The sequence below is a fragment of the Bradyrhizobium betae genome (genome assembly GCF_004123905.1).
GTDB lineage: Bacteria > Pseudomonadota > Alphaproteobacteria > Rhizobiales > Xanthobacteraceae > Bradyrhizobium > Bradyrhizobium betae_A.
The window spans coordinates 1-111,733 of record NZ_MZXW01000007.1 but is presented as its reverse complement, the minus strand read 5'-3'; the positions used below and the strand labels follow the sequence as shown (position 1 = coordinate 111,733).

Here is a 111,733-nt window from a genome sequence, read left to right as displayed (position 1 = left end):
CGCATCTCGGAGATCGCCTGGCGGCGCATGGCCAGACCGCCCTTCTTGCCGAGGGTGATGAGCTTCTCGACGATCGGACGAAGCTCCTTGGCCTTGGGCAGCGTGGTGACGATCTGCTCGTGCTTGATCAGCGCGGCGCACATGTTGGCGAACATCGCGCGGCGATGCTCGGCGGTGCGGTTGAGCTTACGATGAACCTTGCCGTGACGCATGTGTGTATTCCTTACATATGAACTGCCGCGACGGTTCGTCGGATCAGTTGCTCAGGTGGGCTTCCTGCGTTCGCCCATAAAAATCGCGGCCGGATATCTCCGGCCGCGACGATGAAAAGCGGATCAGTAGTGATCCTCAAAGCGCTTGGCGAGCTCGTCGATGTTCTCAGGCGGCCAGCCCGGCACTTCCATGCCGAGATGCAGACCCATCTGGGCCAGCACTTCCTTGATCTCGTTCAGCGACTTGCGGCCGAAGTTCGGGGTGCGGAGCATTTCGGCTTCCGACTTCTGCACGAGGTCGCCGATGTAGACGATGTTGTCGTTCTTCAAGCAGTTGGCCGAACGCACCGACAGCTCGAGCTCGTCCACCTTCTTGAGGAAGGCCGGGTTGAAGGCGAGGTCCGGGATGATCTCCTGGGCGACTTCCTTGCGCGGCTCTTCGAAGTTGACGAACACGTTGAGCTGATCCTGCAGGATGCGGGCGGCGTAAGCCACCGAGTCATCCGGCGTCAGCGCGCCGTTGGTCTCGATCGTCATGGTCAGTTTGTCGTAGTCGAGGATCTGGCCCTCGCGGGTGTTCTCGACCTTGTAGGAGACCTTGCGGACCGGCGAGTACAGGCTGTCGACCGGGATCAGGCCGATCGGCGCATCCTCAGGACGGTTGCGCTCGGCGGGCACGTAGCCCTTGCCGGTGGCGACCGTGAACTCCATGCGGATCTCGGCGCCCTCGTCGAGCGTGCAGATCTGGAGGTCCGGGTTGAGCACGACGACATCGCCGACGGTCTGGATGTCGCCGGCGGTGACCGTGCCCGGGCCCTGCTTCTTCACGACCATGCGCTTGGGGCCTTCGCCCTGCATCTTGATCGCGATGTCTTTGATGTTGAGCACGATGTCGGTGACGTCCTCACGGACGCCAGCGATCGAGGAGAACTCGTGCAGCACGCCGTCGATGTGCACCGACTGCACCGCTGCGCCCTGGAGCGAGGAGAGCAGGATGCGGCGCAGCGCATTGCCGAGGGTCTGACCGAAGCCGCGCTCGAGCGGCTCGGCGACGACGGTCGCGAAACGCGAGGGATCGCTGCCGGGCTGGACCTGGAGCTTGTTCGGCCGAATCAGTTCTTGCCAATTTTTCTGGATCGTCACTGTTTCACCCATACAGGCCAGTCAAACTGCTGTTGCAGACACTGGCGTTGGAGAAAGGCCGCAGATCATTCCCGCGGCTTTGCAAAAAACAATCGCGGGCGCCGATGCGCCCGCAACCTGGTATCAAACGCGCCGACGCTTGCGGGGGCGGCAACCGTTGTGCGGGATCGTGGTCACGTCGCGGATCGAGGTGACGGTGAAGCCCGCGGCCTGGAGCGCACGAAGCGCCGACTCACGGCCCGAACCGGGGCCGGCGACTTCGACTTCCAGCGTGCGCATGCCGTGTTCCTGCGCCTTCTTCGACACGTCCTCGGCGGCAACCTGCGCGGCATACGGGGTCGACTTGCGCGAGCCCTTGAAGCCCATCGTGCCGGCGGAAGACCAGGCAATCGTGTTGCCCTGCGCGTCGGTGATGGTGATGGTCGTGTTGTTGAACGACGAGTTCACGTGCGCGACGCCGGAGGCGATGTTCTTGCGCTCACGACGACGAACGCGGGTGGCTTCCTTGCCCATAGACTACCTTTCCTGAAGATCTCAAACGCCGCCGTAATGCCAGCGGCTACACCTGATGGAACGAAAGGCGTGCGGCGAACGGGATGTCCCCTGTTCGCCGCACGCCGCGATTGGATGCGAAAACTTACTTCTTCTTGCCGGCGATGGCTTTCGCCGGACCCTTGCGCGTGCGCGCATTGGTGTGGGTACGCTGACCGCGCACCGGCAGACCGCGACGATGACGCAGGCCGCGATAGCAGCCGAGGTCCATCAGACGCTTGATGTTGATGCCGACCTCACGACGCAGATCGCCCTCGACGAGATAGTCGCGGTCGATCACTTCGCGGATCTGGAGCACTTCGGCGTCGCTGAGCTGATTGACGCGACGATCCTCGGTGATCTTGACCTTCTCCAGGATCTCACCGGCGATCTTCTGACCGATGCCATGGATATACTGAAGCGCGATCAGCACGCGCTTGTTGGTGGGAATGTTCACGCCGGCAATACGGGCCACGGCCTTCTCTCCTGTCGCCGATCCTCGTCAGGACCGGGCTTTAAGTGCTTGTGTTCTCGGGCAGGTGTTCACAAACGCGAACACGACGCCCACCCCTGGTCTTCCTGGGGCCCGGCATCGTCTGAAACTATCCGACTTGGATGCGGGGCTTATTAGGGGATTCCAGGGGCTTTCGTCAACCGCTGCTAGCGCTTGGCTCGCTTTTTCGTGACCTTTTTTGGTCCCTTCTTCGAACCTTTTTTGACGGCCTTCTTGGCGGTCTTTTTGACACCCTTTTTAGCCGTTTTCTTGGCTGTCTTCTTGGCGCCCTTCACGGCCTTCTTAGCGGTTTTGGCCGATTTGGCGGCCTTTTTGGCTGTTTTCGCCGGCTTTTTAGCCGCCTTGGCCTTCTTAGCCCCCTTTTTGGCCGCTGCCGCCTTGGCCGCGCTGCGGGCATGGGTCTTGGGTTCAACCGCCCCGAGCGCGAGCAATTGGCGGTGGATAGCGCGGGTGACCTCGTCGATCGCCATCATGCCGTCGATGGTGGAGAGCTTCCGCCGCTCGGAATAGTAGTGAATCAGCGGTTCCGTCTGGTTGCGGTAGCTCGCTAACCGCTTGGTCAGGACCTCCGGGGTGTCGTCGACCCGGACCTCCTCCCCGCGCTCCCGCATCTGGGCGACACGGGTCTCGACGCGACTCAGCAGCGCGCTCTCGTTGACGCGGAGCTCGATCACGGCGTCGAGCTTGAGATGCTTGTGCTTGAGAAGCTCATCCAGCGCCTCGGCCTGCGGCACGGTGCGCGGAAAGCCGTCGAGGATAAAACCGTTCTTCGCATCCGGCTGGTCGATGCGGTCGGAGATGATTCCCACCACGACCTCGTCGGGGACGAGGCCGCCACCAGCCATGATCTCCTTGGCCTTCAGGCCGACCGGCGTTCCCGCCGCGACGGCTGCACGCAACATCTCGCCGGTCGAGAGCTGGACGATGCCATAGCGCTGCACCAGCAGCTGCGCCTGGGTCCCCTTGCCCGACCCCGGCGGTCCCAGAAGTATAATTCTCATCGGCGTACGCCCCCCGGATTGGTGAGCGATACGTCGCGCACCTGTGTTTTGATATCAAGAGTGGTGCCAACCACAACCAGCGCCGCACCACCATCGACGATCATACTATAAGGCAGACCGATCCCGTAAAGCTCGAAGACCCCCGGAATCATCTGCAACGCAGTCAGGTAGACGGCTCCGATGACGGTCGTCAATGACACGACGCGATCGAGATAGTCGGCTGTCGCCTCGCCCGGAGCGATGCCAGGAATTGTACCATCACGCTGCGCCAGGGATTTGGCCGTGTGCTCAGGATCGACGACACAGGCGGTGTAGACGAAGGCGAGCACGAACACGGCGATCGACACCAGAATCATGTGCGCCGGCTGCCCCAGTTGGAGATGCCGGTACGCCGCGGCGACCAGCGGATGATCGCCGCCCAGGATGAGGCCCGCAAAGGCGAGCGGCAGAAAGAAGATCCACGGCGCCACGGTGACTGGAATCAGGAATCCGGCGCTGTTGAGCTTGATCGGCAGCACGCCAGCGCGCGCCGGCAATTGCCGCGCGCCGACATTGAGCGCGCCGAACTCGACCCGAACATTTCGCCGCGCGCCTTCGACCAGCACGATCACCGCGACGGTCACGACCCAGAGCACAGCGTGGGCGAACACGAGATTGCCCGAGATCGCCCCGCTCTGCACCAGGCCCACGATGCCGGCGACGTCTCGCGGCAGGGAGACGAGCATGCCGACACTCAAGATCAGCGCCAGGCCATTACCGATGCCGTAGCGGGTGATCTGTTCGCTCAGCCACACCAGCACGAAGACGCCGCCGACCATCGAAGCCGTGGCCGTCACGACGAACCAGCCGTCGGGATTCCTGACGAGCTCCGGAATGGAAATCAGCGCGGAGGCGATGCCGTAGGCTTGAGAGGCAGCAAGAGCCAGCGTGAGGCCGAGCGTGGCACGGGCAACCTTGCGTCTGCCGCCCTCGCCCGACCGCTCGAGCGAACTCAGGCCACGCCACACCACCGACAGCAACCGGACAAAGATCGCCGCAGTCAGATAGGGAATGAGGCTGAGCGAAAAGAGCGACAGGCGGACGTTGAAGTTGGGCAACGACGAGAGGCGCGACACATCCAGTCCCGCGATCGGGATCTGGGTGCCGAGCCTGAAAAAGAGCAGCGCGCCAATCGTGAAAGCGATCCGGCGCGCAAGCTCCCAGTTCATCTACGGCGGCCGCGCAGCTTCGACTTGCGGATCAGGCCTTCATACTGATGGGCCAGCAGATAGCCCTGCACCTGCGCCACAGTGTCCATGGTGACGCTGACGACGATCAGCAGCGACGTGCCACCGAAGTAGAACGGCACCGAGGCATAGGAGATCAGGATTTCCGGGATCAGGCAGACGATCGCCAGATAAACCGCACCTAGCACGGTGATGCGCGACAGCACGTAGTCGATATATTCCGCGGTGCGCTCGCCCGGACGGATGCCCGGAATGAAACCGCCATGCTTCTTCAGATTGTCCGCGGTCTCGGTCGGGTTGAACACGATCGCGGTGTAGAAGAACGCAAAGAACACGATCAGCGCGAGATACATGATCAGGAACAGCGGACGGCCGTGGCCGAGCTGAGTCGTGATCCACTGGAACCATTCCGGCCCACTGCCCGCGTTGAAGTTCGCAACCGTGGTCGGCAGCAGCAGCAGCGAGGACGCGAAGATCGGCGGGATCACGCCCGAGGTGTTGAGCTTGAGCGGCAGATGCGAGGACTGGCCCTCGAACATCTTGTTGCCGACCTGGCGCTTCGGATACTGGATCAGGAGCCGGCGCTGGGCGCGCTCCATGAACACGATGAAGGCGATCACGGCGACGGCCATGACGATGACGACCAGGATCAGGCCGGTCGACATCGCGCCCTGACGGCCGAGCTCGAGCATGTTGGCGAGTGCCGCGGGCAGCTCGGCGACGATGCCGGAGAGAATGATCAGCGAGATGCCGTTGCCGATGCCGCGCGAGGTGATCTGCTCGCCCAGCCACATCAGGAACATGGTGCCGCCGGTCAGCGTGATCGCCGTGGACAGGCGGAAGAACATGCCGGGGTCGCTGACGACGTTGCCGGCGCCTTCGAGGCCCACCGCGATGCCGTAGGACTGGAACGCGGCCAGGATGACCGTGAGATAGCGGGTGTACTGGTTCAGCAGCTTGCGGCCGGACTCGCCCTCCTTCTTCAGCGCCTCGAGCTGCGGGGAGACGGTGGTGAGGAGCTGGATGATGATCGAGGCCGAGATGTACGGCATGATGTTCAGCGCGAAGATCGCCATGCGGTGGATACCGCCGCCGGCGAACATGTTGAACATGCCGAGGATGCCGCCCGCCTGGGACCGGAACACCTGCTCCCAGATGTTGGGATCGATGCCAGGCAGCGGGATATAGGTCCCGAGCCGATAAACGAGCAGCGCACCCAGGGTGAACCAGATGCGCTTCTTCAGCTCGTCGGCCTTGGCAAACGCGCCGAAATTGAGGTTGGCTGCCAGTTGTTCCGCTGCAGAGGCCATCTTGGACTTTCTCCCGCCGCCTATCGCGCTGTCATGCCCGCGGCCGGGCTACTTTAGCGGACGCCGGACATTATCTGGGGCTACGGCTTCGATAAGTCCACGTCCCTCATGCGTAAAGGCCCGCGAGCCGCGGGCCAATGACGCAGTTGTTACGCCGCCTCGCCTTCTTCCTTGGCAGGGGCGAGGATCTTCACCGAACCGCCGGCCTTCTCGACTGCCGCGATCGCGGTCTTCGAGGCACCGTGGACTTCGATGTTGAGCTTGGCCTTGAACTCGCCGCGGCCGAGCAGCCGCAGGCCGCCCTTGGCGCGGCGCAGCACGCCAGCCTTGACCAGCGTTTCGACGTTCACGACGCTGCCGGTGTCGATCTTCTTGGCATCGACCGCGTCCTGGAGCCGGTCGAGATTGATCTCGGCGAACTCGACGCGGAAGATGTTGTTGAAGCCGCGCTTGGGCAGACGGCGATGCAACGGCATCTGGCCGCCTTCGAAACCCTTGATGCGCACGCCCGAACGCGCGGTCTGGCCCTTGCCACCGCGGCCGGCCTGCTTGCCCTTGCCCGAACCAATGCCGCGGCCGACGCGCATACGCTTCTTGCGCGAGCCGGCGTTGTCGGCGATATCGCTGAGCTTCATCGCCCTGCTCCTTGTTTCTTGCGCATGACCTTCACCGAAAACGGGTTCCCGCTTTTCGAGATCGTACGCCTTTGCTTACTTCTCGTCGACGATGCGAACGAGATGGTGAACTTTCAAGATCATGCCGCGAACCGCCGGGGTGTCAGGCAGTTCGCTGGTGCGGCCGATCTTGTTGAGCTTGAGCCCGATCAGCGTCGAGCGCTGCGAGTGATGGCGGCGGATCGCGCTGCCGGTCTGCTCGAGCTTGATCGTCTTTGCGGTCGTAGCGGCACTCTTGGCCATCGTGGTCTACTCCAAAAGCTTCCGTTAGTCGGCAGCCGCCTCGGCGTCGCCACCGATACGGCGGGACTGGAGGGTGGACACCTTGATATTGCGGCGGGCAGCGACCGAACGCGGCGAATCCTGATGCTTCAGCGCGTCGAAGGTGGCGCGAACCATGTTGTAGGGGTTCGACGAGCCGATCGACTTCGCCACCACGTCCTGGACGCCGAGCGTCTCGAACACGGCGCGCATCGGGCCGCCGGCGATGATGCCGGTACCAGCCGGAGCTGCACGCAGATAGACACGGCCCGCGCCATGACGGCCGGCGATGTCGTGATGCAGCGTACGGCCCTCGCGCAGCGACACGCGGGTCAGGTTACGCTTGGCGGACTCGGTTGCCTTGCGGATCGCCTCAGGAACTTCGCGCGCCTTGCCGTGACCGAAGCCAGCGCGGCCCTTCTGGTCGCCGATCACGACCAGCGCTGCGAAACCGAAGCGCTTGCCGCCCTTGACGACCTTGGCCACGCGGTTGATGTGGACCAGCTTGTCGACGAACTCGCTATCGCGCTCCTCGCGCTGCTGGCGGTCACGTCCGCCGCCGCGTTGATCGCGTCCACCACGTTGTTCGCGTTCTGCCATTTTTCCAATCCTTCAGAGGCTTACGCCTCAATCTTCAAATTCTGTTAGAAGCTCAGCCCGCTCTCACGCGCCGCGTCGGCAAGAGCCTTGACGCGCCCGTGGTAGAGGTAGCTGCCGCGATCGAACACGACTTCCTTGACGCCCTTCTCGGCGGCGCGCTCGGCCAGCAGCTTGCCGACCGCCTTCGCCGCATCGATGTCGGCGCCGGTCTTGCCGCCGTCGCGCATCGACTTCTCGAGCGACGAGGCTGAGGCCAGCGTCTCGCCCTTCAGGTCGTCGATGACCTGGGCGTAGATGTGCTTGGACGAGCGGAACACAGACAGACGCGGACGGCCGCCACCGGAGCGGCGCAGCTTCAGCCGCACACTCCGCTTGCGCCGGGCATTCGTAACCTTGGCTTTCGACATGACCGGCTCCGTTACTTCTTCTTGCCTTCCTTGCGGAAGATAAATTCGCCAACATACTTCACGCCCTTGCCCTTGTAGGGCTCCGGCGGACGATACGAGCGAATCTCGGCGGCGACCTGGCCGACACGCTGGATGTCGCTGCCGGTTACCGTGATCTCGGTCGGCTTCGGCACCGTGATCGTGATGCCTTCCGGGATCGCGTAGACCACGTCGTGGCTGTAGCCGAGCGCGAGCTGCAGGTTCTTGCCCTGCATCGCGGCGCGGTAACCAACGCCGGTGATCTCGAGCTTCTTCTCGAAGCCCTTGGTGACGCCTTCGACCAGATTCGCGACCTGGGCGCGAGCGGTACCGTACAGTGCCCGCGCGCGATTGGTCTCGACCCGTGGGTTCACCTTGACCTGGCCGTTCTCGAGCTTCACCTCGACGTCGTTATGGACGACGAACTGAAGCTGGCCCTTCGGCCCCTTCATCTTGACGGTCTGCCCATCGACGGTCGCGGTCACACCCGACGGAACCGCCACAGGCCTTTTGCCAACACGTGACATGGATCAAAAATCCTTCTCAGAACACGGTGAAGAGGACTTCGCCGCCCACATTCGCGTCGCGCGCGCTGTGGTCGGCCATGATCCCCTTCGGCGTCGACAACACCGAAATGCCGAGCCCGTTGTTGACCCGCGGCAGAGCCTTCACCGAGGCGTAGACACGACGCCCGGGCTTGGAAACTCGTTCGATCTCGCGGATGACGGGCTCGCCGTCGAAATATTTCAGCTCGATCTCGATCTCGCTGCGGCCCGAGGAGTGCTCGAGCGTGGCGTAACCGCGGATGTAGCCCTCGGTCTTGAGGACCTCGAGCACGTTCTCGCGCATCTTCGAACCAGGCGTGGAGACCTTGCTCTTGGAGCGCATCTGCGCGTTGCGGATACGGGTGATCAGATCGCTGATTGGATCGTGCGTAGACATCTAAACGACCCTCCTTACCAGCTGGACTTCACGAGGCCCGGGACCATGCCCTTGGAGCCAAGGTCGCGCATCGCGATGCGGGACAGTTTGGTCAAGCGATAGTTCGAGCGCGAACGGCCCGACAGCTCGCAACGCAGACGGATGCGGGTGGTCGACGAATTGCGCGGCATTTCCGCAAGCTTCAGGGTCGCGGCGAACCGCTCCTCCATCGGCAGCGTCTTGTCGGCGATGATCGCCTTCAACCGCGCGCGCTTCGGGGCGGCGTTCTTCGCCATCCGCTTGCGCCGGTTGTTCTTCTCGACTGAACTCTTCTTTGCCATGCTTGGCTCCTGGGTATCCGCGTTTGAGAGGCTTTAGGTCAGCGTCTCACTGCCGGAACGGGAAATTGAAAGCGGTCAACAAGGCCCTCGCCTCGTCGTCGGTCTTGGCCGTGGTGCAGACGGTGATGTCCATACCGCGAGCTTCCGTGACCTTGTCGAAGTCGATCTCGGGGAAAATGATGTGTTCCTTGATGCCGAGCGAGTAGTTGCCACGGCCGTCAAAGCTCTTCGGGTTCAGGCCGCGGAAGTCGCGGACGCGCGGCAGCGCGACCGTCACCAGGCGATCGATGAACTCATACATATGGCTCTTGCGCAGCGTGACCTTGCAGCCGATCGGCTGGTTTTCACGCAGCTTGAAGGTCGCGATCGCGATACGCGAGTAGGTCACGATCGCCTTCTGGCCGGCGATCTGGGTCAGCTCGGCAGCGGCGGTCTCGGCCTTCTTGCGGTCGTTGACACTGTCGCCAACGCCCATGTTCAGCACGACCTTGTCCAGGCGAGGAACCTGCATCACGTTCTCATAACCGAACTTCTCGGTCATTTCCGTGCGGATCTTCGTGTCGTATTCCGCGCGCAGGCGCGGGGTGTAAGCGGCCTCAGCCATCGATCTCAGCTCCCGAGCTCTTGGCGATGCGGACCTTCTTGCCGTCCGCCAGAATCTTGAATCCGACGCGGGTCGGCTTCCCGTCCTTGCCGACAAACGCGATGTTGGACAGTTGGATCGGCGACTCCTTCGAGATGATGCCGCCCTCCTGGGCCTGCGTCTGCTTCTGGTGACGCTTGACCATGTTGATGCCGCGCACGAGCGCCGTGCCGGCGTCGGGGCGCACTTCGAACACTTCGCCGGTGCGACCCTTGTCGCGGCCGGTCAGCACGATGACCTTGTCGCCCTTGCGGATCTTGGCAGCCATTACAGCACCTCCGGCGCGAGCGAGATGATCTTCATGTGGTTCTTGCCACGCAGCTCGCGCGGCACGGGCCCGAAGATACGGGTACCGATCGGCTCGGACTGGTTGTTGATCAGAACGGCGGCGTTGCGGTCGAAGCGGATGACCGAACCGTCGGCGCGGCGGATGTCCTTGCGGACGCGCACCACGACGGCCTTCATCACGTCGCCCTTCTTCACCTTGCCACGCGGAATTGCTTCCTTGATCGAGACGACAATGATGTCGCCGATCGTGGCGTAGCGGCGCTTGGAGCCCCCAAGCACCTTGATACACATGACACGGCGTGCGCCAGAATTATCGGCCACGTCGAGGTTGGTCTGCATCTGAATCATTGATGCACCTCGTCCTCTTCAATTTGCGCCAGCCCAGCCGGCGCTCAACATTTCCCTGAAGTCAGTCGGCTAAGGCCAACAGATCAGGCGCTTTTCTTGTGTTCGCCCCGGATCACGACCCAGCGCTTCAACTTCGAAATCGGCTTCGATTCCTCGATCCACACCATGTCGCCCGGCTTGAACTCGTTGCTCTCGTCGTGCGCGTGGTAGTTCTTCGAACGGCGGATCGTCTTCTTGTAGATCGGGTGCGTGAAGCGGCGATCAACGCGCACCACGATGGTCTTGGCTTGCTTGTCGCTGACGACCACGCCCTGCAAAGTACGTTTCGGCATCTTCGTAAGCCTCTTACTTCTTCTTCGCGCGCGTCTGCGCGGCGACGGTCTTGATCCGGGCGATGTCACGGCGAGCCTCGCGCAGGCGCGAGGTGTTCTCGAGCTGCCCGGTGGCGCGCTGGAAGCGCAGGTTGAAGCGCTCCTTCTTCAGGTTCAGGATGGCGTCATCCTGCTGATCGGGGCTCAACGCGCGGATGTCTTCGATCTTCATCTGTGCCATGGCCATTACTCCGCAATGCGCTCGACGAAGCGCGTCTTGATCGGCAGCTTGGCGGCCGCGAGCGTCAGCGCTTCCTTCGCGGTCTGCACCGTGACGCCGTCGATCTCGAAAATCACCCGGCCCGGCTTGACGCGCGCGACCCACAGTTCCGGCGCGCCCTTGCCGGAGCCCATGCGGACTTCAGCGGGCTTCTTCGACACCGGAACGTCGGGGAACACGCGGATCCAGACACGGCCGGCACGCTTCATGTGGCGGGTCAGCGCGCGGCGAGCGGCCTCGATCTGGCGCGCGGTGACGCGATCAGGCTCGGCCGCCTTCAGGCCGAACTGACCGAAGGCCAACGTCGCGCCCGAAGACGCAACGCCGTGGATACGGCCCTTATGCGCCTTCCGGAACTTCGTTTTCTTAGGTTGCATCATGGCTTCAAGCCCTCAAATTCTCTGTGCTGGCGTCAGGCCGCAGCGTTGTCACGGCGCCCACGGCCACCGCGATCACCACCGCCGCTGGTCTCGCCTTCGGCCATTCTCTTGTCCTGGGCCATCGGATCGTGCTCGAGGATCTCGCCCTTGAAGATCCAGACCTTGACGCCGCAGGTGCCGAAGGTCGTGAACGCGGTCGCAACGCCGTAGTCGATGTCGGCGCGCAGCGTGTGCAGCGGCACGCGACCTTCGCGGTACCACTCCATGCGCGCGATTTCCGCACCGCCCAGGCGACCCGAGCAGTTGATGCGGATGCCTTCCGCGCCGAGACGCATCGCCGACTGAACGGCGCGCTTCATGGCGCGGCGGAACGCCACGCGGCGCTCCAGCTGCTGCGCGATCGACTCCGCCACCAGCGTCGCATCGAGCTCCGGCTTGCGGATTTCGACGATGTTGATGACGACGTCGGACGACGTGATGTCCGCGACTTTCTTGCGCAGCTTGTCGATGTCGGCGCCCTTCTTGCCGATCACCACGCCCGGACGAGCCGAGTGGATGGTGACGCGGCACTTCTTGTGCGGACGCTCGATCACGATGCGGGCGACGGCAGCCTGCTTGAGCTCCTTGTGCAGGATCTCGCGGATCTTGACGTCCTCATGCAGCAGCTTGCCGTATTCCTGCTTGCCGGCGAACCAGCGGGAATCCCAGGTCCGGTTGATGCCGAGACGCAGACCGATCGGATTGATCTTTTGACCCATCGTGTGCTCCTGCGTCCCTTAAGCCGCTGCTTCGGCTTCGACCTGACGAACGATGATCGTCAGCTGCGAAAATGGTTTGTAGACACGGCCCGAGCGGCCACGGCCACGGGCGGCAAAGCGCTTCATCACGAGGCCGTTGCCGACGAAGGCCTGCGCCACAACCAGATCGTCGACGTCGAGGTCGTGGTTGTTCTCGGCGTTTGCGATAGCCGATTCCAGGCACTTCTTCACGTCAACCGCGATCCGCTTGCGCGAAAACTGCAGGTCGGCGAGCGCAGAAGCCGCCTTCCGGCCGCGAATGAGCTGGGCGACCAGGTTGAGCTTCTGCGGGCTCACCCGAAGCATCCGGGCGACCGCCTTGGCCTCGTTCTCGGCGAGGCTCCGTTCGCGCTTAGGTTTGCTCATCGTTTAATCCTCAAGCCTTCTTGGCTTTCTTGTCGCCCGAGTGGCCATGGAAGGTCCTGGTCGGCGAGAACTCGCCGAACTTGTGACCGACCATTTCCTCGTTGACGGCCACCGGCACGTGCTTCTGACCGTTGTAAACGCCGAAGGTCAGGCCGACGAATTGCGGCAGGATCGTCGAGCGACGGCTCCAGATCTTGATGACGTCGTGACGGCCGGACGCGCGGGCGGCATCTGCCTTCTTGAGCAGAGAACCCTCGACGAACGGGCCTTTCCAGACTGAACGAACCATGTCCGGCGTTCCTTACTTCTTCCGCTTGTGGCGGCTTAGGAGAATGAATTTGTTGGTCGACTTGTTGGTGCGGGTCTTCTTGCCCTTGGTCGGCTTGCCCCACGGGGTGACCGGGTGGCGACCGCCCGAGGTACGACCTTCACCACCGCCGTGCGGATGGTCGATCGGGTTCATCGAAACACCGCGGTTGTGCGGCTTGCGGCCCAGCCAGCGGTTGCGGCCGGCCTTGCCGATCGAGGTGTTCATGTGATCCGGGTTCGACACCGCGCCGATCGTGCCGCGGCAACGACCGTGCACCAGGCGCTGCTCGCCCGAATTCAGGCGGATGATCACGTAGTCCTGGTCGCGACCGACGAGCTGGGCATAGGTGCCCGCGGAACGGGCGAGCTGGCCGCCCTTCCCGATCTTGACCTCAATGTTGTGGATGATCGTGCCGACCGGCATGTTGCCGAGCGGCATGACGTTGCCCGGCTTCACGTCGACGTAGTTGCCGGCGATGATGGTGTCACCCACGGCCAGGCGCTGCGGCGCCAGGATGTAGGCCTGCTCGCCGTCCTGATACTTGATCAGCGCGATGAAGCCGGTGCGGTTCGGATCGTATTCCAGCCGCTCGACGGTCGCGGGGACGTCGATCTTCTCACGCTTGAAGTCGACGGTGCGCAGCGTCCGCTTGTGACCGCCGCCGCGGAAGCGCACGGTGATGCGACCGGTGTTGTTGCGGCCGCCCGAGGAGTGCTTGCCTTCGGTGAGCGCCTTGACCGGCTTGCCCTTGTAGAGCGCCGAACGATCGACCATGACCAGCTGGCGCTGGCCCGGCGTCGTGGGATTGAATGTCTTCAGTGCCATCGTCGTACGACCTTACAGACCGGTGGTCACGTCGATCCGGTGACCCTCTTCGAGAGTCACGATCGCGCGCTTGGAATTCGACTGCGAGCCGAGATTGCCGCGGAAGATCTTGGTCTTGCCCTTGCGGACGAGCGTGTTGACGCTCTTGACCTTGACGTCGAACAGCTTCTCGATCGCTTCCTTGATCTGCGGCTTGGTCGCCTTGGCGGCCACCTTGAACAGCACCTTGTTGTGCTCCGAGGCGATCGTGGCCTTTTCGGTCACGACCGGCGACAGGATCACGTCATAGTGGCGAGGCTCGATGTTCTTGCTCATTTGAAGCGCGCCTCCAGCGCATCGATGGCGGCCTTGGTCAGAACGAGCTTCTGGCGGCGCAGGATGTCATAGACGTTGATGCCCTGGATCGGCAGCACGTCCATGTTCGGGATGTTGCGGGCCGCAGCGGCAAAGCCGTTGTTGAGCTCGGCACCGTCGATGATCAGCGCGTTGGTCAAGCCGAGGCCCGAGAAGTGACCGAGCAGCGCCTTGGTCTTGGCGGCTTCCAGCGCGGCCTTGTCGATCACCAGCAGATCGCCGTCCTTGGCCTTGGCCGACAGCGCATGCTTGAGAGCAAGCGCACGGACCTTTTTCGGCAGGTCGGTGGCGTGCGAACGCACCACCGGACCGAAGGCACGACCGCCGCCGCGGAACTGCGGCACGCGGGCCGAGCCGTGACGAGCACCGCCGGTGCCCTTCTGCTTGTACATCTTCTTGCCGGTGCGCCAGATCTCGGCGCGGCCCTTGGCCTTATGGGTGCCGGCCTGACGCTTGTTGAGCTGCCACTGCACGCAACGTGCAATGATGTCCTGGCGCGGCTCGAGACCGAAAATGGTGTCGGAAAGCTGGACGGAGCCCGCTTCCTTACCTTCGAGGGTGGTGACCTTCAATTCCATCTCACGCCTCCTGCGCAGCCGGAGCGGCGTCCGCTTCGCCAGCAACCTTGAACTTGCCGGGCTTCGGAGCATCCTTCGGCAGCGGCTTCTTGACGGCGTCGCGCACGCGAATCCAGCCGCCCTTGGAGCCGGGAACGGCGCCTTCGACGAGGATCAGGCCGCGCTCGACATCGAGCTGAACGACTCGAAGGTTGAGCGTGGTGATGCGGTCGACACCCATGTGGCCGGGCATCTTCTTGTTCTTCCAGGTCTTGCCGGGGTCCTGACGGCCACCGGTCGAACCGATCGAACGATGCGAGACCGACACGCCGTGAGTGGCCCGCAGACCGCCGAAGTTCCAGCGCTTCATGCCGCCGGCAAAGCCCTTGCCGACCGAGGTGCCGGTGACGTCGACGAACTGGCCGACGACGAAGTGGTCGGCCAGGATCTCGGCGCCAACCGGGATCATCTGATCCGCGGAAACGCGGAATTCCTCGACCTGCCGCTTCGGCTCGACCTTGGCGACCGCGAACTGGCCGCGCTCCGCCTTGGGCATGTAAACGGTCTTGCGGCTGCCAGAACCAAGCTGGAGCGCGACATAACCGTTCTTCTCTTCAGTGCGGTGGCCTACGACCTGGCAATTGCCGAGCTTCAGCACGGTCACGGGGATATGTTCGCCGGCCTCTGTAAAGACCCGCGTCATCCCGACCTTTTGTGCGATCACTCCGGAGCGCATCGGCGTGCTTCCTGTTCTTTCTGTCCGCAAGTCGCGAACGTGATCCAAAAATCTTAGAGCTTGATCTCGACGTCGACACCGGCGGCCAGGTCGAGCTTCATCAAAGCATCGACGGTCTGCGGGGTCGGATCGACGATGTCGAGCAGGCGCTTGTGAGTGCGCATCTCGAACTGTTCGCGGCTCTTCTTGTCGACGTGCGGCGAACGGTTGACGGTGAACTTCTCGATGCGGGTGGGCAGCGGAATGGGTCCGCGGACCTGCGCACCGGTGCGCTTCGCCGTGTTCACGATCTCGCGGGTCGACGTATCGAGGATACGATGGTCGAACGCCTTGAGACGGATGCGAATATTTTGGCCGTTCATTGCCGTGTCTTTCTTAGTGAGTGGCGAGTAGCGAATAGCGAATGGTTTCTAATCCACCCGCTACTCGCCATTCCCTATTCGCTTGTTACTCGATGATCGAGGCGACGACGCCGGCGCCGACGGTGCGGCCGCCTTCGCGGATCGCGAAGCGGAGCTTCTCTTCCATCGCGATCGGCACGATCAGGTGCACTTCCATCGCGATGTTGTCGCCCGGCATCACCATCTCGGTACCTTCCGGCAGATGCACGACACCGGTCACGTCGGTGGTGCGGAAGTAGAACTGCGGACGGTAGTTGGTGAAGAACGGGGTGTGGCGGCCGCCCTCTTCCTTGGTGAGGATGTAGGCCTCAGCCTTGAACTTGGTGTGCGGCTTGACCGAACCCGGCTTGGCCAGAACCTGGCCGCGCTCGACGTCTTCGCGCTTGGTGCCGCGGAGCAGCGCACCGATGTTGTCGCCGGCCTGGCCCTGATCGAGCAGCTTGCGGAACATTTCGACGCCGGTAACGGTCGTCTTCTGGGTGGCACGGAGACCGACGATCTCGATTTCCTCGCCGACCTTGACGATGCCGCGCTCGACACGGCCGGTCACGACGGTGCCGCGGCCCGAGATCGAGAACACGTCTTCAACCGGCATCAGGAACGGCTGGTCGATCGGACGCTCCGGCTGCGGGATGTACTCGTCGACGTTCTTCATCAGCTCGAGGATGGCGTCGTGGCCGAGCTTCTTGTCGGAATCTTCGAGAGCGGCGAGCGCCGAGCCCTTGATGATCGGGATCTTGTCGCCCGGGAATTCGTACTTCGAGAGCAGCTCACGGACTTCGAGCTCGACGAGCTCGAGCAGCTCCGGATCGTCGACCATGTCGCACTTGTTGAGGAACACGACCAGCGCGGGCACGCCGACCTGGCGGGCGAGCAGGATGTGCTCGCGGGTCTGCGGCATCGGGCCGTCGGCAGCCGACACGACCAGGATCGCGCCGTCCATCTGGGCGGCACCGGTGATCATGTTCTTCACGTAGTCGGCGTGGCCGGGGCAATCGACGTGGGCGTAGTGGCGGTTCTTGGTCTCATACTCGACGTGGGCGGTCGAGATGGTGATGCCGCGCGCCTTCTCTTCCGGCGCCTTGTCGATCTGATCGTACGCGGTGAACGTCGCACCGCCGGTCTCGGCGAGGATCTTGGTGATCGCCGCGGTCAGCGACGTCTTGCCATGGTCGACGTGACCGATGGTGCCGATGTTGCAGTGCGGCTTGTTACGTTCAAACTTTGCTTTGGCCATTTGACTCTCCGTTCAATCGTCAGTTCTGGACCGACGACAATCAGGCAAACTTCTTCTGGACTTCTGCCGACACGTTGGCCGGCGCTTCTGCGTAGTGGTCGAACTGCATCGTGAAGGTCGCGCGACCCTGGCTCATCGAGCGCAGATTGTTCACGTAGCCGAACATGTTCATGAGCGGCACCATCGCGTTGATGACGTTGGCATTGCCGCGCATGTCCTGCCCCTGGATCTGACCGCGCCGGGAATTCAGGTCGCCGATGACCGAGCCGGTGTAGTCTTCCGGGGTCACCACTTCGACCTTCATGATCGGCTCGAGCAGGACGGACTTGCCCTTCTGAAGCGCTTCGCGGAATGCAGCGCGCGAAGCGATTTCGAAGGCGAGCGCCGACGAGTCGACGTCGTGATACTTGCCGTCGACCAGCGAGACCTTGACGTCGACGACGGGGAAGCCCGCGACGACGCCGGCACCCATCACGCTGTTGAGGCCCTTTTCAACGCCGGGGATGTATTCCTTCGGAACCGCACCGCCGACGATCTTGGACTCGAACTCATAGCCCTTGCCGGGCTCGTTCGGCTCAACCACGATCGACACTTCCGCGAACTGACCGGTACCACCGGTCTGCTTCTTGTGGGTGTACTTGACCTCAGCCTTCTTGGTGACGCGCTCACGGAACGCAACCTGCGGCGCGCCGATGTTGGCGTCGACCTTGTAGGTACGGCGGAGGATGTCGACCTTGATGTCGAGATGGAGTTCGCCCATGCCCTTGAGGATGGTCTGGCCGGACTCCTGGTCGGTCGACACGCGGAAGGACGGATCCTCCGCAGCGAGCTTCGCCAGCGCCACGCCCAGCTTTTCCTGGTCGGCCTTGGACTTCGGCTCGATCGCGATCTCGATGACCGGCTCGGGGAATTCCATCTTCTCCAGGATCACCTGCTTGTCGGGATCGCACAGCGTGTCACCGGTGCGCGCTTCCTTCAGGCCGGCCAGCGCGACGATGTCGCCGGCATAGGCTTCCTTGATGTCTTCGCGGTTGTTCGCATGCATCAGCAGCATTCGTCCGATGCGCTCCTTCTTTTCGCGCGTCGAGTTCACCACGCCGGTGCCGCTCTGGAGGACGCCCGAGTAGATGCGGCAGAAGGTGATGGTGCCGACGAACGGATCGTCCATGATCTTGAACGCGAGCAGCGCGAGCGGCTCCTTGTCGTCCGCCTTGCGCACGACCTCGTTGCCGTCATCGTCGGTGCCCTTGATCGCGGGCACGTCGACCGGCGACGGCAGATAGTCGACGACGGCGTCGAGCAGCGGCTGCACGCCCTTGTTCTTGAAGGCCGAGCCGCACAGCACGGGATAGAACGCCCCGGTCAGCACCGCCTTGCGGATCAGCCGCTTCAGCGTCTCTTCGTCCGGCTCCTTGCCGTCGAGGAAGGCAGCCAATGCGTCGTCATCGAGTTCGACGGCGGCTTCCACCATCTTCTCGCGATATTCCTTGGCCTGCTCGACCATATCTTCCGGAATGTCGACATAGTCGAACTTCGCGCCGAGCGATTCATCGTTCCAGATGATGCCCTGCATCTTCACGAGGTCGACGAGACCCTTGAAGTTGTTCTCGGCACCGATCGGAAGCTGGATCGCGATCGGCTTGGCGCCGAGTCGGTCGACGATGTCGGCCAGGCACTTGAAGAAGTCAGCGCCGGTCTTGTCCATCTTGTTGGCGAAGACGATGCGCGGAACCTTGTACTTGTCGCCCTGGCGCCAGACGGTCTCGGTCTGGGGCTCGACGCCCTGGTTCGAGTCGAGCACGCAGACGGCGCCGTCGAGCACGCGCAGCGAACGCTCGACTTCGATGGTGAAGTCGACGTGGCCGGGGGTGTCGATGATGTTCAGGCGCTTGCCGGCCCAGAACGCGGTGGTGGCAGCCGAGGTGATCGTGATGCCACGCTCCTGCTCCTGCTCCATCCAGTCCATCGTCGCGGCACCTTCGTGCACTTCGCCGATCTTGTGGCTCTTGCCGGTGTAATAAAGGATGCGCTCGGTGGTCGTGGTCTTGCCGGCATCGATATGCGCCATGATACCGAAATTGCGGTAGTTCTCTATGGCATGAACGCGAGGCATGGGATGTTCCTTAGATTCCGTGTGTCGCCGTTACCAGCGATAGTGCGAGAAGGCGCGGTTGGCTTCGGCCATCCGGTGCACGTCTTCACGCTTCTTGACGGCGTTGCCACGGTTGTTCGACGCGTCCAGGAGCTCAGCGGAGAGCCGCTCGGTCATCGTCTTCTCGTTGCGGTCACGCGCAGCCGAGATCAGCCAGCGAATGCCCAGGGCCTGACGGCGCACCGAGCGAACCTCAACCGGGACCTGATAGGTGGCACCACCGACGCGGCGGGAGCGCACTTCGATCGTCGGCATGACGTTCTCGAGTGCCTGCTCGAACACGCCGAGCGGGTTCTGCTTGGTCTTGGATTCGATGATACCAAACGCACCATAGACGATGCCTTCGGCGACCGACTTCTTGCCGGCGTACATCACCGAGTTCATGAACTTCGTGACGATGATGTTCCCGAACTTCGGATCCGGGAGAACTTCGCGCTTTTCCGCTGAGTGGCGACGAGACATGGAGCTGGTTCCCGCTTACTTCGGACGCTTCGCGCCGTACTTCGAACGACGCTGCTTACGGTTCTTGACGCCCTGGGTATCCAGAACGCCGCGGAGGATGTGGTAGCGCACGCCGGGCAAATCCTTGACGCGGCCGCCGCGGATCATGACCACCGAGTGCTCCTGAAGGTTATGCCCCTCACCCGGGATGTAGCCGATCACCTCGAAGCCGTTGGTCAGGCGCACCTTGGCGACCTTACGAAGCGCCGAGTTCGGCTTCTTCGGGGTCGTCGTGTAGACGCGGGTGCAAACACCACGCTTCTGCGGCGACTGCTGCAGCGCCGGCACTTTCTTGCGCGACTTCTGCACTTCACGCGGTTGAGCGATCAGCTGGTTGATCGTCGGCATCCTGGCCTTACCCTTTGTTATCGCAGCCCCTTGCGGGGCCGCTGTCTTGCCGCGGCCCGTTGCCGGAACCGCAATTCTTTTCGGGCCACCCGCCCGACGAGGCCGCCTCGCACGGAACAATCCGCACAAAGCGAAATTGCGCCAACCGCTCCATCACCGAGCGGAAAGCGTTACGACGCCACAGAGGACCGCAGTTTTGAGGCCAATCAGCGTAAAGCTGCGGCCCGCGCACCGAGGTCATGCATCCGAATTCGATCTCAAGAGAACATGCTCAAGAGAGCTAAAATCGCACTGGCATTGCCTAGCTATGATCGACAGCGTTTGAGCGGCATTCGTCGAGGTTGGTGCCCGCTTTAGCGACCCCTCGGGATCTAATCCCTGGAGATCAACGGGTGGCCCGTTCCGACGTTGGCAATGCTCACCGCCTGTCGTTAAGTGAGGCGCTTTCTATAAGTGGGAGTCGATCAAGTCAAGGCGAAACGACAGTCAGAAACCACTTCTGGCACCAGCCGAACTCGATGTTGACCGCACTCGCTACGCCTCCTCGATATGGCAACGTCGAGCCTGTTCCGCTATCCCAGCGACCCATTTATACCCGGAAGAAATATACTTTTATAACCCCTGCTAAGGCTTTTTTTCCTGTTGATGCGTCAATCTGCCAGCTTCGGCAGAGATTTGCGTCATGCGGTACACCGACATTGCCATTATCGGCGGCGGGCTTTCGGGCTCGACCGCCGCCGCAATGCTCGGCCGTGCCGGCATTTCGGCGGTGCTGATCGATCCGCATGAGAGCTATCCGGCGGATTTTCGAGTCGAAAAACTCAGCGGCCACACCCAGGTCGAGCGATTCCTGAGGACGGGAATCGGAGAATCGGTCCTGCGGCGGGCGACTTTCGCCGGCGAGAACTGGATCGCCCGATTCGGCCGCCTGCTCGACAAGGCACCGAGCCGGCAGTTCAACATCCTCTATGATTCCCTGGTGAACGCCATCCGCGACGAGATCCCTGAGGCCGTCGAACGCCTCTGCGCCAAGGCCGTCGCGGTCGAGGCCAGCCCGGAGCGGCAGAAAATCGTGCTCTCCAATGACGAGACGATCTCCGCCCGCCTGGTCGTGCTCGCCAATGGCCTCAATGTCGGCCTGCGCCACCAGCTGGGAATCACGCGAAAAATCGTCAGCACCTGCCATTCGATCTCGATCGGATTCGACGTGGTGCCGGCCGGGCGGAATGCGTTCGACTTCCCGGCGCTGACCTATTTCTCGGAGCGGCCGAGCGACCGCATCCCCTACATCACGATGTTTCCGGTCGGCACGCGGATGCGTGCCAATCTGTTCGTCTATCGCGGCTTTGACGATCCCTGGCTACGCGAGTTGCGCCGGGCTCCCGCCGAGACGTTGAACGCGGCCCTGCCCCGGCTCAAGCGCATCACCGGCGCCTTCGACATTCCGGGCGAGCTGAAGATTCGCCCGGTCGATCTCTATGTGAACGATGCAAGCGGCCAGCCCGGCCTCGTGCTGGTCGGCGATGCCTTCTCGACCTCGTGTCCCGCCGCCGGCACCGGCTGCGACAAGGTCTTCACCGACGTCGAGCGGCTCTGTAATGTCTACATCCCGCATTGGCTCGCCTCCGACGGGATGGATGCGGACAAGATCGCCGGCTTCTACGCCGATCCGGTCAAGCGGGCCTGCGACGAATGGTCGGCGGCGAAGGCGTTCGACTTCCGCTCAGTCTCGATCGCCGGGAGCCCCTACTGGACCGCGCAGCGCTGGGCGCGCTTCATCGCCTGGTCGGCCCAGGGCCTGCTGCGGCCACTTGGAGGCGCGCTGCACATGGAGCCGAACTTCCTCGGTCACTCCTCCTCGTCGTCCTCGTCCTCATCATCCTCGAGGTCGTCTTCATCCTCGTCGTCGCTGTCGTCGTCGGCCTGAGCCACGGCGCCATGCGGCTGGTGGGTCTGGTCGTTCCACAGCTTGCGATAGGTGCCGTTCCTGGCGAGCAGCTCGGCATGCGAACCGCGCTCGATCGCCCTGCCCCCTGAAATCACGATGATCTCGTCCATCTCGACCACCGAGCTCAGGCGATGGGTCGACCAGATCATGGTGCGGCCCGTGGCGACCTTGAGCAGCGTGCGGTTGATGGCAGCTTCCGTGGTCTGGTCCAGCGCCGAGGTGGCCTCGTCCAGCAGCAGCACGGACGGGTTACGGATGACCGCGCGCGCGATCGCGATGCGCTGGCGCTGGCCGCCCGAGAGCGTGTCGCCGCGCTCGCCGACCGGCGTGTCGTAGCGCTGCGGCAGGCTCATGATGTAGCGGTGGATCTCGGCCTTCTTCGCGGCCTCCTCCACCTCTGCGTCGGTCGCGCCTTCCTTGCCGAGCCGGATGTTCTCGCGGATCGACATGTTGAACAGCATGTTCTCCTGGAACACCACCGCCATGCTCCGGCGCAGCGAATCCAGCGTCACCTTGCGCACGTCGACGCCGTCGATGGTGACGCGGCCCTCGTTGGGCACGTAGAGCCGCAGGATCAGGTTGAGCAGCGTGCTCTTGCCGGAGCCCGAGGGGCCGACGATGGCGATGCGCTTGCCGACATCGAGCTTGAGGCTGAGATTGTCCAGCACAGGCGTCTGGCTGCCCTCATACTGGAAGGTGACGCGGTCGAAGGTGATGTCGTGGGTGACGCGCGGCAGGTCAGGCGCGCCGGGGCGATCGGCGCCGCGCGTCGGCTCGTCCAGCAGCTCCTGGATGTGGCGGATCGCGGCGGCCGAGGAGATCGACACCGGGATGAAGTGCATCACATGGGCGATGTTGTAGGAGACCTCCCAGAACGCGCTCTCGAAGGTGACGAAGGTGCCGATGGTGATCTGGCCCTTGGTCGCCAGATAGGCGCCGATCGCGAGCACGACGAGGTGCAGCAGCAGCACCGAGATGGTGACGGTCCGCTCCACCATGGTCGAGAGGAACGCGGCTGACGCGATCTTGCGGCGCGTCTCGTCGTTGCGGAAGGTGAAGAAGCCGAACATCCTGCGCTGCAGGCTGAACGCCTTGATCACGGCCTGCGCGGCCACGTTCTCCTGCACCATGCCGAGCAGCGCGCTTTCGTTCTGCTTCTGCTCGTAATTGGCCTGCACCGCCTTCGGGGTGAGGATGCGCGGGCCGATCAGCGTGATCGGGAACACCAGCAGCGCGACCACGGCGAGCTGCCAGTTCAGGAACACCATCAGGATGATGCCGGCGATCAGTTCCAGGAACGGCAGCGCCGCGCTGTTCGCGAAGGTTTTCACCGAACCTTCGAAGGCAGCCTGGTCGACGGAGAAGCGCGACAGTATCTCGCCGCGCTTGGTGCGGCCGAAATAGGCCGCCGGCAGGTCCTGGACGTGCTCGAACAGGCGCTTGCGGACGTCGGAGATGATGCAGGCAGCGAGCCGCGCGTCCCAGCGCTCGTACCAGACTGCGACGATGGAGGTGAAGATGCCGGCGACCGCGAGCACGCCGAGGATCTTGTACAGCGCCTGGAAGTCCTCCTCGCCGAGCGCGTCATCGATCAGGTACTTCAGGCTGAGCGGCATGATGACGTTGAACAGCGTCTCGACGACGACGCCGAACGCCACGAATGACAGCATCCGCTTGTAGTTGGTCAGGAACGGCTTGACGAAACCCAGGATGGTCGCGAGCGCGCCGGCGGCCTCGCGCGCGGTAAAGACGACGAGGTCCTCGTCATCATCGTCGTCGTCGAGCTCCAGCTCGTCATCCTCCTCGTCGTCGTCCTCCTCGTCTTCGAGGTCCGGCTTGACGGGGACGAGCTTGTCGTCGCGCTCGGCCGCCTCTTCCGCAGCGAGCTTCTGTTTGTCGGGAGAGGGAGGCCTGGACGCCATGAAACCAACCGATGCTGACGGCCGGCATGACCGCGGAGAAAGCAGGAAATAGCGGTAACGCTATTGCACCGATTCTATGCGATCAGAATGAATTCGGCAAAGCAATTGGCTCGTCCGTTTCCATCCTGCGGCTAGTCGTCGTCCTCGTCCTCGACCTTGTCGAAGAAGGAATAGCGCAAGCTGTCAGCGTCGGCGTACCACTGCCCCGGGCCCTTGTTGGCGGCGAGCGTCGCCTCCCAGAGCGCATCGGTGCAGTCCTTGCGGTGCATCGACAGGTCGAAGCCGTTGCCGAAAAACAATTCGGACCATTCCCACCAGGTGCCGAGCTTCTTGACCCCGCGCAGGAGGTCGTAGCGGTCGATCACCACTGAAGCCATGTCCGAGGTGATCGAGCCGAACACGAGGCCAGTCTTGACCACGCGGTTGAGCTCGCGGATCGCGCGGACCACCTGCTTCGGGGAAAGATGGCAGAGGCTGGTCTCGAACACGAAGTCAAAGCTGCCGTCCTTGAACGGCATGTCGGTGATCGAGCCGAGCTTGTTGTACTTCTTCAGCGCCTTCGGCGTTTTGGCGTGGATGGCGCGGTTGTTCTCGATGCCGAAGGCGTCGATGCCGCGCTCGCGCAGCGCGCCGACCAGCTCGCCGCTGGCGGAGCCCGCGACCAGCAGCCTGGCGCCCTTCGCCTTGCCCCAGACGATGCCGATCAGCTTGGTGAGATAGTCGGGATCGGTGAAGTGCTTCCACGCTTCGCTGTAAGGACCAAGGCCGCGATAATTCTCGAAATAGTCGCGGTCGATCTTGTCGGAAGCCGGCTTGTCGTCCTGCGCGCGCTCGCGGCGCAGGCGCATCATCTCGGTCAGGATGATGTCGGTTGCCGCATCCGAGGAGTCGAGCAAGCCGTTCAGTGTTGAATCGAACAGATAGTCGCCGACCACGACGATCCCGGGATGTTCCTTCGGCTCGGGCCGGTGGTTGGTCATGACGTCGCGCACCGGCAGGCCGCCCGGTATAGCGTTCACCGACGACAGCCAGCGGTGGATCTTGCCTTCCACGAAATGCGCGCGTGCATCGCCGAGCGAGGCCGGCAGCGATTTCAGCGCGGCGTCGATCAACTCCTGGTCCGACAGATTGGCGAAGGCCAGCGCATCGGAACCGGGAATCAGCCAGTTCAGGACGCCGTGCTTGCCGACGTCGTGGCGTGCGCCCTCGTTGTAGACGCAGCAGCCGCCGAACGCCTCCGACATGAACCAGGCGCCGGCAATCTTCTCGCCCCAGAATGGCGAGTCGAACAGGATCGAGACGCGCAAATAATGCGCGGGACGGTCGAAATACGAGACGTGCTTGACCATCGACTTGCGGAGCTGCTCGCCTTCCCAGCCGACGGTGGCGAGCCAGGAATGCGGGAGGCACATCAGCACGAGATCGAAGTCGCGCGTCTCCGGCCCCTTGCCGTTCATCATCTTGAGCTGGTAGCGGCCGGTCGGCGCCTTGCCGACGGTGAGCACGCGGTGATTGAGCTGGATGTCGGCGTTGACCTCCGACTGCAGGCACTCGATCAACTGCTCGTTGCCGTTCTGGATGGAATAGAGGCCGATATAGCCGTCGACATCCATCAAATAGTTCTTCAGCGCGTTGAGGCCGTTGGTGTTGTGGCTTTCGGTCGCGATGTCCGAGCGCGCCATCACCTTGAAGAAACGCTTTGCGGTTTCGTCCTCGACCTCCTCGTCGAGCACCTGCTCGGCGGTCTTGTAGGCCCAGGGGTTCTCGTTGTCGTGCGCGCCGACGCCCTCGTAATATTCGATCGGCGTCATCGCCTCGGCGCAGCGCTTGCGGAACGCCTCGATCGCGGCCGCGGTCTTGGCGCCGTATTTACGGCGCATGCCCGCGACGTCATTGATGAGCTCGCCGCCGAACTGCACCTGCTCGGCGTCCATCGGAATGGTCTGCAAACCGAAATGCTGGATCAGCTCGCGCAGGGGATCCGGACCCGTCATCGAGTAGTCGTAGATCTCGGCGACGCCGGCCTCGTACATCGCGGGCGCCGAATCGAATTTGCGCGTGACGATCTTGCCGCCGAGCCGGTCGGACGCCTCGTAGATGGTGATGCGGCAGAGATCGCCGAGCTTCTTCTTCAAATACCAGGCGCTCATCAGCCCGCCGGGGCCGCCGCCTACGATTGCGAGATCAAGCATGTCAGTTCCGTGGTCTCCGGCCCTGCCCCCGTCACGGGATCCACCGGTCTAAGCTCCCCTAGCAGAAGCGCTTTTGCTGCTGAAGGGAAGATGAACAAAGGTTGATCCTGCACCGCAACAGGGAAACAAAGCAGCAAAAAGGCCGGCTTTCGCCGGCCTTTTCGTTATCCTCGTAGTCCTACGGATGAACCATTATTCCGCGGGCGGGAGCGCAGGAAGCTCCACTTCCGGTGCCGGCGGCACGACGGCCGACTGCTTCTCGCGCTCGTCGAGGATCATCTTGTCGCGCTTCACGGCGACTTCGCGGATCTTGGCCATGGAGGCGCCGGTGCCCGCCGGGATCAGCCGGCCGACGATGACGTTCTCCTTGAGGCCTTCGAGCGGATCGACCTTGCCGTTGACCGCCGCTTCCGTGAGGACGCGGGTGGTCTCCTGGAACGAGGCCGCCGAGAAGAAGGAGCGGGTCTGGAGGCTCGCCTTGGTGATGCCGAGCAGAACCGGCGTTCCCGTGGCGATCTTCTTGCCCTCTTCCCTGGTCTTCTCGTTGATCGCGTCGAACTCGATCTTGTCGATCTGCTCGCCGGAGATCATGTCCGTGTCGCCCTGGTCGGTGACTTCCACCTTCTGGAGCATCTGACGGACAATCACCTCGATGTGCTTGTCGTTGATGAGCACGCCCTGGAGCCGGTAGACCTCCTGGATCTCGTTGACCAGATAGGCCGCGAGTTCCTCGATGCCCTTGACCGCAAGGATGTCGTGCGGCGCCGGGTTGCCTTCGACGATGAAGTCGCCCTTTTCGACGACGTCGCCGTCCTGAAGGTGGATGTGCTTGCCCTTCGGGATAAGGTACTCGCGCGCCTCTTCGGTCTTGTCCATCGGCTCGATCGAGATGCGACGCTTGTTCTTGTAGTCGCGCCCGAACCGGATGGTGCCCGAGATTTCGGCGATGATCGCCGCATCCTTCGGACGCCGTGCCTCGAACAGTTCCGCCACCCGCGGCAGACCGCCGGTGATGTCACGCGTCTTGGCGCTTTCGGTCGAGACACGGGCGAGGATGTCGCCCGCCTGGACCTTGGCTCCGATGTCGACCGAGAGAATGGCGTCGACCGACAGCATGTAGCGGGCATCGCCGCCACGGGCGAGCTTGAGCACCTTGCCGTCCTTGCCCTTGACCACGATGGCGGGACGCAGGTCCCCGCCGCCGCGCGTCGAGCGCCAGTCGATGACCACGCGCTTGGCGATACCGGTGGCTTCGTCCAGCGTTTCCGTGATCGAAAGCCCTTCGACCAGATCCTCGAAGCCGATGGAGCCTTCCACTTCGGTGAGAAGCGGACGGGTGTACGGGTCCCACTCGACGATGCGCTGGCCGCGCTTGACGGTGTCGCCCTCGTCGACATGCAGGCGCGAGCCGTACTGGATACGGTGCGTCGCACGCTCGGTGCCGTCGGCATCGACGATCGCGATCACCATGTTGCGCACCATCGCAACCAGGTGGCCTTCGCTGTTGCGGGCAATGGCCTTGTTCCGGATCACGATCTTGCCGTCGAAGTTGGATTCGACGAACGACTGCTCGTTGAGCTGCGCCGCACCACCGATGTGGAAGGTGCGCATCGTGAGCTGGGTACCCGGCTCGCCGATCGACTGCGCCGCGATGACGCCGACGGCTTCACCGTGGTTGACCGGCGTGCCGCGGGCGAGGTCGCGGCCGTAGCACATGCCGCAGATACCGTTGACGAGTTCGCAAGTCAGTGCCGAGCGGATCTTCACCTCCTGCACGCCACCCTGATGGATGGCATCCAGATGGCTCTCTTCCATCAGCGTACCGCGCTTGATGATCACCTTGCCGGAGCTGTCACGGATGTCTTCGCAGGCCGTGCGTCCGAGGATGCGCGAACCGAGCGAGGCCACCACGGTGCCGGCGTCGACGATGGCGCGCATCTTGATGCCGAGCTTGGTGCCGCAGTCGCTCTGCGTGATGATGCAGTCCTGCGCGACGTCGACAAGACGACGGGTCAGGTAGCCGGAGTTCGCGGTCTTCAACGCGGTGTCCGCGAGGCCCTTACGGGCGCCGTGGGTCGAGTTGAAGTACTCGAGAACCGAGAGGCCCTCCTTGAAGTTCGAGATGATCGGCGTCTCGATGATCTCACCCGACGGCTTGGCCATCAGGCCGCGCATGCCGGCGAGCTGGCGCATCTGGGCCGGCGAACCGCGGGCACCGGAGTGAGCCATCATGTAGATCGAGTTGATGTCGGCATCCGCCCCACTCGCCGTCTTCTTGGTCGAGGAGATCTCCTTCATCATCGCCTTGGCGATTTCTTCCGTGGCCTTCGACCAGGCGTCGACGACCTTGTTGTACTTCTCGCCATGGGTGATCAGACCGTCGTTGTACTGCTGCTCGAAATCCTTCGCCAGCGTACGGGTCGTGTCGACGATCTTCCACTTGGAGTGCGGCACGACCATGTCGTCCTTGCCGAACGAGATGCCGGCCTTGAACGCGTTGTAGAAGCCGAGCGCCATGATGCGGTCGCAGAAGATCACCGTCTCCTTCTGGCCGCAGTGGCGGTAGACCTGGTCGATGACGCCGGAGATCTCGCGCTTGGTCATCAGCTTGTTGATGATCTCGTACGAGATACGCGGGTTCTTCGGCAGCAGATTGCCGAGCATGACGCGGCCCGCGGTGGTCTCGATCCACCGCGTTGAGACCTTGCCGGTCTCATCCATGCCCTGCCACCGATACTTGATCTTGGTGTGGAGGTGGATGACCTTCGCATGCAGGGCGTGCTCGAGCTCGGCCATGTCGCCGAAGATCTTGCCCTCGCCGGGCAGGCCTTCACGCAGGATCGAGACGTAATAGAGACCGAGCACGATGTCCTGCGACGGCACGATGATCGGCTGGCCGTTCGCCGGATGCAGGATGTTGTTGGTCGACATCATCAGGACGCGCGCTTCCAGCTGCGCTTCCAGCGACAGCGGAACGTGCACGGCCATCTGGTCGCCGTCGAAGTCGGCGTTGAACGCGGCGCAGACCAGCGGGTGGAGCTGGATCGCCTTGCCCTCGATCAGCACGGGCTCGAACGCCTGGATGCCGAGACGATGCAGCGTCGGTGCGCGGTTAAGCAGCACCGGATGCTCGCGGATGACCTCGTCCAGGATGTCCCAGACCTCGGGCCGCTCCTTCTCGACCAGCTTCTTGGCCTGCTTCACCGTGGTGGACAGGCCCTTGGCATCAAGCCGCGAATAGATGAACGGCTTGAACAGCTCGAGCGCCATCTTCTTCGGCAGGCCGCACTGATGCAGGCGCAGCTCGGGACCGACCACGATCACCGAACGGCCCGAATAGTCGACGCGCTTGCCGAGCAGGTTCTGACGGAAGCGGCCCTGCTTGCCCTTGAGCATGTCGGCGAGCGACTTCAGCGGGCGCTTGTTGGCGCCCGTGATGACGCGGCCGCGGCGGCCGTTGTCGAACAGCGCATCGACCGCTTCCTGAAGCATGCGCTTCTCGTTGCGGATGATGATGTCGGGCGCGCGCAGCTCCATCAGCCGCTTCAAGCGGTTGTTGCGGTTGATGACGCGGCGGTAGAGGTCGTTGAGGTCCGAGGTCGCGAAGCGGCCGCCGTCCAGCGGCACCAGCGGACGCAGGTCCGGCGGAATCACCGGGACCACGGTCATGATCATCCATTCCGGCTTGTTGCCGGAGTGGCGGAACGCTTCCACGATCTTCAGGCGCTTGGCGAGCTTCTTGTGCTTGATGTCGGAGTCGGTCTCCTGCATCTCCAGGCGCAAGGTGGCCTCGAGCTTCTCGAGGTCCATGCCCTTGAGCAGCTCGCGGATCGCTTCCGCGCCGATCATGGCGGTGAAGCTGTCCTGGCCGTACTCGTCTTGCGCCCGCAGATACTCGTCTTCCGACAGCAGCTGACGGTCCTTCAGCGCGGTGAGACCCGGCTCGAGCACGACGTAATATTCGAAATAGAGGATCCGCTCGAGATCCTTCAGCGTCATGTCGAGCAGAAGGCCGATGCGCGAGGGCAGCGACTTCAGGAACCAGATGTGGGCGACGGGGGCTGCGAGCTCGATATGGCCCATGCGCTCGCGCCGGACGCGCGACAGCGTGACCTCGACCGAGCACTTTTCGCAGATGATGCCCTTGTACTTCATGCGCTTGTACTTGCCGCACAAGCATTCGTAGTCCTTGATCGGCCCGAAGATGCGGGCGCAGAACAGGCCGTCGCGCTCGGGCTTGAAGGTACGGTAGTTGATGGTCTCCGGCTTCTTGATCTCGCCGTAGGACCAGGACAGAATCTTCTCTGGGGACGCGATCGAGATCCGGATCTGGTCGAAGACCTGAGCCGGCGTCGTCGGGTTGAAGAGATTCATAATTTCTTGGTTCATCGTCTTCTCCTCGCGGACCGGTCGCCTCCGGCCGCAAATTCGAAAATCACTCAAGCGAGGCGCCCTGCCCTCAAGGCATCGGGAGGGGCGCCAATGCCCGGCCGTGAAGGCCGGGCATGAAAGGTCGTATTACTCGGCTGCTTCCGAGGTCGGCGGTCCAACCTTGGAGTTGTGCAGGTCGACGTTGAGGCCGAGCGAGCGCATTTCCTTGACCAGCACGTTGAACGATTCCGGAATACCGGCCTCGAACGTGTCGTCGCCGCGCACGATCGCCTCGTACACCTTGGTACGGCCGGCGACGTCGTCCGACTTCACCGTCAGCATCTCCTGGAGCGTGTACGCCGCGCCGTAAGCCTCGAGCGCCCACACTTCCATTTCGCCGAAGCGCTGACCGCCGAACTGCGCCTTGCCGCCCAGCGGCTGCTGGGTGACGAGCGAGTACGGACCGATCGAACGCGCATGGATCTTGTCGTCCACGAGATGGTGCAGCTTGAGCATGTAGATGTAGCCCACCGTCACCTTGCGATCGAAGGCATCGCCGGTGCGGCCGTCATAGACGGTCGACTGACCCGAAGCGTCGAGACCGGCAAGCTTCAGCATCTCCTCGATGTCGGCTTCCTTGGCGCCGTCGAACACCGGCGTCGCGATCGGAACGCCGCGGCTGAGGTTATGGCCGAGCTCGATCAACTCGTTGTCGTTGAGCGACTTGATCGTCTCGTCCTCGCCGTAGACCTTCTTCAAGGTTTCCTTCAGCGGCTTGATGTCCTGCTTCGACAAATAGGCATCGACCGTCTGGCCGATACGCTTGCCGAGGCCGGCGCAGGCCCAGCCGAGATGGGTCTCGAGGATCTGCCCGACGTTCATGCGCGAAGGCACGCCGAGCGGATTGAGCACGATGTCGGCATGCGTACCGTCTTCGAGGAACGGCATGTCCTCGATCGGCACGATCTTCGACACCACGCCCTTGTTGCCGTGGCGGCCGGCCATCTTGTCGCCGGGCTGGATCTTGCGCTTCACCGCGACGAAGACCTTGACCATCTTCATCACGCCGGGCGGCAATTCGTCACCGCGCTGAAGCTTCTCGACCTTGTCGAGGAAGCGCTGCTCGAGCCCCTTCTTCGACTCGTCGTACTGCTTCCGCATGGCCTCGATCTCGGCCATCAGCTTGTCGTTCGGCGAAGCGAACAGCCACCACTGCGACTTCGGGTACTCCTCGAGCACCGCACGGGTGATCTTGGTGTCCTTCTTGAAGCCCTTCGGACCGGCGATGCCCTGCCGCCCTTCGAGCAGCTCGGCAAGACGGTTGTAGACGTTGCGGTCCAGGATCGCCTGCTCGTCGTCGCGGTCCTTGGCCAGACGCTCGATCTCTTCCCGCTCGATCGCCAGCGCACGCTCGTCCTTGTCGACGCCGTGACGGTTGAACACGCGCACTTCCACGATCGTGCCCTGCACGCCCGGAGGAACGCGCAGCGAGGTGTCGCGAACGTCGGAGGCCTTCTCGCCGAAGATGGCGCGCAGAAGCTTTTCTTCCGGCGTCATCGGGCTTTCGCCCTTCGGCGTGATCTTGCCGACCAGGATGTCGCCGGCGCGTACTTCCGCGCCGATGTAGACGATACCGGCTTCGTCGAGGTTCTTCAGCGCTTCTTCCGAGACGTTCGGAATGTCCCGGGTGATTTCCTCAGGTCCGAGCTTGGTGTCGCGGGCCATCACCTCGAATTCCTCGATGTGAATCGAGGTGAAGACGTCTTCCTTCACGATCCGCTCGGAGAGCAGGATCGAATCTTCGAAGTTGTAGCCGTTCCACGGCATGAACGCGACCAGCACGTTGCGGCCGAGCGCGAGCTCGCCGAGATCGGTCGACGGACCGTCGGCGATGATGTCGCCCTTCTTGACGATGTCGCCGACCTTCACCAGCGGACGCTGGTTGATGCAGGTCGACTGGTTCGAACGCTGGTACTTCATGAGACGGTAGATATCGACGCCCGACTTGGTCGGATCGAGATCTTCCGTGGCGCGGATGACGACGCGGGTCGCGTCGATCTGGTCGATCACGCCCGAACGGCGCGCCGCGATCGCGGCACCCGAGTCACGGGCAACGACGCCTTCCATGCCGGTACCGACGAACGGCGCCTCGGCGCGAACCAGCGGCACCGCCTGGCGCTGCATGTTCGAGCCCATCAGCGCGCGGTTGGCGTCGTCGTTCTCGAGGAACGGGATCAGCGCCGCGGCGACGGAGACGAGCTGCTTCGGCGACACGTCCATGTAGTCGACCTTGTCGGGCGTCACCGGCAAGACTTCGCCGGCGTGACGGCAAACCACGAGGTCTTCGGTGAAGCGGCCCTTCGGGTCGAGCGGCACGTTGGCCTGCGCGACCGTGTAGCGGCCCTCTTCCATTGCCGAGAGGTACACGACCTCGTCGGTGACGCGGCCATCCTTGACCTTGCGGTACGGCGTCTCGACGAAGCCATATTTGTTCACGCGCGCGAAGGTCGCGAGCGAGTTGATCAGGCCGATGTTCGGACCTTCCGGCGTCTCGATCGGGCAGATACGGCCGTAATGGGTCGGATGCACGTCGCGGACTTCGAAGCCGGCGCGCTCGCGGGTCAGACCGCCCGGTCCAAGCGCCGAGAGACGACGCTTGTGGGTGATCTCGCTGAGCGGGTTGGTCTGGTCCATGAACTGCGAGAGCTGCGAGGAGCCGAAGAACTCGCGCACGGCGGCAGCCGCCGGCTTGGCGTTGATCAGGTCCTGCGGCATGACCGTGTCGATGTCGACCGAGGACATGCGCTCCTTGATCGCGCGCTCCATGCGGAGCAGGCCGATGCGGTACTGGTTCTCCATGAGCTCGCCAACCGAACGCACACGGCGGTTGCCGAGATGGTCGATGTCGTCGATCTCGCCCTTGCCGTCGCGCAGGTCCACCAGCGTCTTGATGACGGAGAGGATGTCTTCCTTGCGCAGCGTGCGCTGGGTGTCGGGCGCATCGAGGTCGAGGCGCATGTTCATCTTGACGCGGCCGACCGCGGAGAGGTCGTAACGCTCGGCGTCGAAGAACAGCGACTGGAACATCGCCTGTGCCGAATCCAGCGTCGGCGGCTCGCCCGGACGCATCACGCGGTAGATGTCGAACAGCGCGTCTTCACGCGTCATGTTCTTGTCGGCCGAGAGCGTGTTGCGGATGTAGGGGCCGACATTGACGTGGTCGATGTCGAGCAGCGGCAGCTCCTTGTAGCCGTGCTCGTTGAGCGCCTTCATGCTCTTGTCGGTGATTTCCTCACCGGCTTCGGCGTGGATCTCGCCGGTCTTGGGATTGACGAGGTCCTCGGCGAGATAGTTGCCGACCAACTCCTCATCCGACAGGCGCAACGCCTTCAGACCCTTCTCCTGCATTTGACGCGCACCGCGGACGGTGAGCTTCTTGCCGGCCTCGAGCACGACCTTGCCGGTATCGGCGTCGATCAGATCGTTGACGGTCGAGTAGCCGCGGAAACGGTTGGCGTCGAACGGAACGCGCCAGCCTTCCTTGGTCCGCTTGTACTGGATCTTCTTGTAGAACGTGGACAGGATCGCCTCGCCGTCGAGGCCAAGGGCGAACATCAGCGACGTCACCGGAATCTTGCGGCGACGGTCAATACGCGCATAGACGATGTCCTTGGCGTCGAACTCGATGTCGAGCCAGGAGCCGCGATACGGGATCACGCGGGCAGCGAACAGCAGCTTGCCCGAGGAATGGGTCTTGCCCTTGTCGTGGTCGAAGAACACGCCGGGCGAACGGTGCATCTGCGAGACGATGACGCGCTCGGTGCCGTTCACGATGAAGGTGCCGTTCATCGTCATGAGCGGGATATCGCCCATGTAGACGTCCTGCTCCTTGATGTCCTTCACCGACTTCGCGCCGGTTTCCTCGTCGATGTCGAACACGATGAGGCGCAGCGTCACCTTGAGGGGCGCCGCGAAGGTCATGCCGCGCTGGCGGCACTCGTCGACGTCGTATTTCGGCTGCTCGAACTCGTAGCGGACGAATTCCAGCATCGAGGTGCCCGAGAAGTCGGAGATCGGGAACACCGAGCGGAACACCGCCTGCAGACCCTCGTCGAGACGCCCACCCTGGGGTTCGTCGACCATCAGGAACTGGTCATAAGACGCCTTCTGAACCTCGATGAGGTTCGGCATCTCGGCGACTTCCTTGATGTGTCCGAAGAACTTGCGAACGCGTTTGCGACCGGTGAATGTCTGCTGCGCCATCGTGGCCTCTCATTTCGTCGCCCGCTCCGGGCGCGCCGTCCGGGACTCGGCTGCCGCCGCTCCCCGGGTTGAATTTTTCGAACCCGCTTTGGGGGTCGGAAACTCAGTTTCAGGCCGTCATGTCCTGAATCTGTTCTTCAGACCTTCAAAACGCAAAACGACGCGCGGGGCGCATAGGCACGCCCGCCCGTCTCTACGATCGTTTTCACGGACTGCAAAAGCCCGAAATAGCCTGCTCTCCCAACGGCTTACAGGGAAATCCGACATCCCTGCCCACCGCGCTTTCGTGCTGCCGAACCGATATGGGGCGACAATAGTGCAGATTCGAGGGGTAAACCCTCCAATCCCCACACTTTTTCGTGTTCAGCCTGCGTCGGGACGTTCCGTCGCACGCCTTTTGCATCCGGCCCACCCTTTCGAGGGGTGGACCAAGATCCCGGGCTTCGCCTGAAGCTCGCCCGGGATCTCGCCAGTAAGCGTTGCTTACTTGAGTTCGACCTTGGCGCCAGCCTTCTCAAGCTGGACCTTGAGCTTCTCGGCTTCGTCCTTGTTCACGCCTTCCTTGACAGGCTTCGGCGCGCCCTCGACGAGGTCCTTTGCTTCCTTCAGGCCCAGGCCGGTGATGGCGCGGACTTCCTTGATGACTTCGATCTTCTTGTCGCCGGCGGCGGCGAGAACGACCGTGAACTCGGTCTTCTCTTCAGCCGGAGCGGCGGCAGCGCCACCACCAGCCGGGCCGGCCACGGCGACGGCCGCGGCAGCCGAAACGCCCCACTTCTCTTCGAGGAGCTTCGCGAGTTCGGCAGCCTCGAGCACGGTGAGGCTCGAGAGGTCGTCAACGATCTTCTGCAAGTCAGCCATTGTTCAGTTTCCTTGAGTGTAAGTCTGGTTCGGGTTTGAGTTTTGCGAAGGGCGTCAGGCCGCTTCGCCCTTTGAGGCATGAGCCTGGATGACGCGCGCGAGCTTGCCCGCGGGCGCGTTGGCGAGCTGAGCGAGCTTGGTCGCCGGGGCCACAAGCAGGCCGACGATCTTTGCGCGCAGTTCGTCAAGCGACGGCAGTGAGGCAAGCGCCTTCACGCTGTCGACATTCAGGACGGTCTTCCCCATCGAGCCGCCAATGATGACGAACTTTTCGTTCGCCTTGGCGAATTCGACGGCGACCTTCGGCGCCGCTACCGGATCGTTCGAAGTGGCGATCACGGTCGGTCCCTTCAGCATGGGACCGATGGCAACGACGTCAGTGCCTTCAAGAGCAATTTTGGCGAGACGGTTCTTCGAGACCTTCACCGAGGCGCCAGCCTGCTTCATCTGCATGCGCAGCTTCTGCATCTGGGCAACGGTCAGGCCGGAATATTGAGCAACGATCGCGACGCTCGTGGTCTTGAAGACCCCATTGAGCTGTTCGACCGCGTCCTTTTTTGCCGCTCGTTCCACAGCAAGCTCTTTCCGGTTGGCGGCCATCGCGAAAAGCGGGACCGCCGGGTTGCACCCATCGCCCCACCCAAAACTTGAACCTCCGGGCCAAAACCCATCGGACACGCGCCGGGCGAGACGACAATTCAAAGCCTGCCCTCCGGGAGCCCATTAGAGCCCACGGCGTGTCGAGGTCCGAACCAAACCCATTCCGCAACCACCCTCAGGTGGGATGCGACGTGAAATCCGGTCTTCACCCGTCTATGCAGGCCATGCGATTAAGCCGTTGAGAAATCGAAATTTCCCGCAGGCGCCTGCAGTCTTGGACAGGACAAGGTCAGCCGGCGAACCGCCCGACCTCTGCCCGCATCCCACCAACCGATGGATTTTCCTTCCTTTTCCGGCAAATCCTTGCGGACGTCCTGAAAAGGAATGATCTCCTGTCGTGTCGGGTTTTCGGAATGCGTGCACGAACGCGCCAGCCAAGGCCGGTACGTCCGGAAGCGGTTCTTTAACCGCTCGGAGCCTGCTTGCCAAGAGCAAAATTCACACCAGTTCCAATCCGTTGCCGGCCGGGCTTGAGGCGGGCCGACAAGGGCCGATTCAGGCCGATTTGACCGCATAAGGCAGTGGCTTGCCCGCGAAGAACGCGGTCAGGTTCGCCAGCACGCAGTTCTGCATGGCCACGTGCGATTCGAGGGTATGACCGCCGATATGGGGGGCGAACACCACATTGGGGAGCGCGGTCAGGGCGTCGGGGGCGTGCGGCTCCTTCTCGAAGACGTCGAGGCCGGCACCGGCGATGGTCTTGTCGGTGAGGGCCGCGACCAGGGCCTTCTCGTCAATGACGGAGCCGCGGGAAATGTTGACGACATAGCCGTCTGCGCCGAGGCGCTTGAGAATATCGGCATTGACGGCATGCTGCGTGTCGGCCCCTGCCCTGACCGCGATCATCAGCACGCTGCACCAGTCGGCGAGTGCCTCCAGCGACTGGAAATATTGATAGGGCGGAATGTCGTATCTGGTGCGGCTGAAATAGCCCACGTCCGCCTCGAAGGCGGCGCAGCGCGCGGCGATCTTGCGGCCGATCTCGCCCATGCCGTAGACGCCGATGCGGCGGCCGGGCATGCCGGCCTGCGGGCGCATCATCGGCGACTGCTTTGAAGCCGCCCAGTCGCCGCTGCGGACATATTGGTCGGCGACCAGGATCCGCCGCGTCGTCGCCAGCATCAGCGTCATCGCGATATCGGCGACCGAGGCGGCATTGGCGCCGGGGCTGTGGCCGACCGCGATATTGCGGGAGGCCGCCGCCTTCAGGTCGACGCCATCATAGCCCGTACCGTAGCAGACGATGGTACCGAGCTTTGGAAACAGGTCCATCGCCTCGGCGCCAAGCGGTGAGCCGCCTGCGGTGAGCATCGCGCGGATGCCGCCGAGTTCGTCGACCGAAAACACCTCACGCGCCGGCTTGCCGCCGGTGTCGAGCAGCTCGAACCGCTCGGCGAAGCGCGCCATCATCGACTTGGGAAAGCGCGAATAGATCAGGACCTTGTCAGCCATTGTTCTTGTTTCCGGTAAGCGCCGCCACAAACGACGAGGGGCGGAATCGGTCGCCCGATTCCACCCCTCGCCTCATGCAATTTTCAAACCTCAGCCGAGGCAAGTCTTATCCGAGGATCGTGCCCGGCTCGACCTTCACGCCGGGGCCCATCGTCGAGGACACCGCAACACGCTGGATGTAGGTACCCTTGGAACCAGCGGGCTTCGCCTTCGAGACAGCATCGGCGAGAGCCTTGATGTTCTCGACCAGCTTCTCCTCGGAGAACGAGGCCTTGCCGACGCCGGCCTGCAAAATGCCGGCCTTCTCGACGCGGAACTCGACCGAGCCGCCCTTGGCACCCTTCACCGCACCGGTGACGTCCATGGTCACGGTGCCGATCTTCGGGTTCGGCATCAGGCCGCGCGGGCCGAGCACCTTACCGAGACGGCCGACCAGCGGCATCATGTCGGGGGTCGCAATACAACGGTCGAAATCGATCGAGCCGTTCTGCACCTTCTCGACCAGGTCTTCGGCGCCGACGACGTCGGCACCCGCAGCCTTGGCTTCGTCAGCCTTGGCGCCGCGGGCGAACACGCCGACGCGGAGCGTACGGCCGGTACCGTTCGGCAGGGTCACGACGCCGCGGACCATCTGGTCGGCGTGACGCGGATCGACGCCGAGATTGATCGCGACCTCGATGGTCTCGTCGAACTTCGCTTTCGCGCGTTCCTTGACCATCTTGATGGCGTCCGCGAGCGGGTAAAGCTTTTCGCGGTCAACACCTTCGCGGGCTTTGTTCAAACGCTTTCCGATTGCCATGAGCCCTTACCCCGCCACTTCCAGACCCATCGAACGGGCAGAGCCCTCGACCATCTTCATGGCCGACTCGATGGAATCGCAATTGAGATCCTTCATCTTCTTCTCGGCGATCTCGCGCACCTGCGCCTTGGTCACCGCGCCGGCCTTGTCACGGCCCGGAGCTTTCGAACCGGACTGGATCTTGGCGGCCTGCTTGAGGAAGAAGGACATCGGGGGGGTCTTCATCTCGAACGTGAACGAACGATCGGCGTAGATCGTGATCACGACGGGAATCGGGGTGTTCTTCTCTTCCTTCTGGGTCTGGGCGTTGAACGCCTTGCAGAACTCCATGATGTTGAGACCGCGCTGACCAAGCGCGGGACCGATGGGGGGCGAAGGATTCGCCGCACCGGCCGGGACCTGAAGCTTCAGGTATCCGGTCACTTTCTTTGCCATGTATCACTCCTGTTGTGCCGGCCTCGGCCAGCGGTTTCAGGTTCGTGGTCTGGGTCGGATGCGGCTGGCAACCGCCCTCTCCCTCCCACGGCCTCTTGTTACGCAAAACCTTTCGGCTTCGCGCCTCGTCCGATCAGACCTTCTCGACCTGACCGAATTCCAGTTCGACCGGCGTGGCGCGGCCGAAGATCGACACCGCGACCTTCACGCGCGAGCGCGCCTCGTCGATTTCCTCGACCACACCCGAGAACGAGGCGAACGGGCCGTCGGCCACGCGCACGTTCTCGCCGATCTCGAACGACACCGACGCCTTCGGCCGTTCCACGCCCTCCTGCACCTGGTGCAGGATGCGCATGGCCTCGGCTTCCGAGATCGGCATCGGCTTGTTTTCCGCGCCGAGGAAGCCCGTGACCTTCGGCGTGTTCTTGATCAGATGAAACGCCTCGTCGGTCAGCTTCATCTTCACCAGCACGTAGCCGGGGAAGAACTTGCGCTCGGCGTCGATCTTGCGGCCGCGGCGCACTTCCGTGACCTTCTCGGTCGGAACCAACACCAGCTCGAACAGCTCCTCGAGCCCGCGCTGCTTGGCCTGCTCGCGGATCGATTCGGCGACCTTCTTCTCGAAGTTCGAGTAGGCGTGGACGATGTACCAGCGCTTGTCGGTCGATTGGGTTGCAGCGGCTGCTGTTGCCATCAGTGAATGCCCAAAAGGAAGGTGATGAGGTAACGGATGATCTGGTCGGCGGCGAAGAAGAAGACCGAGGCCACGGCAACCATGACGAACACCATGATGGTGGTGATGGTGGTCTCGCGACGGGTCGGCCAGGTGACCTTGGCGGTCTCCGAGCGCACTTCCTGCAAGAACTTGAACGGGCTGACTGCCATCGTTTGAGACGCCAATAAGGATTTCAGGGATCCGAACAGCCGCCGTTGGCCCAGCCCTCTCTCGCGAAGGATGAGCCGGAAACCGGGCTCGATTGTTCGGGGATTTCAAAGCCGCGCCGGATATCCGCATCTCAGCGGGCCGGCAGCGAGTGCGGGGTATCTACTGCGGATGGCACGAAACGTCAAGGTCGCGCCACGCGACTGGAATCAGAATGGCTCGGCTTTTCTCGGAATCGGTGCCAGCCGAATCAAGGGCTTAGCTGGCAGGAATGGCAGGGCTCGAACCTGCGACCCGCGGTTTTGGAGTTCGATCGCCCTGTACCAGGTCATCTGTTGGAAACCTAAGAGGCCGACAACGTTTGATCCTCGGCGAGGTGCTCGACCAGCACCAAGACCGGGCGAGCAGCAGAACTGCGGTCATGAGTGCCTCGGTGTCATCTGGTGCCCTTCATTCATAAGCAGGCAAAAGGCCGCAGCCATTCTCGGCTGCGGCCTGCATTCTCAAAATGGTCCGGGTAAAAGGGTTAAGAGAAATATGCGCCAGCCCCGGTGTACCTAACAAAACATTAATTTGTTTCAGGCGTGTTTCGTCGCGGCAAAAATTTGCGTTCCATTTCAGGAACTTAGAGTATTGGGCTGCGGGAACCGTGAGGGAGGCCGGCCGGGGGCTGGCAAGGGTGGCCGCGTATGTCCCTCGCGGCCCGATCCCAAAAGCAAACTAGTCGATTCTCGCTCTGTGGACCTGACCGCGCGCCGCGAGGCCTCCATTAATGGCACACACTGCCTCCCCACGGCGTCGGCGACTTCAGCGCCCTGCACTCGCACCGGCACGATGCAGAGGTGCAGCTCTACGCCTTCGACGTGCTCGCGATCGGCGGCGGGGACTGCGCCCGTTGCCGCTGTCGATGCGCAAGACCAATCTGGCGCGCCTCTTGCGGGGACGGCCCGATGGCATGTTCATCGCCCCTTCGAGCCAGGCGCGATCGGCGCGAGTTGTTCGGCGCTTAAGCGGGCTGAGACCTCTGGAGTGTCAGCCCCAGAGGTCTATCGCTCCATCTGGCAAGATTCCCGTTATCAGTGAGATCCGCCGGGCACCGGACCTGGAATGGCATCGTTGCCATTGGCGTTGATCCGGTTGTCGCCGAAAGACAGAACATTCCCGCTGACCGACGTGCCGTTGCCTACGATGACCGACGAGCCAACTCTGATTGTAGTCGCGCCAGAAGCGGCGAGGCCGGTCCCGGATGCGGTCGCGGCACTCTCATTCACCAGCATTCCGATGTTGTTGCCTGTCGTCAGAAAGGCGGTGTTGGTAAACCCGTTGGCAACCGTATCCCGGACAACGATATTGATACCTGCTGCGCCACCTGATGAATCGGCGACAACACCAAAGTTTCCGCGATGGAAGTGGCTCTTGCTGATGAGAGCAGTCGCCGAAACTCCTGCGCCTGGATTCACGACGATTGCGGCACCCACACCGCCTGAGCCGGTGTTTGAGATTGTCACGTTCTCAACTATCAGTCTTGCAGTACTTGCAGTACTGGTGGGCACGAAGGCGATACCGTGGCCTTGCCCACCGGTCTGGTCGCGAATTCTGACATTTCTGACATGCAGCGAGGCGCCTGACAGGAAGCGAATGCCCGAACTGCCCGGGATGGTGCCCGCACCTTCAACGTCCAACCCTTCGAGATAGACAACGACGGTGCCTGGGGTCGCCGTTGCAGAGTCGTTGATGATGATGCCGTTGATGCCGCCTGAGTTGAGAACACTTCCGACGGCGCCGTCGCAATAGATGCTCATGGATTTTGTGATCGTCACGGTTCCATAGCCAGCAGGGTCGAGACAATTGATTTCACCGCCGGCCGCGGTCTTTGAGATCGCCCCAGCGAAGGTCTTGCATGGCGCTGTTCGGCTGCAGGGATTTACGTCATCGCCTACGCCAGAAACCCAGGTCCTGGTCGCCTGAGCGTGAGCCACCGGCGGCCCAAGCAGAACGAATGCGAATGTGAAATACAATAATCCTAAAGAAAAGCGATGCATGAACTACTCCATCGGTTTAGCCGATCTTTCTCGGTCTCGACCACGGAGCCGCTCGTTCCCGAAAGAACGCTCAAGCGAAATGTCTAAGAATAAACGATGACGCTAATCGGCTGACCGCAATCGATAGGCATGATGTCTTGGCAGGATCGGTTGGCAATACTCGACGACCGCATGCCTCTATTGGACAATCGGCCAGACCTAGTGTGGTGTCAATAATCGCCGATGCCAAGCTCATGGCGCGGCTACTGGGCGGCGCATCCTTCAACCGCCGAGCAGCTGCTCCGACCAGCGATCAGAGGTACATTTCACGAACAGAAATGGTAGCGAATCACGGTTTCAGCTGAAAGCCGGGAATCTAAGTGTTTGATTTCCTGGCAGGAGTGGCAGGGCTCGAACCTGCGACCCCCGGTTTTGGAGACCGGTGCTCTACCAATTGAGCTACACTCCTACGGACCCTCGCGTCGCCGCGTGGATCAGGGGCGCTTTCAAGCACAGGGGACGACCGGTTTGCAAGGACGGATTGCAAGGGTGAAGCGCGCTGGCTTCGCTTGTTTGTACCGCGCCTTCTGGGCCACTCTCTGTTCCCGACAATCAAGAACAAACGGGAGTGCCCATGACTGCCACCGCCCCTCAAGCCGCGATCACGCCGAAAGCGCCGCCCTTGCCCGAGGCCGAGCCGGAAACGCTGGGGCTGTCGCGGCCCCGACTCCAGGCGATGTCGGACGCTTTCAAGCGCGAGATTGACAAGGGAACCGTTCCCGGGGTGACGGTGCTGGTGGCCCGGCGCGGCCAGGTCGGCTGGTTTGAGGCGCTCGGCAAGCAGAGCCCCGCAGGCCCGGCGATGGCGCTTGATTCGATCTTCCGGATCTTCTCGATGACCAAGCCGATCGTCTCGGTCGGCATCATGGCATTGGTCGAGGACGGCCATCTGCTGCTGAGCGACCCGGTCGCCAAGTTCATTCCCGAGTTCGCCGACCAGAGGGTCGGCGTGGTCAGCGGCGGCAGACTGGAACTGGTTCCGCCTAATCGCCCGATGACGGTGCAGGATCTGCTCCGCCACACCTCGGGCCTGACTTACGAGCACCAGGGCGACGGCCCCGTACACAAGCTCTATCAGGAGTCCCGCGTCCGCAGCCGCAAGATCACCAATGCCGAGCACGCCGCGCTGGTGGCGAGCTTCCCGCTGGTCTGCCATCCCGGTGACGAATTCAACTACAGCCGCTCCACCGACATCCTCGGCCGCATCATCGAAGTCGTCAGCGGCAAATCGCTCGGCATGTTCCTGACCGAACGCATCCTCGCGCCGCTGCAGATGACCGAGACCGCCTTCTCCACTTCTGAGTCCAATGCCGGCCGGCTCGCCCAGCCGTTCGAAGCCGATCCCTGGACCGGCGACAAGGTGGCGCTGTTCAACATGCTCGAACAGCCGATCATGGAATCCGGCGGCGGCGGCCTCGTCTCGACCACCATGGACTATGCCCGCTTCGCGCTGATGCTGCGCAATGGCGGCACGCTCGACGGCAACAGGATCATCGGCCGCAAGACGCTGGAGCTGATGGCGTCCGATCATCTCGGGCCTCACGTTGTGACCAACGGCACGCTGCTGTCGCCCGGCCACGGCTTTGGTCTCGGCTTCGCCGTGCGCCGCGAGGCCGGCATCGCGCCCTTCCCCGGCAGCGTCGGCCAGTATTTCTGGAGCGGCATTGCCGGCACGTTCTTCTGGATCGATCCGAAGGAGGATCTGTTCACGGTGTTCATGAGCCAGGGCCCGGGCCAGCGCGATTTTACGCGGACGCTGGTGCGGGATCTGGTTTACGCGGCGGTGGATTGAGGTCTCGTGCCCCGGACGCAACGCAGCGCGTAGCGGTGCGTTGCAGATCCGGGGCCCATGCCTCAACGATCTCGGGCTCGGCTTTCTGGGTCCCGGCTCTGCGCAGCAGCGTTGCACGCTGCAGCGCGTCCGGGACACGAGACCATCAACTGATCGTCGCGCCGCCGTCGATGACCATGGTCTGGCCGGTCATGAAGTCACCGGCCGCAGATCCCAGGAACACGGCTGCGCCCGCGATCTCGTCGGGGGTGCCGATGCGGAGCAGCGGCGAGCGCGAGGTCGAGGCTTTCAGGTTTTCCGGATTGTCCCACAGCGCTTTGGCAAAATCGGTCTTGATCAGGCCGGGCGCAATGCAGTTCACCCGGATGTTGTGCTTGCCGTATTCGCAAGCGAGGTTGCGCGCGAGCTGCATGTCGGCAGCCTTGGAGATCGCGTAGGCGCCGAGGATGGTCGAGCCCTTGAGGCCGCCGATCGAGGACACGATGATCACCGAGCCGTCCCTGCGCTCGATCATCTGCGGCACCACCATCGAGATCAGCCAGTTGTTGGCGACGATGTTGTTGTCGAGAATTTTCCTGAACTGGTCGTCGGAGATGCCGGCGAGCGGGCCGTAATACGGGTTCGACGCCGCGTTACAGACCAGCACGTCGATCTTGCCGAAGGCGCGGTTGCTCTCGTCGATCAGGTTTTGCAGATTTTCCTTCGACGAGATGTTGGCGGCGATCGCGACCGCGGTGTCCTTACCGAACCTGTCGTTGATGCCCTTGGCCACCTGCTCGCAGACATCGGCCTTGCGCGAGGAGATCACGACCTTGGCGCCATGCTCGGCCATGCGCTCGGCGATCGCAAGCCCGATGCCGCGCGTCGATCCGGTGATGACAGCGACTTTCCCCTTCATGTCGAACAAGGTCATGTTTCTCTCCCAGAGTTATGATTTGATTTGGCCGAAGCTTACGCCGCGTCCGCGCGAGCGGACAACAGCCTCAGGCGAGCTTCTTGACTTCCGGTCCCGCCGGCTGATGCATCTCCGCATGCGCATCGTCCGCGATCCACGGCTGCTGGTTCACCATCGGCAGCCGCCACACCGAGCGCTCGGGGCTCGAGAAATAATCGAGCCGCGTGATCGAGCAATTGTCGATGTCGAACGACAGCGCCTTCTCCACCTGGCCGCCGAGCGCGAGCCCGAGCGCGGCCTTGATGGTGCCGCCATGGGCAACAGCGATGATGTCCTGGCCTGCCGCCTCATTGTTGATCCGCTCGATGACGCGGCGCGCGCGGTGGTAGAGGTCCATGAAGCTTTCGCCGCCGGGCGCGGGCTCGTTGATATCGGCAAACCAGCTCGACCCAACGGGACGGCTCGCGATGAACGCGGCGCGGTTCATGCCCTGCCATGTCCCGAGATTTTGCTCGGCGAGGTCCGCTTCCCATGGCATCGACGCGGGCTTCGGGTAGCCGGCTGCCCAGATCGCTTCGGCCGTTTGATGCGTGCGCATCAGATTGCTCGAATACCAGACCGCCTTGCGTGGCAGCACCTTGGCAACAGCATTGAACACGTAGGTATCGCTGGTGTCGCAGGCGAGATCGCTCTGCCCGTAGATGTTGCCGCCGTCATTGCGCACCGGCGCGTGACGAACCCACCACCACCGTGTCGTGACCACATTCGGCTTGTCCGCGGTTGCCATCGAAACCCTTCCATCCCGTGTGATGTCGCTGTACGTCAGGTGTGAACGTGTCTCAAGACACTTTACCGTTTGAAATCTTGTTTGAAATTCCGCTGCGCGGCAAGCGTCGCGTACTAGGCAAAGGGAGAAACACATGGGCCGTCTGCAAGGCAAATCCGTCATCATCACCGGCGCCGGCAGCGGCATCGGTCGCGCTGCCGCGCTGCTGTTCACCAAAGAAGGCGCAAAGCTGATCGCGGTCGATCGCACCGAGGCGGTGAAGGAGACCGTCGACGAGGTGAAGAAGGCCGGCGGTGTTGCCGAAGCGATGATCGCGGATGCGGGCTCCGAGACCGACGTCATGGCCGTCATCGACAAGGCGGTGAAGACGCATGGCCGGCTCGATGTGATCTGGGCCAATGCCGGCGTTTCCGGCGGGCTCGTTCCGCTCGGCGAGCAGACCGTGGAACAGTGGCAGGAGGTGTTGCGCATCAATCTGATCGGTCCGTTCCTCGCGGTGAAGCACGCGATGCCGCACATGGTGAAGCAGCAATCCGGCGCGATCGTGCTGACCGCATCCGTCGCGGGCCTCAAGGCCGGCGCCAGCGGGCATCCCTATGCGGCGAGCAAGGCCGGCGTGATCTCGCTGGTGCAGACCACGGCCTATTCGCTCTCCGGCACCGGCGTGCGCATCAACGCGGTGTGCCCCGGCCTGATCGAGACAGGAATGACCAAGCCGATCTTCGATCGTGCGAAAGAGCGCGGGACCCAAGACAAGATCGGCCAGCTCAATCCGCTGAAGCGTCCGGGCCAGCCGCACGAGCTCGCGGCGATGGGACTGTTCCTGGCGAGCGACGAAGCGTCGTATGTGAACGGTCAGGCGTTCCCGGTGGACGGCGGGCTGACGGCGTCGATGCCGTACGCGGGGAAACCGGTTTAGCAAGGTCACTCTCGTGTCCCGGACGCGGCGCGGTCGGGATACGAGACCGGAATTTTGGCACGCAACTGCATCATCCTCGTCATTGCGAGCGCAGCGAAGCAATCCAGAATCCCACCGCGGAAAGACTCTGGATTGCTTCGCTGCGCTCGCAATGACGGAGTGTGTGGTTGATGGCGTCGCCTTTTCAATTCGCATCTTCATTGTAGACGCAGTTACGCATCCTCGCGGCATTTTTCGCCCGAGCTTTGCTTCATTGCCTTGCCCTCGATTGAAAGAGGGCGCAGGGAAGACCGGGAGCCCGCTGGCACCCGAGGTCCACTGTGCGAAGTTGCAGTAAGACGTTTGCACAGCGGCATACAGGTGTAGCCAGGACATCCCGGCCTTCCCTGCGCAGTGGTTGGAACGGCTTATGTCGCGCTCTCCCCGGGGAGCGATGCACTATTGCCCCCGTCGCCTTATCGATGACTGATGTACGCGCCCGGTCGGGCCGCCACATCACCGCAAGACTTGACGCACAGACCCCGGGCGTCAGGACCACACGATTTTGCCGTACGCCGATCACACCGGTCGTGCGCGCGACGCCTTCGCTCACAGTCACCTGCCCTGCGAAAGCCTTCGCGCCGATGTTATCAGCGTCCACCGCCGCCCGGCCCGCGTTCGTGACGATCGCGATACGCCCCTCTTCCTTGGGCCGGGTTGCCGTGATGGATACGCCGTTTCCGAATTTCGGTAAAGTGGAATATTTTCGGCGAGGTGGGTTGCCCCATCGCTGGCGTGTTTTGCCCGTCGGGCAACGCAAGGTCTTGTAGCCCGGATGGCGGAGCGATATCCGGGATTCGCCGCACGAGCTGTCCCTGGTATCGCTGCGCTCACCCGGGCTACGGGGCTGTGTCGATTTGCGTCACCGGCCATCACATTGGTATGGTTCATGCAGGCAACCTAGCCTCCAGTCCCCCAACAAGAACGTGACAATGCCAAGCTCAAGACCCGACCGCATCCGAACACTCCTCGCCGACCTCGTCGGCTTCGACACCATCAGCGACCGCACCAATTTGCCCCTGATCGCCCATATCGAAAGCTATCTCGCCGCGCTTGGCGTCAAGGGAGAGCGCATCACCGACGAGACAGGACAGAAGGCTTCGCTGTGGGTCACGATCGGGCCGGAGGATCGCCCCGGTCTCGTGCTGTCGGGCCATACCGACGTCGTGCCGGTTATCGGTCAGGACTGGAGCCATGATCCGTTCAAGCTGATCGAGCGCGACGGCAAGCTCTATGGCCGCGGCACCACCGACATGAAGGGGTTTGTGGCGGTGTGCCTCGCCATGGTGCCGGAGATGCTGGAGGCGAAGCTCGCGACGCCGATTCATCTCGCGATCTCCTATGACGAGGAGATCGGCTGCGTCGGCGTGCGGCCGATGCTCGGCGAGGTCGCGAAGAAGAAAGTGAAGCCTCTCGGCGCTTTCATCGGTGAGCCGACCGAGATGAAGGTCATCATCGGCCACAAGGGCAAGCACGGCGTGCGCGCCACGTTTCACGGCCTCGCCCGACACTCCTCGATCGCGCCCGATGGCGTCAATGCGATCGAATATGCCGCCGAGCTGATCGTCGAGATCCGTCGCCGCGCGGTGAAGCTCGCAAGCGAAGTCGAGCGCAACAGTCTCTACGACGTGCCGCACTCGACGCTGCTGACCAGCATCGTGCATGGGGGCGCCGCGCTGAACATCGTGCCCGATACCTGCACGGTGGATTTCGAATGCCGCGGGATCGGCATCACCGAGTCGCGTGAGGTGACGGATGCGATCGTCGCCTGGGCCAAGGCCGAGCTCGAGCCCGCGATGAAGGCGAGGAATGCCGAATGCGGCATCGATTTCGAGGAGATCCTCGACTATCCCGCCCTCGACACCGCCGCCGACGCCGCGATCGTCACGCTGGCAAAAAGCCTTGCGGGCCGCAACGACCACGCCAAGGTCGCCTTCGGCACCGAGGCGAGCCTGTTTGCCAGCATGGCGGATATCCCCTCGGTCGTGATCGGCCCGGGCTCGATCGCGCAGGCGCACACGCCGGATGAGTTCGTGGAGATGGCGGAGCTGGAGAAGTGCGCGGGCTTCGTGGAGAAGCTGATCGCGCATTGTGTGGCTTCATAACCGCGACTTTGGGTCCCGGCTCAGCGCAGCAACGCTACGCGTTGCAGCGCGTCCGGGCAGCGAGAATCCGGGTCTCGTGTCCCGGACGCGGTGCGGCACGCAGTGACGCTCCGCAGAGCCGGGACCCAGAACGCTTGGCGACGACATCGAACATGCAACCTTAGAGCGCGTCACGTCCAACCTGGTTGCACGGCTATGTCCTTCTTCGTTTACATCCTTGCCAGCAAACGAAACGGCACTCTCTACATTGGAGTGACAAACGACCTCGCTCGCCGAGTGGGCGAGCACAAGGCCAAGCTCATACCCGGCTTCACACGGCAATACGACGTGACCTTGCTAGTCAATTTCGAGACGTTCGAGTCGGTACTCGAAGCGCGCTCACGCGAACATTCGTTGAAGCGCTGGCGACGCGCGTGGAAGTTCAAGCTGATTGAAGACCTCAATCCGGATTGGCGAGACCTTACGGACGAGCTGAATGCTCTGGCAACGTGATTGGGTCCCGGCTCTGCGGAGCAGCACTTCGTGCTGCACCGCGTCGGGGACACGAGAGTTGTGCTGGCGCAGGAAAGTACGCTCCACAGACAAGGGCGCGGCCCTCAGCCGCGCCCTTGTCTCTTCCTAAACCGCGCCCGCCTTCTGCGCGTACTCCCATGAGGCCTTCGACAGCGGCACGGTGCGCTTGGCGGATTCCAGCGCCTTGGCATTGGCGGCGGTGCCGTCGCGGACGCGGCCGGCGATGCCTTGGGTGATGCCGGCGAGGCGGAACAGATTGTATGAGAAGTACCAGTTCAGATCGGGCACCGTCATCTTCGTGACGTTGCAATAGATCTGCGCGGCCTCCTCCACGCTCGGGATGTTGAGCGCCTTGAGGTCGGCGCCATCAAGGCCCGGCATGACCCACTGCATCAACAGATAGGTGAAGTCGGCCATGGGATCGCCGAGCGTCGACAGCTCCCAGTCGAGCACGGCCCGCACGCGCGGTTCCGTCGCGTGGAAAATCATGTTGTCGAGACGGTAGTCGCCATGGACGATCGAGACGCGCGCCTGTTCCGGCACGGTCTTCGGCAGCCATTCGGCGACCTTCTCGAACTCCGGAATGTGCTGCGTTTCGGAGGCGCGATACTGCTTGGTCCAGCGGTCGATCTGCCGCGCAAAATAATTTCCGGGCTTGCCGAAGTCACCGAGGCCGATCGTTGTGGGATCGAACATGTGCAGCTTGGCCAGCGTCTCGATCTTGCTGGTGAAGATCTTTCGGCGATCCTCCGGCGTCTGGCTCGGCAGCGTCGGATCCCAGAACACGCGACCGTCCTCCATCGACATGATGTAGAAGGCCGACCCGATGATGCTGTCGTCCTGGCACAGCGCATAGGCGCGCGCGACCGGGAACCCGTGTTTTCCAAGGGCCGCGATCACGCGATATTCGCGATCGACCGCATGTGCCGACGGCAACAATTTGCCGAACGGTTTGCGGCGCATCACATAGGAACGGTTCGGTGTGTTCAGCCGATAGGTCGGGTTGGACTGGCCGCCCTTGAACTGGAGAACCACCAGCGGGCCCTCGTAGCCTTCGACGTTGTCGCGCAGCCAGGCTTCGAGTCGCATCTCGTCGATGCGATGACGCTCCTCGACCGGCTTGGTGCCCGAGAACTCTTCGTCTTTCCTGACGCCGTCAGCCACGGTGACGCTCCCTCTTCAGTCCGAACATGATCCTAATCGGTAACCGCTCTTGCACTTGCGTCAAGCGGTCATCCGATCACGGATCATGCCCTGTCGTTTCTTAAGTCGGGAGCGCCGCGCGGCCCTCCCTTTTAGTGACTGGAGGAATTGGCATACTTCCGAACTTCGAGCCTTGCAATGGCGCGATTGTGCACCTCGTCCGGACCGTCGGCGAGACGCAGCGTGCGGATGTGGGCGTAGTCCTTGGCGAGACCGGCATCGTCAGAGACGCCCGCGCCACCAAAGGACTGGATCGCCTCGTCGATGATCTTCAGGGCCATGTTGGGCGCTGCGACCTTGATCATGGCGATCTCGGCCTGCGCGGTCTTGTTGCCGACCTTGTCCATCATGTCGGCAGCCTTGAGGCAGAGAAGGCGCGTCATCTCGATGTTGGTGCGGGCATCGCCGATGCGCTGCTCCCACACCGAGTGCTCGACGATCCTCTTGCCGAACGCGGTGCGCGAGGAGAGCCGCTTCACCATCTTCTCCAAGGCTTCCTCGGCCTTGCCGATGGTGCGCATGCAGTGATGGATACGGCCGGGACCGAGACGACCCTGCGCGATCTCGAAGCCGCGGCCCTCACCGAGCAGGATGTTCTCCTTCGGCACCCGCACGTTGTCGAGCAGTACCTGGGCATGGCCATGCGGTGCGTCATCGAAGCCGAACACCGGCAGCATCTTCTCGACCTTGATGCCTGGCGTATCGAGCGGAACCAGGATTTGCGACTGCTGCTGGTGCTTGGCCGCGTTGAAATCCGTCTTGCCCATCAGGATCGCGATCTTGCAACGGGGATCGCCGACGCCTGATGACCACCATTTGCGGCCGTTGATGACGTAGTGATCGCCGTCCTTCTTGATGCTGGTCTCGATGTTGGTGGCGTCCGACGAGGCGACTGCCGGTTCGGTCATCAGGAAGGCCGAGCGGATCTCGCCGTCCAACAACGGGCGCAGCCATTTGCGCTTCTGCTCCTTGGAGCCGTAGCGCATGAACACTTCCATGTTGCCGGTGTCGGGCGCGGAACAGTTGAACACTTCCGAGGCCCAGGTGATGCGGCCCATCTCTTCCGACAGCAGCGCGTATTCGAGATTGGTCAATCCCGCGCCGCGGAATTCGTCGTCCTCATGCTCGTTCGGCGGCATGAACATGTTCCAGAGGCCTTCGGCCTTCGCCTTCTTCTTGAGGTCTTCCAGGACCGGGATGACCTTCCAGCGCTCGCCGTTGCGATCCTGCTCGTCGTAAACCGGCACCGCCGGGCGCACGTGCTTGGCCATGAAGGACCGCACGCGGTCGAGCCATTCCTTCTGCTTGGGGGACAGATCGAAATCCATGGGACGCTCCTCGGTTTCTCGCTTTGAAAGCCTGTTTTGCGCCGGACTGTCCTCCCGCTGTGCGCAGCCCGCAAGCGCCATTCCGGCTGCTCGCAGATGTCAGATGGAACCCGCGCCGTTGTGATGCGGCTCAATTCCATCATGCGGATTGACTTTCTCCGACCTTCAAACGATAGTTTCATACAAGTGTTTGAATTGCAACTCCCCTCCCCTGAGGGCATTCATGGCCAGCGATCATACGAGGTCTGCCATTCTCGCCGCCGCCGAACGGCTCTATGCCGATCGCGGCTTTGGCGACGTGACGCTGCGCGACATCGTCGCGGCGGCCAGTGTCAATCTGGCCGCGGTGAACTATCATTTCGGCTCGAAGGACGAGCTGATCGCCGAGCTGTTCGTGACACGCTCGATCGCGACCAACCGCGAGCGCTTGCGCGAATTGAAGGCGGCGGAAGAGCAAGGCGGTGGCCGCGCGCCGATCGAGGTGATCCTGCACGCGCTGGTCGGCCCGACCTTGCGCGGCTGTCTTGGTCCGGAAAACCAGCGCTCGACCGCGGCGCGCTTCATGATCCGCGCCTCGATCGAATCCGTGCCGCCGATCCGCCGTATCAAGAACCGCGAGATCGACCATCTGCGGAAATTCGCAGGCGCGATGCGGCGCGCCCTGCCCGACCGCAGCGACGTCGATATCTACTGGGGCCTCAACTTCGCGCTCGCGATGGCGCACCACACCATCCGCGAAAGCGAGCGGCTCACAAAGCTGTCGGAAGGCAAATGCGATCTTGATGACGTCGAGGACGTCATTGCACGCGTGGTCAGCGTCGCGACCATGGCGCTGACGGCAGGACGCAACGAGGCGAAGGCGCCACCACGTGCCCTCGCGCGCGACGCGCGCTAAGACTTCACATCATCGCGATGCAGTCGATCTCGACGTCGAAGGGGCCGAACCATTCCGGCGTCACGACGAAGATCCGCGCCGGCGGATCGACCGGGAAGTAGCGCGCATAGATCGCGTTGAAGGCGGCGAAGTGCCTTGTCGAGGTGCAGTAGACGTTGCACTTCATGACGTTGTCGAGCGAGGCGCCGGCCGTCTGAAGGCACAGCTTCATCTGCTCCATGATGATCTCGCTCTGCCGCTCGATCGGCATTTCCACAAGCTCACCCGTCTCCGGGTCGAATGGCGGCAGGCCGGCGACGAAGATCATGTTGCCGGCGCGCGTGACCGGCGAGGTCGGCGCCTTCCAGCGATCGAGGAATGTCGAAATCGGTTCGACGCGGAGCGCTTCGCGTTTCATCGGCGGCCACCTTCGGTTCGAGCGAGAGTGATGCCTGACTACATGACAATGCAGCCAACATGCTTCGCTTCCGATCGAAGTGTGGTCGGCGGGTTAGGCCCGCTGCGGCATCTCCTCGGCCTCTTCCTTGGCGAGCAGCAGCAGCATCTCGATGCCCATCTCGCCTTCCTGCGGCGAGCGGATGAACTTTATCTCGTCGGCGCCTTGCCGCAGTGCGGCAATGATCGCAACAGCCTGATTGGCCGTCGCCGCCTCGGTCGCCAGAATGGCCTTCTGGTCCTTGGCTTGGAACCCGATCGTATAGGACATGCACTTCCCTCCCCGAACTTAGGTGGAGAGATCGAATCTGAGTCGCGCGCGAAGCGGAAGCCTGTGCGATTACGGACCGGGTTAATCTGGGGATTGCGCGCAAGCCTCGCGTAAGGCCGCGCCGGCGTCATACTGCTGCCACCAAACTATTGTGCCAGTCCCAGCATCGCGCGCGCATCTTTCGCGGTCGCAACGCTCGCCCCCAGGCTCGTCAAAATGCCTGCGGCATGCACGACCAGCTCGGCGTTGGTCTTCGCCAGCACGCCCTTCGACAGATAGAGATTGTCCTCCATGCCGACGCGGACGTGGCCGCCGAGCAAAAAGGCCTGCGCGACCATCGGGAATTCGGCGCGGCCGATGCCGAAGCCGGACCAGATCGCGCCCGGCGGCAGCAGGCTGCGGGCGTAGAACATCGTCTCCGGCGTGGCAGAGAAGCCGTACTTCACCCCGAGCACGAGCGAGAACAGGCCCGGCCCCTTCAGCGTGCCGTCGGCGAACAGGTCACTTGCCAGATGGCAGTCGCCGGAATCGAACAGCTCGATCTCCGGCAGCACGCCCGCCGCCTTCATCCGCTCGGCCATGATGCGGACATTGCGCGGGGTGTTGATCACGACCTCGCCGCCGGAATTCATGGTGTTGAGGTCGAGCGTGCAGATGTCGGGCTTGAGCAGCTCGATGTGCTCGACACGCTTTTCGGGCTGGAGCAGCGTGGTGCCGGGGCCGGCGAGCTTGGGGTCTTCGATCGAAGGGACGAAACGCCCGCCCGGACCGGTCGTGAGGTTGATGACCAGGCTCTTGTTGCGGGCGCGGATCAGCTCGACCACCTCGCGGTAGAGGTCGACGGACATCGAGGGCCGCCCCGTGGCGGGATCGCGCACATGGATATGCGCGATGGCGGCGCCGGCTTCGGCGGCTTCCAGCGCGGACGTCGCGATCTGCTCGGGCGTGATGGGGAGATACGGCGACTGCTCGGGCTTTGTCAGGTTGCCCGTGATGGCGCAGGTGATGATGGTTTTGCCGGTGGTCATGCGCTAGATGATGCCCTGCTGCTTCAGCCCCTCGATCTTCTCCGCGTCATAGCCGAGCTTGCCGCCGAGCACTTCCTTTGTGTGCTCGCCGAGCAGCGGCGGCGCGCGGTAGGTCTCGATCGGGGTGCCCGACAGCGTCAGCGCGTTGCGGATCAGCGAGAGATTTGGCTCGAAGGGATGGTCGACCTTCACCCGCATGCCGCGCGACTGGACGTGTGGATCGGAAAACACCTGCTCGAAATTGTTGATCGGGCCCGAGGGCACGCCGGCCTCCTCCAGTCTGTCCAGCCAATAGGCCACCGGCTGCTTCAGGAACAGGCCGGCGAAGATCGCCATGATCTCCTTGCCGTGCACGACGCGGTCGTTGTTCTTGATGAAGCGCGGATCGCTCGCAAGCTCGGGCTCGCCGAGCACGGCGCAGGTCTTCCGGAACTGGCCGTCATTGCCGACCACCAGCATCAGCTCGCCGTCGGTGCAGCGGAATACGCCGGCCGGCATGCCGCCATTGCCCCAGGTGCCGCGGCGCGGTGGCGTCTTGCCGTTGACGAGGTAGATCTGCAGCCAGTGCGACAGCGAGGCGATGACCGTGTCGAACAGGCAGACGTCGATGTGCTGGCCCTGCCCGCCATTGACGTCGCGATGGTAGAGCGCGGAGAGAATCCCGATCGAGGTGTTCATGCCGGTCATGTAGTCGACGATCGACGGGCCGACCTTCATCGGGCCCTCGCCCGGCTCGCCGTCGATATGGCCGGTCACGCTCATCAGGCCGCCCATCGCCTGGAGGATGGCGTCATAGCCGGCGCGCGGGGCGTAAGGGCCGGTCTGGCCGAAGCCGGTCACCGAGCAATAGATGATGCCGGGATTGATCGCCTTGATGGTCTCGTAGTCGAGGCCGTAACGCTTGAGATCGCCGACCTTGTAGTTCTCCATGAAGACGTCGACGTCCTTGGCGAGCTCGCGGATGATCGCCTGTCCCTCGGGCTTGGCGATGTTGACCGTGACCGACTTCTTGTTGCGGTTGGCGCAGAGATAGAACGAGTTGTTGTTGTTCGCCTTGCCCTCGGGGTCGGTCAGGTATGGCGGGCCGAAGGCGCGCGCGTCGTCGCCGGTGCCCGGCCGCTCGATCTTGATCACATCCGCGCCGAGATCGCCCAACATCTGGGCCGACAAGGGCCCGGCAAGCACACGCGTGAGGTCAAGGATCTTGATGCCTGAGAGCGGCAAGGCCGACATGTCGATTTCCTCCGGGGAACTGGATCTTGGCGCGGCGGCGGGATCGGCCTGCGCCTCCTGCGGATACACTATTTTGCGGTCCTGAGCACTGCACTGGCGGCATACGGCCATCCGCTGGCGCTTTCCCGCCCATCCGCCGGGCGTTCCGCTCGGCGGCATTTCTGGGAATTATCGGGGGCTGTTCGGCGAAGCACCTTGCCCTACGGTGCGAAAGGGCCCGTGCTCAATTTGACTCGCTCAAGCAGCTCTCTGTCTTGTTCAATCAGTTTTTTCATCTCCGGACAGTCCTTGCCTTCGAGCAAATCGCCGGCAAATACCTTCAGTACGTCCCTGTCCTCCAGCATATTTATGTCGAACCTGCGCTTCAGCAGCGCGTGTATGACGTCGACGCCGCCGTTGCGGCAACAGGCGGCGCGCAGATGTTTCCCACGCGTCTTCAGGAAATCGGACTCGCTGGGCAAGGCATTTTCCAGGTTCAGCCATGGTGAAGGTTTGGGAGACTCCGTATCCTTCGTTGTCGGATCTAGGCCACTGATGCGCTCAATCGCATCGTTGCGACGCTTGAGGTCGGAAATGTTTTCCTGGAGAGATCGCTTGAGGGCCTCGAACGTCTCTGGTGTCCATAAGCAATCGTCATCGGCGCTCCTCTCGCACGGCACATAGATGTTGCGCCGATAACTCGCATCAAGAACCGGCTCGCGAACCCAGGGTTGGACCGCAGCATCATTGTACGGGCCTTGCACCGTGCTTCGCCAAAGAAAGGCTCCTTGAAATTTTGCTCCCTCATATCCGGCTTCACCAAATTGAGCTCCTTGAAGATTGGCAAAATTCAGCTTCGCAGCTGATAAGTCGGAAAGCTCGAGCGTCACGCCGGACATCCCTGTACTTTGCAGATCCGCGCCAATAAGGGATGCGCCGCGGAGCGACACCCCCGGCAAATCCGCACGAAAGAGCGAAGCTCCATCCAGATTGACCAGCTGCATCGAGGCTCCGTGAAGACGAGCGCGAGTCAAATCAACGCCCTGCATTTGACTTCCGTCCAGCAAGGCTCCCTGCAGCGAAGCATTTCTCATGGAAGCTCCGCGTAGCCAGACGCAATCATGGTTTGTGCGCGGATTCGCCAGTTTGGAGACCTGATCCTCCACCCATTTCCAGCTCCACCGCAGCTCCTTGCCGAAGTTGTCGAACTTCACCAACGCCTCACCGCACCCGAACTGCGCGCCTTTCAAATCGGCGCCATCGAAATTGGCCTCCTGGAGATGGGCCCCGGTAAAATCGACCCCATCCAAACGGGCTCCGGGCAGCACGGCCCCTTCCAGCCGGCGGCCTCGCAAAGCCAGCGCTTCGCCAGACGCCGACGCGGCATTAAATTCCGGCAGCACGAGCCGATTGGACCATACGCTCACGGGCCTCCGCGTGATCGGGTCAGCTTCTCCGGCGATCAGCAGTGTATGCAGGGACACGAACTTGGTGTCACTGAGCCTCTCCTTGCCCTTCGCAGCCGGCTCGTCCGACGACCATGCCGCCGGAACGATCCGGAGCGTCGGCAGCGCTGTGTGCAGCCATTCGCCCGGGAAGGTGGCAACTGCGCCGACCATCATGATGACCAGCAAGCTCGCCAAAGCCGATGCGGCAACCGGCCAGTGCAGGAAATCGCGCAACCTGAGCCGCGCTATCACACCTCGGTTGATCGAGGGCCAAATGGCCCAGATGAGCACCAGGTCGATCACAACCGCGATCCGCTGCCACCAGCTGACGGGCTCGCTGTGGTAAGCGAGGAATTGAAGCTGGAACAGCATCAACAGCCCGATCGGCAGCACGATCAGGCTGAGCTGGGCAATCAGGCGAAACATCAGGCCTACTCCGCCCGATCGGACGCCGGGCGGCCCGGCGACGAACTGAACGAAGACGTTGCTCGGCAATTGGCGGCGCAAGCTCGCGCGAATGCCGTCGTCATCGATCTGCAGCCGGAGTTGCTGGTGGAAGGCCCCCGCCTTGTCGGCGAGCAGCATGAAGTGCAACAGCACATAAGCGTGCACGACGAGGAAAAGCGCCGGCCCCATGACGAAGAACGCTACCAGCGGCAGCTCGACATTGAGGAACGGCAGCTTGACCGATTTCTCGAACAGGAGATCGCGATGGGTGACGCTGCCGGCGGCGATGGCGAGATAGAGCAGCACGAAGAGATAGCTGAGCCAGAGGCCCGCGCTGACGTTTGCGGCATCGACGACCGCACCGCGCAACGCTTCGAGATCGTTCGCCTTGGCGGCGAAGGCCGGCGGGCTCGGCGGTGACTTGGGAGGGTCCTGCCCGGCAGGCGCTTCCGCCGGCGCCGGAGATGCGCCTGCGGACTGCTCGGAACCTCGTGAGGGCGCCACGGAATCCGTCATCGCTGAAATCGCTTTCGGACGAAGCAACCGAAATGGAGAGCGAATAGGAGTTTTGCCGCACGATGCGGCCTTGCATCAATGCTACACCAAAGCCGCCTGGCAATCTACGGGTGTATCCCTCACACCACGCCGGCCGCGACCACCCCCGGCCGCCGCCGGCCGAGCAGGACCAGGATCAGCACCGTCACGCAGGAAAACACCAATGTCAGGCCCAGGGCGCCGCGGCTGCCGAACTGGGTGAGCAGAGCGGCCAGGAGCGGCGGCGAGATGGCCGAGGCGAGATTGAGCGGCAGCGCGATCATCGACATCGCCTTGGCGAATTCGGCCTGGTCGTAGAACACCAGCGGGATCGTCGCCCGGGCCACCGCCATCGCGCCGCTGCCGGCGCCATAGAGCAGAATGAAGACCGCGACCGCCCAGGTCGCGCCCTCGCTCACCATCAGCAGCAGCATGGCGACGGGCAGCGCCGTGCCGGCGACGAGTCCTGTCGTGATCCCGTCCCACCGTCCCCCGCCGAGAAAATCGAGCCCGCGGGCGCTGACCTGGATCACGCCGAGCATCGAGCCGAACGCAAGCGCCTGCGCCGGCGCCAGACCCTCGGCCCGGAGCAGCTCGATCAGCACGGCGCCGAGGCCGAAATTGACGAAGGCATTGAGCGTAATCGCGATCACGACGAGGTTGAAGGTGCTCCTGGGAATCGCAGGCGCTTCGGAAGGTTTTGCGGCCTCTCCGCCGCCGTCCGTCACGATGTTCCGGCGCGGCGCGCCAAAGGCATAGAGCGGAAGCGAGACCAGGATCAGCATGGCGGCGTAGACGAGGCAGGTGCCGCGCCAGCCGAAATGGCCGCTCAGAAACGAGGTGGTCGGCCAGAAGATGCTGCTGGAGAGGCCGGTCACCAACATCAGCGCGCCGATGGCGTTCTTGGCCTGGCGCCCGGCCACTTCGTTGAGCATGATATAGGCGCCGGTCGACAGCGTGGCGCTGCCGCCCATGCCGAGGATGACCCAGGCCAGGAAATAGAGAATTGGCTCACGCGCAAAATACAGCACGACATAGCCCGGCACGGCCACGACCGTGCCCACCATCATCACCTTGCGGGCGCCATGCCGCGCAAACGCCTTGGCGAGCCAGGGCGCGCACAGGCCCATGGTGACATAAAGCACCGAGCTGCCCGCGAACACCGCCGGCAAGCTCAAGCCGAGATCGGCTGCAAGGTCGCGTCCGATGACGGCCGGAAGACCGATCGTGCCCCATCCGATGAGTTGGGTGATTGCCAGCACCAGCAGGACTCCGAGGAGCCTGCTGTCAGATTTTAGGAATCGCATTCCAAACGTCGCCTGCCCGGCAGGCGCAGATCGCGCCTGTGACGCCAGTCTTAGCCGGAGACTCACCGCACGGGAACCGCGGCCGCCGAATGGCAGAAGGCAGCCGGGAGCATGTCAGGAGGAGGCAGTAGCCCTACCGCGCGATCCCGAGCAGGGCTCGCGCCTCGGCCGCGGTCGCGACGCGCCGGCCCCGGCGCGTGACGGCCTCGGCGGCGATGCTCACGAGCTCGGCATTGCTGGCCGCAAGACGCGTCTTGTCGACCCTGATATTGTCCTCGAGCCCGGTGCGAACCGCGTCCGCGCCGCGCGCGAGCGCCCAGCCCATGACCTCGGCTTGATGGCGTCCAATCCCCGCGGCGGTCCACGTCGCTTTCGGAATCAGCCGCCGGAGCTCTGCCAGCAGGATGTCGAGGACGTGCTCGTCCGCCGGCATCGCGTTCTTGACGCCCATGACGAACTGCACGTGCGGCTGCGCATCGATCAGCCCCGCCTCGATCAGGCGGCGGGCGCCGTGCAGATGCGACAGATCGAAGATCTCGATTTCCGGGCGGATACCGCCCGCCTTCATGCTGGTGGCGAGCATCTCGACCAAAGCGGTGCTGTTCTCATAGACAATCGTCGGAAAGTTCACCGAGCCCGTGGACAGCGAGGCCATGTCCGGCTTCAGATAGAGCGATGATCCCCGCGCCGAGGGATCGCGCCCCCGGCCGCCGGTCGAGAACTGAACGATCATGTCAGGACAATGTTTCCTGATCCCCTGCTGCACCAGGGCAAAGCGCTCCGGATCGGACGACGGCGTCTCGTCGTCGTTGCGAACATGGATATGGGCTAGCGTGGCACCGGCCTCGAAGGCCTCGTGCGTGGATTCGATCTGTTCGGACGGCAGGATGGGGACTGCGGGATTATCCTTCTTGCGCGGCACGGAGCCGGTGATTGCGACAGCAACGACGACGGGGTTCATCCTGCAACCTCATAATGATCGCGCTCACGCGCACAAGATTTCAATCGACAGTCACTCTATACGGAGAAGCCTGCCGCTGCGAACATCATCGTTCGCAGCGGTATCGCCTGCTGCCACAGGCGTCAGGCCCGAACTGCGGCGGCGGCGCTCGCGGCGTCCGCACGCTGCCGCTCGTAATCCGCCCGCGGCATCGGAACGGCCTCGGGATTGCCGAGATCGTCGATGCTGACCCGATAGGTTTCCCGGGCCGTGACGGCCGCAAGCGCCGCAATCACCGTGATGCCGAAGGCGATCGCCCCCACCGTCAGCGGAATGTTGGCCGAGCCGGGAGGCGCCACGGTCGCAAACAAGGCAGGAAGCAACGCGGTGATGGTCGTTCCGATGTTCTGCGAAATCGCCATCGCCGACACACGGGTGCGGGTCGGAAACAATTCCGGGTAAAAGCTCGGGAAGATCGCGTTGTAGCCCTGATAGACGACGCCCCACATCAAGAGCGACACGAGGATCGCCAGCGGCACGTTCCTGATGCTGATGGCGTAGAGATAGGCGAAGGCCAGCACGCCGGAGAGAAGTGCGCCCACGATGATCGGAGGCTTGCGGCCGACCTTGTCGGAGAGATTGCCGACGAAAGGAATGACGAAGATTGCCAGCATGTTTCCAAGCACCGGGATCCACAGATAGACGTCCTTGGCAAAGCCGATGCCATAGGCCGGCTGGACCGCGTAGGCCGCCCCGAAGATGGTCGCAACGACCGGGATGACGTTCATCAGCGCCATGCAGATGACCCGGAGCATATCGCGCCAGCTCAGCTTGATGGCCTGAACGATCGGCGATCGCGGCGTTTGTCCTCGCTCGCCCTCTTGCGCAAAGGCAGGGGTCTCGTCGACTTCGCGGCGAATGATGTAGCCTGCGACGATGACGAAGAAGCTGAGCAGGAACGGAATCCGCCAGCCCCAACTGTTGAAGGCCTCGGTCGGCATATAGGCCGCCAGCGGCAGGAAGATGGCTGCCGCGAGGATTTGTCCGGCCTGCACGCCCTGAAGCGCGAAGCTGGCATAGAATCCGCGACGGCCGAACGGCGCGTGCTCCAGGATCATCGAGCTCGCGCCGGAGATCTCGCCGGCCACGGCAAATCCCTGCACGAGGCGCAGGACAACGAGCAGAATCGGTGCGAGGATGCCGACCTGCTGATAGGTCGGCAGGATACCGACTGCCATCGTCGAGATGCCCATCAGGAACATGCAGACGATGAGAACGGTCTTGCGGCCATGGGTGTCGCCCCAATGTCCGAGCACGAAGGCACCGATGGGACGAGCCACATAGCCGACGCCATAGGTCGCCAGCGATGCGACGATTGCGACGGTGGGGTTTTCCGACGGGAAGAAGATTTGCGGGAAGATCAGCGACGCAGCGGTCGCATAGATGAAGAAGTCATAATATTCGAGAGCCGACCCGATCCAGCCGCTGGCAGCGGCCTTCCTGGACTGACTCATGTCGCGGATCGCGGTCATCTCAAAATTCCTCCACTGGTGTGTTGACGTCCCGTGAGCGGGCTTCTTGGAGAAATTGGGCAGCACTGTCCGCGCGCTGTGCGGAGTCTTCCGCGCGCTTGTCGCTGCCGATAGGTGTCTGATTGGTCGCGACAATAGGCTTTCGCCGGGCTAACACAATTACCCAGTTATGCGATAAACCTAACATGATGTTATTTGTGTGCGGACGCCAACCGCCGGGGCGGCGATCATGCGCGCGGGCCCGCTCGACATGCCGTCGCGGGCCATTGACTGATTGATGGTGCGTGCGAAATAGCGCGAGGCTTCGGCCACCCGCGCGGTCCGGGACGCTCATCGTGCGACGAAGCCAAGGCCGTGGCGAGAAGCTCGCTTGCGGCCATCCTTCGAGACGCCCGCCTACGGCGGGCCCTCAGGATAAGGTCGGGTTTTGCGGCGAGATATCAGACCCTCATGGTGAGGAGCCCGCCAAAGCGGGCGTCTCGAACCATGCAGGCCGAGCTTGTCCGGCATCCTTCCGCTGTCACATGCGATAGCCCTGCCCGACGCGATTCGACTTCACCCCATCGCGCTCTAGCTTCCCAGCGCATTCTCGCCCGCTTCCCGACCGGGCACGCTGACGTGAACCTCATGTCCTTCGCGCAGCGCGAGTGATGCCGCAGCGACCGCCGATTCGAACGCGGCTTCCTTGGTCACGTACCTGCTTTTGACGTCGCCATCATGCAGCACGCCCCACTCATCCTGCACCGGCACGATCGCGTATTGAGCAAGACCCATCGTTCAACTCCTATCGTTGCGTGAGCTGCGGATGCGCGGCGCTCACACGCCACACCGTGTTGCCGCTGTCATCGGCCACCAGCAGCGCGCCCGTCTTGTCGATGGCGACGCCGACGGGGCGGCCGCGCGCGTGATTGTCGCTGTTGAGGAAACCCGTGACGACGTCCTGCGCGGGGCCGCTGGGCTTGCCGTTGCTGAACGGCACGAACACGACCTTGTAGCCATTGAGCACCTGCCTGTTCCAGCTGCCGTGCTCGCCGACGAAGGCGCCGTTACGATACGCTCCCGGCAGGCTCGTGCCGGTGGAGAAAGCCATTCCGAGCGGCGCGACATGCGAGCTCAGCGCGTAATCGGGCACGATCGCCTTGGCGACGAGATCCGGCCGCTCCGGCTTGACGCGGGGATCGACATGCTGGCCGTAATAGCTGTAGGGCCAGCCGTAGAAGCCGCCGTCCTTCACGGATGTCATGTAGTCCGGCACCAGATCCGGGCCGAGCTCGTCGCGCTCGTTCACCACCGTCCACAGCGCGCCGGTCTGCGGCTCGAAGCTGAGGCCGTTGGGATTGCGCAGGCCGCTCGCAAAAATGCGCCAGCGGCCGCTGGCACGGTCGACCTCGAGGATGGCCGCGCGGTTGTGCTCGGCCTCCATGCCGTTCTCGGTGATGTTGCTGTTGGAGCCGACGCCGGCATAGAGTTTTGAGCCGTCGGGGCTCGCGACCAGGCTCTTGGTCCAGTGATGGTCGATCGGCCCACCCGGCAGCGGCGTCAGCACCGTACCCGGCGCGGTGATTTTGGTGTCACCTTCCGTGTACGGATATTTCACGATCGCGTCGGTGTTGGCGACGTAGAGATCGTTGCCGACCAGCGCGACGCCGAACGGCGAGTTGAGATGGTCGAGGAAGACGCTCTGCACATCCGGCACGCCGTCGCCGTTGGTGTCGCGCAGCAGCGTGATGCGGTTGCTCGGTCCGGTATCGCCGCCGGAGGTCGCCCAGGACTCGACATAGCCCATCACGATTTCCTTGGGCCGCTTGATCGCGGCGCCCGTCGGCGCCTTGGATTCCACCACCAGCACGTCGCCATTGGGAAGCACATAGAGGAAACGCGGATGCTGCAAGCCGGTCGCAAAGGCCCTGGCCTGCAAGCCCTGCGCGACAGTCGGCGTCTCATCCTTATTCCAGCCGACGATGCGTGCGATATGCATCGGCGGCAGCCAATATTGCTGGATGTCGGGCAGCTTCGGATTGGCGCCGATCTGCGCCTTGGGATCGCCGCTGCCGTCATCGCAGCCAGCAAGGCACAGCAGCGAGGTGCACAACAGCGCGCGGGCAATTGAGGACATCATCGCGCAACTCCCACACCGTGGCGATACACCATGGCCCAGCCGAGCCAGCCGGTGACAGGCAGGATCAGCACGGTGATCGCGGAAAGAATGAGCCCGGTCGGCCACACCGAGGTCCAGGCATCGCGCGTGTGGATCAAGGCATTGACGGTGGCGAGGATCAGCGCCACGGCATTGCCAAGCAGATGCGGCCAGGCCGGCGGCTGCGCCCGCACCAGGCGGTTGCCGAGGAAATCGGTCAGGCCGGCGATGGCCGCCAGCACGCCGAAGATGACGCCCACAACAAGGAGCCAGGCGGAAAAATTCGCCCACATGATCTCGGCGCTGACGACATAGGCGATGTCAGTCAGCAGCGCCCCGATGAAGCACGCGATCGGGATCGGCACCAGCATCGGATGAATCGGATGGCCCGCGATTTGCGCGGTGGAGCGCACGCGCACGTCCTGCTGCACGGTCGGCCTCGTGTGGTTTTTCGCCCTGCCCGACCCGGCCAACTCGGTGCTCGCGGTGAAGGTTCCTAGTTTGGCCCGGTCAACTTTGCGCTGATAGGCCGTACAGGCGCGCTTCAAGCCGTTGTGAGGTGAGATCGTCGCACGGCGGCCAGCCGCAATTGCGATACGCCACGCTCTCATTGATCAAATTGAAGAAGCCGGTATGAACAGAACCACTCGCCCGCGTCGCCCCGGTCTTCCGCCGGCGCTTCGCGGCTACGCATGTTGACAAGGGACTCTCAGATGCACCCCACCGACCTGCCTGCCCAACCCGGAATCGTTCGTCCCGGCGCGATCGGCCACAGCCGCGCCGTCGTCGGCCGCAATTTCGCGTTCATCCCGCCGGAAGGCGTCTTGAAGAGCCGGCTGCCGGCGTGGTCGTCAACAACCGTGCGCTTTCTGGCGGCGCCGCCGCTCGGCGCCGAGTTTGCCCAGTTCATGCTGGAGATCGAGCCCTCGGGCGGCACGGCCCGGCCGATCTGCGTGGACCTTCAGCATTTCTTCTACGTCGTGACGGGCGCTGTCGACATCCGCGTGGGTGCCGAAGCGACCTCGCTGACAGAGGGCGGCTTTGCCTATGTTCCGCCGGGCACGTCTTTCACGATGCACTGCAATTCCACCGCGCCCGCCCGCGTCATCGCGCTCAAGAAGCGTTACGAGGCGGCTGAGGGCATCGCGACACCGCCGTCAATCATCGCTCAACAGCAATCGATGCCGGTGACGAACCATACCGGACTGCAGGGGCGCGGCTTCAAGCACCTGCTGCCCATGGGCGATCTGCGATTCGATTTTGAGATGAACCTGATGTTCTTCCAGCCCGGCGTCTGTTTTCCAGCCGTCGAGACCCACATCATGGAGCACGGGTTGCTCATGCTGGAGGGGCAAGGCTTGTATTATCTCGGCGATAGCTGGCACGAAATCTGGGTTGATGACTTCATCTGGATGGGATCGTTCTGCCCGCAGCAGTTCTATCCCACCGGTTCGAGCCAGTCGGTCTATCTCTTGTACAAGAACGTCAACCGGGATGTTGCGCTCTGACGGACGGCAGGGCATTGAACTCAAGCGCGAAGGCTTGCCGCACCTCGCATTGCAATTCGCGCAACTCTATCTCCGATTCGGAGACCTAGAACGACTCGACTTCGCCCGGCTTATCTTCAGCGTCATCGTGTCGGCTATCTCCTCATCTTCATACAAGGTAGCCTTATCATGCTCAATTTTGCCAGATCCAACGTGCGCGACCGGTTCACTCCCAATCCACATTCTCGCGTATGTATCAACAGGTTGAAGGTCACGTTTCTGATACCTCAGCTCACGGACAGACACTTGCAATCGGTCGTGAAACAAGCCGACATAGTCGAGGTTACCGCCGACGTCAGATTGAAGCTGAGGTTTTTTCTTAGGATTTCTAGTGCGCCTCCACCAGTTGAAGCCAGGGGGCAACAAGCACGCCTGGGGCTGACAGCTCCTAAACATGTTGAACTCATCTAGGATGCCTCCCATCCCTCCGACAAACACAGCCGCCAACGTATGCGGGGATTTAGTGCCCGGCCGATTCCCGGCTCATTTTCTCCAAATCACCACGCATGGCGTCGATCTGCTTGCCGAAGCCTGCCCAATCCCCAGACCGCAACAGCTCCATAGCCCGGTTGTAGCGATCGAGCGCCTCCTGCGCCCTATTTTCCCCCGGACGCGCAGGTGGCGTTTCAGTTGCAGCACTCGGCGACGCGTTCGCTTCTACGAAAAGCGCAGACAAGGCCTCGGCAAGCGTCTCTTTCATGACAACATGCTCGCCGTAGGCCGCGATCACGCGCTTGAGCTCCGGCAAGTGTCCCTGCTCCGCTCGCAGATACAGAGGCGATATATAAAGGATCGAGTTCTCGATTGGGATCACGAGCAAGGTGCCGCGGATCACCCGCGAGCCCATCTGATTCCATAGCGATAGTTGCTGGGAGATCTCGGTGTTCTGGTGAATGCGCGCCTCGATCTGGAACGGTCCGTAGACCAGCTTCTCCTTGGGAAACTCGTAGACGATCAGCTTGCCATAGTCGGGGGCGTCGCAGCGCGCGGCCAGCCAAGCGATCATGTTATCGCGGCGGCTTGGTACCATGGGGATCATGATAAAGAACTCCGCCTGCGTTTCTCCGGGCAGTCGCATGACGATGTAGTAAGGGACCATCGGGGCGATGCCGCCGTCGCTGACCGGCTGGCGCGGAAACTGCCAGAGATCCTCCCGATTATAAAAAACGTCGGCGGCGGCCATGTGATAGGTCTGGTAAAGCTGCGCCTGAATCAGGAAGAGGTCCTCAGGATAGCGAATGTGCTTCTGCAAATCGGACGGCATGACCGCGAACGGCTTGAACAATCCCGGAAAGATACGCCGGTAGGTGGCAGCGATAGGGTCCACCTGATCCATCAGATAAAAGTCGACGCCGCCGTTATAGGCGTCGATGACAACCTTCACTGAATTGCGGATATAGTTGAGACTGAGGCCGGGCGCAGCCTGCGCAGAGGGAAAATAGTCGCTGGTCGTATAGGCGTCCTGCATCCAGAACATTCGTCCCTCGCTGACAACCAGATAGGGGTCATGATCGAGTCTAAGGAACGGGGCGATTGTGCGTACCCGTTCCTGGATGTTGCGCCGGATCATTATTCGACTGTCGTCGGTGATGTAGCTCGAGAGAAGCAGGTTCACGTCGTTGAAGTGGTGGGCGAGTATGATTTTCCGCACCATCCCCCGCAGGGGGATGCCACCGGCGCCATCATAGGCCGCGTAGACGTTTTCGTTCCTCTTCGGATAGTCGAATTCCGGCGTGGCTCCCTTGACGATGACGTACTCGCTTTTCTCCTGTCCATAGTAGATGCGCGGTTCGCGGATTTCGGGGCCGCCGTCGGCAACGGGAGGAATATCCCGCAAATAAAGCAGCGGGAGCCCTTCGGCGCTCTTTTGCGTTACCGGGCTCATCACCGCGCCATTGCCGTGGGTGAACAGGACATGGAGGTTGACCCACGTCTGTGCGTTAGGTGGCAGCAGCGAGGATTTGAGCTCGCGCGCCGAGAGCATCACGCTTTGATAGGTCCCGCCAAACCAATAGCGATCCACATCCAGGTCGCGCAGTTTGTAGTAGGTGCGTATCTCCTGCAGTTGGGCGTAGGTATCCGCCAGTGGCTGCCAGTCCCACAGTCTTATGTTCTCGATGGTCGCCTTGTTGGCTTCGAGTGTCCTGGGCGTGAGGTTCTGTTCAGCCGGAAATGGCTTCGCCGCGATCCGGTCGAGCTTGTAGGCTTCCCGGGTCAGGCGGATGCTGCGTTCGATGTAGGGCCGCTCCAACTCCAGCTCGTTCGGCTTGACATAAAATCGCTGAAACAACGTCGGGACCACGCCGGACAACAGGAATGCGCCTCCGAAGACCAGCAACATCGCGGCGGTGGGGAGCTGGTAGGTGCGCGCCCACAGGTTCGCCCACGCGGCCAATGCCGCGACGACCGCAAGCCCGATCAGCAACCAGAGGATGGGTAGCTCCACATGGACGTCGGTATAACTTGCCCCGACCACAACATCATTGTCTCCGTAGAGCAGCAAGTAGCGGTCGAGATAGAAGGACCAGGCCTTCACGGCAAGGAAGCAGCCGAGCAGCGCTGAGCCGTGGGCAATTGCTGTCGGCGAGATCGACCATCGCTGGGCCTGGTATCCGATGTCGTCATGCACCCAATAAATCATTGCTGCGAACAGCGCGCTCACGAACAGCGTGAGCAAAGCCCAATTCTTTATGGCGATATAGGCCGGCAGGGAAAACAGATAGAAACCAATATCCCTATCGTACAGTGGATCGTTCGCGCCGTATGGCAGGTGATACAGGAATTGCAGAAGGACGCTCCAGTTGCTGACCTCCCCCAGGGCGACAAGGAGGGCGACGAGTCCGGTGCTGCCGGCGATGGTGAGGGACCACGGCAATCGGTCGCGCATGAATTCAAACAGATCGGGCGTCGGCGTAGTGGTCGCGAACTTCCAGTCGAAACCGGCGGGAAACCGGACCCGTTGCCGTCGGACAACGTGAAGAGCGAGCCGTGCGTTGGTCCACACGATGACGGCAGTTGCCGCGAAGACGACGAAAAAGATTCCGGCTTTCGCGACGATCGTCGTCCAGAAAACCTGCCGATAACCGATCGCTGAGAACCACATCCAGTCGACCAGGAAGTCGCTGACGAGCGCGAGCAGGACCAGGCAAATTGCGGCGAAGATGGCAGTCGCAATCAGCCCGACCACGGCGGCGTTTCGCCTTGGTGCCTTCCGTTCGGGCCCGGTAATCCCGATCGTCATGATTGAACTATAGCAGAACGAGAAGCATGGCGACGCCTGTTGCGGAGTTTCGCATCTGTTTTTTTTGCGTCTTGCTTCCTACATCAGGGCAAAGGCGCGCATCACCGTACGCGCGCCAAAATCGGGAGAGCGCCATGAATGGTGATCTCACGACACCGTGGTGCCTGTGCGCCTTCAAAAGCGGTCTGAATGACAAGCCGAGCCGGCGCGGCGAAGGATCGCGACAGGAGCGGTCGACGGTTCGGGCCTAGCGGCCGCCAATGTCGGGCAGGCCCGCTCCGGCGCTTGCGGCGCGGGTGAAGCTCGTCGTGATGGAGTTGGCGATGACACGAACGCTCGGCGCTGCAGCACTGGGTCTCGCGCTTCTCGCTGAGCCGGCGCAGGCGCAAGATATGATGGGCGGCGTCGACCTCTCGTCGCCCGACATGGTCGCGGCGGAAATGACTCGCGCGGAGGTCGAGACCGCGCTTGCTGCGCCGCCCGTCGATTTCACCGGAAAGCGCTTGTCTGGCCTCGACCTGTCCGGGCTCGACCTGTCCGGCGCGATCTTTCGCGCGGCACGGCTCAACAAGACGAGGCTTGTCGGCGCGAAGCTCGATCTCGCCGTCCTCGATCAGGCGTGGCTGATCGAAGCTGACCTCACCGGCGCAAGTCTGAAGGGCGCAAAGCTGTTCGCCTCGCAGATGCTTCGTGCCCGGCTCGACGGCGCCGATCTCTCGCAAGCGCGGGTTGCAGCTGATCTGACTGGCGCGAGCCTTGTCGGAGCCTCGATCGCGGGCGCAAACCTGGGCGCCGATATGCGCAACCAGTCGATGGGCCTCATGCGCACAGTGTTGAAATCTGCCAATCTTGAACGACTCGACGCGCGCGGCGCCGACCTTTCCCGCGTTGATCTCGAATTTTCTTCGCTCAGGGATGCCGATCTGACCACCGCTTCCCTCAAGGGCGCACAGCTCGGCGGCGCCAACCTGACCGGCGTCACCTTCATCGGCACCGATTTCGACGGCGCCGATCTTGCTTCGGCGAAGCTCAGCGCGCCGATCGGCCTCGACCGCGCCAAAAATTTCGACAAGGCCAAAAATCGCGACCAGCTGATAAGAGAGTGACGGCCCCCAAATGTTCGCTCACCGTCAGACGATACGTATGATGCGATGAGTACGGGGCAGCCAGAGCAGCGCCGACATGAACTGGCGAGTTTGAGATATGGTGGCAACGAGCGGACGCACCGCCACCGTATTCGGCGGAACCGGATTTCTCGGCCGCCGAATGCGTGACAGGTTCATGCCCCGCTCCGCTGATGCCGCCGGGTGTCGGAATGAAATCCGGCGCTCGCACCAAATCATTGAAAACTTTGGAGCGGGTGAAGGGAATCGAACCCTCGTATTCAGCTTGGAAGGCTGCTGCTCTACCATTGAGCTACACCCGCGTCTGGGGGCTCCCTAACACGGCCGGGCGGCGGTCTCAACTGCCCCAAGGGCGGCATCTTGCGGCTTTCAGTGGCTTTCCGGCCCTTGCGCACAGGCCGGGTTCCGCGTCTTGCCGCCTCCCCTTAACAGCGGCGTCGTCCCGGCCTATATTAAAGTCTCCCGAAACCAACGAAAGGAGGTGATCCAGTGTCTCTTACCAAGCGCTGTCACCTCGCTGGGATCGCCCGCTAAGCTTTGAAACGGGCTTGGCATTTGGGGCGCTCTCAGCCCTGGACCAGCGAGCAAGAAATCGGGCGCGACGGGGCCTCCCCGCCGCGCCTTTTTCGTCGGATGGCGCCGCTCACGCGGGCGGCTCGCCCGCGAGCACCTCGCGAATCTTCTCCGACAGCTCCGCCTTCCGGTATGGCTTGCACAGCAGCGCCACGCCGGGGTCGAGATGCCCTTCGTGGACGATGGTGTCGTCGGTATAGCCGGACGTGTAGAGCACCTTCACTCCCGGCCGGCGCAGCCGGACGGCTTCGGCCAATTCCCGGCCGTTCATGCCGCCGGGCATGATGATGTCGGTGAACAGCAGATCGAACCGGGCGCCCTGATCGACCAGCGCGAGCGCGGCTGCGCCGTCGCCCGCCACGAGCGTGCGATAGCCAAGGCTGCCGAGCTGGGCGACGACGTAGCCCTGCACCAGCGGATCGTCCTCGACCACCAGGATCGTCTCGTGCCCGCGCGCCGTGGCGGGCGCCTGGACCACGGCCGTTCTGGCCGGCATCTCGCCCTTCGACCGCGGCAGGAACAACCGCATCACCGTGCCGCGTCCCTCCTCGCTCTCGATCGCGACGGTGCCGCCGGTCTGGCGGGCAAAGCCGTAGACCATGCTGAGACCGAGCCCGGTGCCGCGTCCCACCCCCTTGGTGGTGAAGAACGGCTCGAACACGCGCTCGTGGATGTCGGCCGGGATACCGTGACCGGTGTCGGTGACCGCGACCATCACGAAGGCACCGCGCATGACGTCGCCGTCGCCGACGCTGCGCAGGCCGTCGAGCTCCTGGTTTGCGGTCTCGAGCGTCAGTCTGCCGCCGCCCGGCATCGCATCGCGCGCATTGACGGCGAGATTGACGATCGCGGACGAGAGCTGCGACGGATCCGCCATCGCGGACCAGGCGTCGTCCGCGAGCCGGGTCACGATCTCGATATGCTCGCCGAGGATCGGCTTCAGCAGCTTCGCCGTCTCGACCACGAGCGCGTTGACGTCGATCTCGCGCGGCTCGAGCGGCTGGCGACGCGCAAAGGTCAAGAGCTGCGAGGTGATCTCGGCGCCGCGCGCGGCCGCATCGTCGATCAGCTGCGCGATCGCCGCGAATTGAGGCCTGTCCGCGAGCCCTTCCTGGATGATCTCGATGGTCCCGGTGATGACGGTGAGCACGTTGTTGAAGTCGTGCGCGACGCCGCCGGTGAGCTGGCCGATCGCGTCCATTTTCTGGGATTGGCGCAGCCGCTCCTGGGTCTCGTGCTGCACGGTGAGGTCGGTGGCCGACCCGCGATAGCCCATGAAGGCTCCGTCGGCGCCGAACACAGGGTGGCCGTTGACGCTGAAATGGCGTACGCGTCCGGCCGTATCGCGGCCGCGATACTCGAACTTCCGAAACGGCTCGTGGCGGTCAAGCATCGCATTGTGCTCGCGCCATTTCTGCGGCTCGGCGTCGCGGTCGAAGGCGCCGTCGGACCTGCGCTTGCCGATCAGGGCCGCACGGTCCATGCCGAAAGCACCGACCCGGTCCGATATGTAGGTGAACACGTGATCCGGCCCGGTCTCCCAGAACCAGTCGGACGCGGTCTCGGCATAATCGCGAAAGCGCTGCTCGCTCGCGCGCGCGTCGTCCTCGGCGCGCCGCCGGATCTTGAGGTCGCGCTCGAGATTGGCGTTGGCCTCGCGCAGCTCGCCATAGGCGCGTTCGAGATTGCCGCACATCGCGTTGAAGGCGACGATCACCTTGTCCAGCTCGTCGGGATCGTAGGGCGGCCGGCGCTCCAGGTGCAAAGGCGGCGGCGGCCGCGCCAGGCTGTATTTGCCGACGAAGTCGGCGATGGCGACCAGGTGCCGCGTCACCAGCAGATGGAACATGTAGATGATGAACAGCGAGACGAGGAACGTCTTCGCCGCCTGGCTCGCCAGAATGACCAGGGCGCGGTTCAGCAATTGCTGGTAGACCTCGCTCAGCGTCGCCTCGACATGGAGCACGCCGATCGTGCGCGCCACCCCCTGCACGGTGGTGTATAGCGGATAGTCGCGCGTCACGATCGATCGGGCACCCGGCTCGCCGACCGCGACACGGATCGGATTGGGGCGATCGGCGATCTCGCGCACTTCGGCGGCGCGGATGTCGGGCAGCCGCAGGATGCCGTCGAGCTGGAGCTTGAGCTGGTTCTGGTCGAGATTCCACAGGCTCTCGCCGAGGCTGCCGGTGGTGCTGCGGCCGATCTCGTCGAGCCGGGTCGCGATGACCCCGACCTCGCGGTTGTAATCGAGATAGAGCTGAAGCCCGGTCAGCACCAGCGTGACGATCGATGAGAACAACAGCACCGCGGCCAGGAGGCGCGGCCCGACGCCGCTGCGTGACCAATTGAAAATCCGCGACAACAGCGCCCCTGACATCGCCGGCGCAAGCACCGCGCCGATCCCGCTCACACCCTGCTTCGCGGCCGCCGGGGCAGCGGCGCGGCTGCGCTTGGACTCATGATCGCCTGAGTTGCCCATGCACCACTTCCCCGGAATGGCGGCACCCTGCTCCGGCCGGCCGCGGCCGCGAGCATTCGGCAGTACAGATTTTCCCTTCACGCAGTGTGCGCGGCGATCCTGTCGGCCCTTGCGGTCGGCGGGGTCATATCTTGCGCCCAGCGGCAGGATTGCCGCATAAACTATCACTTCGCGTGCTAGAATGACATCGGTGAAAGTCCGGAATCGCCTGCATCGCGGGCGAGCGATGGCAGTTGCAGCCGTCGCGCAGGCGCCACCCTCGGTAGATCGCGCGGGCACTTCGAATCCAGTGGTGCACGATCAAGGAGACGCGTGATGTGGCGAATAGCCGTCGCATGCCTGTCGTTGCTCGCAGCCGCTCCATCTCAAGCGCAGGAGCTGATCAGGCTGGCGCGCATCGCCGACATCCCCGATCAATATGTCGGCGGCGAGATGCTGCGGGCGGTCTACGCCAGGCTCGGCATCAAGCTCGAATTCGAGGACGTCCCCGGCAAGCGGGCGCTGGTACTGTCGAGCGCCGGCGAGGTCGACGGCGAGATCCAGCGGATCGGAACGCTGTCCCGCGACTACCCGACGCTGGTCCAGGTCACACCGGCGATCAACTACATCGAGCCCGCAGTGTTCACGACGAAACTTCACTTCGACGTCGCCGGCTGGAATTCGATCCGGGGCTACAGCATCGGCATCGTCCGCGGCGTCGGCTCCTCGGAAGCCGGCACGCGCGGCATGGCTGAGGTCACGGCGACCACGAGCCTCGAGAGCATGGTCAAGATGCTCGACGCCGACCGTTTCGAACTGATGGTCACCGACCTCTTCAGCGGGCTTGTCGCGGTGCGGAAGCTCAATCTGCAGGCCAGGATCTACCCGCTCTCACCGCCGCTCGAGCGCATCCACGTCTACCATTATCTGCACGAGCGTCATCGCGATCTGGTGCCGAAGGTCGGCAAGGTGATCGCGCAGATGGAGGCGAGCGGCGAATTGGCGACGCTGCGCGAAGCCCTCGTCAAGCAGGTCCTGAGCGCGCCTTAACGGCGCGAACTCAGATCGTGCGAATCCGTTCACGTACCGCCACGGCGGCGATCAACACGCCGACGCACCAGGCCATCACCGCCCTGTGAGGCTCCTCGCCGAGGAGCACGGTGAAGATGCTCGCGAGCAGGCACGGCGCGATCGCCTTGCTGCTCCGGCTCACAAGCGACAGCAGGAACGGCAGCGCGGCGATCGATATTTGCAGGACGTCCATGGTGAAAGACGGTCTCGCCGGAGGCTTCAGAAGCCGCAGACATTGAGCGCGCGCGGGCGCTTTCCCCGGCGGCTCTCGACGATGCGCTCACCGCCGTTCTCGGCCGAGCTGCCGTAATAGCGGTGATGACCGCCCTGGTCGTGCAAATCGGCAGGCTCCGATTCTGCCCCCCGCCGTGCGTCGCAGATGATCTTGATGGTGTGACCCGACATCGAAGCCTCCGAATTCCTCAGCCTTCTCAGTGGTCATCAGTCGCATCGGCTTCAGGCGGCGTTCACCCCCGCGGGGCGCAATCGGGTTTCAGGATGGTTTCGTCGAGAGCCGCACGACGCAATATTTTGTGGAGGGGGATTGTCGGTTGCGACCGCAGTGATACGTCCTTGGGACGCGCGCAGCGAAAACAAACGAGGTGACGATGCTTTACGCCATCCTGGCCTACCACGTGGAAGACGAGATCTTGTCCTGGACACCGGAGCAGGACGCCGCGGTCGTGGCCAAAGTCATCGAGGTTCAGGCGCCCCTGAGGGCGAGCGGACATCTTGGGCCGGCCGCCCGTCTGGATGGCACCCGAAAGGCGCACACCTTGCGCGGCCCCGGCGCGGGTATCGTGCTGGACGGCCCGTTTGCGGAGACCAAGGAGCAGCTTCTCGGCTTTCACCTCGTGGAATATGACACGGATGAGGAGGCGATCGCGGCGGCGCGAACGCTGCGTCAGGTCAATCCGTCGGCGGTCTACGAGATCCGCCCGGTCATGCTTTACGTGCCGGCCGACGGGTTCGGCACGACAAAAGCGTGAGCCGCCGCCTTACGCGTCCGCTCCGTTCGGCGCGGCATAGAAGCGCCGGATCAGCACCCCGCCGAAGGCAATGAACCACAGGAAGGGCGCGACATGCGGCGCGAACGCCGCAACGACCGTGCCCGGAATGAACACGGCAAGCGGAAACAGCGACGCCATGATCTCACGGCGCCAGCCACGGTAGATCGTCCACCACAGCCACGCATTGAGGCCGGCGATCGCGATCAGATGCATGCCGTAGAGCACCGCCACCGCGCTGCTCATCGCGTAATTGGTGTAGAGGCCGTTGGTGACAGGCAGCAGCACGATCGAGAGCAGGAAGAACAGATTGAGGATCACCGCGCCGCGGCTGCCCAAGGGCTGGCGCGCCAGCCGCCGGTGATGGCTGATCCAGAACAGGCCGGCGATGATGAAGCTGAGCGCAAAGCCGGCGAGCTTGCCGGAATAGACATGGGCGAGATCGCTCCAGTCGGGCGCGTTGGTGAAGACTGCCGCCTTGGGCAGATCATAGGCCAACAGCGTCATGGCGACACCAAAAATGGTGTTGCTGAGCGATTCCAGCCGCCGCATCTCGAACTGTTCGGGCTTGAGCTCGGTCATAGGGACGGCTCGCTCTTTTCGGGCTGGAACTTCGGACGCCTTTTCCCTAGGTCTTAACTCCGGTTCCGTCCAGCCGCATTGCGATTCGCAAGGAGATCGCCGACTCTCACCCTTTCACCGGGGCGATTCGTGGCGACATATCTGGACACGCTCAATGCGGAGCAGCGCCGCGCCGTGGAGCATGGCGTCGCCGACGGCGCGACCGTGGGCGCCCCCCTGCTCGTCATCGCCGGTGCCGGCTCCGGCAAGACCAACACGCTGGCCCATCGCGTCGCGCATCTGATCGTTGCCGGCGCCGATCCGCGCCGCATCCTGCTGATGACATTCTCCCGCCGCGCCGCGGCCGAGATGGCCGGCCGGGTCGAGCGCATCTCGCGAAAAGTGCTCGGCGAGAACAACGCCGCGATCATGCGCGACGCGCTGACCTGGGCTGGCACCTTCCACGGCATCGGCGCGCGACTGTTGCGCGAATATGCCGAGCGGATCGGGGTCGATCCCGCCTTCACCATCCACGACCGCGAAGACTCCGCCGACCTGATGAATCTGGTCCGGCACGAGCGCGGATTGTCGAAGACCGAGAGCCGCTTTCCGGCCAAGGGTACGTGTCTCTCGATCTACTCCCGCTGCGTCAACGCCGAGATGGAGATCGAGAAGGTGCTGGGGGCGCACTATCCCTGGTGCGCCGGCTGGGCGGCCGCGTTGAAGGGCCTGTTCGCGGCCTATGTCGAGGCCAAGCAGGCCCAGCACGTGCTCGACTACGACGATTTGCTGCTCTACTGGTCGCAGATGATGAGCGATGCGCTAATCGCCGAAGAGATCGGCGGCCGTTTCGATCATGTGCTGGTCGACGAATATCAGGACACCAACCGCCTGCAATCCTCGATCCTTTTGGCGCTCAAGCCCGACGGACGCGGGCTCACCGTCGTCGGCGACGACGCGCAGTCGATCTACTCGTTCCGCGCCGCCACGGTGCGCAACATCCTGGACTTCCCGCAAAGTTTTTCGCCCCGCGCGGAAATGATCACGCTCGACCGCAATTACCGCTCGACGCAGACTGTGCTGGCGGCCGCCAACGGGGTCATCGGGCTCGCCCGCGAGCGCTTCACCAAAAACCTCTGGACCGACCGCACCGCCGCGCAAAAACCGCAGCTCGTCACCGTGCACAACGAGGCCGACCAGGCGCGTTACATTGTCGAGGAGGTGCTGGCCAACCGCGAGCAAGGCGCGCTGCTCAAGCACCAGGCGGTGCTGTTCCGGACGTCTTCGCATTCGGGCCCGCTCGAAATTGAACTCACGCGCCGCAACATCCCCTTCGTCAAGTTCGGCGGCCTGAAGTTCCTTGACGCCGCACATGTCAAGGACGTGCTGGCGCTGTTGCGCTTTGCCGAAAACCCGCGCGACCGCGTCGCGGGCTTCCGCATCCTGCATCTGTTGCCGGGCGTCGGCCCCGCGACCGCGCAGCGCGTGCTCGACCAGATGGCGGAGAGCCCCGATCCGCTTGCCGCGCTCGGCCAGCTGCCGGTGCCGGCACGCGCCGGCGACGACTGGACCGGCTTCGTCCGCACGGTCGCGAACCTGCGCTATTCGGAATGGCCTGTTGATCTCGAACGCGTGCGGCTGTGGTACGAACCGCATCTCGATCGCATCCACGAGGATTCCGAGACGCGCCGCGCCGACCTGATGCAGCTCGAGCAGATCGCGAGCGGCTATGCTTCGCGCGAAAAATTCCTGACCGAACTCACGCTCGATCCCCCCGATGCGACCAGCGACAAATCCGGGCCGCCCCTGCGCGACGAGGATTATCTGATCCTCTCGACCATCCACTCGGCAAAAGGCCAGGAGTGGAAGTCGGTGTTCGTGCTCAACGTCGTCGACGGCTGCATGCCCTCCGATCTCGGCGCCGGCACCTCTGCCGAGCTCGAGGAGGAGCGCCGCCTGCTCTATGTCGCGATGACCCGCGCCAAGGACGATCTGCACCTCGTCGTTCCCCAGCGCTTCTTTGTCCACGGCCAAGCCGCCAAGGGCGATCGCCACGTCTACGCCTCGCGCACCCGCTTCATCCCGGAATCCCTGGTCTATCTGTTCGAGCGCACCGCCTGGCCGAAGGCCGGCGCGGCCGGGGCCCGCGCCGCGGCGCAGGGGCCAAAGGTCGACATCGGCGCCCGGATGCGCGGGATGTGGCGGTAGACGCAAGAGGCTGCTGTCGAGACCTGTCAGGATGTCAGGAACAACAGAGGTCCGACATGAAAGCTGTCGTCGTCGAGCAATACGCACCCATCGATCAAATCGAGCTGAAAGACGTCCCCCACCCGCCCATGGAGCCCGGACAGTTGCGCATCCGGGTGGAGGCTGCAGGAATCGGATTTGTCGACGGTTTGAAGATTCAAGGGCTCTATCAGACCAAAGATCCCCTGCCCTTCATTCCCGGGACCGAATTCGCGGGCGTTGTAGACGAAGCTCCCGGCAGGCCGGGCGGCTATCAACCCGGCATGCGCGTGATGGGAATGACGCGGTCGGGTGCTCTTGCCGAAGAGATCGTCGTCAATCCCGAAGCGCTCTATCCCCTGCCGGACGGCGTCGCGGCCGAGGTCGCCGCCTCGTTTCGCGCCAATTACCTGACCGCGCTCTACGCGCTCAGTGCGCGCGCCTCGCTCCGCGCAGGCGAACAGCTGCTCGTGCTGGGCGCAGCTGGCGGCACGGGAATCGCTGCTGTCCAGATCGGCAAGCTGCTCGGCGCCCGTGTGATCGCAGCGGCATCGACGCCGGAGAAGCGCGAGTTCGCGCAACAACACGGCGCCGACGCGGTGATCGACTACACGCAGGCCGGCTGGCGCGACACGCTCAAGGAGCTGACCAATGGACACGGCGCCGACGTGATCTTCGACCCTGTCGGCGGCGAGATCTCGGTGCAGGCCTTTCGCTCCATCGCATGGCAGGGACGCCATCTCGTGGTCGGCTTCGCCGCGGGCTGCATTCCCACGCTGCCGTTCAATCTGCCGCTGCTGAAAGGCGGCGCCCTGCTCGGCGTCGACCTCGCACAAATTCCGACACGCGAGCCCGAGATGCAAAAACGGCTGATGTCGGAGCTGACGGGCTGGCTGGCTGCGGGCACGCTGAAGCCTGTGGTCGGTCGCGTCTTCGCACTGGGCGATTTCCGGGAAGCCTTCAAGACCATGCAGACGCGCGGGGCGCTCGGCAAGATGGTGGTGCGGATCTCGAAATAGGACGCATCGGTGCGCGGGATGTGGCGGTAACTACGCGTTCAGCCGGTCGAACTGGACCTGGCCCGCCTTCATCACGAGCGGAATGTGCTCGCCCTGGCCGAGCAGGCAGGTTACGTCGCGCAGCGGGTTGCCGTCGACCACCAGCAGGTCCGCGATTGCGTCTGGCGCGAGGCGGCCGAGCTTGCCTTCCATGCCGAGCACCTCGGCGCCGATCACAGTCGCGCTGGCGATGACGGCGCGGGGCCCGAGAATTTCGGCGCGGATGCGGAATTCGTCGCTCTGGAGGCGCTGCGACGGCCCGAGCAGGTCGCTGCCGAATCCCATCTTCACGCCGGCATCGCGATAGATCGTGAGCGAACGGAGACCAGCGTCGCGGACATCGGCGATCTTGGCGACGCTCTCCGGCGGCAGGCCGTATTGGGCGCCCTCATTGGCCAATGCCTCGTAGGTGACGAGCGTCGGCACCACATAGGCGCCCTTCTCGGCCATCAGCCGCGCGGTCGGCGCATCCACGAGATTGCCGTGTTCGATGGTGCGCACGCCGCAGCGAACCGCGCGTTCGATCGCGGCGGCGGTGTAGGCGTGGGCGAGCACATAGGTCTGCCGCCCGCGCGCCTCCTCGACGATGGCGCGGATTTCGTCCTCGGAGTAGCCGAAGGCTCCGACCGGATCGGTCGGCGACGCGACGCCGCCGGAGGCCATGATCTTGATCTGGTCGGCGCCCATCTGAAGCTCCTCGCGCGCGGCTTTGCGCACGCCGTCGACGCCGTCGGCAACACGCGCCAGTGCGCCGACACGCACGCAGCACGGACAGGGCGCATCGCTCGCGAGATAATCCGAGCGTGCCCGCATGTCGCCATGACCGCCGGTCTGGCTGAGCGCGCGACCGGAGACGAACAGCCGCGGACCGTCGGTCAGGCCGGTCTCGATCGCCTGCTTCAGCGCATGGCCGGCGCCGCCGGCGTCGCGGACCGTGGTAAAGCCACGTCGCAGCATGCCGCGCAGCAGCAGCGTTGAACGCAGCGTCACCAGCACATTCGGCATGTGGACCTGCTGCGCGAGATTGAGCTCGACGGCGATCGCGTGCACGTGCAGGTCGATCAGGCCGGGCATCAGCGTCTTGCCCTTCAGGTCAATGGTGCGATCGGCGGTGGCCTGGATCGGGCGATCCGAGACCTCCTTGATCAGGCTGTCTTCGACCAGCACGTCATGGCCTGCCAGCAAGTCCGGCTGAAGCGGGTCGAGCAGCGCGGCGTTCTTGAAGAGGATGCTGGGCATCGTGGAATCCTGTCAGAAATGGCCCGGCGCGAGCAGCGCCGGCAGTGTGAGCTGGGCAAAGGGAAGGCACGCGGCGACGTCATCCTCGCCATACCAGCCCGCCTCGTGAAGCAGATTGAGCGAGCCGAGCGTCCGGCCGCGCCAGCGCACGGGGATGTTGAGCACGCTTTCGCAGCCGAGCGAGACGATCAGCTCGTGGTCGGAGAACACCTTGCGCAGATCGTCGCGCGTGCGGCCGATATAAGCCTCGCCGCGGTCGAGAACGGCCTCGGTCCACGGACCCGGCGCGAGGCGCTTGCGTCCGCCGGTCGGGTACGGCCCGGGAAGATTGGAATAGACCCGCGCCGCTTCGCCGCTGTCGCCGTCATAGGTCAGGATCGTGAACAGCTTGTGCCCGATCGCCGACTTCATGGCTTCGTCGAGTGCCGCGAACAGCGCGTCCGGCTGATCCGCCCTGCCCTGCGCCGCCGCGACGGCGCAGAGCCAAGGATCAGCTTTCAGCGTGGCCCTGGTCATGCAACTTCACCCGCCGCGATCTCTTCCAGCGAACGGCCGCGCGTCCGCACGCCCATCAGCACGACGGTGAGAGCCCCGAGCAGCAGCACGGTGGTGGTGACGCCGAACACGCCCGCAAAGCCGAAATTGGGATAGAGGTAGCCGACCAGGATCGGCGAGACGATCGCGCCGATGCGGCCGATCGCGGAGGCAAGCCCGGCGCCCGTGGTCCTGACCGGCGTCGGGAACACTTCGGCGGTATAGGCATAGACGCCCGCATAGGTGCCGTTCATGAAGAGAGACAGGAAGATTCCCGCCGCCATGATTTGCTGGTCGCTCTGCGCGAAGGCAAGCCCGAGCGCGCTGGCGCCGCCGAGCACCATGTAGGTCGCGATCGTCGCCTGCCGGCCGATGCGCTCGTTGAAATACGCAGCGCTGAAATAGCCGGGGATCTGCGCGCAATAGATCGCGATCGAATAGGCAAAGCTCTTGGTGATGCTCATGCCGTTCTGAACCAGCAGGCCGGGGATCCAGACGAAGAACGAATAATAGCTGAAGGTGATCGCCAGCCACATGATCCAGGTCATGATGGTGATGCGCGCCTGCCGGCCCGCCAGCAGCGCCGCGAAATTGGCGAGCAACGTTCCGGTAGCTCCGGCCGGCGCGGTCGCTTCGACGACCGGCTGCGGCAGGACATGGCCCGCGCGCGCAAAGCCTGCCTCGATCCTGTCGAGGACAGCTTCGGCTTCCTTCTCCCGTCCCCGGCTTTCGAGCCAGCGCGGCGATTCCGGCAGCGCCCGGCGCCACCACAACAGCATGACGACCGGCACCGCCGTGATGACCAGCACGATGCGCCAGCCGTTGTCATAGGCGGGAACGATGAAGTAGCCGAGCAAGGCTGCGGCGACGAATCCGAAGGAGAAGAAGCCGGCCAGCGCGCCGGTAAAGCTGCCGCGGTAACGCCGCGCCACGAACTCCGCGAGATAGGGCGCGATGATCGCGCTCTCCGCGCCGGTCCCCATGCCGGCGACAACGCGGGCGGCGAAGAAGGACGGCCAGGTATCGACCATCGCACTCACGATCGATGCTGCGCAGTAAAGCGCCAGCGCCGACATCATCACGGCGCGGCGGCCGATCAGGTCGCCCAGCGTGCCCGCCAGCAATGCGCCGAACAGGAAGCCGATATAGGTGCTGCTGCCGAGCACGCCGATCTGCACGCTCGTCAGATTCCAGGCCGTGCGCAGCACCGGCAGGATGAAGGCCAGCACGGCCGCGTCCATCGCGTCGAACGTGTAGCCAAGCCCGCCCATCAACAGCAGATGCTTGTGGAAGCGTGCGAACGGAAGGCGCTCGATGCGCGCCGATATCATCGACATGAAAGTCCCCTCAGTCTGGCGGCCCGGCGCTCCGCGTGTCCCTGGGGGAACCATAGACAAAGTGACATTATCGTCATAATTTATAATCATGATCTAATATATCACTGTGGTGAATGTCCGTGTCGTTCCGCGCGCTCGACCTCAACCTCCTGAAAGTCTTCGAGGCGCTGATGACCGAGGGCAGCGTCACCCGCGCCGCGAGCGCGCTGACGATGACCCAGCCCGCGGTCAGCAATGCGCTGGCGCGGCTGCGCGACGCGCTCGGCGATCCCCTGTTCGTGCGGTCCGGCACCGGGATCCGTCCGACCCAGCGCGCCGTGGTGCTGTGGGAGCCGATCGGCGAGGCGCTGGAAAGCGTGCGTGGCGCGCTCGACGAGCGGGTGTTCGACCCCGCCCGCGCGCAGACCGAGTTCAGCCTGTCGATGTCGGACTACGTCTCCTCGCTCGTGATGCCGAACCTCCTGACCCATCTCGGACAGATCGCGCCGAAGGCGCGCGTCCACACCGTCCCCAACACCGTCGTCGAGATCGCCGACCAGCTCGAGGACAACAGGGTCGATTGTGTGCTCAGCGTCTATGTCAACGAGGCACAGCAGCCGGCCGCCATCCGCTCGCGCTCGCTATGGACCGTCGACTACGCCTGCTTCATGCGGCGCGGCCATCCCCTCGCCGCCCGGAAGCGGCTGAGCACCCGGACCTTCCTGAACGCAGGCCACGTCGATGTCAGCCTCGCGGGCAAGACCATGCCGTCCTACGACCTCTTCCTCGCCTCGCGCGGGCTGTCGCGCAACCTGGTCGCGACCGTCAACCACTACAGCGCCGCCTACGAGGTCGTGCGCCAGTCCGACCTGATCGCCGTGCTGCCGAGCGATTTGCGGTCGCAGTCCCGCCACGCGCCGCTGCTGCACGCGATGCCGCTTCCGCTCAAGGCGCCGCCGCGCATCGTCAGCCTGTTCTGGCACCAGCGCAACGACACCGTCCCGGCGCAGCGCTGGCTGCGCGAGACCCTGGTCGGGATGTTCGCCCGGTCCGATTGAGCGCGCGGCGCCGGCCGGCCTTTCCGCCAGTCCTTAACCGGCACCCGCCGACCCGATGCGGCACCGCAACAAAACGCCGCGCTTGACGGCTCACTCCCCAGTTGCTTCAATCCGATCATATTACTTTGAGCTGTCGGGATAATTATTTTGTGTACCCGTGGCGTCACCCCTGCCGGCGCAGGGCGAACATATTTCAGGAAATTATTTGCGGGCCGCGCCATCGCGTCCGCCCGGCTGAACAACTCACCTCACAATGCCCCGAACGCGTTCCTCAATCTGCCGCACCCTTGGTGCGTGCAATGTAGAGAGGCATAGCCATGCCCGCCACAATCCCTCCCTGGTTGGCAACGATGCGGCAGATCACGGGCACGCGGGCGCTCGATAACGGCGACAATCCCGTCATCATGAGCTGGCCGCAGAAGATCGGCGAGCTGTTCCCCGACACAAGGGCCTATTGCAGGGACTACACCCACGACTCCATCGCATGGTGCGGCCTCACCGTCGGCTATTGCATGGCGGTGAACGGCATCAAGCCGGTGTTTGGCGGCGACGCGGACTCGCGCTTCCTGTGGGCGCTTGCCTGGAAGCAGTTTGGAACCGACGCCGGCGGCGCGCCACAACCCGGCGACGTGCTGGTGTTCGAATGGGCCAGCGGCGGCCATCACGTCACGCTTTACGAGGAGACCAACGGCAACAGCTATGTCTGTCTCGGTGGCAACCAGGACCATCAGGTCAAGCGGTCGAACTTCCCCAGGAGCCGCTGCATCGCCATCCGCAGGCCGCCGGCCGCGGCGATTGCGCCGACGACAGACATGGTTCACTCCCCGGCACAGATGCAGAGCCGCGTCATCGCGACCGTATTCGGCGGCGCGTCCGATCCGAAGACCAGCGCCTATGACGGACACATGATCGATGACACCGAGCTCGGTGTGGCGCTGCCCGCTCACATTTCCGATCCGCGCCCCAATGTGAGCGTGTCGAAGGACGGCAAGACGGTGATCTGCAAGGTCGTGCATATCGGCCCCTGGAACACCGACGATGCATATTGGAAGACCGGTGCAAGACCCCAGGCCGAGTCCGGCGTCGACAGCCAGGGACACAGGACGAACGGCGCAGGCATCGATCTCACGCCGGCCGCGGCGAAGGCGATCGGTCTCATCGACAAGGGCGAGGTCGACTGGGAGTTCGTGGGCGCCCCGCTGACCCTGCCGTTCATTCCGTTCCCGTTCCATAGAGACTCAACGTCCCCCGACCTGGTGCAACAGCTGCTAGCTCAATTGGAGGCCGCCAAGATGCCCACCAATCCAACCACGCCGCCAGCCGGCGGACAGCCTGATATCGCAACGCTGGTCGCGGAGGCGCTCAAGGTCTTCCAGACCTTGGGACCAGGCGGTCAGCAGCAGCTGCCCACGGGCGGGACTGCGGCGACGCCGGACCATCTCCAGCAGTTCATCAAGGTGTTGAGCGCGCTGACCGGCGATTTCGGCGGCCCCAAGGGGCTGGGCCAGGTCAATGGCGCGCTCGGCGACACTGTCGGCCATCTGCTCGACGGCAAGAAGAGCGCAATCGGCATCATCGGCTCGGTGCTGACGGCGGTGCTTCATGTCGTCGGTCCGAGCCTGCCCGCGGCGGTGACAACCGCGATCGGCGGCCCGCTCGCGCCGGCAATATTGCCGATTTTCCTCGGCCTCACGGCCTGGGGCGTGCTTGGCAAGTTTGAGAAGTGGATGCCGCCGACCACGCCGCCGAAGCAATGAGGCGGCCGCCAAAACACGAAGGCTGAAGTGGAGTTCGCTCGCGTCGAAACACGACCAGGATGGCAGGCATGTCCGAGCAGGATGCAATTCGATGGTTCAAGACCCAGTTCGGCGGGGCGATCACAGCAGCCTGCCGCGGCACGCCTTACACACTCGACATGGCCACCGCGATCGCGATGCAGGAGACCTATTCCGATTGCTGGGGCCCGATTTACAGGACCAAGCCGGCCAGCGAGGTGCTCAAGCTTTGCGTCGGTGACACGCTCGATGCGCCGAAGCGCAGCGCGTTTCCGACGAGCAAGGCGGATCTTCTCGCCGTGCCATCGGGTTCGAGCATGTTCAACGTCGCCCGCCAGGCGCTGATCGACGTCGCGCAAGTCAGCAGCGCCTATGCGAAAGTGGCGGCGCAGCATCCCGACAAGTTCTGCCATGGCTACGGAATCTTCCAGTACGATATCCAGTTCTTCAAGACCGATCCGAGCTTCTTCCTGAACCGCGGCTGGTATGACATGGCCGAATGCATCAAGCGCCTCATCAAGGAGCTGGATGCCGCGTGCGGACGCGCCTACGGGACACGGAAATCGTCGCTCACCGACGATGAGATGATGTACGTCGCGATCGCCTATAATCGTGGAAGCGTACGGGTTGGCGGCGGTCCGCAACAGGGGTTCCGGGCTGACGACGGCCGCTTCTATGGCGAGAACTTCCGGCAATATCTGGCGCTCGCCCACGCCACCCCGGTGGACATTCACGTCCCGGCCGATCTCGGTCCGATCGCCGGCACCGTCCCGACGATCCCGGCCGGTCAGCGGGATCTACCGACGCTGGTGCAATCGGCGATGGCCATATTGCAGGCGATCGCCGCGCAACAACAATCGCAGCCGACCGGGACAGGCCAGGCATCGGCTTCCACGAGGCAAGTCGACGACTTCATCAAGATCCTGACGATACTGACCGGCAAGACCGCCGACGGCCGCTTGGGACAGGTCAATGGTGCGCTTGGACAGACCATCGGCAATCTGTTCGACGGCAAGAAGAGCGCCATCGGCATCATCGGCGCCGTCCTCACCACGGTGCTCCAACAGGTCGGCCCGCATCTGGACACCGCCGTGCCGCTGTTCGGCAATTTCGCTGAGCTGGGCCAAGCCGCGTTGCCGGTGTTCCTCGGCACGAGCGCCTGGGGAATCCTTGGCAAGTTCGAGAAGTGGCTGGCGCCGACCCGCTGAGCGGTCCAAAACGGAAACCGAGCATTTCCTGAAGCGGCCTTGCCGCGGCATGACCGCCCCTTAAGTGTCGTCGATCCTCCCCTCAGAGACCCGATCGATGACCGCACCGCTTGAATTCGGACTGGATACTTTTGGCGACGTAACGAAGGATGCGAGGGGCGCCATGCTTCCCCATGCGCAGGTGATCCGCAACGTCGTCGCGGAAGCCGTGCTGGCCGACGAGATCGGCCTCGACTTCATTGGCCTCGGCGAACACCACCGTTCAGATTTTGCGATCTCCTCGCCCGAGACCGTGCTCGCGGCCATCGCGGCGCGGACGAAACGCATCCATCTCGGCTCGGCCGTGACCGTGCTGAGCTCGGACGACCCGATCCGCGTGTTCCAGCGCTTCGCCACGCTCGATGCGCTCTCCAACGGCCGCGCCGAGGTGATCCTCGGCCGCGGCTCGTTCACCGAATCCTTTCCGCTGTTCGGTTTTGACCTGCGCGCCTACGAGGCGCTGTTCGAGGAGAAGCTCGACCTGTTCGCAGCCCTGCTGTCGCAGAAGCCGGTGACGTGGGAAGGCAAGCTGCGCCCACCACTGAAGGACCAACTCGTCTATCCCCCAGTCGAGAACGGTCAGCTGAAAACCTGGATCGGCGTCGGCGGCAGCCCGCAATCGGTGGTGCGCGCCGCGCATTACGACCTGCCTTTGATGCTCGCGATCATCGGCGGCGATCCCGCGCGCTTTGCTCCTTTCGTCGATCTCTATCACCGCGCCTTCAGGGAGTTCGGCCGCCCGGCGCAGCCAATCGGCGTGCACTCGCCCGGCTACGTCGCCGAGACCGATGAACAGGCGCGCGAAGAGCTGTGGCCCGACTACAAGGCCATGCGCGACCGCATCGGCAAGGAGCGCGGCTGGCCGCCGATGGGCCGCGACGAGTTCGTCAACGAGGCCGAGCACGGCTCGCTCTATGTCGGCTCGCCGGAAACGGTGGCGCGCAAGATCGCGGCGACCGCGAAGGCGCTTGGCATTTCGCGCTTCCAGCTGAAATATTCGGCCGGCCCCCTGCCGCATGAGAAGCTGATGAAGAGCATCGAGCTCTATGGCCGCAAGGTGGTGCCGCTGGTGCGGGAGATGATGGGGTAACGTCAACCATCGAGTATCCGCAAACGGCGGATTCTTCCGCTGACTGTGAGCGGGATCACAGATCGCGATCCGACAAGGTGTTCTGTACCGTCATTTGCGAATATGCTGGAAGGCATGATGCGTGTCGTCTCAGCGATCCTGTTTGTCGTTTCCGCAGTCTGCCTGTTCTGCGAACCCGCTTTCGCCGACCGGCGGATTGCGCTGGTGATTGGCAACTCCGCCTATGAGCGGGTTCCGCAACTGCCGAATCCCATCAACGACGCCACCGCGATGGCGGAGATGTTTCGGAAGGCGGGCTTCGAAGCGGTGACGCTCAAGCTCGACCTCAAGGCCGCCGAGATGCGCCGCGCGCTGCGCGATTTCGTCGACGCGGTGCGCGATGCCGACCTCGCCATCATCTATTACGCCGGCCACGGTCTCGAGATCGACGGCAGCAACTATCTGGTTCCGGTCGACGCCGTCCTCGAGCGCGACATCGACGCCTATGACGAAGCGATCCCGCTGGATCGCCTTCTGGCCGTGGTCGAGCCGGCGAAGCGGTTGCGGATGGTCATCCTGGATGCCTGCCGTGACAATCCGTTCGCCAAACGCCTGAAGCGCCCGGTTGCCTCGCGCTCGCTCCAGCGCGGGCTGGTGATGGTCGAGCCAAACAGTCCGAACACGCTGGTCGCCTTCGCGGCCAAGGCCGGCTCGACCGCCGACGACGGCGACAGCAGGAACAGCCCTTTCACCACGGCGCTGGTCAAACATCTGCCGGTCCCCGGCCTCGATGTCCGAAAAGCCTTCGGCTTCGTGCGCGACGATGTCCTCAAGGTGACGAATTACAAGCAGGAGCCGTTCATCTACGGCTCGCTCGGCGGCGATGACGTGGCCCTGGTGCCGGTGCCGCCCGCCCCGAAGGTCGACCCGGCGCTGGCGGCGCGTGACGATTACCAGCTCACCTCGCAGATCAACGTTGTCGCAGCCTGGGATTCCTTTCTCGCCAAATATCCGGCCGGCTTCTACAGCGACCTCGCCCGCGCCCAGCGCGACAAGCTGATCGCGGCAAGGGACGCCGAGCAGAGCCGCGTTGCCGCGGAGAAGAAGGCCATCGACGACGCCAAAGCGGCTGAGGACGCTCGGATCGCGGCTTCGAAAATAAAGGCTGCCGAAGACGCCAGGGCTGCGAAAGCTGCTGAAGACGCGAGGATGGCGAAGGCAGCCGAAGAGGCCAGAGCCGCGAAGGCGGCCGAACAGGCCAGGCTTGCGAAGGCCGCGGAAGAAGCCAGGGCCGCGCGAGCGGCCGAACAAGCCAGAGCCGCGAGGGCCGCGGAAGAGGCCAGGATCGCGAAAGCGGCCGAAGAAGCAAAAGCTGCGGAAGCTGCGCGGGCAAAGGCGGCGCAGCCGGCCCCGGGGCAGCAATTGGCGGCGATCGTGCCTCACGAGGTCAGGCCCGCCCCTGATATCGGCAAGGCCCAGCCCCGCGCGCAAGGCGGCTGTGCCGGCACGGAGCCGCAGGCTGCCGCGTTGTCGCTGGACGCCGCAAAAGCCCTGTCGCTGCCGGAAGAGTGCAGCCTGAAACCGAAGCAGAGCTTTCGGGAGTGCCAGAACTGTCCCGAGATGGTGGTCGTTGCCGCAGGCGAATTCTTGATGGGCTCGTCTGCCGGCGAGATCGGCAATGGCCTTGCGGCCGCCAATGAATCGCCGCAGCACAAGGTCGTGGTCAGGGAGCCCCTCGCGGTCGGCCGCTTCGAGGTGACGCGCGATCAGTTCGCAGCCTTCGTTGCCGCCTCGGGCTACAAGGCCGGCGACCGCTGCTTCACCTTCGAACAGAATGTGCCGAAGGAGCGCGAGAACCGCTCTTTTCTGATGCCGGGCTACGCGCAGGAAGGCAATCATCCCGCCGTCTGCATCAGCTGGACCGACGCGCAGGCCTATGTCGACTGGCTGTCGAAAACAACTGGCAAGCCCTATCGACTGCTGTCGGAGGCCGAGTTCGAATATGCCGCGCGCGCCGGCAGCACCCTGCCCTATACCTTCACCGACAATGCCGCCGATCTCTGCCGCTTCGTCAACGGTGCCGACCAGGCCGCGCGGAATGCCGGCCTGCCGCAGGATGCGCCCTACATGGCGTGCAGCGACGGCTATCCCTTCACCGCGCCGGTCGGCTCGCTCAAGGCCAATGCTTTTGGCCTTGCCGATCTGATCGGAAACGTCTGGGAATGGACTGCGGACTGTTTCGCCGACGATTATCGCGGTGCGGGCGCGGACAGCGCTGCGCGGTCGCAAGCAGACTGCGCGGCACGAACGCTGCGCGGCGGTGACTGGTTTTCGGCGGCGTCCTCACTGCGGCCGGCGATCCGCGCCAAGGCCGGTCCCGACGCGCATCACGACGACATCGGCTTCCGCGTCGCGCGCACGCTCGTGCATTGAAACGAAAAATCCCGGCTCGCGATGGAGCCGGGATCTCTGACGACTGGCGGGTCAGATCAGGTCGAGCGTCCCCCGGGCACACCGCCGCAGGGCGAGACCTTGAACTCGACGCGCCGGTCGAGCGCATCGCTGGCATCGTCCCGGCCGGTGCCCACGATCATCTCGCGCGAGCCCTTGCCGCTTGCGATGAGCCGGGTGCGCAGCGACTTCTCATTGTCCTCGAGCCGGTCCTTGACGTAGTCGGCTCGCAGCGCCGACAGGCGATCGTTCACCGCCGGCAGGCCGGTGGCGCTGGTATGGCCGACCACTTCGAGGCATCCCTGCCTGGCCGCGGTACGCTCTGCGATCTTCTCCAGCCACGCATCGTAGGGCGCGCGCATGCTGCGATCGTTGATAAACAGGGTCGAGCCCGGCTTGAACAGGAATTTGACCGCGAGCTTGTCGCTCGAAAGGCCGTAATCGACCACCTTGCCGAAAGCATCCATCGCGGCGCGGGTGCGATGCAGCTTGGCATTGGCGAGATAGATGCCGTTGTAGACGCGCAGCTGCTGGCCGCCCGGTGTCTTCAGCGCGCTCTGGTACACGTCGAGCGCGTCGCGGTAGCGGCCCGCATCGTAGGCCTCGATGCCGTCATTGACCAGCGAGGCCACCACGATGCGGTCGGCATAGGCCTGATCGACATTGTCGCCGACCTTGGTGCCCTGGCAGGTCTTGATGTAGCTGTCGGTCGAGGCATCCTTGGCGAAGACCGGGCTGTCGTTGAAGAACGCCGCCGGTGTCGGGTCGATGCCTTCGGGCAATGCGCGCGCGACGCCCTTGGAGATGATGGTCTTGGTCTTCATGTCGGCGAGCGCGAGGCAGATGCGGTAGGCATCCTTCGCCCCGCCGGCGACGCCGGCATTGTTGACCGCGGTGAAGGTGCCGATCAGCACGACCGGCGCCTTGGCGACGCTGTCGGAGGAGAAACGCGCGACCTGGAAGCGCGGATAGCTGCTCCTCACGAGATCGGTGATGCGTTTCTCTTCCAGATGGGTCGCCTTGGACTGCGCGCCGGTGACGCCGTCAATCAGGGGATCGATCACCAGCGTCACCTTGTCAGGTGCGTCCTTGAGATTGGCCTTGGAGAAGAGATCGTTCGCGGCCTTCAGCAGCGCGGCCTCGAACGGGACAGGCGTCGGTGGCGGCGGCGGGCTTGCTGCGGCGGGAGGCGCTTGCGCCGCCGGTGGTGTCTGCGCCTGGGCGAGGCCGCCGGTCAGAGAGCCGCAAATGAAGCAAAAGACAAATCCGAGAAAACCGCCGCGAATTTTCATCGCTGTCGCTCCCTGTGAAACTGCATGCTTGTAGCAACGGTATTGGAAGAATGATGGTGATCTATTTCACTGTTCCCGGACGTAATACGTCCGGAGCACAGCGATACATCGCGCCGGTGATAGCGATCAGCATGCTGCGCAATCAAATTCATGCGCGTGCAGAGCGATGACAATGTGGGGATGCGAGGATCGTTCGCTGCGAGGATCGTTCGCTAGAAGTGCCCGCCGACGCCCTGCGGGCTAGTGGCAGCCTTGAGTTACAAGTCTTGGCTAGCTTCGCGTGGCCGCTATCTTGGCCGGCTTGCCCGGCCGTAGCTCGCGAAGCGAGCGAAGGATGGTGGGGGAAGAAGGACTCGAACCTTCGAAGTCATAAGACGGCTGATTTACAGTCAGCTCCCTTTGCCACTCGGGACACTCCCCCGCTCGACGGCAGCACAATCGGGCCGGACCTTGCCGGCGACCGAAGACGGCCATGGAACATGAGGCCGCGACGGCCCGGATGGGGACGCGACCGGTCGCGGTTATGGGCGAAGCGGTGGGGCAAAGTCAACCGAGGCGAACAGCTAAAATGACCCTCCCGGGCGCCCAAATTGCCATATTCCGGGACCCGTGACACAAGCGAGGCCATGAAGGACAAAAAATTCGCCCCGAGGGGCCCCCGCGGCGGGGCTAAGCCCTTCAACAGAACAGGGAAATCGGCCGGTCGGCCGGCCTGGCGCGACCGCGATTCGCACCCCGACGGGCCGGTCATCCTCTATGGCTGGCACACCGTGACCATGGCGCTCGCCAACCCGCAGCGCCAGATCCGCAAGCTGACGCTGACCGAGAACGCCGCAAAGCGGCTTGCGGACGAGAACATCGAGACCCGCGTCGTCCCCGAGATCGTCCGGCCCCAGGACATCGACCGGCAGCTGTCGCCCGACGCCGTGCACCAGGGCCTGCTCGCCGAGGCCGATCCCCTGCCCTCGCCCGACATCGAGGATTTGGCGCAGGAAGGCATGGTGCTGGTGCTCGACCAGATCACCGATCCGCACAATGTCGGCGCCATCCTGCGCTCCGCAGCCGCGTTCGCGGTGAAGGCGATCGTCACCACCGCGCGCCACAGTCCGGAAGCGACCGGCGTGCTGGCCAAGGCCGCCTCCGGCGCGCTGGAGCTGGTGCCAATGGTGACCGTGCAAAACCTCGCCCGCGCGCTCACCACGCTGAACGAGCTCGGCTTCCAGACCGTCGGGCTGGACAGCGAAGGCAGCGAGGACCTCTCGGATGTCGTGCTGCGCGAGCCGCTCGCGCTGGTGCTGGGCGCGGAAGGCACGGGGCTGCGGCGTTTGACGCGCGAGACCTGCAGCGTCGTGGCGCGGCTCGACATGCCCGGCGAGATCAAGAGCCTCAACGTCTCCAACGCCGCCGTGCTCTCGCTCTATGTCGGCGCGAGCCGGCTCGGGCTGATGAAGCGGTAATAAGAGAAAACGCCCGTCCGCATCATGCGGACGGGCGCTTCGCAAAACTCAACCGATCAGAGATCAGTAATAGCGGCGCAGCACGCGGTGGCCGCCGTAATACGGCGCCGGCGCGTAACGACGGGCGTAGCCGTAGCGCGGGCCGTAGCCGTAGTGGGTGCGCGGCAGATAGCCGGCGCGCGGACCGTAGCCGTAGCGATACGGACGATAGTACGGGCGGCGATAGGGATAGGCAGCCGGCGCTTCGACCGCGGCGGCGCGATAGCCGTAGCCATTTCCATAACCGTTGCTGTAGCCATAACCGTGACCGTAGCCATAGTTCGCAGGCGCAACGACCGCGTCCTCACGATAGGTCGGATACGGCGCGAAGGCGCCCGGGCCGGTATAGGTCGGGCCCTGGTTGACGTAATAGTACTGCGTGGTGGGCTCGGCGAGACGCTCATAGGCGCCATAGCCATAACCGCCGCAACCGGTGTTGCAGCCGGAATAGACCGGCGCAACCGGCTGGCACGGATTGAAGCCGCAAGCCGCGGCCGGCGCGGCCCCGACGAACATCACGGCAGCTGCCGCGACCAGTCCCGAAATCATCTGACGCATTACTCTCTCCTGTTGATTTCCGTTTTTGACGTTTCTTACCCCGGCGGCTTGCCGGGCACCTCTGCACGCGGCCGCGGCCGACGATGCTGCGGATTCACATTGATCTCCGGCGCCAGGATCACCGGCGGCGGATCGACCGGCACGTCCATCTGCGGCGGCAGCGGGGCCGATTGCGCGCCCCAGCTCTGGTGATAGCTCTCGGCGGGTTTTGGCAATTTGCGGTTCGCGGGCGGCTCGACTTCGAGCCGGCCGTAGCCGGGCCGCAAGCCCAGTGTCGGATAATAATGGCCGACGTCGTCGGGCTGCCGCTCGGCGATATAGCGTCCGCCGTAGATCGTCGGCTGCACCTGCACGTTCTTGCCGAGGCCCCAGACACCTTCGACGACGCTGTAGGACGCATCGATGCCATTGATGATGATGGGCACGCCGGGACGGCCGGGCACGACGATATCGAAACCGCCGCCGGCAAATGCCGTCGCTGGCAGTGCGATCAAGACGGCAGCGAGTGCCACGGCGCGCATGAAGAGGTTCCGTTCAATCCGGCGACAACCTAACCGATTGCGGCACAGAGAGAGTTAAAGCCAGCTCACCAAATGCCGGTAAGCCTAACGGGCAAGGGTCGATAGCGGCTCAAATGCCGCGGGCTACGCTAGCCAAGCGTTAACGTGACAAGAGCCCACCGCACCTGCCGGAGCCCACTAGGTTGCGTGGTACAAATTGCACATCCTGCGCGGGCTCACGTCGATGTGACCCCGCCTGCGGAAATCCGCGGAACGAGTGCCGGATGCCGCGCTTAGCACAGGTCTCAACAACATGGAGAAAATGCCATGACGAGCCCAAAGCTTCTTGGCCTGGCCGCGATCGTTGCGTCCATGCTGGCCACACCGGCCTTCGCGCAAACGACAATCGACAATTCAGGCCGCTGCACGGGACTGTTCCAGGATCCCCAATGCCAGAATCTCGCCCCCGGCAATGCCACCACCGATCGCGCCTATCGCCGCCGGCACATGGCCCGCGCCGAAGTGAATCCGCGGGTGAATCGGAATGATGGAACGCAATCCGGCTTCTGGCCGCTCGACACCGCAGGTGCAGTCGCCGGCGCGGCGGTCGGCACCGCCGCCGCCGTTGCGTCGGCACCGTTCCGCGGCTGGGACAATTCCTATGCCTATGACAATTCCGGCGGCTACAACGGCCGATACGGCGAAATGGGCTGGTACGGCAACTGGGATACCTATGCGGCCCGCAACGGCATCGTGTGCCGGCCCGGTACCTGGATCAAGGGCGAAGACGGCCGGCAACACCTCTGCCAATAAGACCTTCTTCCCTCGCCTTGAAATGGTTTCAGGCGGCCCCATGGGCCGCCTGTTTCATGCCGGCAAAACGCCTGCGCGGGTTCTGGCACTTTCCACCCAAGTCTGATATTGCGGCGCGCACGGGCGGACAGCCCCGGCGCAGGCCGCCCCTGCCTGTTCCTTGCGTGTTCCTTGCCCGTCTCCTGGCGTCGCCGGCTTAGCTCAGCGGTAGAGCAGCGGTTTTGTAAACCGAAGGTCGGGGGTTCAATCCCCTCAGCCGGCACCAGCGCTCGATGTGCGCCCTTCAACCCGAACTCTTCCGCCCACTGCCCTGTTCAAGGTGCTCGACGCCGGCGGCGTTGATCTCGACCCAGGCATGTTTCGACTGCTCGAAGACGGATTTGATCGGTGCCGGGAAATTCGGATCCGCGATCGCGCCAACGGCAACGCCGACCATCGCCGGCAGATTGTCGGCCTTCCAATACACCGTCGAGCCGCAGTCCGAGCAGAAATAGAAGCGGACCTTGCCGCCGCTCTCGGCTGCACGAACGTATTCCTTCGGCGTTCCCGAGATCGTCACCGCCTCAACCGGGTAAAAAGCGCCGACGCCGAACGGCGCCCCGGTGCGCCGCTGGCAATCGATACAATGACAGGCCGCAACCAATTTGGTCGGCTCAGGAAGCGAGATTGAAACAGCACCGCAACTGCATCTGGCATCGATCATCAAGCACACTCCCTTTCCTCACGCTGTCGTTGCCCGGCATTTTGATCCGCCCGAATTTGCATGCCCCGATGCACAACGCCAGCCGACCTGCTCCGTACCTCGAAGCGCAGAAGTCGGAGCGTGCATGCCCGTTTTGACCGACGACGAAGACCTCGCCATTCAAGCCAAGCTCAATTTCATCCTCGGTGCCAGGACATACGACACATACCTTCAGGGCTTTCGGTGCGCGGAATTGTCCGGCGGCGTCGTGATCACCTACGCCAGGAGCGAGTACATGGCGGGCGTGATCAGCGCCAAATACAGCACGCAGATCGCCGTCGCGGTCGAGAGTATTGTCAGGCAACCCACCGCAATGGTGCTGATCCTGCCCTGTCGCAAGCAGCCGCGGTGAGCCCTCATTCGGTCCCCACCTCGAACGCCAGCAGCACGTTGCCGGCCACCCCGCTCCACTGGCCGTAGCCGGAATTGGTGTAGAGCATGCCGCCTGCGATGACGGGCCCGGGACCGTCGATCGCCCCGCCATGGGCCGGCACGCCGTTGACGGCCTTGTAATCCTGCGCGGTATCGAACTCCCACAGCAGCTTGCCGTCGGTGGCGTAGGCGCGCATGAAGCCGCTGACGCTGCCGGAGAACACCACGCCCGGGATCAGGGTCACAGCCGCCGACAGCGCGGGGCTGCATTGGATACGATCGCCACAGGCGACCGGCGCCACCTCCATCGCGACTTTTCCGCTGGCGAGATCAAGGCCGAACAGGCCACCACCTTGCGTGGAATCGAGCTGCCGCGTGCCGTCGCGCCTGAAGCGCACGTCGGAGTTCGCGACATAGATGCGGTCCCCATCCGCGGCCGAGCCCCATTCGCTGCCACCGAGCGAACCGCCCTTCCCGATCCGCGTCTGCCAGAGAATCTTGCCGCCGTCATCGGGATCGAGCGCGTGCACGACGCCGGATTTCTGCGCGATTGCGAGAACGCGCTTGCCGTCGCGCAAAGTCACCAGGATCGGAGACTGGCCGAAATCGTGATCGGGCCCGTGCTCATCGGGGCAATTGGTCCGATCTGGAGTGAAGCACGCCACGACAAAAGCATCCTTCGGCGTGGCCTGCTGCTTCCAGAGCAGCTTTCCCGTCGCGAGATCGAAGGCAAGGATCGCGTCGCTCATTGCGGACGGCGGGTTCGAATAGGAATTGCTGGTCGCGACATAGATCGCATCTCGCTTCGCATCGATCGTCGGCGCCGACCAGATCGCGGCGCCGGAGGGACCATAGAGCTGCGTCCCCCTCGCGTTCTTGTCGGTCGGGTGCGGCACTTCGGGGATCGTATAGGCCTGCCACACCGCCTTGCCGGTCGCGGCCTCCAGCGCCACCACGCTGCCGCGGAAGGTGCAGCATTCATAAGTGGGTTGCGAGCCCGAGGCTTCCTCGAGCGAGGACACCGGCACGTAGAGCACTCCGGCATGCAGCGTCGGCGCGCCGGTGATGCGCGCCCCCGGATGCTCTTCGACCTTGGTTTTCCAGATCAGCGCGCCGGTCAGCGCGTTGACGGCATAGGCGTTGGCGCGCAAATCGCCGAAGAAGATCGCGAACTGATCGGAGCCGGGAAGCGGCGCAAAGCTGATCGCGGCGCGCACCGCGGCATCGGTTGCGAGAGTCCACAGCGTGCAGCCGCTGCGCGCGTCGAGCGCGTGCACCTTGCGGTCGGTCCCACCGATGAACAGCAGGCCGCCCACGACGGTTGGCGGCGCAAAGGACAGCGAGGCGCCGGGAAAGGCATAGGCCCATTTCAGTCGCAGGCGCGGCACCTGCTCGGCCGTCAGCCCCGCCATGTCGGCCGGCTGGAAGCGGCTGTTGGCGGGATCGACGCCCCATCCGTTCCAGCGTGGACCGTCGAGCGATTGTGTAAAGGAGCCTGCCGCCTGCGTGCAGCGGCCTTCCGCATCGGCTGCGGCGCCAGTTGCGGCCTTGCCGGTGACGAAGGACGCGATCGCGCGGCGTTCCACGTCGCTGCGGTCCTTCGCCATCGCCGCCATGCTGCCGGAGGTCAAGATCCCCAGCACATGATCGAACGACATCGCTTGCATGGCACCGCGCGCGGGCGCGCGGCTCTGGGCGTCGCGGCCATCGTGACATTGCGCGCAATGCGTTGCGTAGAGCGCGGCGCCGTCCTGCTGTGCCATCGCCGGGGCGCAGCACCACATCAACAAGGCGGCTACGGGAACGTTCAATCTCATGGCGTGCTCCGGCATCGTCACCCGACGCGAGATGGCTTTGCACAACCAGAAGTATACCGCGACCGCAATCATCGATGCAACGGAGGTTCCACCCGCGTCCGTCACATCGCCGTGGCTATGCGGGCGATCGGCAATTCATCCAGCCGCCACAGCCCAAGACTTTTGTCGCGCCAGCCGCCATCGCCCTCCTCGCAGCGCTCGTCGATCAGTTCGCGCGGCGCCGGCCAGTTGAACGGCGCCATCTCCATGTTCAGCGCGCGCCAGTCGCCGTCCTCGCAATCACGGTTGCCCTCCCATTCGGGAAACGTCGTGACCAGCAGGAAGCGCGCGCCGCTGGCGCGAAAGTTCGCGACGGCGCGGGCGATGTTGTCGAAACTCAGATGCACCAGACAGTCCCGGCACAGGATCAAGTCGGCCGGCGGCAGTGCATCGCGCGTGATGTCCGCAACGAGGAAACGGCCGGCCAATTCGCCACGCGCGACGCGCTGGTTGTTGGCCGCGATCAGTGACGGCACGATGTCGATGCCGGTATAGTCAAGGTCGAGCTTCACGCGGCCGATCCAGCCCGCATCGCCGCAGGGCGCATCGAGCAGCGAGCGCGCGCCGATCCGTTGCAGCAGGGCAGGAAGCGCGTCCCGGATCGCGGCAGTCGCAGGGTCCTCCGAACCGAGGCCCGACACCGAACTGGCCGCGCCCCACAAATTCGTTTGCTCGATCCGCTCGAACCGCGCGGCGAGATCGAGGCCTGCGAAATTGTCGCGGTCGGCGACGAAGCGTTCGTGGGCAAGCACAGGTGGACGATGGGCGATCATCGGGCGAGGCTCGCGTCAAGATTTCGTCGCAAGCATACTATACGGGCGAGGCATTCAATCCGAAATCTCCCGCGAACGAGTTCGCTGATGATCACCCGACGAATGGCCCTGGCCGGCCTCGCCACTCTGCTGTCGTCCATGGCCGCACGCGGCGCTCCAGCCGAAGAGTTCAGCGTCATCTCCGGCCACGACAGCCTGCCCGTGTCGCGCTATGCGGCAGCGGCGGCCGGAAAACGCCCCGCCGTGATCGTGCTGCACGGCGCCCGCGGCATCGAGCTCAGGCCCCGTGCCTATGAGCGATATGCCGATGCGCTGACGGAAAAGGGCATCGACACTTATTTTCTCCGTTATATGACATCGGCCGATACGGCTGTGGTGACGCCGATGTCCAGCACCCACGAGAGCCGCGAAGCCTATGAGACGTCGCGGTTCGACGCTTGGGGCGATACGGTTTCCGCCACCGTGACGGCGATCCAGGGGCGACCCGAGAGTTCGGGGCGCATCGGTCTGCTCGGCTTCTCGCTGGGCGGCTACATCGCGGCCGATGCCGCCGCGCGCGACACGCGCATCGCGGCGCTTGCGGTGCTCTATGGCGGCATGCCCGACGCCTTGGTCACCAAGATCAAGCATCTGCCGCCGCTGATCGCGTTGCATGGCGAGGCCGATCGGAACGTGCCGATCACCAAGGGGCGCGAGCTGGTCGCGCTGGGCAAGTCTGTCGGCGCCGAAACCGAATTCGTGCCCTATCCGGGCAAGGCCCACGGTTTTGATTTCTCCGACACCGATCCGATGACGCCGGATGCCGTCGATCGCGTCACCCGGTTCTTCAAGGCGAAGCTCGCCGCCTGACCACATCGCCTCAAGCCGGCTTCTGCCACTCCATGATGTGGAAGAAGGGCACGCGGCGGTGACGCTCATTCCTGTCGGGATCACCGCCCGTGGGCTGTGGCTCGCTGAACAGGCGCAGCTGGAGACCGTGATCGAGCAGCAGCGTCATGTAGGTGCTGAGCGGACGGTGCCAGTTCTGGATCCGGACGCCGCGCCAGCTCACCCAGGTCGCCCGTTCGTCCATGTAGTGATCGATGTTGAAGCGCAGGGCGCCCTCGCTGTCGCGCGTCCAGCCTTCGGGCGGGCCTGCGGTATTGAAGCTGGTCATGTTCGCGATCAGCAGCGTGCCGCCCGGCCGCAGCGCGGCCGCCATCTTCGCGATCGCCGCGCCGAGATCGGGCATGTCGATCAGGCTGAGATAGCTGACGACGAGATCATAAGACGCATCGGCATCCATCGTCTCGGCACGGCCGAGCCGATAGTCGCCGTGCGGGTCCAGCTCCCTGGCGCGCGCGAGAAGCGCTTCGGTCGGATCGATGCCGGTGGTGCGGATGCCGGCGCGCTGCATGATACGGCAGAAGCGCCCTTCCCCGCAGCCGACATCGAGCGCATGGCGGAAACCGCGCCCCTCGATTCGCGCAAGCATGGGTGCGTCCAGCACGAAGCGGCGGGCGTAGTCGCCGTCGTCACCCTGCTCGACGATCCAGGCTGCCGCCGAGGCGGCCCAGCCGTCGCTGACATCTTCGTTCATGGATCGGCCTTCGAGGTCGACGCGGGCGCCCCCCGCCGCGGGACGGCCACTGACCACAGATTGGACCGAAGTTCAACATGAGGTAGCATGCGGGCCCATGCGCCCCACCACCGCCAACGAGAAAGCCAAAATGGTCGCCGGTGCGGTGACGGCCGTCATCATGACGGCCGTGCTGTTCGTCGTCGTTCTTGCATTCCTGCTGCAATAGGCGCTGTCAGTGCGGCGGACGGATGCCGCCGCGTCGACTTAAGCGGCGCGCACCGTGCGGAGGAATTTTCCGACTTCGTCCTTCAACCGGTTGCTGTCCGTCGCCAGCATTTTTGCGGTCGAGAGCACCTGCGAGGAGGCCGAGCCGGTCTCGGCCGCGCCGCGCTGCACGTCGGTGATGTTGGTGGAGACCTGCTGGGTGCCATGAGCTGCCTGCTGCACGTTGCGTGAGATCTCCTGGGTCGCGGCGCCCTGCTCCTCGACGGCCGCGGCGATGGTCGACGACACTTCCGACAGCCGCTCGATGGTCGCGGAGATGTCGCGGATCGCGTTGACCGATTCCTGGGTCGCGGTCTGGATGCCGGAAATCTGCTGGCTGATCTCGCCGGTCGCCTTCGCGGTCTGCTCGGCCAGCGTCTTGACCTCGGCGGCGACCACCGCAAAACCGCGGCCGGCCTCGCCGGCGCGCGCCGCCTCGATCGTAGCGTTCAGCGCCAGCAAATTGGTCTGGCCGGCGATGGTGTTGATGAGCTCGACGACGTCGCCGATGCGCGTGGCCGCAACCGAGAGCTCGCTGACCCGCTCGGTCGTGGTGCGGGCCTGGGTGACGGCTTCACCGGCCATCCGCGCGGATTCCTGCACCTGGCGGCTGATCTCGTTGACCGAGGAGGACAGCTCCTCCGTGGCGGTCGCGACCGACTGCACGTTGCCGGTGGCTTCGCCCGACGCCATCACGACGACCGAGGTCAGCTCCTGCGCGCGCTGCGCGGTGGTGGCCAGCGTCGAGGACGATGCCTCGAGCTCGGTGGAGGCGGATCCGACGGTCTCGATGATCTCGCCGACCGCACGTTCAAAACCGTCGGCCAGGTTGACCATGTCACGCTTGCGCTGCGCGGCGGCCTGCTTCTCGGCTTCGGCCTGCGCCGCCTTGAGGCGCTCGACCTCGAGGCCGTTGGTCTTGAAGATTTCGACGGTCCTGGCCATGTCGCCGATCTCGTCGCCGCGGTCCTTCTCGGGCACCTCGATCTTGAGATCGTTGCGGGCGAGACCTTCCATGGCGAGCTTGAGGCGGGCAATCGGTCGGGACATCGCATTGAGGCCGATGAACAGGGCGATCGCGATGCCCAAGATCAGGCCACCGGCGCTGACGCCGATCACGGTCCAGGTCGCGGACCGCGCGTCGCGGTTGATGGCGTCCTTGCGCTTGGAAACGGCCTGCGCGGTCTCGGACACGAACTGGGCGATGCGCGCCAGGGCGGCATCCATCACCGGATCGCACTCCTTGTGCGCGCGGTCGGACGCCTTGGCGTTCTCTTCCGGGGAGCTGGCCTGCGAGCCGGCCTTCAGGACCGGATCACAGCTGGCGAACACGGCTTTCAACTGGTCGGCGATGCTCTTGATCTGGCTCGTGCGCGACGGATCATCCTGCTCCGCGGCATCCAGATATTGGCGGATTTCGTCGCGGTTCTGGGTCGCGATCTTGAGACGGTTGGCGTTGCCCGCCTCCGTCGCCTCGGTGAAGACCGCATAGAGCGCGGCATGATAGGTCTCGGCGCGGCGCTGGGCGCGGGTGAGGTTGAGCGCGGAGGATTGCGCAGCGGCAAGCTCGCCGAACCCGTCGACCGTCGCGGAGAGTTCGCGCGTGCCGAAGGCGGCGACGGCGATCATCGCGCAGCCCATCACGGCCACGATCAGCGCGACCTTCCATACGATCTTCAGATTGTTCAAAAAGCTCATCTCAGCCGCCCAATGATTTTTTCCGGTCTCCAGTGACCGAAGCAGTTCCAGTGACGCCATTGGAACCGGCGGACGTTAAAATTTGATGCCAAATGGCCCGACTACCCTTACGGAAAAATAACCGTTCGGGGCGCCGACGTAAGTCTCGCGCAAGCTTGAGCTGCCTTTGGCAGCGTTTTGGGCCGGCTTTGGCCAGGCCGGAACAAATGGCCCGCGTCGGTCGTTCTTGGCCCATGCGGATCAGAGAAGAAAATCGAAACGTATTTCTGCTGACGACGGTGACGTTGTGTTGCGTGGTTGTGGCGGGCACGCTGGCGCTATTCGAACCGGTGCTTGGACAGGGCGCCGAGAAGCAGGTCGCCGACGGCAGGCCGACAGACGCCTCTCCTCAGGAGCCGGTCCGGGTGGTCGGGGCGCGCTTCGTGCCCAACATCAACCCGCGCGAGCGATAGCGCTCACCGAGGCAAGACCTCCGGATCCGCCTCGGGCCGGCCTTGGGCACGCGCCAATTCCTCGACGAACGCGATCACCTCCGCCCGCTTGTCGGGCGACAGCGACAGGAAGGCGCGAACGAGCCTCAAGCCCTCCTCCTCGTCTGAGCGTTCTTTTCCGGCATCCATCCCCGCACTGTCGGGTGATCGGGAAAAATATGCAATCCCTTGCAGGATAACCTTCTTGATTAGTCCCTTGGGCTTTGGTGGAATAGCCAAAACCGGGGGGTGGCCCATGAAGTGGATCAGGGAGCGCGACGCACTGATCGCGCAGACACTGGCCTTCGTCCAATCGGTAACCGGCAAGAAGGATGACCTCCATCCGCCGGAGATACCGACGACTGCACCTGCTGTGTGGGTGCAGAGCGTCGCCGTCGAGACCCGTGCCACGCAGACCTTGGCCGTCGAGACGTTCGCGGTTGAGGTCGAGCCGCCACAAGCCGCTCCGCCGCCCCCGCCCGTCATAGTCCCGCCGCCGCGCAAGGGGGGCGATTTCCGCACCGAGATGCAGGCCCGGATCGCCAATTTCCGCAAGCATCAGGAGCGGTTCGAGCGGGAGCGCGAGGAATATTGCGCGGCCACCCTGACAAAACTCCGCGCCGCCATCCGCGACCCGTCCCTCCGTCCGCCAGCCGAGGAGTAAGCATGATCCGGAAAAGTGCGCAGCGGTTTTCCGAAAAGATCATGCTCAAACAACAACCTAAAGCGCGATGACGGTTCAACCCAATTTCATCGCGCTTTAGGCGGGCGGTTCGGTCAGGTCCCTACAACCAGGACCACACCAACCAGAGATTGGCCGCACAGGCGCCGATCAGTGCCAGCGTCAGTGGCAGCAGCATGTGCCCGCAGCAGGTTTTGAGGTCGGTCGTCATGGCCGGAAACATCCCCTGATTCCGGCAAATGAGTCCCAGGGTTTCTTTTTTTGGGGATTCAGGACTCGTTAAGGGACTCAGGGCCCGGCTCCCGCCCCCCGATCACGGCCCCGTGATCGATCCGGAACCCCTCTCCGGCGAAATCGTTAACGCGCTTTCCCGGAGCGGAAAGAATGCCCTACGCCCTGTTCTGCAACGACGCCCAAATCAGCAAGGCCTATCCCGATGAGGCCGACATCTGGAAGCTCGCGCAGCAAAGCGGTCTTGTCGTGGATGTCGCCACCGACGACGAGCGCCACGGGCCGCGTCGGGTGCTCGACAATGACTACGAGATCAAGCCCTGCCGGGCTGCCCAAGGCGAGGACCCCGCCATGAACAAGGCCGAGGCCGAACGGCAATCCAGGATGGAGCTTGAGCTGAATTCCTGAGGTCAGGCCGCAAGCCGGAGGGTGTCTTAGGAAGCGATCTCAGGGGGTCGCGGTCGCCAGCGACGCCTGCTCGCCGGCCAGAGCCACACAGGCCTTGCGGCGGTGCAGGCCCCGGATCGCGCCTGTGACCTTCAGCACCTTGCCCGATGGACACGAGGCGTCCTTGACGAAGGCCACCTCATAGGGTGCCAGCATCAGAGGCTCGGACTTGAGGATTGTCTGTGCAGCGCATGGCAAGGAAATGAAGCACGAGAGCACACCAGCCGACACCAAGATACGCATGTCCGTCGTCCCACCAGCCCGGTAATTCTCATATAACGCCTTCCGGAGCCCGAGTTCCGTAAGTCGCAAAAATTATTTTTGCTTTACGCCGGCCCCATGACACGCGTGAGAAGGCGCATGTCAGAACGTTTGCTTGCAAATGACGCGCCAGATGGTTCACGCATTGGAAACAAGGGCTGGCAAACAAGGGCTGGCAAACGAAAGGCCGGCGGGGAGCCGGCCTTTGTCAGATCTGGGTTCGCCGCAGGTGGGTCAGTAGCGCGAGGCTGCCGGACCGCCCCAGCCGAACCGGTAGTTCACACCGACCTTGACGGTATGCTCGTCCTCCCGGCCCCGGACACCGACGATGTCGGCCGGGCCGGAGGTGAAGGTCGTGCTGCCAAAGTTGTAGTACTGGTACTCGGCCTTGGCCGACCAGTTCGGCGCGAACATGTATTCGAGGCCGGCGCCGACGGTGTAGCCGTCCTTGTTGTTGCCGGTGGCGGTGAAGGCCTGCGGCACGCCGGCGACGTTGACGCCAAGGCCGCCATTGCGCCAAGCGTAACCGCCCTTGGCGTAGACCAGCGCCGGTCCCCAGGTGTAGCCGACGCGGCCGGTCACCGACCCGAGCTGGTCGGTGTTCGACGTCACCTGCGTGCCCAGCGGGAAGGTGGCACCGTTGTTGTTGGTCGGCAGCCAGGAATACTGGGCCTCGACACCCACCACCCAATTGGGCGCGAACTGGTAGTCGAAGCCGCCCTGCACGCCGCCCAGGAAGCGGGCGTCGCTGGACTGGAAGCTGCTGTCGCCGGCGAACGCGCCGCCGACATGGCCGCCGATGTAGAAACCGGTCCAGTTGTAGATCACTTGCGGTGGCGTATAGGCGGGCGCCTTGGTGTAGGTGCGCGCCTGCATATCGGCGGCGGCCGCCGGCCCTGCCAGCGCCAATAGCGCGACTGCGCCCAGCAAAATCTTTTTCATATCATCCCCGTTCTTTCATTTACGACACTCAGGAAACAACGTGGCGTGAATTGGGTTGCTTCGCGGCGATGCCGGAACGTTGATCGTTCGCAACTGTGACGGGGCGGCAACAACGCGACTTTGTTCCAACAAGTCTGCTTTCGCCGACACATTTTGTGGGCGAAAGGCCTGCCCACAAGACCAGCCGTAACGATTTGTCGCGAGGTAGATCGCCTCCGTTCAAAGCTCGCCAAAATGTGATCCCGCGGCTCCGGCAGCCTCTGTCCTAGCACCAGCGGATGAAGGCGGGCTTTGTGCTACCGCGTCATCTTTTCCAGTTCCGGAAAGGGTGCGTAAACCGCGCCGGTGCAGAGCTCGGCGGCGCGGTCGACGACGCGGTCCGCCCGCCCGTTGACGAAGATCACGGCGCGCTCCCGAACGCCCTTGGTGCTGCCGTCGGTCTCACGCGGGGTGAAGCGCAGGCAGCTCACGAAGAACTGCCGCCCGCCGATCTCGCGCAGCACCGGCTCGGCCATGCTGGCCTCGCGTACGCCGACGGGATTGTTGAGGTAAGCGCGCATCAGCGCCAGCGTGTCACTGCGGAAATTGTCGGGAAACGGCTGCGGCCCTCCGGCCTGGGTCCCCTCCATCAGGGATGGACGGTCACGGTCGCTGCCAAAACATCCCGCCAGCGCCAGCGGCAATGCCAGGATCAATACCAAGCTCACCGCACGTTTCGCCGATCGCCCCACAGCTCACGCTCTCCGCTCGAACCGACTCGGAAGACGTTCCAGCCCCAAGGTTGCAATGATGCATGTCTAGAGGTGTTTTGCCCGACGAGTCAACGGATTCGTAAAATCCGCAAGGCCATACCGGCAAGCCGTTGATTCATCTGGCACCGTCTACAGTGCATGGGGTTGTTTTCGCGGTTTTGTTTGGGCTTGCTGCATCGACGACCGGCCCGCCGCCAATGCCTTGCGCTTTCGCACAAGGCATGACGAAGGGCCGGGCCTGACATCCGCGCGCGGCGGCGGGGCAATGCAGGGGTGCCGCCGCGCGGGATCAGTCGTTAGCTGCGCTTCTCGGTGGTCACCGGCTTGGTCATGTCCGGCTGCGCCTTCAGCGACTTCTTCGCCGACAGATGCTTGTGGTGATGGCGATGGGTGCGCACGGTCTTGTGCTCGTCGGGCGTGACCGCGGCGTTCGCATTCATCGCCTTCGACTTGGTGTCGACCTTGGCGTCCGCCTTGACGTCGGCGGGCTTCGTATCGGGAGCCTTCACGGCGGAGGTTTTGGCATCGGCCTTGACGCCGGCATCCGGCTTCGCGGCGGTGGTCGACGTCTTGGTCTGGCCCTGGTCCGCCTTGATCACCGGCGTGGTCGCGGTGGTCTTGCCGGCCTCGGCGGCGAAGGCCGGGGCTGCGATCACGGAAGCTGCAAGCAAGGCTGCGGAAATGGTCTTCAACATGGTGTGTCTCCTCTTTGAAGGATCTTGAGGCGGCGCCCTCTTGCCGACCTTCGATCGTAGGTGTGAGCCTAGGGGAAGCGCGCTGAACCCATTCTGAAGCCGATTGCCAGCTTCCGTTCATCTGGATGACAAGTTTGTCATCTGCGCCCGGGGGGGCGAATAGATCGTGCGAAGCGGGAATGTTTTTGCCCCATGGGTGTTCCGGTCTTTGGGCAATCGTGTAGGATCGCCACGTTCCATACGGGAGAATTTAGATGCGCAAACTCTCAATGCTTGTAGTGCCGGGCCTAGTCGCCATGTCGCTGGCGGCCGCGCCGGTGCTGTCCAGCGCTTACGCCGCCGGCAGTGACGAGCCTTCGTCGCCCCCGAAGTCGGACTCCTCGTCCAAGAAGGGCAAGAAGAAGAGCTCTTCCATCAGCGATCCGAAATTCCTCGCGGCCTATCGCACCGCCTACACCACGATCTACGACAACCACGACTACACCGGCGCGATCGGCCAGCTGAAGTCGCTCGAGCGCAATGATGTCGCCGACGTCGCGAACCTGATCGGCTATTCCTACCGCAAGCTCGGGGACTACCAGTCGTCGAAGATCTATTACGAGCTGGCGCTGAAGGACGATCCGAACCACGTCCGCACCTGGCAGTATTACGGCCTCTGGCAGCTCGAGCAGGGCAACCGCGAGCAGGCGCAGTATCACCTGAACAAGATCGCCTCGCTCGCCGGCACCGACAGCTCCGAATATCGCTCGCTCGCCGCCGCGCTCGACAAGCCGACCGGCGCGACCCTCGTCTACTAAAGACAGCGCATCTTCGAACGGCGAACGGGCACACCTCGGGGTTGTGCCCGTTCCGCTTTCTCGGCTAGCCTTCGCGCACGAATCCTCCCCTCACGTTTGGTGCGCAATGGACACGTGGCTGCGATCCGCGATCGACTACATCGGCTCCTGGATTGAATTTCAGCAGACCACAATCCAGCAGCCCGGCGTCATCGTCGCATTCGCCCATCGCGGCGAAATCGTCGCCGAGCACGCCTTCGGCCTCGCCAATCTCGACACCGGCGAGAAGCTCACCCCGCGCCACCGCTGCCGCATCGCCTCGCACTCGAAGAGCTTCACCTCGGCCGGCATCATGAAGCTGCGCGAGCAGCGCAAGCTCCGGCTCGACGACACGGTCGGCCAATATATCAGCGGCCTGCATCCGCGCGTTGGCGAGACGACCATCGCGCAGCTGCTCTCGCACACCGCAGGGCTGACGCGCGACGGCGCCGATTCCGGCCAGTTCATCGATCGTCGTCCGTATCTGAGCGCGAAGGAGTTGCTCGCGGAACTGAAGCTACCGACTGCGATCGAGCCCGGCACGCGCTTCAAATATTCCAACCACGGCTTTGGCCTGCTCGGTCTCGTCGTCGAAGCCGTGACGAAGGAGCCCTACTCCGTCTGGATCAAACGCGAGATCATCGAGCCCGCGGGCCTGCGCGAAACCGAGCCGGACGCGCCACTTCCCAAGGGCGCATTATTCGCGCGCGGTCACACGCGAAAGCTGCCATTTGGCGAGCGCTGCGTGATCCCCGGCGACAATCTCACAAACGCCATGGCGTCCGCCACGGGCTTCGCCGCCACCGCCGGCGACACCGCCCGCTTCTTCGCCCAGCTCGCGCCCAATGCCAGAAAGAGCGTGCTGTCGGTCGCCGGCCGCCGCGAGATGACGCGGCATCACTGGCGCATCCCGCAGAGTTTCGAGGCCTATTACGGCTTGGGAATCGGCGCCGGCAAGCTCGACGGCTGGGAGTGGTTCGGCCATGGCGGCCACTTTCAGGGCTATATCTCGCGGACCTGCGCCATCCCCGCCTGCGAGCTCGCGATCAGCATCATCAGCAATTCCATCGACGGCGCAGCCCCGTTCTGGATGGACGGCGCGATGCAGATTTTACGCGTGTTCAGGACACGCGGCGCACCCGACCGCCGCGTGCGCAACTGGACCGGCCGCTGGTGGACGATCTGGGGCGCTACGGACCTCGTGCCGATGGGCGACCGCGTGCTCGTCGCCAATCCGCAGTTCAACAATCCGTTCATGGATGCCGGCGAGATCGAGGTCACGGGCCGCGACACCGGCAAGCTCGCCTGGGCTGCGGGCCACTCAAGCTACGGTGAGCCTGTGCGCCGCGTGCGCGATGCGCGCGGCAAGGTCAGCGACATCTGGCTGGCGGGGGCCAATATCAGGCCTGCGAGCGCGGTCGCTCGCGAGATTGAACGGAGATACAAGCCTCGCAAGCGCCGCCCTACTCCCTGATCAGCGCCTCGACCTCGCCGCGAAATGCCTGCCGCGAGCCGTCGCGCGAATAGAACATGTGGCCGCCGGGATAGACGACGAATTTTACCCGCTGCGTCGCGAATGCCGGCAATTGGTCGAGCACCCGCTTCGATCCGAAATAGGGCGTGGCGAGATCGAACAGACCGTGCGCGACCAGCACGTTCAGCTTCGCATCGGTGGCGAGGATCTGGCGCAGCTCGGACACCGATTGCGGTGGGTTGATGCCGCGCCCGAAATCCCAGTTGCCCTCGACGGCGCCGTTGAGAACTTCATAGGAGCCATCCGGCCGCCAGTTGAGTTTTCGCGAGAGGACGTCGACCGCGGCACTCGTCAGCGGCGCCTGGAGCGCGTCGCCCGAGGGGTCGCCGAAACGGGAGTTGCCCGAATCCGGATAGGGATCGAAGCCACGCACGGAGCCATCGTAGCGTCCCGTCACCTTGCCGCCTCTGCGATCGAACTCGCGGCGGAATTCACCGACGTCGAAGCGGCCCGCGAGCCTGCGGCTCACCGCCTGGTCAATACCGGTGAGCTCGGCGACCTTGTCGGCAAGGCGGTTGGTCGCCTCCTTGTCCGCTTCGCCCTTGACGAGATCCGCTAAAAATTCGCCGCGCGCGTAAGCCTCGACGTCGGCGAGATCCGCGCGCTTGACCGGACCTTTGGCTTCACGCGCGACCGCCACATAGCTCGGCAGCGTCGCGACATATTGCAGGAGGCTCGTGCCGGTGAACTCGCGGAAGTCGAGCAGCGGCGACACCAGGACCAATCCCCTGACGCCGACGCCATGCTGGAGCTGCAACTGGCGCACGACTTTCGGCCCGCGGATGCCGCCATAGCTTTCGCCGGCGACGTATTTCGGCGAGGTCAGTCGATCATGTTTCTCGAGCCAGCGGCGGATCACGAGCGCGATCGAATTGACGTCGCCGTCGACGGAGTAAAACGATTTTCGCGCGTCATCGCCGCTCGCGATGAAGCGGCTGTAGCCGGTGCTGACGGGATCGATGAAGACGAGATCGGTGAAGTCGAGCCAGGTCTCGGCGTTCGGCTTCACTTCGGGCGAGGCCGACGGCGACAGCGCCTCGCCGTCGAGCGGCAGCCGCCACGGCCCGGCAGCCCCGAACTGGAGCCAAGCCGAGGACGCTCCGGGCCCGCCGTTGAACAGGAACGTCACCGGCCGCGTGGCGCGGTCGGCGCCGTCGAGCTCGTAAGACGTATAGGCGATGTCGGCCAGCGGATCGCCCTTGCCGTCGAACACGCGGATCGAGCCGGCGGTCGCAGCAAAATTGAGGGTGCGGCCGGGCAGATCGAGCGTCTGCTTCGTGATCGAATCCGAGGGCAGACGGTGCGGCTCGGCGACCGAGGATGAAGTCTGTGGCGCGTTCTGCGCGCCACCGCCGCGTCCGCCCTTCTGTCCGACTGGCGTGGTCGTCTCCGCGCGCGGCTGCGGCGGATCGTCCGCGCGCGCAAAGCCTGCGAGCGCAAAAGCCGATACTGCCAACACCAGGGTCGTTCGTCGGAGCGCCGGCAAGCTCGTGACCATGATCGTTCTCCCTGCCCGGCCGTAAGAGCCGGTGCGCACCGGAAGGCTAGCGTGGAATTGCGACGGTTTGGGGGATCACCGGACTGCCGGGCCTGGAGAGGCCGGTCTCGACAATACAGGCCCAGGTCGTATAGACGAGCCCGGCGGAACTTTCTCCAGCCAGCGGCCCTGCCCGGAAGCCATGACCAAGCCAGCGCGATACGACCGGATCGCCTTCGTCGCGAGCCCAAGCAGCGAAGCGCAGGCCGCCTTCGGCCAGCTCACCCAGGAGTATGGCAATTGCGCCCCTGGGGAAGCCGATGTCGTCGTCGCGCTCGGCGGCGACGGGCTGATGCTGCAGACGCTGCACCAGCACATGCACACGGGAAAGCCGATCTACGGCATGCACCGCGGCACCGTCGGCTTCCTGATGAATGAATACTCGACGGTCGATCTGCGTGCCCGCCTCGAGGCGGCGCATGAATCCGAGATCAACCCGCTCCTGATGCGCGCGACCGACGTCAACGACCGCGTCCATCTGCATCACGCCATCAACGAGGTCGCCCTATTCCGGCAGACCTATCAGGCCGCGCGCTTGCGGATTCTGATCGACGAGCGCGAGCGCATGCCCGAGCTGATCGCCGACGGCATCATGGTGGCGACGCCGGCGGGCTCGACCGCCTACAATCTGTCCGCGCAGGGACCGATCCTGCCGATCAACGCCGCCCTGCTGGCGCTGACCCCGATCAGCGCCTTCCGCCCGCGCCGCTGGCGCGGCGCGCTGCTGCCCAACACCGCCTATGTCGTGATCGAGGTGCTGGAGGGCGACAAGCGTCCCGTGGCAGCGGTCGCCGACCACGACGAGGTGCGCGACGTCCGCCGTGTCGAGGTCCTCACCGACAAGACCATCTCGATGCGGATGCTGTTCGACCCCGGCCACAGCCTGGAAGAGCGCATTCTGCGCGAGCAGTTCGGCTCCTGAGCGGCTCGTCGGGCTGCCGATCGCAACCCTTCATTAACCCCCAGCGCGATATGGTTAACGAAAGTTGACCGCTTCGGCCTGGGCGCCATGTTCCGCATCGATTTCAACAAGCTCCGTTTCCTCGTCTGCGACGACAATCCGCACATGCGCCGCATCCTGCGGACGCTGCTGCATTCGTTCGGCGCGCGCGAAGTCTACGAGGCCGAGGACGGCGCCACGGCGCTCGAAATGTACAGCCATTACGTACCCGACATCGTCATCACCGACTGGGCGATGCCGATCTTCGACGGCCTCGAGCTCGCGCAGATGATCCGGCAGCCGGAATCCAAAGGCAACCCTTACGCGCCGATCATCATGCTGACCGGCCATTCCGAGAAGCGTCGCGTCACCGTGGCGCGCGATGCCGGCGTCACCGAATTCCTGGCCAAGCCGATCTCGGCCAAGGGGCTCTACCAGCGCATCCTCAACGTGGTCGCCAGCCCCCGCCCCTTCATCAAGACCAAGACCTATTTCGGGCCGGACCGCCGCCGCAACACCAGCTCCGCCTATATGGGGCCAGAACGCCGTGTCGGCGAAAAGCACGAGGTGCTCCAGCAGCCCTCGCTGCTCGACAAGGCCCGCTCCTCCATCTAGCGCAACGTCTCACACGATCGGGGCAGACATCATGGCGAAGAACAGCGCAAAGGACATCGAGGTCACGGCCTTCGCCACGCACCAGATCATCACGCAGCCCAATCCGCTGCGCAGGGTTCTGCGCCGCGTCGAGGAAACGGACATCGATGATCCGATCGGCCGCGCCGAGCAGGCGCTGGCAGGCCTCGCCGGCGAGTTCAAGGACTGGATGACGACCGAGGTCAATCGCCTGTCTGCCGCCTACGTCGCCATCCGCCATGAGGGCTTTACCAAGGAGCGGCGCGACGAACTGTTCCGCGCTGCGCACGACATCAAGGGCGACGCCGCAACGTTCGGTTATCCGGCAGCGGCGGGGGTCGCCGAAAGCCTGTGCCGCGTCATCGAGCACGCGCCTGATCTCGAAAAGGTCCCGGCCGAGTTGTTCACGCACCACATCAATGCCATCCTCGCCATCCTGCACGAGAACACCAAGCTCGATAGCATCAGCGTCTCCGCCGAGCTCAGCCGGCGCCTGCGCAAGGTCGCCGACGACTATCTCGCCCAGGTCAACCGCGACCGCCCCGAGCATCTCGAAGTGATCCTCGCGCCGAGCATCGTGCCGGCGGAATAGCACTCCGCTCTCCCCCGTCATTGCGAGCGCAGCGAAGCAATCCAGAGTCTTTCCGCGGAGGGATTCTGGATTGCTTCGCTGCGCTCGCAATG

112 protein-coding genes and 4 tRNA genes (1 of these 116 cut by a window edge) are annotated in these 111,733 nt (G+C 63.7%); 30 read left to right on the top strand and 86 right to left on the bottom strand.

Going from position 1 to position 111,733, the window contains the following annotated elements:
* The 32 genes from rplQ to rpsL form a co-directional block, all read right to left on the bottom strand.
* On the bottom strand, positions 1-212 hold the 5' portion of the coding sequence (rplQ, locus tag B5V03_RS04560; protein ID WP_129268086.1) for a 50S ribosomal protein L17. The gene continues 205 nt to the left of window position 1, outside the view; only the first 212 of its 417 coding nucleotides appear in the window; it begins with the start codon at positions 210-212; its stop codon lies off the left edge, out of view.
* Between the two features lie 123 nt (positions 213-335).
* Entirely contained in the window at positions 336-1,367 is a 1,032-nt protein-coding gene (locus tag B5V03_RS04555; RefSeq protein WP_129268085.1) for a DNA-directed RNA polymerase subunit alpha, read from the bottom strand.
* Between the two features lie 111 nt (positions 1,368-1,478).
* Entirely contained in the window at positions 1,479-1,868 is a 390-nt protein-coding gene (gene rpsK / locus B5V03_RS04550; protein WP_007603045.1) for a 30S ribosomal protein S11, read from the bottom strand.
* Positions 1,869-1,992: 124 nt separating this feature from the next.
* A complete protein-coding gene (gene rpsM, locus B5V03_RS04545; RefSeq protein WP_129268084.1) occupies positions 1,993-2,361 on the bottom strand; it encodes a 30S ribosomal protein S13 in 369 nt (122 codons plus the stop codon).
* A 185-nt stretch (positions 2,362-2,546) separates the two neighbouring features.
* Positions 2,547-3,401, bottom strand: coding sequence for an adenylate kinase (locus B5V03_RS04540; RefSeq protein WP_129268083.1), 855 nt, complete (start codon positions 3,399-3,401; stop codon positions 2,547-2,549).
* Complete coding sequence (locus B5V03_RS04535; protein WP_129268082.1) at positions 3,398-4,609, bottom strand: preprotein translocase subunit SecY; 1,212 nt, start codon at positions 4,607-4,609, stop codon at positions 3,398-3,400. Before B5V03_RS04535 ends, B5V03_RS04540 begins: the two co-directional genes overlap by 4 nt.
* Complete coding sequence (gene secY / locus B5V03_RS04530) at positions 4,606-5,937, bottom strand: preprotein translocase subunit SecY (protein WP_129268081.1); 1,332 nt, start codon at positions 5,935-5,937, stop codon at positions 4,606-4,608. Before secY ends, B5V03_RS04535 begins: the two co-directional genes overlap by 4 nt.
* Positions 5,938-6,086: 149 nt before the next feature.
* Positions 6,087-6,572, bottom strand: a complete 486-nt coding sequence (rplO, locus tag B5V03_RS04525) for a 50S ribosomal protein L15 (protein ID WP_129268079.1) — start codon at positions 6,570-6,572, stop codon at positions 6,087-6,089.
* 75 nt (positions 6,573-6,647) lie between these two features.
* Complete coding sequence (gene rpmD / locus B5V03_RS04520; protein ID WP_129268077.1) at positions 6,648-6,854, bottom strand: 50S ribosomal protein L30; 207 nt, start codon at positions 6,852-6,854, stop codon at positions 6,648-6,650.
* A 24-nt stretch (positions 6,855-6,878) separates the two neighbouring features.
* On the bottom strand, positions 6,879-7,472 hold the full coding sequence (rpsE, locus tag B5V03_RS04515; RefSeq protein WP_129268075.1) for a 30S ribosomal protein S5: 594 nt from the start codon (positions 7,470-7,472) through the stop codon (positions 6,879-6,881).
* Positions 7,473-7,516: 44 nt separating this feature from the next.
* Positions 7,517-7,879: a 50S ribosomal protein L18 gene (gene rplR, locus B5V03_RS04510; RefSeq protein ID WP_007603036.1), complete on the bottom strand. Its 363-nt coding sequence runs from the start codon at positions 7,877-7,879 to the stop codon at positions 7,517-7,519.
* An 11-nt stretch (positions 7,880-7,890) separates the two neighbouring features.
* Positions 7,891-8,424, bottom strand: a complete 534-nt coding sequence (rplF, locus tag B5V03_RS04505; protein ID WP_063982587.1) for a 50S ribosomal protein L6 — start codon at positions 8,422-8,424, stop codon at positions 7,891-7,893.
* 16 nt (positions 8,425-8,440) lie between these two features.
* Positions 8,441-8,839 (bottom strand): 30S ribosomal protein S8, encoded by a 399-nt coding sequence (rpsH, locus tag B5V03_RS04500; RefSeq protein ID WP_129268073.1) that lies wholly within the window; start codon positions 8,837-8,839, stop codon positions 8,441-8,443.
* 14 nt (positions 8,840-8,853) lie between these two features.
* Positions 8,854-9,159 carry a 30S ribosomal protein S14 gene (rpsN, locus tag B5V03_RS04495; RefSeq protein ID WP_129268071.1) on the bottom strand — a complete coding sequence of 102 codons (306 nt, stop codon included), beginning with the start codon at positions 9,157-9,159 and terminating at the stop codon, positions 8,854-8,856.
* 46 nt (positions 9,160-9,205) lie between these two features.
* Positions 9,206-9,763, bottom strand: coding sequence for a 50S ribosomal protein L5 (gene rplE / locus B5V03_RS04490; RefSeq protein WP_129268069.1), 558 nt, complete (start codon positions 9,761-9,763; stop codon positions 9,206-9,208).
* Complete coding sequence (rplX, locus tag B5V03_RS04485) at positions 9,756-10,070, bottom strand: 50S ribosomal protein L24 (RefSeq protein WP_129268067.1); 315 nt, start codon at positions 10,068-10,070, stop codon at positions 9,756-9,758. Before rplX ends, rplE begins: the two co-directional genes overlap by 8 nt.
* Entirely contained in the window at positions 10,070-10,438 is a 369-nt protein-coding gene (gene rplN, locus B5V03_RS04480; protein ID WP_027535299.1) for a 50S ribosomal protein L14, read from the bottom strand. The genes rplX and rplN overlap by 1 nt, the downstream gene beginning before the upstream one ends.
* 83 nt (positions 10,439-10,521) lie before the next feature.
* Positions 10,522-10,770, bottom strand: a complete 249-nt coding sequence (rpsQ, locus tag B5V03_RS04475; RefSeq protein WP_007603028.1) for a 30S ribosomal protein S17 — start codon at positions 10,768-10,770, stop codon at positions 10,522-10,524.
* Positions 10,771-10,783: 13 nt separating this feature from the next.
* Positions 10,784-10,990, bottom strand: coding sequence for a 50S ribosomal protein L29 (gene rpmC / locus B5V03_RS04470; RefSeq protein ID WP_007603026.1), 207 nt, complete (start codon positions 10,988-10,990; stop codon positions 10,784-10,786).
* A gap of 5 nt (positions 10,991-10,995) precedes the next feature.
* Entirely contained in the window at positions 10,996-11,409 is a 414-nt protein-coding gene (rplP, locus tag B5V03_RS04465) for a 50S ribosomal protein L16 (RefSeq protein WP_092034896.1), read from the bottom strand.
* A 32-nt stretch (positions 11,410-11,441) separates the two neighbouring features.
* Complete coding sequence (gene rpsC / locus B5V03_RS04460; protein ID WP_129268065.1) at positions 11,442-12,167, bottom strand: 30S ribosomal protein S3; 726 nt, start codon at positions 12,165-12,167, stop codon at positions 11,442-11,444.
* Positions 12,168-12,185: 18 nt separating this feature from the next.
* Positions 12,186-12,572, bottom strand: coding sequence for a 50S ribosomal protein L22 (rplV, locus tag B5V03_RS04455; RefSeq protein WP_092034894.1), 387 nt, complete (start codon positions 12,570-12,572; stop codon positions 12,186-12,188).
* Positions 12,573-12,582: 10 nt separating this feature from the next.
* The gene (gene rpsS, locus B5V03_RS04450) at positions 12,583-12,861 is read right to left on the bottom strand and encodes a 30S ribosomal protein S19 (RefSeq protein ID WP_008136357.1); all 279 of its coding nucleotides are present in this window, start codon (positions 12,859-12,861) and stop codon (positions 12,583-12,585) included.
* 12 nt (positions 12,862-12,873) lie between these two features.
* Positions 12,874-13,707, bottom strand: a complete 834-nt coding sequence (gene rplB, locus B5V03_RS04445; RefSeq protein ID WP_129268063.1) for a 50S ribosomal protein L2 — start codon at positions 13,705-13,707, stop codon at positions 12,874-12,876.
* A 12-nt stretch (positions 13,708-13,719) separates the two neighbouring features.
* Positions 13,720-14,022: a 50S ribosomal protein L23 gene (locus B5V03_RS04440; RefSeq protein WP_097658740.1), complete on the bottom strand. Its 303-nt coding sequence runs from the start codon at positions 14,020-14,022 to the stop codon at positions 13,720-13,722.
* A complete protein-coding gene (gene rplD, locus B5V03_RS04435; protein WP_027535291.1) occupies positions 14,019-14,639 on the bottom strand; it encodes a 50S ribosomal protein L4 in 621 nt (206 codons plus the stop codon). Before rplD ends, B5V03_RS04440 begins: the two co-directional genes overlap by 4 nt.
* Position 14,640: 1 nt before the next feature.
* Positions 14,641-15,354 carry a 50S ribosomal protein L3 gene (gene rplC, locus B5V03_RS04430; protein ID WP_106944315.1) on the bottom strand — a complete coding sequence of 238 codons (714 nt, stop codon included), beginning with the start codon at positions 15,352-15,354 and terminating at the stop codon, positions 14,641-14,643.
* Positions 15,355-15,407: 53 nt separating this feature from the next.
* Positions 15,408-15,716 (bottom strand): 30S ribosomal protein S10, encoded by a 309-nt coding sequence (gene rpsJ, locus B5V03_RS04425; protein ID WP_002712302.1) that lies wholly within the window; start codon positions 15,714-15,716, stop codon positions 15,408-15,410.
* Positions 15,717-15,801: 85 nt separating this feature from the next.
* Complete coding sequence (gene tuf, locus B5V03_RS04420) at positions 15,802-16,992, bottom strand: elongation factor Tu (RefSeq protein WP_129268061.1); 1,191 nt, start codon at positions 16,990-16,992, stop codon at positions 15,802-15,804.
* 40 nt (positions 16,993-17,032) lie between these two features.
* Entirely contained in the window at positions 17,033-19,105 is a 2,073-nt protein-coding gene (gene fusA / locus B5V03_RS04415) for an elongation factor G (protein ID WP_129268060.1), read from the bottom strand.
* 30 nt (positions 19,106-19,135) lie between these two features.
* Positions 19,136-19,606, bottom strand: coding sequence for a 30S ribosomal protein S7 (rpsG, locus tag B5V03_RS04410; RefSeq protein ID WP_129268058.1), 471 nt, complete (start codon positions 19,604-19,606; stop codon positions 19,136-19,138).
* A gap of 15 nt (positions 19,607-19,621) precedes the next feature.
* Complete coding sequence (gene rpsL / locus B5V03_RS04405; RefSeq protein WP_007603006.1) at positions 19,622-19,993, bottom strand: 30S ribosomal protein S12; 372 nt, start codon at positions 19,991-19,993, stop codon at positions 19,622-19,624.
* Between the two features lie 682 nt (positions 19,994-20,675).
* Between rpsL and B5V03_RS04400 the strand changes: the two genes are divergently transcribed.
* Complete coding sequence (locus tag B5V03_RS04400; protein WP_129268056.1) at positions 20,676-21,920, top strand: FAD-dependent oxidoreductase; 1,245 nt, start codon at positions 20,676-20,678, stop codon at positions 21,918-21,920.
* On the opposite strand, the gene B5V03_RS04395 is transcribed toward B5V03_RS04400, so the two are convergent.
* The 13 genes from B5V03_RS04395 to B5V03_RS04330 form a co-directional block, all read right to left on the bottom strand.
* Complete coding sequence (locus tag B5V03_RS04395) at positions 21,842-23,863, bottom strand: ABC transporter ATP-binding protein (protein WP_129268054.1); 2,022 nt, start codon at positions 23,861-23,863, stop codon at positions 21,842-21,844. The genes B5V03_RS04400 and B5V03_RS04395 overlap by 79 nt on opposite strands.
* 131 nt (positions 23,864-23,994) lie before the next feature.
* Entirely contained in the window at positions 23,995-26,055 is a 2,061-nt protein-coding gene (locus B5V03_RS04390; RefSeq protein ID WP_129268052.1) for an FAD-dependent oxidoreductase, read from the bottom strand.
* Between the two features lie 192 nt (positions 26,056-26,247).
* Positions 26,248-30,444 carry a DNA-directed RNA polymerase subunit beta' gene (rpoC, locus tag B5V03_RS04385; protein WP_129268051.1) on the bottom strand — a complete coding sequence of 1,399 codons (4,197 nt, stop codon included), beginning with the start codon at positions 30,442-30,444 and terminating at the stop codon, positions 26,248-26,250.
* A gap of 129 nt (positions 30,445-30,573) precedes the next feature.
* Positions 30,574-34,689, bottom strand: a complete 4,116-nt coding sequence (rpoB, locus tag B5V03_RS04380; RefSeq protein WP_129268049.1) for a DNA-directed RNA polymerase subunit beta — start codon at positions 34,687-34,689, stop codon at positions 30,574-30,576.
* Between the two features lie 483 nt (positions 34,690-35,172).
* Positions 35,173-35,550, bottom strand: coding sequence for a 50S ribosomal protein L7/L12 (gene rplL, locus B5V03_RS04375; protein WP_094895389.1), 378 nt, complete (start codon positions 35,548-35,550; stop codon positions 35,173-35,175).
* A gap of 54 nt (positions 35,551-35,604) precedes the next feature.
* Positions 35,605-36,123 (bottom strand): 50S ribosomal protein L10, encoded by a 519-nt coding sequence (rplJ, locus tag B5V03_RS04370; protein ID WP_129268047.1) that lies wholly within the window; start codon positions 36,121-36,123, stop codon positions 35,605-35,607.
* A 582-nt stretch (positions 36,124-36,705) separates the two neighbouring features.
* Entirely contained in the window at positions 36,706-37,662 is a 957-nt protein-coding gene (locus tag B5V03_RS04365) for a 2-hydroxyacid dehydrogenase (protein ID WP_129268046.1), read from the bottom strand.
* A 106-nt stretch (positions 37,663-37,768) separates the two neighbouring features.
* Positions 37,769-38,461 (bottom strand): 50S ribosomal protein L1, encoded by a 693-nt coding sequence (gene rplA / locus B5V03_RS04360; protein ID WP_014494487.1) that lies wholly within the window; start codon positions 38,459-38,461, stop codon positions 37,769-37,771.
* A 6-nt stretch (positions 38,462-38,467) separates the two neighbouring features.
* Entirely contained in the window at positions 38,468-38,896 is a 429-nt protein-coding gene (gene rplK / locus B5V03_RS04355; protein WP_007602986.1) for a 50S ribosomal protein L11, read from the bottom strand.
* 133 nt (positions 38,897-39,029) lie between these two features.
* On the bottom strand, positions 39,030-39,590 hold the full coding sequence (gene nusG / locus B5V03_RS04350; protein ID WP_129268045.1) for a transcription termination/antitermination protein NusG: 561 nt from the start codon (positions 39,588-39,590) through the stop codon (positions 39,030-39,032).
* Positions 39,590-39,781, bottom strand: coding sequence for a preprotein translocase subunit SecE (secE, locus tag B5V03_RS04345; protein WP_027564420.1), 192 nt, complete (start codon positions 39,779-39,781; stop codon positions 39,590-39,592). Before secE ends, nusG begins: the two co-directional genes overlap by 1 nt.
* A 1,074-nt stretch (positions 39,782-40,855) precedes the next feature.
* Positions 40,856-41,821, bottom strand: a complete 966-nt coding sequence (locus B5V03_RS04335) for a hypothetical protein (protein WP_245502155.1) — start codon at positions 41,819-41,821, stop codon at positions 40,856-40,858.
* A gap of 372 nt (positions 41,822-42,193) precedes the next feature.
* Positions 42,194-42,269, bottom strand: a tRNA-Trp gene (locus B5V03_RS04330).
* Positions 42,270-42,434: 165 nt separating this feature from the next.
* Here B5V03_RS04330 and B5V03_RS04325 point away from each other — a divergent pair.
* Entirely contained in the window at positions 42,435-43,652 is a 1,218-nt protein-coding gene (locus B5V03_RS04325; protein WP_129268044.1) for a serine hydrolase domain-containing protein, read from the top strand.
* Between the two features lie 145 nt (positions 43,653-43,797).
* Here the strand turns inward: B5V03_RS04325 and B5V03_RS04320 are convergent, their stop codons facing one another.
* Together B5V03_RS04320 and B5V03_RS04315 are read right to left on the bottom strand one after the other, a co-directional pair.
* Positions 43,798-44,565 (bottom strand): SDR family NAD(P)-dependent oxidoreductase, encoded by a 768-nt coding sequence (locus tag B5V03_RS04320; RefSeq protein ID WP_129268043.1) that lies wholly within the window; start codon positions 44,563-44,565, stop codon positions 43,798-43,800.
* Between the two features lie 70 nt (positions 44,566-44,635).
* A complete protein-coding gene (locus B5V03_RS04315; protein ID WP_164987780.1) occupies positions 44,636-45,334 on the bottom strand; it encodes a histidine phosphatase family protein in 699 nt (232 codons plus the stop codon).
* 133 nt (positions 45,335-45,467) lie between these two features.
* Here B5V03_RS04315 and B5V03_RS04310 point away from each other — a divergent pair, with 133 nt between their 5' ends.
* The 3 genes from B5V03_RS04310 to B5V03_RS04290 all read left to right on the top strand — a co-directional run bounded on the left by B5V03_RS04310 (position 45,468) and on the right by B5V03_RS04290 (position 48,889).
* Entirely contained in the window at positions 45,468-46,253 is a 786-nt protein-coding gene (locus B5V03_RS04310) for an SDR family NAD(P)-dependent oxidoreductase (RefSeq protein WP_129268041.1), read from the top strand.
* A 971-nt stretch (positions 46,254-47,224) separates the two neighbouring features.
* On the top strand, positions 47,225-48,397 hold the full coding sequence (argE, locus tag B5V03_RS04295) for an acetylornithine deacetylase (protein ID WP_129268039.1): 1,173 nt from the start codon (positions 47,225-47,227) through the stop codon (positions 48,395-48,397).
* Positions 48,398-48,592: 195 nt separating this feature from the next.
* Complete coding sequence (locus B5V03_RS04290) at positions 48,593-48,889, top strand: GIY-YIG nuclease family protein (RefSeq protein ID WP_129268038.1); 297 nt, start codon at positions 48,593-48,595, stop codon at positions 48,887-48,889.
* A gap of 126 nt (positions 48,890-49,015) precedes the next feature.
* Here B5V03_RS04290 and B5V03_RS04285 read toward each other — a convergent pair whose 3' ends face one another.
* Positions 49,016-50,074 (bottom strand): phosphotransferase family protein, encoded by a 1,059-nt coding sequence (locus B5V03_RS04285; RefSeq protein WP_129268037.1) that lies wholly within the window; start codon positions 50,072-50,074, stop codon positions 49,016-49,018.
* Positions 50,075-50,205: 131 nt separating this feature from the next.
* Positions 50,206-51,441 carry an acyl-CoA dehydrogenase family protein gene (locus tag B5V03_RS04280; protein ID WP_129268036.1) on the bottom strand — a complete coding sequence of 412 codons (1,236 nt, stop codon included), beginning with the start codon at positions 51,439-51,441 and terminating at the stop codon, positions 50,206-50,208.
* A gap of 223 nt (positions 51,442-51,664) precedes the next feature.
* Here B5V03_RS04280 and B5V03_RS04275 point away from each other — a divergent pair, with 223 nt between their 5' ends.
* Positions 51,665-52,336 (top strand): TetR/AcrR family transcriptional regulator, encoded by a 672-nt coding sequence (locus B5V03_RS04275; RefSeq protein WP_129268035.1) that lies wholly within the window; start codon positions 51,665-51,667, stop codon positions 52,334-52,336.
* Positions 52,337-52,340: 4 nt separating this feature from the next.
* Here B5V03_RS04275 and B5V03_RS04270 read toward each other — a convergent pair whose 3' ends face one another.
* The 11 genes from B5V03_RS04270 to B5V03_RS04220 all read right to left on the bottom strand — a co-directional run bounded on the left by B5V03_RS04270 (position 52,341) and on the right by B5V03_RS04220 (position 64,058).
* The gene (locus B5V03_RS04270) at positions 52,341-52,733 is read right to left on the bottom strand and encodes a RidA family protein (RefSeq protein ID WP_129268034.1); all 393 of its coding nucleotides are present in this window, start codon (positions 52,731-52,733) and stop codon (positions 52,341-52,343) included.
* 93 nt (positions 52,734-52,826) lie between these two features.
* Positions 52,827-53,042, bottom strand: coding sequence for a hypothetical protein (locus B5V03_RS04265; RefSeq protein WP_129268033.1), 216 nt, complete (start codon positions 53,040-53,042; stop codon positions 52,827-52,829).
* A gap of 146 nt (positions 53,043-53,188) precedes the next feature.
* A complete protein-coding gene (locus B5V03_RS04260) occupies positions 53,189-54,070 on the bottom strand; it encodes a 3-keto-5-aminohexanoate cleavage protein (RefSeq protein WP_129268032.1) in 882 nt (293 codons plus the stop codon).
* Between the two features lie 3 nt (positions 54,071-54,073).
* The gene (locus tag B5V03_RS04255) at positions 54,074-55,303 is read right to left on the bottom strand and encodes a CaiB/BaiF CoA transferase family protein (protein WP_129268031.1); all 1,230 of its coding nucleotides are present in this window, start codon (positions 55,301-55,303) and stop codon (positions 54,074-54,076) included.
* A gap of 200 nt (positions 55,304-55,503) precedes the next feature.
* Positions 55,504-57,693, bottom strand: a complete 2,190-nt coding sequence (locus B5V03_RS04250) for a pentapeptide repeat-containing protein (RefSeq protein WP_129268030.1) — start codon at positions 57,691-57,693, stop codon at positions 55,504-55,506.
* 119 nt (positions 57,694-57,812) lie between these two features.
* On the bottom strand, positions 57,813-59,018 hold the full coding sequence (locus B5V03_RS04245; protein WP_129268029.1) for an MFS transporter: 1,206 nt from the start codon (positions 59,016-59,018) through the stop codon (positions 57,813-57,815).
* 133 nt (positions 59,019-59,151) lie between these two features.
* Positions 59,152-59,979, bottom strand: coding sequence for a 3-keto-5-aminohexanoate cleavage protein (locus tag B5V03_RS04240; RefSeq protein ID WP_129268028.1), 828 nt, complete (start codon positions 59,977-59,979; stop codon positions 59,152-59,154).
* 122 nt (positions 59,980-60,101) lie between these two features.
* Positions 60,102-61,490, bottom strand: a complete 1,389-nt coding sequence (locus tag B5V03_RS04235; protein ID WP_129268027.1) for an MFS transporter — start codon at positions 61,488-61,490, stop codon at positions 60,102-60,104.
* A 570-nt stretch (positions 61,491-62,060) separates the two neighbouring features.
* The gene (locus B5V03_RS04230) at positions 62,061-62,264 is read right to left on the bottom strand and encodes a hypothetical protein (RefSeq protein ID WP_129268026.1); all 204 of its coding nucleotides are present in this window, start codon (positions 62,262-62,264) and stop codon (positions 62,061-62,063) included.
* A 10-nt stretch (positions 62,265-62,274) separates the two neighbouring features.
* On the bottom strand, positions 62,275-63,609 hold the full coding sequence (locus tag B5V03_RS04225; protein ID WP_129268025.1) for a PQQ-dependent sugar dehydrogenase: 1,335 nt from the start codon (positions 63,607-63,609) through the stop codon (positions 62,275-62,277).
* Positions 63,606-64,058, bottom strand: a complete 453-nt coding sequence (locus B5V03_RS04220) for a DUF2231 domain-containing protein (RefSeq protein WP_129268024.1) — start codon at positions 64,056-64,058, stop codon at positions 63,606-63,608. Before B5V03_RS04220 ends, B5V03_RS04225 begins: the two co-directional genes overlap by 4 nt.
* A 282-nt stretch (positions 64,059-64,340) precedes the next feature.
* Between B5V03_RS04220 and allE the strand changes: the two genes are divergently transcribed.
* Positions 64,341-65,135: a (S)-ureidoglycine aminohydrolase gene (gene allE / locus B5V03_RS04215; protein WP_129268023.1), complete on the top strand. Its 795-nt coding sequence runs from the start codon at positions 64,341-64,343 to the stop codon at positions 65,133-65,135.
* A 66-nt stretch (positions 65,136-65,201) separates the two neighbouring features.
* Here allE and B5V03_RS43010 read toward each other — a convergent pair whose 3' ends face one another.
* Entirely contained in the window at positions 65,202-65,612 is a 411-nt protein-coding gene (locus tag B5V03_RS43010) for a hypothetical protein (protein ID WP_433995327.1), read from the bottom strand.
* A gap of 22 nt (positions 65,613-65,634) precedes the next feature.
* Complete coding sequence (locus B5V03_RS04210; protein WP_129268022.1) at positions 65,635-68,415, bottom strand: UPF0182 family membrane protein; 2,781 nt, start codon at positions 68,413-68,415, stop codon at positions 65,635-65,637.
* A 323-nt stretch (positions 68,416-68,738) separates the two neighbouring features.
* On the opposite strand from B5V03_RS04210, the gene B5V03_RS04205 reads away from it, so the two are divergent.
* A complete protein-coding gene (locus B5V03_RS04205; protein WP_129268104.1) occupies positions 68,739-69,521 on the top strand; it encodes a pentapeptide repeat-containing protein in 783 nt (260 codons plus the stop codon).
* 24 nt (positions 69,522-69,545) lie between these two features.
* Here B5V03_RS04205 and B5V03_RS41310 read toward each other — a convergent pair whose 3' ends face one another.
* From B5V03_RS41310 to B5V03_RS04195, 3 genes are all read right to left on the bottom strand, one after another.
* Positions 69,546-69,698, bottom strand: a complete 153-nt coding sequence (locus B5V03_RS41310; RefSeq protein ID WP_164987778.1) for a hypothetical protein — start codon at positions 69,696-69,698, stop codon at positions 69,546-69,548.
* A gap of 69 nt (positions 69,699-69,767) precedes the next feature.
* Positions 69,768-69,841, bottom strand: a tRNA-Gly gene (locus tag B5V03_RS04200).
* 341 nt (positions 69,842-70,182) lie between these two features.
* On the bottom strand, positions 70,183-72,594 hold the full coding sequence (locus B5V03_RS04195; protein WP_129268021.1) for an ATP-binding protein: 2,412 nt from the start codon (positions 72,592-72,594) through the stop codon (positions 70,183-70,185).
* Between the two features lie 315 nt (positions 72,595-72,909).
* On the opposite strand from B5V03_RS04195, the gene B5V03_RS04190 reads away from it, so the two are divergent.
* Positions 72,910-73,623: a substrate-binding periplasmic protein gene (locus tag B5V03_RS04190; RefSeq protein ID WP_164987777.1), complete on the top strand. Its 714-nt coding sequence runs from the start codon at positions 72,910-72,912 to the stop codon at positions 73,621-73,623.
* A 10-nt stretch (positions 73,624-73,633) separates the two neighbouring features.
* Here the strand turns inward: B5V03_RS04190 and B5V03_RS04185 are convergent, their stop codons facing one another.
* Both B5V03_RS04185 and B5V03_RS04180 read right to left on the bottom strand, forming a co-directional pair.
* A complete protein-coding gene (locus B5V03_RS04185; RefSeq protein WP_129268019.1) occupies positions 73,634-73,837 on the bottom strand; it encodes a hypothetical protein in 204 nt (67 codons plus the stop codon).
* A 26-nt stretch (positions 73,838-73,863) separates the two neighbouring features.
* The gene (locus B5V03_RS04180; protein ID WP_129268018.1) at positions 73,864-74,049 is read right to left on the bottom strand and encodes a hypothetical protein; all 186 of its coding nucleotides are present in this window, start codon (positions 74,047-74,049) and stop codon (positions 73,864-73,866) included.
* A 203-nt stretch (positions 74,050-74,252) separates the two neighbouring features.
* Between B5V03_RS04180 and B5V03_RS04175 the strand changes: the two genes are divergently transcribed.
* A complete protein-coding gene (locus tag B5V03_RS04175) occupies positions 74,253-74,633 on the top strand; it encodes a YciI family protein (RefSeq protein WP_129268017.1) in 381 nt (126 codons plus the stop codon).
* Between the two features lie 9 nt (positions 74,634-74,642).
* Here B5V03_RS04175 and B5V03_RS04170 read toward each other — a convergent pair whose 3' ends face one another.
* Positions 74,643-75,233 carry a TMEM175 family protein gene (locus tag B5V03_RS04170; RefSeq protein WP_129268016.1) on the bottom strand — a complete coding sequence of 197 codons (591 nt, stop codon included), beginning with the start codon at positions 75,231-75,233 and terminating at the stop codon, positions 74,643-74,645.
* Between the two features lie 129 nt (positions 75,234-75,362).
* Between B5V03_RS04170 and B5V03_RS04165 the strand changes: the two genes are divergently transcribed.
* Together B5V03_RS04165 and B5V03_RS04160 are read left to right on the top strand one after the other, a co-directional pair.
* Positions 75,363-77,420, top strand: a complete 2,058-nt coding sequence (locus tag B5V03_RS04165; protein WP_129268015.1) for an ATP-dependent helicase — start codon at positions 75,363-75,365, stop codon at positions 77,418-77,420.
* Between the two features lie 56 nt (positions 77,421-77,476).
* Complete coding sequence (locus B5V03_RS04160) at positions 77,477-78,457, top strand: NADPH:quinone oxidoreductase family protein (protein ID WP_129268014.1); 981 nt, start codon at positions 77,477-77,479, stop codon at positions 78,455-78,457.
* A 30-nt stretch (positions 78,458-78,487) separates the two neighbouring features.
* On the opposite strand, the gene B5V03_RS04155 is transcribed toward B5V03_RS04160, so the two are convergent.
* The 3 genes from B5V03_RS04155 to B5V03_RS04145 are packed head-to-tail and all read right to left on the bottom strand — an operon-like array spanning position 78,488 to position 81,606.
* The gene (locus B5V03_RS04155; RefSeq protein ID WP_129268013.1) at positions 78,488-79,735 is read right to left on the bottom strand and encodes a metal-dependent hydrolase family protein; all 1,248 of its coding nucleotides are present in this window, start codon (positions 79,733-79,735) and stop codon (positions 78,488-78,490) included.
* Positions 79,736-79,747: 12 nt separating this feature from the next.
* On the bottom strand, positions 79,748-80,251 hold the full coding sequence (locus B5V03_RS04150; RefSeq protein ID WP_129268012.1) for a GAF domain-containing protein: 504 nt from the start codon (positions 80,249-80,251) through the stop codon (positions 79,748-79,750).
* Positions 80,248-81,606: an MFS transporter gene (locus B5V03_RS04145; protein WP_129268011.1), complete on the bottom strand. Its 1,359-nt coding sequence runs from the start codon at positions 81,604-81,606 to the stop codon at positions 80,248-80,250. The genes B5V03_RS04150 and B5V03_RS04145 overlap by 4 nt, the downstream gene beginning before the upstream one ends.
* A gap of 113 nt (positions 81,607-81,719) precedes the next feature.
* Here B5V03_RS04145 and B5V03_RS04140 point away from each other — a divergent pair, with 113 nt between their 5' ends.
* From B5V03_RS04140 to B5V03_RS04120, 5 genes are all read left to right on the top strand, one after another.
* Complete coding sequence (locus B5V03_RS04140; protein ID WP_129268010.1) at positions 81,720-82,643, top strand: LysR family transcriptional regulator; 924 nt, start codon at positions 81,720-81,722, stop codon at positions 82,641-82,643.
* A 317-nt stretch (positions 82,644-82,960) separates the two neighbouring features.
* Positions 82,961-84,400, top strand: a complete 1,440-nt coding sequence (locus B5V03_RS04135; protein WP_129268009.1) for a hypothetical protein — start codon at positions 82,961-82,963, stop codon at positions 84,398-84,400.
* A gap of 68 nt (positions 84,401-84,468) precedes the next feature.
* Positions 84,469-85,626 (top strand): hypothetical protein, encoded by a 1,158-nt coding sequence (locus B5V03_RS04130; RefSeq protein ID WP_129268008.1) that lies wholly within the window; start codon positions 84,469-84,471, stop codon positions 85,624-85,626.
* A 97-nt stretch (positions 85,627-85,723) separates the two neighbouring features.
* The gene (locus B5V03_RS04125; protein ID WP_129268007.1) at positions 85,724-86,755 is read left to right on the top strand and encodes an LLM class flavin-dependent oxidoreductase; all 1,032 of its coding nucleotides are present in this window, start codon (positions 85,724-85,726) and stop codon (positions 86,753-86,755) included.
* A gap of 117 nt (positions 86,756-86,872) precedes the next feature.
* Positions 86,873-89,167: an SUMF1/EgtB/PvdO family nonheme iron enzyme gene (locus tag B5V03_RS04120; protein ID WP_129268006.1), complete on the top strand. Its 2,295-nt coding sequence runs from the start codon at positions 86,873-86,875 to the stop codon at positions 89,165-89,167.
* Positions 89,168-89,223: 56 nt separating this feature from the next.
* On the opposite strand, the gene B5V03_RS04115 is transcribed toward B5V03_RS04120, so the two are convergent.
* Both B5V03_RS04115 and B5V03_RS04110 read right to left on the bottom strand, forming a co-directional pair.
* Positions 89,224-90,477 carry an OmpA family protein gene (locus B5V03_RS04115; protein ID WP_129268005.1) on the bottom strand — a complete coding sequence of 418 codons (1,254 nt, stop codon included), beginning with the start codon at positions 90,475-90,477 and terminating at the stop codon, positions 89,224-89,226.
* Positions 90,478-90,812: 335 nt separating this feature from the next.
* Positions 90,813-90,898: transfer RNA gene (locus tag B5V03_RS04110), tRNA-Tyr, on the bottom strand.
* A 205-nt stretch (positions 90,899-91,103) separates the two neighbouring features.
* Between B5V03_RS04110 and rlmB the strand changes: the two genes are divergently transcribed.
* Positions 91,104-91,934: a 23S rRNA (guanosine(2251)-2'-O)-methyltransferase RlmB gene (gene rlmB, locus B5V03_RS04105; protein WP_129268004.1), complete on the top strand. Its 831-nt coding sequence runs from the start codon at positions 91,104-91,106 to the stop codon at positions 91,932-91,934.
* 63 nt (positions 91,935-91,997) lie between these two features.
* Here rlmB and B5V03_RS04100 read toward each other — a convergent pair whose 3' ends face one another.
* A complete protein-coding gene (locus B5V03_RS04100; RefSeq protein ID WP_129268003.1) occupies positions 91,998-92,531 on the bottom strand; it encodes a hypothetical protein in 534 nt (177 codons plus the stop codon).
* A gap of 35 nt (positions 92,532-92,566) precedes the next feature.
* On the bottom strand, positions 92,567-93,052 hold the full coding sequence (locus B5V03_RS04095) for a hypothetical protein (RefSeq protein ID WP_129268002.1): 486 nt from the start codon (positions 93,050-93,052) through the stop codon (positions 92,567-92,569).
* 306 nt (positions 93,053-93,358) lie between these two features.
* Here B5V03_RS04095 and B5V03_RS04090 point away from each other — a divergent pair, with 306 nt between their 5' ends.
* Positions 93,359-93,844 carry a hypothetical protein gene (locus B5V03_RS04090; protein WP_129268001.1) on the top strand — a complete coding sequence of 162 codons (486 nt, stop codon included), beginning with the start codon at positions 93,359-93,361 and terminating at the stop codon, positions 93,842-93,844.
* A gap of 190 nt (positions 93,845-94,034) precedes the next feature.
* Positions 94,035-94,109, top strand: a tRNA-Thr gene (locus B5V03_RS04085).
* A gap of 18 nt (positions 94,110-94,127) precedes the next feature.
* Here B5V03_RS04085 and B5V03_RS04080 read toward each other — a convergent pair.
* Positions 94,128-94,547: a GFA family protein gene (locus tag B5V03_RS04080; RefSeq protein ID WP_129268000.1), complete on the bottom strand. Its 420-nt coding sequence runs from the start codon at positions 94,545-94,547 to the stop codon at positions 94,128-94,130.
* 124 nt (positions 94,548-94,671) lie between these two features.
* On the opposite strand from B5V03_RS04080, the gene B5V03_RS04075 reads away from it, so the two are divergent.
* Entirely contained in the window at positions 94,672-94,938 is a 267-nt protein-coding gene (locus B5V03_RS04075) for a hypothetical protein (protein WP_129267999.1), read from the top strand.
* A 4-nt stretch (positions 94,939-94,942) separates the two neighbouring features.
* Here the strand turns inward: B5V03_RS04075 and B5V03_RS04070 are convergent, their stop codons facing one another.
* The gene (locus B5V03_RS04070) at positions 94,943-96,775 is read right to left on the bottom strand and encodes a PQQ-binding-like beta-propeller repeat protein (RefSeq protein ID WP_164987776.1); all 1,833 of its coding nucleotides are present in this window, start codon (positions 96,773-96,775) and stop codon (positions 94,943-94,945) included.
* Between the two features lie 101 nt (positions 96,776-96,876).
* Positions 96,877-97,587 carry a class I SAM-dependent methyltransferase gene (locus B5V03_RS04065; RefSeq protein WP_129267997.1) on the bottom strand — a complete coding sequence of 237 codons (711 nt, stop codon included), beginning with the start codon at positions 97,585-97,587 and terminating at the stop codon, positions 96,877-96,879.
* 87 nt (positions 97,588-97,674) lie between these two features.
* Here B5V03_RS04065 and B5V03_RS04060 point away from each other — a divergent pair, with 87 nt between their 5' ends.
* Positions 97,675-98,436, top strand: coding sequence for a dienelactone hydrolase family protein (locus tag B5V03_RS04060; protein ID WP_245502154.1), 762 nt, complete (start codon positions 97,675-97,677; stop codon positions 98,434-98,436).
* Positions 98,437-98,446: 10 nt separating this feature from the next.
* Here the strand turns inward: B5V03_RS04060 and B5V03_RS04055 are convergent, their stop codons facing one another.
* Together B5V03_RS04055 and B5V03_RS04050 are read right to left on the bottom strand one after the other, a co-directional pair.
* Positions 98,447-99,166, bottom strand: a complete 720-nt coding sequence (locus tag B5V03_RS04055; protein ID WP_129267996.1) for a class I SAM-dependent methyltransferase — start codon at positions 99,164-99,166, stop codon at positions 98,447-98,449.
* A 246-nt stretch (positions 99,167-99,412) separates the two neighbouring features.
* Positions 99,413-101,110 (bottom strand): methyl-accepting chemotaxis protein, encoded by a 1,698-nt coding sequence (locus tag B5V03_RS04050; RefSeq protein WP_129267995.1) that lies wholly within the window; start codon positions 101,108-101,110, stop codon positions 99,413-99,415.
* Positions 101,111-101,316: 206 nt separating this feature from the next.
* On the opposite strand from B5V03_RS04050, the gene B5V03_RS04045 reads away from it, so the two are divergent.
* Positions 101,317-101,562 carry a hypothetical protein gene (locus tag B5V03_RS04045; RefSeq protein WP_349643384.1) on the top strand — a complete coding sequence of 82 codons (246 nt, stop codon included), beginning with the start codon at positions 101,317-101,319 and terminating at the stop codon, positions 101,560-101,562.
* A gap of 3 nt (positions 101,563-101,565) precedes the next feature.
* On the opposite strand, the gene B5V03_RS42710 is transcribed toward B5V03_RS04045, so the two are convergent.
* On the bottom strand, positions 101,566-101,691 hold the full coding sequence (locus B5V03_RS42710; RefSeq protein WP_283811527.1) for a hypothetical protein: 126 nt from the start codon (positions 101,689-101,691) through the stop codon (positions 101,566-101,568).
* 145 nt (positions 101,692-101,836) lie between these two features.
* Here B5V03_RS42710 and B5V03_RS04035 point away from each other — a divergent pair, with 145 nt between their 5' ends.
* Together B5V03_RS04035 and B5V03_RS04030 are read left to right on the top strand one after the other, a co-directional pair.
* Positions 101,837-102,244: a hypothetical protein gene (locus B5V03_RS04035; protein ID WP_129267993.1), complete on the top strand. Its 408-nt coding sequence runs from the start codon at positions 101,837-101,839 to the stop codon at positions 102,242-102,244.
* Positions 102,245-102,646: 402 nt separating this feature from the next.
* On the top strand, positions 102,647-102,901 hold the full coding sequence (locus B5V03_RS04030) for a hypothetical protein (RefSeq protein WP_129267992.1): 255 nt from the start codon (positions 102,647-102,649) through the stop codon (positions 102,899-102,901).
* A 39-nt stretch (positions 102,902-102,940) separates the two neighbouring features.
* Here B5V03_RS04030 and B5V03_RS42900 read toward each other — a convergent pair whose 3' ends face one another.
* The 4 genes from B5V03_RS42900 to B5V03_RS04010 form a co-directional block, all read right to left on the bottom strand.
* Entirely contained in the window at positions 102,941-103,183 is a 243-nt protein-coding gene (locus B5V03_RS42900; protein ID WP_129267991.1) for a DUF6719 family protein, read from the bottom strand.
* Between the two features lie 252 nt (positions 103,184-103,435).
* Positions 103,436-104,143, bottom strand: coding sequence for an outer membrane protein (locus tag B5V03_RS04020; RefSeq protein WP_129267990.1), 708 nt, complete (start codon positions 104,141-104,143; stop codon positions 103,436-103,438).
* Between the two features lie 296 nt (positions 104,144-104,439).
* Positions 104,440-104,874 (bottom strand): hypothetical protein, encoded by a 435-nt coding sequence (locus tag B5V03_RS04015; protein ID WP_206736116.1) that lies wholly within the window; start codon positions 104,872-104,874, stop codon positions 104,440-104,442.
* Positions 104,875-105,191: 317 nt separating this feature from the next.
* Positions 105,192-105,590: a His-rich protein BRANT gene (locus B5V03_RS04010; protein WP_129267989.1), complete on the bottom strand. Its 399-nt coding sequence runs from the start codon at positions 105,588-105,590 to the stop codon at positions 105,192-105,194.
* 254 nt (positions 105,591-105,844) lie between these two features.
* Between B5V03_RS04010 and B5V03_RS04005 the strand changes: the two genes are divergently transcribed.
* Both B5V03_RS04005 and B5V03_RS04000 read left to right on the top strand, forming a co-directional pair.
* Positions 105,845-106,387, top strand: a complete 543-nt coding sequence (locus tag B5V03_RS04005) for a tetratricopeptide repeat protein (RefSeq protein WP_129267988.1) — start codon at positions 105,845-105,847, stop codon at positions 106,385-106,387.
* A 106-nt stretch (positions 106,388-106,493) separates the two neighbouring features.
* Positions 106,494-107,879, top strand: a complete 1,386-nt coding sequence (locus B5V03_RS04000; protein WP_164987775.1) for a serine hydrolase domain-containing protein — start codon at positions 106,494-106,496, stop codon at positions 107,877-107,879.
* Here the strand turns inward: B5V03_RS04000 and B5V03_RS03995 are convergent.
* Entirely contained in the window at positions 107,869-109,437 is a 1,569-nt protein-coding gene (locus tag B5V03_RS03995; protein ID WP_129267986.1) for a S10 family peptidase, read from the bottom strand. The two genes, B5V03_RS04000 and B5V03_RS03995, sit on opposite strands and share 11 nt — an antisense overlap.
* 181 nt (positions 109,438-109,618) lie before the next feature.
* Between B5V03_RS03995 and B5V03_RS03990 the strand changes: the two genes are divergently transcribed.
* The 3 genes from B5V03_RS03990 to B5V03_RS03980 all read left to right on the top strand — a co-directional run bounded on the left by B5V03_RS03990 (position 109,619) and on the right by B5V03_RS03980 (position 111,641).
* The gene (locus tag B5V03_RS03990) at positions 109,619-110,398 is read left to right on the top strand and encodes an NAD kinase (RefSeq protein WP_129267985.1); all 780 of its coding nucleotides are present in this window, start codon (positions 109,619-109,621) and stop codon (positions 110,396-110,398) included.
* 87 nt (positions 110,399-110,485) lie between these two features.
* The gene (locus B5V03_RS03985; RefSeq protein WP_129267984.1) at positions 110,486-111,031 is read left to right on the top strand and encodes a response regulator; all 546 of its coding nucleotides are present in this window, start codon (positions 110,486-110,488) and stop codon (positions 111,029-111,031) included.
* A 31-nt stretch (positions 111,032-111,062) separates the two neighbouring features.
* On the top strand, positions 111,063-111,641 hold the full coding sequence (locus tag B5V03_RS03980) for an Hpt domain-containing protein (RefSeq protein WP_129267983.1): 579 nt from the start codon (positions 111,063-111,065) through the stop codon (positions 111,639-111,641).
* Positions 111,642-111,733 lie beyond the last annotated feature (92 nt).

Coding starts and splice junctions, on each gene's coding strand:
- fusA (WP_129268060.1), bottom strand. CDS start 19,105: ATGCCTCGCGTTCATGCCATAGAGAACTACCGCAATTTCGGTATCATG.
- B5V03_RS04145 (WP_129268011.1), bottom strand. CDS start 81,606: ATGTCGATGATATCGGCGCGCATCGAGCGCCTTCCGTTCGCACGCTTC.
- B5V03_RS04240 (WP_129268028.1), bottom strand. CDS start 59,979: ATGAACCCCGTCGTCGTTGCTGTCGCAATCACCGGCTCCGTGCCGCGC.
- B5V03_RS04160 (WP_129268014.1), top strand. CDS start 77,477: ATGAAAGCTGTCGTCGTCGAGCAATACGCACCCATCGATCAAATCGAG.
- nusG (WP_129268045.1), bottom strand. CDS start 39,590: ATGGCAACAGCAGCCGCTGCAACCCAATCGACCGACAAGCGCTGGTAC.
- B5V03_RS04225 (WP_129268025.1), bottom strand. CDS start 63,609: ATGATGTCCTCAATTGCCCGCGCGCTGTTGTGCACCTCGCTGCTGTGC.
- B5V03_RS04310 (WP_129268041.1), top strand. CDS start 45,468: ATGGGCCGTCTGCAAGGCAAATCCGTCATCATCACCGGCGCCGGCAGC.
- rplB (WP_129268063.1), bottom strand. CDS start 13,707: ATGGCACTGAAGACATTCAATCCCACGACGCCGGGCCAGCGCCAGCTG.
- B5V03_RS41310 (WP_164987778.1), bottom strand. CDS start 69,698: ATGAACCTGTCACGCATTCGGCGGCCGAGAAATCCGGTTCCGCCGAAT.
- secE (WP_027564420.1), bottom strand. CDS start 39,781: ATGGCAGTCAGCCCGTTCAAGTTCTTGCAGGAAGTGCGCTCGGAGACC.
- B5V03_RS42900 (WP_129267991.1), bottom strand. CDS start 103,183: ATGCGTATCTTGGTGTCGGCTGGTGTGCTCTCGTGCTTCATTTCCTTG.
- B5V03_RS04335 (WP_245502155.1), bottom strand. CDS start 41,821: ATGCATCGCTTTTCTTTAGGATTATTGTATTTCACATTCGCATTCGTT.
- rplD (WP_027535291.1), bottom strand. CDS start 14,639: ATGGAATTGAAGGTCACCACCCTCGAAGGTAAGGAAGCGGGCTCCGTC.
- rpsQ (WP_007603028.1), bottom strand. CDS start 10,770: ATGCCGAAACGTACTTTGCAGGGCGTGGTCGTCAGCGACAAGCAAGCC.
- B5V03_RS04230 (WP_129268026.1), bottom strand. CDS start 62,264: ATGGGTCTTGCTCAATACGCGATCGTGCCGGTGCAGGATGAGTGGGGC.
- allE (WP_129268023.1), top strand. CDS start 64,341: ATGCACCCCACCGACCTGCCTGCCCAACCCGGAATCGTTCGTCCCGGC.
- B5V03_RS04090 (WP_129268001.1), top strand. CDS start 93,359: ATGACGAGCCCAAAGCTTCTTGGCCTGGCCGCGATCGTTGCGTCCATG.
- rpmC (WP_007603026.1), bottom strand. CDS start 10,990: ATGGCACAGATGAAGATCGAAGACATCCGCGCGTTGAGCCCCGATCAG.
- rpoB (WP_129268049.1), bottom strand. CDS start 34,689: ATGGCGCAGCAGACATTCACCGGTCGCAAACGCGTTCGCAAGTTCTTC.
- B5V03_RS04540 (WP_129268083.1), bottom strand. CDS start 3,401: ATGAGAATTATACTTCTGGGACCGCCGGGGTCGGGCAAGGGGACCCAG.
- B5V03_RS04045 (WP_349643384.1), top strand. CDS start 101,317: ATGGCCCGCGTCGGTCGTTCTTGGCCCATGCGGATCAGAGAAGAAAAT.
- B5V03_RS04180 (WP_129268018.1), bottom strand. CDS start 74,049: ATGTCGGGTCACACCATCAAGATCATCTGCGACGCACGGCGGGGGGCA.
- B5V03_RS04050 (WP_129267995.1), bottom strand. CDS start 101,110: ATGAGCTTTTTGAACAATCTGAAGATCGTATGGAAGGTCGCGCTGATC.
- B5V03_RS04075 (WP_129267999.1), top strand. CDS start 94,672: ATGCCCGTTTTGACCGACGACGAAGACCTCGCCATTCAAGCCAAGCTC.
- rplL (WP_094895389.1), bottom strand. CDS start 35,550: ATGGCTGACTTGCAGAAGATCGTTGACGACCTCTCGAGCCTCACCGTG.
- B5V03_RS04250 (WP_129268030.1), bottom strand. CDS start 57,693: ATGACGGATTCCGTGGCGCCCTCACGAGGTTCCGAGCAGTCCGCAGGC.
- B5V03_RS04320 (WP_129268043.1), bottom strand. CDS start 44,565: ATGACCTTGTTCGACATGAAGGGGAAAGTCGCTGTCATCACCGGATCG.
- B5V03_RS04095 (WP_129268002.1), bottom strand. CDS start 93,052: ATGCGCGCCGTGGCACTCGCTGCCGTCTTGATCGCACTGCCAGCGACG.
- B5V03_RS04275 (WP_129268035.1), top strand. CDS start 51,665: ATGGCCAGCGATCATACGAGGTCTGCCATTCTCGCCGCCGCCGAACGG.
- rpsH (WP_129268073.1), bottom strand. CDS start 8,839: ATGTCTACGCACGATCCAATCAGCGATCTGATCACCCGTATCCGCAAC.
- B5V03_RS03995 (WP_129267986.1), bottom strand. CDS start 109,437: ATGGTCACGAGCTTGCCGGCGCTCCGACGAACGACCCTGGTGTTGGCA.
- rplA (WP_014494487.1), bottom strand. CDS start 38,461: ATGGCAATCGGAAAGCGTTTGAACAAAGCCCGCGAAGGTGTTGACCGC.
- B5V03_RS04005 (WP_129267988.1), top strand. CDS start 105,845: ATGCGCAAACTCTCAATGCTTGTAGTGCCGGGCCTAGTCGCCATGTCG.
- B5V03_RS04390 (WP_129268052.1), bottom strand. CDS start 26,055: ATGCTTGATCTCGCAATCGTAGGCGGCGGCCCCGGCGGGCTGATGAGC.
- B5V03_RS04120 (WP_129268006.1), top strand. CDS start 86,873: ATGCGTGTCGTCTCAGCGATCCTGTTTGTCGTTTCCGCAGTCTGCCTG.
- B5V03_RS04210 (WP_129268022.1), bottom strand. CDS start 68,415: ATGACGATCGGGATTACCGGGCCCGAACGGAAGGCACCAAGGCGAAAC.
- rplP (WP_092034896.1), bottom strand. CDS start 11,409: ATGATGCAACCTAAGAAAACGAAGTTCCGGAAGGCGCATAAGGGCCGT.
- B5V03_RS04245 (WP_129268029.1), bottom strand. CDS start 59,018: ATGCGATTCCTAAAATCTGACAGCAGGCTCCTCGGAGTCCTGCTGGTG.
- B5V03_RS04555 (WP_129268085.1), bottom strand. CDS start 1,367: ATGGGTGAAACAGTGACGATCCAGAAAAATTGGCAAGAACTGATTCGG.
- tuf (WP_129268061.1), bottom strand. CDS start 16,992: ATGGCCAAAGCAAAGTTTGAACGTAACAAGCCGCACTGCAACATCGGC.
- B5V03_RS03985 (WP_129267984.1), top strand. CDS start 110,486: ATGTTCCGCATCGATTTCAACAAGCTCCGTTTCCTCGTCTGCGACGAC.
- B5V03_RS04030 (WP_129267992.1), top strand. CDS start 102,647: ATGCCCTACGCCCTGTTCTGCAACGACGCCCAAATCAGCAAGGCCTAT.
- rplO (WP_129268079.1), bottom strand. CDS start 6,572: ATGAAGCTCAGCGATATCGCCGACAACGCCGGCTCGCGCAAGAAGCGT.
- rpsK (WP_007603045.1), bottom strand. CDS start 1,868: ATGGGCAAGGAAGCCACCCGCGTTCGTCGTCGTGAGCGCAAGAACATC.
- rpsN (WP_129268071.1), bottom strand. CDS start 9,159: ATGGCAAAGAAGAGTTCAGTCGAGAAGAACAACCGGCGCAAGCGGATG.
- B5V03_RS04315 (WP_164987780.1), bottom strand. CDS start 45,334: ATGGCAACCGCGGACAAGCCGAATGTGGTCACGACACGGTGGTGGTGG.
- B5V03_RS04440 (WP_097658740.1), bottom strand. CDS start 14,022: ATGAGCAAGAACATCGAGCCTCGCCACTATGACGTGATCCTGTCGCCG.
- B5V03_RS04100 (WP_129268003.1), bottom strand. CDS start 92,531: ATGCGTCAGATGATTTCGGGACTGGTCGCGGCAGCTGCCGTGATGTTC.
- rplC (WP_106944315.1), bottom strand. CDS start 15,354: ATGCGCTCCGGAGTGATCGCACAAAAGGTCGGGATGACGCGGGTCTTT.
- rlmB (WP_129268004.1), top strand. CDS start 91,104: ATGAAGGACAAAAAATTCGCCCCGAGGGGCCCCCGCGGCGGGGCTAAG.
- B5V03_RS04260 (WP_129268032.1), bottom strand. CDS start 54,070: ATGACCACCGGCAAAACCATCATCACCTGCGCCATCACGGGCAACCTG.
- B5V03_RS04135 (WP_129268009.1), top strand. CDS start 82,961: ATGCCCGCCACAATCCCTCCCTGGTTGGCAACGATGCGGCAGATCACG.
- B5V03_RS04190 (WP_164987777.1), top strand. CDS start 72,910: ATGTGGCGAATAGCCGTCGCATGCCTGTCGTTGCTCGCAGCCGCTCCA.
- rpsS (WP_008136357.1), bottom strand. CDS start 12,861: ATGGTTCGTTCAGTCTGGAAAGGCCCGTTCGTCGAGGGTTCTCTGCTC.
- B5V03_RS04185 (WP_129268019.1), bottom strand. CDS start 73,837: ATGGACGTCCTGCAAATATCGATCGCCGCGCTGCCGTTCCTGCTGTCG.
- B5V03_RS04055 (WP_129267996.1), bottom strand. CDS start 99,166: ATGAACGAAGATGTCAGCGACGGCTGGGCCGCCTCGGCGGCAGCCTGG.
- argE (WP_129268039.1), top strand. CDS start 47,225: ATGCCAAGCTCAAGACCCGACCGCATCCGAACACTCCTCGCCGACCTC.
- B5V03_RS04070 (WP_164987776.1), bottom strand. CDS start 96,775: ATGAGATTGAACGTTCCCGTAGCCGCCTTGTTGATGTGGTGCTGCGCC.
- B5V03_RS04290 (WP_129268038.1), top strand. CDS start 48,593: ATGTCCTTCTTCGTTTACATCCTTGCCAGCAAACGAAACGGCACTCTC.
- B5V03_RS04035 (WP_129267993.1), top strand. CDS start 101,837: ATGAAGTGGATCAGGGAGCGCGACGCACTGATCGCGCAGACACTGGCC.
- B5V03_RS04170 (WP_129268016.1), bottom strand. CDS start 75,233: ATGACCGAGCTCAAGCCCGAACAGTTCGAGATGCGGCGGCTGGAATCG.
- B5V03_RS04400 (WP_129268056.1), top strand. CDS start 20,676: ATGCGGTACACCGACATTGCCATTATCGGCGGCGGGCTTTCGGGCTCG.
- B5V03_RS04235 (WP_129268027.1), bottom strand. CDS start 61,490: ATGACCGCGATCCGCGACATGAGTCAGTCCAGGAAGGCCGCTGCCAGC.
- B5V03_RS03990 (WP_129267985.1), top strand. CDS start 109,619: ATGACCAAGCCAGCGCGATACGACCGGATCGCCTTCGTCGCGAGCCCA.
- B5V03_RS04325 (WP_129268044.1), top strand. CDS start 42,435: ATGACTGCCACCGCCCCTCAAGCCGCGATCACGCCGAAAGCGCCGCCC.
- B5V03_RS04125 (WP_129268007.1), top strand. CDS start 85,724: ATGACCGCACCGCTTGAATTCGGACTGGATACTTTTGGCGACGTAACG.
- B5V03_RS04065 (WP_129267997.1), bottom strand. CDS start 97,587: ATGATCGCCCATCGTCCACCTGTGCTTGCCCACGAACGCTTCGTCGCC.
- rplR (WP_007603036.1), bottom strand. CDS start 7,879: ATGTCGAAAGCCAAGGTTACGAATGCCCGGCGCAAGCGGAGTGTGCGG.
- rpsG (WP_129268058.1), bottom strand. CDS start 19,606: ATGTCTCGTCGCCACTCAGCGGAAAAGCGCGAAGTTCTCCCGGATCCG.
- B5V03_RS04270 (WP_129268034.1), bottom strand. CDS start 52,733: ATGAAACGCGAAGCGCTCCGCGTCGAACCGATTTCGACATTCCTCGAT.
- B5V03_RS04115 (WP_129268005.1), bottom strand. CDS start 90,477: ATGAAAATTCGCGGCGGTTTTCTCGGATTTGTCTTTTGCTTCATTTGC.
- B5V03_RS04365 (WP_129268046.1), bottom strand. CDS start 37,662: ATGGCTGACAAGGTCCTGATCTATTCGCGCTTTCCCAAGTCGATGATG.
- B5V03_RS04395 (WP_129268054.1), bottom strand. CDS start 23,863: ATGGCGTCCAGGCCTCCCTCTCCCGACAAACAGAAGCTCGCTGCGGAA.
- secY (WP_129268081.1), bottom strand. CDS start 5,937: ATGGCCTCTGCAGCGGAACAACTGGCAGCCAACCTCAATTTCGGCGCG.
- B5V03_RS04280 (WP_129268036.1), bottom strand. CDS start 51,441: ATGGATTTCGATCTGTCCCCCAAGCAGAAGGAATGGCTCGACCGCGTG.
- rplF (WP_063982587.1), bottom strand. CDS start 8,424: ATGTCACGTGTTGGCAAAAGGCCTGTGGCGGTTCCGTCGGGTGTGACC.
- B5V03_RS04265 (WP_129268033.1), bottom strand. CDS start 53,042: ATGTCCTATACGATCGGGTTCCAAGCCAAGGACCAGAAGGCCATTCTG.
- B5V03_RS03980 (WP_129267983.1), top strand. CDS start 111,063: ATGGCGAAGAACAGCGCAAAGGACATCGAGGTCACGGCCTTCGCCACG.
- rplE (WP_129268069.1), bottom strand. CDS start 9,763: ATGGCTGAGGCCGCTTACACCCCGCGCCTGCGCGCGGAATACGACACG.
- rpmD (WP_129268077.1), bottom strand. CDS start 6,854: ATGGCCAAGAGTGCCGCTACGACCGCAAAGACGATCAAGCTCGAGCAG.
- B5V03_RS04155 (WP_129268013.1), bottom strand. CDS start 79,735: ATGCCCAGCATCCTCTTCAAGAACGCCGCGCTGCTCGACCCGCTTCAG.
- rpsJ (WP_002712302.1), bottom strand. CDS start 15,716: ATGAACGGCCAAAATATTCGCATCCGTCTCAAGGCGTTCGACCATCGT.
- B5V03_RS04205 (WP_129268104.1), top strand. CDS start 68,739: ATGACACGAACGCTCGGCGCTGCAGCACTGGGTCTCGCGCTTCTCGCT.
- B5V03_RS04535 (WP_129268082.1), bottom strand. CDS start 4,609: ATGAACTGGGAGCTTGCGCGCCGGATCGCTTTCACGATTGGCGCGCTG.
- rplX (WP_129268067.1), bottom strand. CDS start 10,070: ATGGCTGCCAAGATCCGCAAGGGCGACAAGGTCATCGTGCTGACCGGC.
- B5V03_RS04080 (WP_129268000.1), bottom strand. CDS start 94,547: ATGATCGATGCCAGATGCAGTTGCGGTGCTGTTTCAATCTCGCTTCCT.
- B5V03_RS04195 (WP_129268021.1), bottom strand. CDS start 72,594: ATGGGCAACTCAGGCGATCATGAGTCCAAGCGCAGCCGCGCCGCTGCC.
- rpsL (WP_007603006.1), bottom strand. CDS start 19,993: ATGCCGACGATCAACCAGCTGATCGCTCAACCGCGTGAAGTGCAGAAG.
- B5V03_RS04020 (WP_129267990.1), bottom strand. CDS start 104,143: ATGAAAAAGATTTTGCTGGGCGCAGTCGCGCTATTGGCGCTGGCAGGG.
- rplK (WP_007602986.1), bottom strand. CDS start 38,896: ATGGCAAAGAAAGTGACCGGATACCTGAAGCTTCAGGTCCCGGCCGGT.
- B5V03_RS04000 (WP_164987775.1), top strand. CDS start 106,494: ATGGACACGTGGCTGCGATCCGCGATCGACTACATCGGCTCCTGGATT.
- rpsE (WP_129268075.1), bottom strand. CDS start 7,472: ATGGCAGAACGCGAACAACGTGGTGGACGCGATCAACGCGGCGGCGGA.
- B5V03_RS04255 (WP_129268031.1), bottom strand. CDS start 55,303: ATGTCGGCCTTGCCGCTCTCAGGCATCAAGATCCTTGACCTCACGCGT.
- B5V03_RS04150 (WP_129268012.1), bottom strand. CDS start 80,251: ATGACCAGGGCCACGCTGAAAGCTGATCCTTGGCTCTGCGCCGTCGCG.
- B5V03_RS04060 (WP_245502154.1), top strand. CDS start 97,675: ATGATCACCCGACGAATGGCCCTGGCCGGCCTCGCCACTCTGCTGTCG.
- B5V03_RS04175 (WP_129268017.1), top strand. CDS start 74,253: ATGCTTTACGCCATCCTGGCCTACCACGTGGAAGACGAGATCTTGTCC.
- rpsC (WP_129268065.1), bottom strand. CDS start 12,167: ATGGGTCAAAAGATCAATCCGATCGGTCTGCGTCTCGGCATCAACCGG.
- B5V03_RS04010 (WP_129267989.1), bottom strand. CDS start 105,590: ATGTTGAAGACCATTTCCGCAGCCTTGCTTGCAGCTTCCGTGATCGCA.
- rpoC (WP_129268051.1), bottom strand. CDS start 30,444: ATGAACCAAGAAATTATGAATCTCTTCAACCCGACGACGCCGGCTCAG.
- B5V03_RS04130 (WP_129268008.1), top strand. CDS start 84,469: ATGTCCGAGCAGGATGCAATTCGATGGTTCAAGACCCAGTTCGGCGGG.
- rplN (WP_027535299.1), bottom strand. CDS start 10,438: ATGATTCAGATGCAGACCAACCTCGACGTGGCCGATAATTCTGGCGCA.
- B5V03_RS04140 (WP_129268010.1), top strand. CDS start 81,720: ATGTCCGTGTCGTTCCGCGCGCTCGACCTCAACCTCCTGAAAGTCTTC.
- rplV (WP_092034894.1), bottom strand. CDS start 12,572: ATGAGCAAACCTAAGCGCGAACGGAGCCTCGCCGAGAACGAGGCCAAG.